The organism is Vallitaleaceae bacterium 9-2, assembly GCA_038396585.1.
In the GTDB taxonomy this organism is placed as follows: domain Bacteria; phylum Bacillota; class Clostridia; order Lachnospirales; family Vallitaleaceae; genus UBA1351.
On the sequence record CP121691.1, the window covers coordinates 576,715 to 692,057 of the forward strand.

Here is a 115,343-nt window from a genome sequence, read left to right on the forward strand (position 1 = left end):
GAGTGCTTGTAGCATGCCGACACCACCGTCGTTAGTTGCACTGCCGCCAATGCCCATAATAATCTTTGTACAGCCTTGGCCGATAGCATCAAGGATCAGCTCACCTGTTCCAAAGCTTGTTGTGAGCAAAGGATTTAATTTTTCTTGGGGAACAAGCATGATACCAGAAGCGCTAGACATCTCAATGACTGCTGTCTGCCCATCACCTAAGATGCCATAGGTTGCGGATACTTTTTCGCCAAGGGGACCGATAACATTAAGATTTCGATAGACTCCGTTAGTGGATTCAACCAAAGCTTCAACAGTCCCTTCTCCGCCGTCAGCAAGGGCAATAGCATGAATCTTAGCTTGGGGCAATACTGATGTCAATGCATCAGTAGCAATATCACAAATGTCTTTTGAGGATAGGCTTCCCTTAAAAGAATCTGAAGCTATCAGTATTTTCATTATTTTCTCCTCTCGCAAACTTGATGAGTCATAATTAACTAAAAAGTGTGTTTTTTAAAATTCTTTTTGTGTAAGAGTTACTATACATATAAGCATACATGAGTAGTGAGGAAAAAACATTATTGAAAAATACAAAAAAACACACCTTTACTATGCAGTGTGCACAATAAGGTGTGTTGGTGAGCATTATTTTTGGGCTTTAATATATTCGGCAAATAGATACCAATATATACGATCTCCAATCTGTTCGGCAGGGTCAAGGTCTAGAAGCTCTTTTATACGGTTTAATCGAAATAGAATTGTATTACGGTGTAAAAACATGTTCTTAGCACATTGGCTCATATTCATGTTGTTTTGATACATGGCAACTAACGTCTCTGCCATGCCATTAACAGCCATGAGTTTATCATAGTCTTCTTCAAAAAAGTGATGCATCATATGTTCAGGTATCTTCGATATAAAAAAAGCAAGAAGATGCTCGTGAATAAAACCATAGCATTCGAGAGAAGACGTTTTTAGCTGGGATAATACAAATTCAGCTTCATAATAACTGTCCTTAATATGATAAAGATCATTATAATAACTTCCACAGGCGATATGATAAGACAAAGAGGTATCTTTTTGGAATAGAGCAAGAATCTCTTGAATGTATTCTTGCAGATTTTTTGTTTCAAGGTGTGTATCGGCAAAATACGAAGCTTTTAAAATCACAATTCGATTTGAAGAGACAACGGTTGAGATATCATTTTTATGATGATGCTTGTTGGATTTAATCTGCTGATATATCTCTTGTATTTTTTCTTGGGGAGTAAAGGAGCCAGCATTAGATCCTATATGATTAAACTCTAATACAATCACATTACGTCGTGCATTCATATCATAACCAAGTTTTTCTCCCCAGTTCATTGTGGTGACAATGGATTCGGGATTGGTCAGATTCAGTAATTCGTTTAAAAAATAGGTTTTATCACTTTGGCGATAATACATCTTCTGCTTTAAGACTTCTTGCTCATACATCAGCTCAATCATCGATTTAACAATATTAGATAATTCGTTGATTTCACTGGGAATTCCTGTGATTCCAATGATACCGATTAATGTGCCGTTATGATAAAAGGGCTGATTGATACCGGCTTTTACACCTTCGTAGTGATTTTCGTCACTGGGTAAAATGTCTACACGTCGCTCTTCATCAGAAGCTTGCTTGCCAATCTTATGGAAAGTTCCGATACGTTGCTGATTTCCACTGGCAATAATCATCCCATTGGTATCGATAATGTTAATATTATATCCGATGTCATCGATAATTTTGTTGACGAGTTTTTGCAGCATATCTCCGTGTATTAACATGTGTAAGCTCCTTTATGGCATCGGTATGCCTTTGGATTTGACCAAAAGTTCATACCATTCATCACGTGTTAAAGAGACATGAAAAGCCTGCATGGCATTTTTTATGCGTTCAGGGTTGGTGGTTCCGATGACGGGATTTATTTTTGCAGGATGCTTCATGAGCCAAGCCAGGACAACAGCATCTGAGGATACAGCGTATTTCTTGGCAAGGCGCGTAACGAGATTTTTTGTATCAAGTATTGTCTGATGCGTATCTTTATCTAGCTTTGCACCGGAGTATATACCTCGAGCAAGAGGGCTCCAGGATTGCAAACTGATATTGTTAAGTATACAGTGCTCCAATGTGCCTAACTGAAAATCGAGTCCTTTGCCATGTGGATTGTTAAATCCGATGGCGCTATCAACAAAATCGGTTTTCTTAAGGCTAAGTTCAAGTTGGTTGGCAATTATTTTTCTGCCGGTGTAAGCTTCAATAAGTTTGATTTGATGGTAGTCCATATTCGACACACCAAGATTGCGTATTTTTCCAGAGGTAAAGAGTTCATCTATAGCTTTTTTTAGTGCATCGCGATCGCAAAGGGGATCGGGACGATGGAGTAAAAGGACATCAAGATAGTTCGTGTTTAAACGTTCTAATATTTGATCGACAGATGTAATAATATGGTCATATGAAAAATCAAACCTAGATCCAAAATCTGACCCCCAAAGGTGAATGCCGACTTTGGATTGAAGTATGATCTTTTCGCGAATCTGTGGATTTTTTTTGAGATAATGTCCAAAGACAAGCTCAGAACGACCATTTTTATAGATGTCAGCTAAATCAAAAAAAGTGATGCCTTCATCAAGGGCTGTTTGAATAGCTAACTCGGCTTCGTCATAGTGTGTATCGGTTAGTTCAAAGGTTTCCTCCCAAGGACCTCCTAGACCCATTGCGCCATAGATAATGTACTGTTCAGGTAATGCTTTCGTATTCATATACTACCTCCATAATCTGAAACAATGATTGAGTTAATCTTATTATACACTTTTTATGTAGCCAATTCCAATGATTCCTTTGCCTACATGACATCCGATAGCTGGCGATATAGGTGAATCGATAAGTTTATCTGTATCAATTCCATGTGTCTTTAGACGGGATTTGACGTAGGCTACTTTTTCAGGGGCGTCGGTATTGAATAAGAACATAAATCGGGCATTTTTTCCATTGTCCGTATCGTTTAAGAACGAATCTACAACACGATCCATAGCTTTTTTTGTTGTTCGGATTTTTTCCCATGCAACAATTTTGCCTTCAGCGTTGACTTCGAGTAACGGCTTGATTTTTAGCATGGAAGCAATAAAGGCAGAAGCGTTTGACAGACGTCCGTTTTTAACAAGATAACTTAAGTCATCAACCATAAAATATATATGGTCATGGTTTCTAAGCGTCTCAAGATGAGCTAATATTTCTTGAACACTAGCGCCGTCATTAGCCATTTTATGCGCTTCGATAGCCATAAAACCGGTTAAAAAACTGGCGCTTTTTGAGTCGAATGGGTGGATGCTTAGATTATCAACATAGGTTTTTGATACACATACACCTTGATATGTTCCGCTTAAATGGCTTGAGATGGATATATAGATAATATCGCTATAGCCTGCTAAATACATTTTTTCATAGAGATCTAGAAGCTGACCTGTTGATGGTTGAGCTGTGGAAGGAATTGTGTCTAATGTGTCTAATTGTGCATAGAATTCTTTGGGATGAATATCTTTTCCATCATAATATTCTGTATCATTCATGTGAATAGTTGTTCTGGCAATTTCAATATCTTCATAACCTTCTAAATAATCAAGCCCACTCGTACTACATGTTATTATTCCTATTTTTCCCATAAAGCACCTCGTTTATCCTAGAATGTATTGATTGTAATGCATTCATTATAACAAAAAAACTTTGATAATCAAAGTAAAATAATGTTTTCGTAGCTATTTGATGTGGGATTTGGTACAATAAGGATACACAATCAAACGAGGAGGACATCACAATGAAAGCGGTTATTGAATATGGAGTATATCAGGAATATCTAAAAAAAATCTTATACGGATTACATCTAGGAGTTGTTGTCTTGGCGATTATTGGTGTTGGGATATACAAATATATGGTTTTATTCTTTCAGGGAATTCAAGCGACTTTTTTTACACCGGAAGTATTAGCAGATTATTTTTTTAAAGTCATCCTTGTGTGGGCAATTTTTTATTTTGCCAAGCGCCTGTGGATAACAAAAACAATTGACCACTTTTATGATAATGATGGCATTGAAGAAAGATATTGGTTTTTACCTTGTGTCTTTAACACAGGTATATATAATTCTTGGTTTGGAAATATATTAATTGATGAGCAAACCGTCTGGTTTAATGCAAATCGCGTATCAAAAGAGCCGGTAAAGTTTAAGGCTGACCGAGAAAATATACAGATATGTGTTCAAAAAGAACCAAAGAATTTATTGGCAAAAATTTTGTGGGGAGAAACAGATGTGCTGGAGATTGAAGATGTTCATAGTAAAAAAAAGGCGCGGTTTTTAGTTCCGAATCCGCAAGCAGTAGCGAAGGCATTATCTGAAGTGATTCAAAGAAAGGATGAATAGGAGATATGAAAAAAATAATAGGGATAATTGTACTTTTATTAGTGTTGACAGGATGCCAATCAAACTCAACAGAGCTTGATAGAGTTCGTGAAGAGCGGGATGTGCTGGAAAGACATCTTACGGAAGTAGAAACTGAGAACACTGTTTTACAAGAAGAACTAAGTAAAGCGGAAGAAGATGTTGCTCAAATGACTCAACAAGTAGATGAACTGACAACGACACTTGAAAATATCCAAAATGGAACGCTTAAAGTATCAGAATCGGGACAATTAATCCAGACAGCGTTTGAAGTAATGCATTTACTTAAAGAGCAAGACTTTGAAGCATTAAGCACATGGGTTCATGACGAAGAAGGGGTCCGTTTTTCACCGTATTTTTATGTGAATCCGGGGACAGATATTGTCATGACTGCCAATGAAGTGGCTAATTTAGCCCAAGATACGTCAATCTATAATTGGGGAACCTATGATGGAATAGGCGACACAATCGATTTAACATTTGCCGAGTATTATGATCGGTTTATTTATGATCAGGATTTTGCGAATCCGGAAATTGTTGGCAATAATACAGCAATTCAAGTGGGAAATATGTATGATAATCATGATGAAGTTTATCTGAATGGAGAGTTTGTAGAGTTTCATTTTTCAGGATTTGAGGAAGAATATGAAGGTCTAGACTGGCGCTCTCTTCGTTTAGTTTTTTTGGATAATGCAGGACAGTGGAAACTAGTCGCCATTATCCATGGGGAGTGGACGATATAGTTTGTGGCGCCAGTTGCTATGTTGTCGAATGGTCAAAAAAGCTTAAGCGGCACAAAGTAATGTCGTCATCGATGGTTCTATCACCAAGCAATGCGTTTAATATATGCTGGGTGAAGGTCATATCACCAGTAGGTATTTGCAGGAGGGCTTGTTCTAATTGAGCATTAAGCGTATCACCTTTTTCGTTAGGATGCTCGACCAAACCGTCAGAATATAAAAAGATATATTCAAGGTCAGTGGTTGAGAACGTATCAATTACATAGGACATGTTGCAATTAACACCTAAGATGATGTTATTCGAGGAAACAGTTTTCAACTGTTTCCTTTTTTGAATGTAAAAATCAGGATGTCCAGCATTGACATAGTTAACGGTTTGGTTGGATAAATCTATTTCCAAGAATATTCCAGAAAGATAACGTAGCGATGAAATATCGTTTTGATTGACTTGGCAGATGGATGCATTTGTCTTGGCTACAGCATTTTCAAGGGTGTCATAATGGATGGATGATTGAAAAGTAGAGATGGCTTTTAATCCAATTAGTGTGGCAGAAGTACCATGTCCCATGACATCGAGTAGAGCCATGGCGTATTTTGTTGGGGAGAGTTGTTCGAAGCATATAAAATCGCCGCCAAGATAGTTGTAAGCCTTGGCCTTTGCTTCAAAGTGGACATTGGCGTCCTTGTAGTCAGGAGGCAACATGTATGCCATGATATTTTTTGCCGTCTTAAATTCCTGACTTAGTTGATCAGAAAGTAACCGCTCTCTATTTACAAGTTTTCCTATTTTGATATAGTTGGTGATGGTGCCTGAAGTGTTAAAAATTGGAGAAATGGTTGCTTCTTCATAAAAAAAACGTCCGTTTTTTCTTCGGTTGATAAAAAAACCATTCCATATCGAACCACTTTGAATGGTAGTCCATAGTTTTTGATAAAAAGAGGCTTCGTGGACATTGCTTTTAATCAGTTTAGGTAAGTTGCCAAGGACTTCGTCCGAGCTATAGCCTGTAGCCTTTAAAAAATAAGTGTTGGCAAAGACGATTTGTCCCTCGGTATTTGTAATAACAATTGAATTTTGTGCTGCATTATAAAGTGTACTTAGCACTTGGTTTTGAAATTTATATTGTAAATGTTCTTGAATGAGCTTTAATTGATAGGTTAGTTCATAAGCGGTAAAATCATGTCGTAGATAAAACGGATTTTTTGAGCTCAAAAGCTGATCTAATTGTTCATAATGCTCTGGCAATAATAATTTAAGACAAGCATCGAAATGCTTGTCATAAAAAGAAGAGGATGCCAAGTAGATTGAAGCATCAACAATACAAAAATTTGCGTCCTCAGGCGTAGCAACAATGTTACAGTTGTTAGCCTGTTTAAGAGACGCATTTATTCGTGTGCCTACAGTGGCATCTTTTGAAGCGATATAAATCGATAAATTAAAATCAGTGAATTGTTTCATAATCATAGTGTTTAAGCTCCATTCGATTGAATATCGATGATTTGCTCAAGTTTGGTAATAGTAAATACTTTTTCAACCATGGGCATGGGGTTGACTAAGGTTAAGTGAAACTCTTTTTCGGTAGAAAACTTATAGATGGAGATAAAAACTCCAACGCCGGTACTATCAATAAAATCAACGGAAGACAAATCAACAATGACCTTTGAAAAATCTTGAGGTGATTGTTCTTTGGTTTTTTCGATTAACGCCTTCATTTCGTTTTTAATCGTGTCGGATCGATCCATCATGATTTTGCCTTGTGGTTTAAGAATGAGTTGATTATTTTCAAATGTATGTAACATATTATACACCAGCCTTTAATTTGAATTCTTTGATTAAATCGTTCAGCTCAATGACTTCTTGAGTTAATGCTTGATTCATTTCATTTACAGTGACAATAGTCGCATTTTGCTCTTCAGTGGCAGCCGTCACTTCTTCAGTACTTGCAGCATTATTTTGAATGGAATCGTTCACTGCGTTTATAGAATCGAGTATGGATTTTGTTTTGCCTAACATTAAGTCAGAGACTTCATCCAATGAACGACCTGCATCTTGGGTCGTTTTATTAAATGCATATAGATTTGCAAGTGCGCTTTCAGCTTTATTAATTTGAGAAATCTGAGTATTGACTAACTCCTGATTAAATTCCATGGAGTTTACAGTCGCTTTGGTCTCGGATTCAATGTTTTCGATAAGGCTAATAATTTGAGAAGCGGCATCACTTGAATTTTCAGCAAGTTTACGAATCTCATCTGCAACCACAGCAAATCCTTTGCCGGCTTCACCTGCACGTGCAGATTCTATAGAAGCGTTTAAGGCAAGAAGATTGGTTTGTGCAGCAATGCCTTCAATCACTTTGACCATTTCACCAATTTGTCGACTACGTTCAATAAGTTTGTTGACAGCACTTGAAGCAAAATCAACGGTTCGGTTAACTTCATCCATACTTTTTACAACTTCTTGAATAGCGCTTTGTCCATCTAATGAAGCGTTAAAGCTTTGCTCAATTGCTTGTCCGGTATTTTGGACCACTTGATTTAAGTGTTGACCCATTTTTGCCAGTTCATCTGTAGAATCATTGATTGAACTAAGTTCTCCAGCCATTATATCCGAGTTGTTGGCAATCTGAACGGTTGTCGTTGTGACTTCTTCAGATGCAATGCTAATCTCTTTTAAAGAGTCACGAATGGAAAGAGAATGATCTTCAACATGGTCAGATTTTGAACGGATATTGCTGATAATGAGTGTCAGCTTATCAATTGTATCATTTACAGAGGTTGCAAGAGACCCAAGTTCATCACGTGATTGGTGATTGACACGTGTGTCAAGATTACCGGCAGCTACATTATTCATTGCTTCGACGACCTTATAAATAGGTTCAATAATCATTTTAGAAAGAAGAATTGAAATAATAAGTGCTGCAACAATAACAAGTCCGCTTGTGATAAAGCTTACTGCATTTAAAATGGTTTGTAGTGTTTCCATATTTGAGCGTAGTTCTTGTGAACGGGTATCTTCAATCTCAGCAATTAAAAATAAATTGTCTTTAACATGTTTGATATTGGGCAACATTTCATCGCGAAAAAGCTTGTAGGCGGATGTAGTATTGCCGCTTTCCATATACTCGATGATTTGATGGGATGAATTGTGGATTATTTCATGGGGGATTTCCATCGCTGTAAAAGGTTCAAGTATTCTTGAATCTGGGGTAAAAGAATAGTACCACTGACCTAATTGGCATGCCGTAAAGTCCGAGGTATCCATAGTGCTGACTTCACCTAATAAATATAGAGACATGTTTAGTACATATTCTTCATGGTCAATGATGCGGTCATGCAAAAACTGACTAAATTCAAGAGCTTCCATAGCCTCTTGGGTGGCGCTGTCATATTGATTTTCAAAGTACATGGTCAGACCGGTTTCGGTTAATATTAAAAGAATAATTATTGTAAAAGAAATAAAAAACTTAAAGCGTAATGAATCGGTTTTCTTTAATGTGTTCATAAGATACTCTCCTTAGATGTTCTAGTATAGTTTTTTGATAATATAATATGAATAGTGGTTGTTTATATCTGGATAGGTCAAAAACCAATCCGAAAGTAACATAACCATGGATAAACCTCGACCATTTTCTCTAAACGGACAAAGGTATTTTACCGGGGTGTAGTCATCCAGTCCTCGACCGGAATCATTAACTTGTACAATAACAACCTCGGTGTATTGGTAAATGTGAATGCATATAACATTCGTAGGGGTATTTTGCAACTCCATTTCTTTACAGCTATTAATAATGAGCTCATGCAAAGCAATCAACAAATCAGCATAGACAGATTCAGGCAGTGGGGCAAGCATCTGTTCAATTTGTGAATGTATGATTGCAAGGGTACAGTCATTAATATTAAATTCATAATGTTTTTCATAAATAGAAGACATAGTTTCAATCCATTCATAATAGTATAGTTTGAAATGTTTAAAAAAAATAGTACATTCGTACTATTTTTTATAGTGTCTCATCATCATATCACATAGTGTGAAGTTTTTCTAGATGGTGATATGTTAATTTTTTATGTATTCACCAAAATTTTTTTGCATATAATGGGACTTGATATCGGAGCGTAGATGCTCATGAATAATCGTATCAATCTCATAAGATTCGTTCTTTTTGAGGTGTGCAATAATCTGCTTATGTTCATTAATAATGGATAGAAGTTTTTCTTTTCTTAGCATATGTAAGTGTCGAAATCGAGTATAGTGAACGGTTGATGATTGGATGAAGTCCCAGACCATTGCATGCCCTGCAAGTTCATATATGGTTTTGTGAAAAAGGTCGTCAAATTTTATGAAGGATTTTAAATCAATCTCTGGAGAGACGCATTCCATCTGCTGATTTAATATATATAATAGGCGATGTTCACCTTGCAAAGAAAGATGTCCGCACAATTTTTTTAGAATTTCGTTTTCTAGAATACTTCGCATAAAGATAACTTGTTCGACAGATTCTAGATTAATATAGGAAACAATACTTCCGCGTTGGGGATAAATATCAATATATCCGGCTAAGGAAAGCTGTTTTAGAACATCGCGAATGGGGGTGCGCGAAAGGGAAAAACGCTCACTTAGCATGGTTTCGCTGATAATTGTTCCGGGTTTTAGTTCTAATGTGAGGATTTCTTCTTTTAGCGTTTGGATTATGGTTTCTTTTTTACTTGCCATGATTTATACATTCATCCTTTCTCTTGCTAGTATCTAGTATACAGGAATTGATAAAAAAGTAAAGATGTATGTAATTTTTTTTGAGAGATATCCTATTGACAAAAGGGGTAAAGTGATTTATAGTGGAATATATAACTTGTATACAAGTTGACAAAAGGAGGTATATTATGCAAATGACGTGGAGATGGTATGGAGAAGGCAACGACTCTATTACCTTAGATCACATTCGTCAAATTCCAGGTGTTACCGGTATCGTTTGGTCACTGCATGACAAAGTGGCTGGTGAAGTATGGGAAGAAGATGAGATTGACAAAGTAATGAACTTAATAAAGAGCAAAGGTTTTAATGCAGATGTAGTTGAAAGTGTGAACGTACATGATGATATTAAAATCGGATTGCCTACGCGTGACAAGTATATTGATATCTACATTGATACCATTAAAAAGCTTGGGGAACGTGGAGTAAAAGTAATCTGCTATAACTTTATGCCTGTATTTGACTGGACACGAACAGACTTGTATAAAGAATTGCCAGATGGCTCAAACTCGCTATTTTATGAAAAAGATGCCATTGTTAATGATCCTAATGTTATGGCAGAACGTATCCTAAAGGGCGCAGGCAAATATACGATGCCAGGCTGGGAACCGGAACGCATGGCAAAACTTGATGAATTATTTAATGCATATGCAGATATCGACGAAGATAAGCTCTTTGAAAACTTAAAGTACTTCTTAGAACGTATTATGCCAGCTTGTGAGCAATATGATGTAAAAATGGCGATACATCCGGATGATCCACCATGGCCTATTTTTGGTCTTCCAAGAATCATTCGAAGCCGAGATCATATCCAACGCTTTTTAGATCAAGTCGATAATCCATACAGTGGATTAACACTATGTACAGGTTCACTTGGTCCCAATTTGTTAAATGATATACCTGCAATCATACGTGAGTTTCATGATCGCATTTACTTTGCCCACATTCGTAACGTTAAAGTTTATGAAAATGGAGACTTTAGTGAAGTCTCACATCGTGGAAAAGATGGAAATGTCGATGTGTATGAAGTGTTAAAAGCATATCATGACAACAACTTTACAGGGTATATTCGACCGGACCATGGTCGTCACTTGTGGGGTGAAGAAAAAGATTGCCGTCCTGGATATGGTCTATATGACCGTGCGCTAGGTGTAATGTATATGCTGGGTGTTTGGGATAGCCTAGACAAACAAAGAGGAGGCTGCTAGATGTTAGAGTTAAATCAAAGCGCGTTAAAAAAAGCTGATGCATGGGCGAAAGTCGATGTGGCATTACCTGAATTTGACATAGAACTAGTTCGAAAAAACACACAAGAACGTCCGACATGGGTGCATTTTGGTGCTGGAAATATCTTTAGAGGATTTGTGGCGAATGCCTACCAAAAAGTCCTTAATCAAGGATTGGCAGATACAGGAATTGTTGCGGCAGAGTCTTTTGACTTTGAAGTCATTGACAAAGTCTATACACCCTTTGATAATCTGACAATGTTAGTACTGATGAAAGCAACAGGCGAATTTGAGAAGACAGTTGTAGGCTCTATTGTTGAGAGTGTTACAACAGATCAAAAGCGTCCGAATGACTATGCGCGACTAACAGAAATCTTTGAAAATCCATCCCTTCAAATGGCTAGCTTTACCATAACAGAAAAGGGCTATGCAATTACAACACCCGATGGAGAGTACTTAGGTATTATTCAAAAAGATCTTGAACAAGGGCTAGAGCATCCGATACATACCATGAGTATTATCACGGCACTTGCATACAAGCGTTTTAAAAAAGGAGCATATCCATTGACATTTGTATCCATGGATAACTGTTCCCATAATGGAGATAAAGTGAAAGCGGCTGTGCATACCATAGCAGAAGAATGGCTAAGACGCGGATATGTAGAGCAAGCGTTTATCGATTATATAAAAGATGAAGAAAAAATCACTTTCCCACTTTCCATGATTGATAAAATTACTCCCCGTCCGTCAGACGATGTAAAAGCAAGTCTTGAAAAAGATGGATTAGCAGATATGGATGTTATCATAACAAGCAAAAACTCCTATATGGCACCTTTTGTCAATGCAGAGATTAGTGAGTATCTTGTCATTGAAGATAAGTTTGTTAATGGACGTCCAAAACTTGAAGAAGCCGGAGTTATTTTTACAGATCGTGAAACGGTAAATCGCGTTGAGACGATGAAAGTAACAACATGCCTTAACCCGCTTCACACAGCTTTAGCCGTTACAGGATGCTTGCTAGGTTATACACTTATTGCCGACGAAGTTAAAGATCCGGTTTTGTCCAAGTTAATTCATACGATTGGATATGAAGAAGGACTCAAAGTTGTGGTTAACCCTGGAATTATTGATCCAAAAGCTTTTATTGATGAAGTTGTTAATGAGCGCTTTGCAAATCCGTTTATTCCGGATACACCTCAACGTATCGCAACCGATACTTCTCAAAAAGTGGCCATACGCTTTGGAGAGACAATCAAAGCATATGAAGCATCGAAGGATCTAGATCCTAAACAATTAACTGCGATTCCTTTAGCGCTTGCGGCGTGGGTACGCTATCTTCTTGCTATAGATGATAAAGGAGAGCGTTTTAACTTAAGTTCAGATCCACTGATGGATGAATTAATGAAGTATGTAGCAGATATCAAGCTAGGCGATACATCGGCTGATATTCGACCATTACTGGAAAAAGAAAGCATTTTTGGTCTAGATTTATATAGCGTAGGACTCGGTGAAAAAGTTGAAGCGTTTTTCATAGAAATGCTTGCGGGACCTGGAGCTGTTTACAGTACTTTAAAAAAATATTTAGTATAAACATATAATATATACATACACGAACATTAATCAGATGCACTACATTTTCCTTTTGTAGTGCATCTGTTTTTATGTAAAAAAATAAGATGACCCAAAAACAAAGGGCGTAAAATGTGAAACGATTAAAAAAATTTAACCGAATATTAAGAAACAAAGGGATTTTTTTCGTTATAATAAGAATTGTGTTAATTATATAGTAGAAATGAAAAAAGGAGCAGGGTATGCAAAAGAAAATTATTTTTCAAGGGATATTTTTATTGATGCTTGTCGCATTGCTTGCAGGATGCCAAAAGCAAGATACCAATCTTGAAGTTGATCTTGAGGTTGGATATGATCAAGTCGTAAAAATATCAGAGGGAAATCCATTAAATGTTACGATGCGTAATGCGGGAGAGGCTGTTAGTGGAGAGATTCAAATTGATATAGCAACAGATGGACAATCGCAAATCGTCTTTGCGGTGCCTTTTGATATAAGTCAAGGTGCAGAGAAAGTTCTCGATGTATATATACCGGTTTACACAGTACAAAAAGAGTTTCCGGTTCGAATTGTTGTTGACAATACAACGGTATATGAGCAAAAAGTGAAGGCTAGACAGTTTCTTTCTCCTGAACGTGCAGTTATTGCCGTCATAAGTGAGCAACCGGACCATTATCGTTTTTTTAACCAAATGCATTTAAGCGCGATGGTCAAAGAAGAAGAACTTTATACATATGATCGTGTAACCCGAGAAGAATCCAATGAAATAGCTGAGGTGAAGTCGCCCCATGTTATCTTTTTTGATTCTGTAGAAGCGTTTAATGAACGACAAGCACTGGATTTTTTTGATTATATTTATCTTGGAAATACCAGTAATCTAGGATTTAATGCAGGTGTTGAAAAAAATATTATTCATTGGATGCAACAAGGCAATACGCTTTTTGTTGAAACCGGTGCGAATTATCAACGCATGATGAATCAATTACCAGAAGGGCTAAAACACGTTGCATTTAATGAGGCGAAAGAGGTTAGCCTAGATTTTAGTGAAGCGAATCTTCCATTTGTAGGCGAGGTGGTTTTAGCCACAGGCAATCCATTGAATGAGGATGTTGTCTTTATTGAGCAGCAAGAGAGCGTCTTAGGCTATGGAGAACGCATAGGCGCAGGGAAACTTATCACGCTTTCTATGGACTTGACAGCAGATCCCCTAGCACAGTGGAATACAGGTGGTATCTTTTTATCGCATCTTATGCAAGTTCTTGATGTAGAACAACAAATGAACCCTGGTGAATATGAAGAGTATTATGGAAATAATTCCTATCGCCTACGCTACATCCCTATGGAAAAAAAGCCGCCATATGGACTTATGGCGTTGATTTTAGGTATTTATAGTATACTTGTAGGTCCCATTACTTACTTTGTATTAAAAAAGAAGGACCGTCGTGACTTGATGTGGATTATTGTACCGACGATGGCGATTGTATGTGTTGTAATTATTTACCTGTTTGGATTTATGACACGTTATGATAAGCCTATTAGTAATAGTATTTCAGAGATTAACTATCACCAAGGCGAACGCTTTTTAGAAATTAACAGTGAGATTGCTCTGTTTAACAATAAAAATAACCAGATGACAGTTTCGTGGGATTCAGAAGAAAACTTTAGAATTTCTTCATTAAATACTTCGCATTATTACGGTGAAAACCGAGAGAGTAAAAAGACAAAGGGAAAATTATTTATGGGAAGCCGCGGCTACTATGAATCTTATGATACTACTTTATGGGAACCGACATTTGCCGTAGGTAAAAAGGTGATTCCGATTGAAAAACAAGTGGAAGATGAAACGGTACGTGTCAATGTAATCGATGAAAAAGTAGAATTGACAGTGTTTAATCCGACGCCGATAGAACTTGAATATACAGTTGCAATTTGGGGTGGACAAATGTTTGAAGTAGGAACATTAGAAGCTTATGGTCAAAAAACAGTATCGGTTGAAGGTGTAGCAGATGTCTATGATTATCTTGAAAAAACTTATCAAATGAGTCAACATTATCAAAATCCAGGGAAGTTTTCCGAACAGCTACGAAGTGATGTTTCTTTTTTAGAAGACAACTTATATCGATCCTATGATCGCAATAGGAACAGATCATCTGACCAAGTTATGCTTATAGGGATTAACAAAGATGATGTTGGCTATGCCATTGAGATCAATGATAAAGAGGTTGAGGAATATTCTCGCAATCTTGTCGCTTTGGCGATGGATTATCGCTTTGATTTTGCACAAGACATGACATTGCCCTATGGATTTATTCAACCATCAATTATGCTAGAGCGTTATGGTTATATGGAAGAAGGCTACTCATATTTTGATGGCGATGCTCAAACCATTGATTTATATGAGACTGAAAAAGCCTTTTTCACATGGAAAATACCGGAAGAGATTGCCATTAATAAGTTGATGCTTAAATTAGAAAAACTGTATACGAGTGAAGCGTATTATGAAAAATATCGGAACAATTCTTCACAAAATACGTCTAATGAAGAACCTGTTGCTATTTATATTCAAAATGCGCAAACAGAGCAATGGGAGCTAATAGATATGACACAAGATGAAATTGATATCGACTTAGAGACATACGTGTCCGAGGAAAATACATTGGCAATTAGCTATGATTTGACAGAATTAAAAATAATGAATATGGATTACACGATGATTGTTCCGGCAATTCGTTTTGAAGGAGGTGCTGTTAATGATTAAAGTGGAAAATTTGAAAAAACGTTATGGAAGCTTTACGGCAGTGGATGACTTATCTTTTCATATTGAAAAAGGAGAAATCTTTGGATTTGTAGGTTCTAACGGAGCAGGTAAAACGACAACAATGAAAATTGCAGCAGGCTTAATGGAACCCACGGCAGGAACCATCTATATTGATGGTTTGGATATTACAAAAGAGCGTAATGCTGCAAAAAAAATGTTGGGATATATGCCAGACTTTTTTGGTGTGTATGATGATCTTAAAGTGAGTGAGTATATGAACTTCTATTGCGGCATTCATGGTATTTTGCCAAAGGAACGCGATGAGATTATCCAGCCACTTATTGAACTGGTCAATCTAGAAGATAAAACGGAATTTTATGTGGATGACTTATCGCGAGGTATGAAGCAGCGCTTGTGTTTAGCACGGGCACTTATCCATGATCCCAAAGTACTTATTTTGGATGAACCCGCATCGGGACTTGATCCAAGAGCACGTGTAGAATTTCGACAGATTCTATATAAACTTCGAGAAATGAATAAGACCGTGCTAATTAGTTCACATATTTTGCTGGAACTTGCAGAAATATGTACGACCATCGGGATTATTAACCGTGGTAAGATGGTGGTTAAAGGGAGTGTTTCTGAGATTCAAAAGCAGTTATCCCACCTTAATCGAATCAAACTTAAGGTTGTCAGTGACTTAGATACTACGCTACTTCGGCTAAAAGAATATCCAAACATCAGTAATATGAATGTGGTAAATGGAAGTATTGAATTTTCATATAGTGGAAGTGATGAAGATAAGCATGTGCTACTTCGCCGATTGATTGAAGAAAAGTTGCCCATATACCATTTTGAAGAAGCTGGCGGAAGCTTAGAATCCATTTTTATGCAGTTGACACAGGAGGGTGAAAATGCTTAATCCAATATTAGAACGTGAACTAAAGACGCGGATGCGTACATGGAAGACGCCCATACTTTTAACGGTATATCTTGGGTTAATCGGTCTCATATTAACATTGGTTTTACTGGCATCAGGTACAGTTTTTGGCTATGATGGATATGGATTTGATCCAAGTGTTATTGCCACTGTGTATGATGTGTTAGTCATCTTTCAAATGGCACTCTTGATGTTGATTATCCCGGTGTTTACGGCAACGGCGATTTCGGGAGAACGAGAACGTCAAACCTTAGATCTTATGCTTTGCACAGATATATCGACATGGAAAATCTTGTTTGGAAAAATCAGTGCAGCATTAACGTTTATTCTTTTGATTATTTTTGCATCGATACCATTTATAAGCATTATTATGCTTTTTGGTGGGGTATCGATGTGGGATATATTTAAAACTGTTTTATACTACATGGCGGCAGCATTTATGCTCTCGACAGTTGGGATATTTGCGACGACACATTTTAAGCGTAATATCACAGCGATTATGATGAGTTATGTGATTTTGGGAGTTATATATTTTGTGCCACTGATTCTGATGATTATATTAGCGATTGTTACTCAACTTGAAAATATGCAATGGTTAAGTGATTTTGTTGAAATATATATTTATGATATTTCTGCAATACTTTTTGGAGCGAATCCTGGATTTGGGTTGCTGTCGTTATTGAATAATGATTTTATGGATATTAGCTATATGATCAATTATCAATCCATTTTATCCAAGATACCAACATGGACAATATCATTGATTTATTTTACCATTATAAGTAGCGTATTTTTACTTTTATCTAAGCATAAACTATCAAAGAGGTGATAAATAATGCTTCGAAAAAAAATATATAGATATATTCGACCCATTCGACAAAAACTTTATATTGAGCGTAGCCTTAAAGTGTTAAGCTGGATTTTGGTGATAGGATTTGGTCTAACATGTTTACTGGCTATCGTAAGTCGATTTGTCATGGTTGTACATGTAACAATGTGGATGGGATATGTTGGGTTAGTCGCAATGGCAACCTCAATTATTGTCAGTGCTTTTTTATATCCATCAGTACAAGATGGTGTAAAGCTAACAGATCATCTAGGGATGCAGGAGCGCTTAATGACCGCACTGGAGTTTGAAGATAGTCAAGAGGCGGCCATCACATCTCAACGTGAAGATACCTTGTTACATATAGAAGATATTACAAAGCGTCCAAGCTATTCGATAAAAATTTGGAGACGCCCTTGGCTCATTGCTGGGATATTATTCGTGGGTACATTGGGTGTTTTAATGGTTCCAACGAGCTCATCTAAACAAGCAGCACAGATTGAAGAGCTACAGGAAAAAATCATTGAAGAAATGGCTTGGATTGAAGAAAAGCTAGATCAAGACTTGCTCGAAGAAAAAATAGCAGATGCTGCGGATATAGAAGAAAAAGAGAAAGCCATTGAAGAAGCCCTAGAGGCATTAAAAGAGAATATTGAAAAGGCAAAATCTGAAGAAGAAGCCTTAAAAGAACTGGCTATAGCTAAAAATGCGTTGAGCGAAATAGAAAAAGAAATCGCAGAGCAACTCAAGGCTCAAAGTCAAGAAGCTATGGGAGAAGAGACAGCCTTGGCTATGGAAAAAGCATTAGAAGCCATGGGAAGCGAACTTCATGAAATGCAAGCGGCCATCAATGCGAGTGGTCAAAACCTAGCGACAAAGGCAAGCATTAGTCAGATGGCATTTTCAGGAGAACCATCGAATGGGAGTGAACCTAGTCAAAGTTCAGGAGCCATGGCCGGAAGCGGTGAAAATCCCCAAGAAGGAGAAGGTGAAGGTCAAGGTCAAGGCGGTGCAGGAGCACAAGAAGGCGAAGGTCAAGGCGCATCTGCAACAGGTTCAACCAATGAAGAGACGCCGATGCAAGAAACCACAGAGCCTCAGGGAGGTCATCATCAAGGTGGTGAATCAAAAGAAGGTATTTATGAGTCCTTATATCCACCAGAACGTCTTGGTGGGGAGGCTGACCCTAGTTTTATTCAAGGAGATAGTCAAAAAGAAGGAGAACGTACGTATAGTGAGGTACAAGGCGTTCCAACAGAAGCTGGAGAGTTTGTGCGTTACGACACCATACTGAGTGAATATAGTAGTGAGGCGACTCGGCGTATAGATCAAGCGCAGGTCCCTCCGATGATGCGAACAGTTGTTAAAGAATATTTTTCGAGTTTAGAGACATCGGATTGATAAAAGGAGACGAAGATGATGGAGTTAGAACATGTAAGTGAATGGAGCGAGCGGGTTATAACCGAAGTGTCTGAGCACATTATCGGACAAGAAGAATTAATTGAAGATACAATTATTTGCTTAATGGCTGGAGGTAACCTTTTGTTGGAAGGTGTTCCAGGTTTAGGGAAAACAAGACTTGTATCTGTATTAGGGGAAGTGCTTGGATTGGCATTTAAACGGATTCAATTTACACCGGACTTAATGCCGGCAGATATTACAGGAACCAATATTTATAACCGAGATCGTAATGTATTTGAATTTCAACAAGGACCTGTGTTTTCAAATATTGTATTAGCAGATGAAATCAATCGAGCAACACCAAAAACACAGGCGGCCATGCTTGAAGCCATGCAAGAAAAAACTGTCACAGTGGCAGGTCAAACCTATCCGCTCCCTCGCCCTTATCTTGTCATGGCAACACAGAACCCTATTGAGCAAGAGGGGACCTATCCCCTACCGGAAGCACAGATGGATAGATTTATGTTTAAGCTAAATGTTTTGTTTCCAAAGGCGAAAGACTTAGCAGCGATTGTTCAGCTGACAACAGGAACCCATGAGCCAAAAGTTCATACAGTAACCTCAAGTGAAGAGCTATTGGAAATACAAGAATTGGTAAAAACAGTGCCTGTAGCACAGCCTGTACTTGATTATGCTATGCGCTTGATTGTAGCTACACACCCTGAACAAGAAAGTGCTCCGGACATCATTCGTAAATATGTCCTTGCAGGTGCAAGTCCTCGGGCGGCACAGGGAATTATCAATGCTTCAAGAGTACGTGCATTAATCAAAGGGCGTTATAATGTGGCTTTTGAGGATATTAATGCCATGGCAGAGCCGGTTTTGCGACACCGCCTGGTACTTAATTTTGAAGCTATGAGTGATGGAGTAACGGTTGAGCACTTAGTAAGTGAACTTATAGGAGTGATTAAAGAGTAATGTCCAAAATAATTGACAGCGAATTTATGAAGCTCGTACAACATGTGCCTATGCATATTGAATTAAAGCTTAAAAACAACCAATTTGGGTTCAAGCGTTCTTCGGCAAAAGGAAGCTCGGTCGAATTTTCAGATTATCGGGAATATGTGCCGGGAGATGATTTTCGTCGAATTGACTGGAATGCACTTGCACGTTTTGAGAAAGTTTTTATTAAGCTATTTATGGAAGAACAAGAATCACCTGTAACGATTTTTAGTGATCAAAGCAAATCAATGGGATTTGGAAAAAAACGTGACGTTGGGATAAAAACGGCAGCTACCTTTGCATATGCGGCCTTGGCTGAATATGATACGGTTTCTTCGATTACATTTAATGATAAAGTTGATCACTATTTGACAAATGTCCGGGGAACCAAAGGGTTTAATAATATTGTAGAACAACTTGAGAAAAAAACATATACCGGTAACAGTCACTTAGAAGAGGCGATCTTTACATGGCAACCGCGTTTTCGAAAAGGCATTACTGTGATTGTTACAGACTTGATGTATGATCATCACTTAGAACGGATTTTACCGATGTTACATTTTCGTAAGCAAAAAGTCGTCTTATGCCATGTGTTGTCACAAGACGAGATACGCCCTGTGCTTGAGAGTAATCAGCGATTAATTGATAGCGAATCCCAGCAAGCTTATAATATTGATGCTGGGCTTGAAAGCAGCCAGTTATATGAAAAAGCCTTTGAAAAGTATATGCATGAGATTCAGCGATTATGTAGTCGATATCGGGTGCATTATTTTCAGTTAGTTGCAGAGGAAGGTATCGAACCGCTTATCCGTCAAATGATTCAGATCAAAAACTAAGATGTTGTGAAATGAGGAAATTATATGGGAATCAGTCAGATAATGGGATTAACAGCCTTACTTGGCATTCCGTTTATTATTATTTTATACATGTTAAAACCAAAGCATCAAAACAGAGAAGTTGCCAGTACATATTTGTGGCAGCAAGTGTTTGATGAAATTGAATCCGCTTCAACACTCCATCGACTGCGAAAAAGTATCTTGCTTTTACTGGAAATTCTTGCTATTTTGCTGATAACGGCCATTTTAGCAGGTGTTTTCTTGAAAAACGTTGGATCAAGTCAGCATCATATTTTAGTTTTGGATGGATCGATTTCTATGCAGTCGACGGATATAAAGCCGACACGTTTTGATGAAGCGAAGAAGACAGCCATAGACTACTTGAAGCAATTAGATGATGATGTTATTGTTTCCGTGGTGGTTCTTAAAGAGACACCGGAGATTTTATTTCGCGAAGAAGAAGATATTGCTATGGTTCGTGATGGACTTCGTCAAATTCAGCCAAGCATGAATTATGTGGATCCAAGTCTTGCTTATGAGACGATTCAAGCATTAGCTGGGGAGTATGCCTATGATTTAGCTTACTTTGGCGACCAAAGTTTTAAAGGGGCACGTATATATCCAATTGGAAAGGATGAACGCAATCTTTCCATACATGATGTCTCAGTAACAGCTTATGCTAAAGGTTTGTCTGCATTGACAGAGGTTTTTAATCATGGCAATGACGTGGAAGAAGTCATGGTCAGTCTCTATGTCGATGACTTATATTTAACAACAAAATCAATACCTATTGACCCCCTCGGGTCAACACAAGTACTTTTTGATCAGATTCCGAAGGAAACGAAAATCATAAAAGTCGTTGTTGATACAGAGGATCGGTTGAATATAGATAATACGGCTTATGCGGTTGTTCAGGAAAAGACAAAGGCAAAAGTGGCTTATTATAGTGAAGGGAACCTGTTTTTAGAAAAAGTGATGGCACTTCACGAACAGCTGGATGTATACGAGGTTGATGCATCACGCAATGAGATACTAACTGGATATGATATCTATCTCTTTGATAGTTTTGTGCCGGCGGAGTTACCAACGGATGGAAATATCTTGATAATTGATCCGCAAAACAACACCTCAACAACGATACAATCGAAAGGATATATTGAAAATCCGAAGTTTAAAACGGTACAACATCCGATTACATATTTAATTGATAAGCCGGAATTTAATATTGCAGTTACTCAAGTTTTTGATATTAAGGATACATCCGAAGAAAGGAAAGATAGTATATATGAAACAGAACATGGATCCATTGCATATTCTTGGGAAGATGGTCGGAATCGTGGGGTTGTTTTCGGGTTTGATTTTCGTTATTCAGACCTACCTCTTGGGATAGAATTCCCTATTCTCATGACCAATACATTTGATTATCTGATGAATCAGTCAGCATTAGAGAACAATCAGGTGTCTGTTGGTGAAGCCGTTGAGATTCGTTTGTTTCCAAATACGGAAAATGCGTGGATTTTAACACCGAGTGGATATAAGCATACCCTCTTAAATGAGGAGCAATATATTACATATAGAGAAGCAAGTCAACCCGGAATTTATTCTTTAATTCAGCAATCAGGTGATGAAGAAAAAAGGGAGTACTTTGCAGTCAATACACCCCAAAGAGGCATAGATGAAGGGACAATATCTTCTGGGCAGGATGAAGAAAAAAAATATGCGACAGGCAAAGATTTAAGTCTTTGGCTTGGTACGGCTACGATTCTTGTCTTATTGATCGAATGGCTCATCTATACTAGGAGGAAACGCTATGCACGTTAATATAACGACACTTGCACCGCTACTTTTACTTATTCCTATTGGCGGTGTAATGGCAATGACCTATTATAAAAGGCATAAGTATACCAAACGATTAAAAACTTTATGGTGGATGCGGGTCATCAGTTTACTTTTGATTGTCATGAGTTTGTGTGGAATGACCATTGTACGTTCCGCGAAGCAAGAAGGGACTATTTTTTTAGTGGATCGTTCTCAGAGTATGACGCAACATGCACATACCATGGAGACGTTCATTCATGAAGCCCTAAAAGAAAAACCGGACGAGGATCTTGTGGGTATAGTAGCCTTTGGAAATGAGAGTAAAATTGAAAATACATTACGTGATCGTATTGAATTTAATGGATTTCAAGTACAAGTGGATGATACATTTACCAATATTTATCAAGGACTGATACAAAGTCAGGTGGTGTTTGATCCTAATATCCGTAAACGTATCGTACTCATGAGTGATGGCTATGAGAACAATAATCAAGCCGACAAGCAACTACGTGCTCTTGCAGAGGCTGGGATACAAGTAGATGTTGTAAGCTATGAGCGCGTAGGGCAAAAAGAGGTACAAGTCGATGAGATTTTGCTACCTAAAAATGCAGAAAAAAACCAACAAATACAGGTGGAAGTCAGCATATTAAGTACAGATACAATGACAGTGGATATGCAGGTGTATGTCAACGGTAAGCTCTCATCTACCCAAAGTGTTGACCTAAAACCAGGAGAAAATAAATACACGTTCTTTGATGAAATGGATGCCAGCGGATTAGTTGACTATACAGTTGAAGTGGTTCCAAAAGAAGATACATACATTGAAAACAATAAACGTTCAGCATATGTTATTGTCAATGACTTGGCCAATATTCTTCTCGTACAAGATGAACACAAAGAAGGCGAAAATTATATAAGACTTTTGAATGAAAGTGCGCATATTGAATCTGTAATGCCAATGGAAGTGCCTTTAGAACTAGACAATCTCTTAAAGTATGATGCATTCATCTTGGCAGATATCTCCCTTGAAACTTTATCACCAACATTTATTGAACATCTAGAGTTGCTTGTACGTAATCAAGGAAAAGGACTTTTGGTGTCAGGAGGAGATAATAGTTATGGACTTGGAGGCTATTATAATACGGTACTAGAAGAGATGCTCCCCGTTCAGATGGATGTCAAATCAAAAGAAGAAAAGCCAAATCTAGGGATGGTTCTAGTGATTGATAAATCAGGAAGTATGTCAGCGGGACAATATGGTGTCTCGCAGATGGAACTTGCCAAAGAAGCGGCTATTCGTTCAACAGAGATTTTGGAAGAACAAGATTATCTTGGTGTTATCGCTTTTGATGGAGAGTTCAAGTGGGTAGTTAAGCCTGCGCTGATGGAAGAAAAAGAAAAGATGCAAGATGCAATAGCTACGTTGGTTCCCGGTGGAGGTACATCCATTCGTCCGGCATTAAACGCTGCAGTTGATGCGCTTATGCCATTAGATACGGCGTTAAAGCATATTATATTATTAACTGATGGACAAGCAGAAAACACAGGATATGAAACGATTCTTGATAATATCAGTGAAGAAGAGATTACATTATCTACAGTGGCTGTCGGTTCAGGAGCAGATAATCGATTACTCTATAATTTGGCAGAAGCAGGTGGCGGAAGATATTATGCCACCGATGTGTTTACGGATATACCTTCTATCTTTACAAAAGAAGCTTTTATGGCGGGAAAAAAATATCTTAATAATGTGTCGTTTTACCCGGAAGTAACCAACTATTCATCGATACTGGATGGAATCAGTGGGTTACCAATGTTAGATGGTTATGTAGCGACGCGAGAAAAAAACATGGCAAAAGTAGTTCTGTCTAGCCCTGATAATGATCCGATTCTTGCAACCTGGCAATATGGGCTTGGGCGTACAATGGCATGGACATCGGATATGAACGGAATGTGGACAAGCCAGTGGTTAAATTGGCCACAAAATAAAACGCTATGGGCAAATAGTATGGCATGGCTTGTTCAACAACAAATCAATCAAGACTACAGCGTTCAAACGGAGTATGTAAATGGCGAAGGGAAAATTGTTGTGGAACAGACAGATGGTGGAATAAACCAAACGACAGAGCTAAAAGGAGAATTAACAAATCCCAGTGGGAAGACAGAACAGATTACCTTAAAGGCGACAGCACCGGGCGTATATGAAGGTATATTTAAACCTCAAGGAGAGGGCGTATATTTAGCGAATATTGGTCTGGAAGATGAACAAGGAGCAGAGCAGATTCTTGCCGGAGTCATTGTTCCTTATTCTCCGGAGTTTGACTTTTTTGCACAAAGGCGCTTAACCCCGGAAAGTATTATACAGCAATCAGGAGGACGTATAATCACAAGCCCTTCAAATGTTTTTGAAGGTGAATTACCTCCGGTCAATTCGAGCCAAGATATTTCTACATACCTTTTGGTTCTAGGGATGTTAGTCTTCTTAACAGAATTGTTTTTTAGAAAAGTACGCTAATGACGATCGGTTTGAGGGATAACCTTGCGGCGGCGATTAATAAGCTTTCCCATGGATGTTGAAATAATAACACCAGCAGCGATACCAAGGGCAATAAGCAAGGATTCAAAACCAACATTTAAAGCTTGTTGGTAATTTCTTTCAATAATTTTTAACATAGAATAATAGAGTCCATAACCAGGAACCAAAGGGATGATGCCGGGAATGACAAAGGTCGTTGCCGGCATTTTCATGATTCTGGCAAGAATTTCACCTAAAAGACCGACAACGAGCGCACCGATAAGAGCAGCGGCAATGGTTGAGCTAAACGTATTTAAAAAATAAGTATAGGCAACCCACCCAAAGGCACCGGCTATTCCAGAGTGAAGTAATACACGCCTTGGAAGATTAAAAATAAAGCTAAAACCGATGACACACATAGTGGCAATAATAAAGGCTTTAATATACATAGAGACCTCCTGAGATTAACAAATTAAGCTGTAAGACAATACCAACACCGATAGCAATAGCTGCAGCAACAAGCAAAGCTTCGCTAAGTTTTGACATGCCGGCGACATAGTCACCATATATAAGGTCACGAATAGCATTTGTAATGGCAACCCCAGGAACTAGAGGCATAATACTTCCAATAATTATCATATCAATATTTGCGGTAATGCCAAAAAAAACTAAAGTGGCGACAGAAAAAAGTGCCAAAATACCATTGACAATACCGCCAACAAGATTGCGCATAAAAGAAGACTTGGATTTTTTTGTCATAATCGTTGAAGCGGTCATAACACCAAGACTGACGAGAAATGCAGCAATAAATTCGAAGAAGGTTCCTCCAAATAATAGTGTGAAAAATCCACCGGATAATCCGCCAAATAAAATGACCAGTGGTGCGCTAAAACGAGGTGCATAGCGAATTTGATCTAGTTTTGCTTTTGCATCATCAAGGGGGATTTTTCCGGCAACAAAATTTCTAGAAAAATCATTGACCATCCCAATAGCTTCTAAATCAATGTGTATGTTTCGAATACGCCGAACATAGGAATAATCCTTTGCCTCATGGTTATATGAAACAAAAATACCTGTAGGAATAACAAAGCTTTCAACATGAATATTTTGAGAAGCACATATACGATTAATCGTTTCTTCAACACGATAAGTTTCAGCGCCATTTTCAAGCATAACGCGTCCAGAATATATGGCAATTTCTAAAACTTGACGAATAGTATCTTGTTCCATAGAGTCTCCTTTCCCGTCACGAACAATATCTCTGTGAGATAACGCGACATAGTCGCTTTGTTCCGCTCTCGGAAAGTCCTACATTAGCATTCTGCCTTGAAACATAGCAGAATGCGTCAAGGAAACTTTCCTACCGCGAACAATATCTCTGTGAGATAACGCGACATAGTCGCTTTGTTCCAATATACCATAAGTGTTGGAAAAATTGAATTAAAATTTGACTTATAGTTAACTCAAAGGGGTATAATGTAAAGGAAGAAATATAAACATAAGAGTATTTATAAAGGAGTGACTTTGATGAAAGCTTTAACAGATACGTATACATTACATAATGGCATTAAAATCCCATGTGTGGGATTTGGAACGTGGCAAACGCCAGATGATGCAACGGGGGTCACAGCAGTAAAGCATGCGCTTGAGGTGGGATATCGACATATCGATACGGCAGCAGGCTATGACAATGAGCGTAGTGTAGGGATAGCGATTAAGGAAAGTGGAATCGAGCGGGAAGAGATTTTTGTTACGTCTAAGCTAAAAAATACGGATCATGGTTATGAAGCGACGGTAAAAGCGTTTAATAAAACTTTGGAAGAACTTGATACACATTACCTAGATCTATACCTTATCCATTGGCCTAATCCTATTCACTTTCGAGATAATTGGAAAGAAGCCAATGCAGGAAGTTGGAAAGCCTTTGAAGAATTTTATGCGGCAGGAAAGATTAAGGCAATCGGTGTAAGTAACTTTAGACCACATCATTTAGAAGCTTTGCTAGAAACGGCAAAGATAACACCTATGGTCAACCAAATCCGATTATGTCCAGGGGATGTCCACCAAGCAACACTGGAATTTTGTAATAAGCACAAAATCCTTCTCGAAGCATATAGCCCGTTGGGAACAGGACAAGTGTTTGAAGTTGAGCAGATGCAAGAGCTTGCTCGAAAATATGACAAATCAATTGCGCAAATATGCCTTCGTTGGAGTCTTCAATGCGGATATTTGCCGTTGCCAAAATCTGTAACGCCAAGTCGAATTGAAGAAAATGCCCAAATTTTTGATTTTGAATTAAGTAAAGAAGATGTTGATATGATGACAAATCTTGTAGGCGTATGTGGAACGGCAACTGATCCAGATCAAACCAATTTTTAGTCCATTTAAAATGCTTGATAGTTAACTATCAAGCATTTTTATAATCTTTATTTCGGTTAAATGGCTATCTTCTATCGGGAGCGATGTATCGTAATCCAGAACAAGAACCAATCCATCTTCTGAAAGGGCAAACCAATTCATAGGTGGCTCTAAGAAGGTGGATTCATCGAAGTAGGTTGGATACATGGACGTATAATATTTTATCCCATCTAAGGCGTTGTCGCCAACATGAATTATTCCATCAAAACTTTGCCCTTCTTCTCGAAGTAAAATCCCCTCAACAATTGAACTGTGCGGATGAATAAGTACATAGGTATCATCAGTATGAACCGACCAATCCTCCCCATCAATAACTGGGAGTGTATCTTCTCCAAATTTTGCTTGAAGCGTATCAAGAGTATCCAAAAAGCTAATATCATTAACACGGATGCTGTCAATATCTAGAGGATAATGTTGTGTAGCATCATAATGTAGATTCGTTGGCTTGGTATAGCCATATTTAAACGTAGCATCCATAACGTTTAATAGCTCAATATATACCCACTCTTCATTGAGTTCATTAACGACATGACCAAGGACAAAACAATTAAGCTCAATATTTTCTATCGATTGAGAAAAATCAAAGGGGGCTTGGTAAACATTACCCTTTATAGAGTATACGTTCATGTCTGTATACTGGTTGGGAGTGAGTTTTTTGATGTGAAAGTTGGTGGGAGTGTTATTGAGCGTTGATAAAGTGCTGGTTAAAGTATCATTGGACGTCTTTAAAGCAGTGTTTTCATTGATTAGTTTCTGCAACTGGCTTTGAACTTTGGTTACCTCAGAAGCGTTGGTCATTAATTTGTGCGTTAAAGTATTTGTGCGAAACAGCATATACACCAGTGCAATGCTTAGGACAATGCAAAGCAGTATAAGCATTCGCTTAGATAGAATCTTATTCATAATTTATCTCCTCCTTAAGGTTAGTATTGCTGAAAAAAAAATATTTGTCAACAAAGAAAAAAATATTGACGGCAAGGAGAAAGTTCGCTATAATGTTTGATATCAAACAGTTAGAAATCAAACAATATGAAAATGGAGGCAATGATGGTGGATAGACGGTTAGGGTTTGAGCTTCATGCATTGCATAACCTTATTAAACGGCGGGTAGAACGTTCACAATATTTTCGACATGCACAAGAGATGACAGGGATGAACAGCTGGATTATTTCTTTTTTAGCAAAACATCAAGATAAAGATATTTTTCAAAAAGATATTCAAGAACGATTTACGATAACTCGCTCAACAGCATCTAAAGTACTTAGTTTAATGGAACAAAAAGAACTTATTGAACGCAAAAGTGTGCCTTCGGATGCACGACTTAAGAAGATTGTTCTGACGAAGAAGGCAATTTTGATGCATGAAGCAATTGAACGGGAGATACAGAATATGGAAAATACCATGGTTCAAGGATTTTCAGAAGAAGAGCTACAGCAGATGTATCAATATATTGAACGCATGAAAAAAAATATCAGTTCGTAGTAAGGGAGGAAAGTGTATATGCATAAAAGATTATTAAAAAGTATTCGAGAATACAAAAAAGACGCAATCAAAACACCGATATACGTTATGTTTGAAGTTATAATGGAAGTAGTTATCCCTTTTTTAATGGCAGATTTGATTGACTATGGTATTGATGCAGGGCAGATGTCTGTTGTTGTTAAAATGGGTGTGGCACTGTTAATTGCGGCGTTTATTTCCTTGGTTTTTGGAGCACTGGCAGGAAGAAGTGCCGCGATTTCATCCGCGGGTTTTGCAAAAAATCTACGTGAGGATATGTTTTATAATGTACAGACTTTTTCGTTTTCCAACATCGATAAGTTTTCTACATCAAGTATTATCACTCGCTTAACAACGGATGTTACCAATGTACAAAATGCGTTTCAGATGGTGTTACGTATGGCAGCAAGAAGCCCTGTTATGCTTGTATTTTCACTGATTGCCGCTTTTAGTATAGATCCGAAATTATCGCTGATTTTTTTAGGGGCGATTCCGATTTTAAGTTTAGGACTTTTTTTGATTATTACAAGAGCCTATCCAGTGTTTCAACGGGTGTTTAAAAAGTATGACCGATTAAACAACATAGTTCAAGAAAATCTTGCAGGAATGCGAGTAGTGAAATCATATATCCGTGAGGATTATGAAGAAGAAAAGTTTAAAAAAGTTTCAAAAGAAATCTATGATGACTTTTCAGTTGCGGAAAAAACATTGGCATTTAATATGCCGTTAGTTCAATTTTTAATGTATGCTTCTATGATTCTTCTTTCATGGTTTGGAGCGAGAGCGATTATTGCCAGCGGTAATAATCCGGCAGTTGGACTTAGTACAGGACAGTTGATGAGTCTAATTACCTATACCATGCAAATTCTTATGAGCTTGATGATGCTGTCGTTTGTTCTTGTGATGATTACAATTTCACGAGCATCTGTTGAACGTATTTCTGAGCTTCTTGAAGAAGAGAGTGACTTAAAAGATAAAGACGCGCCGATACAAGAAGTGAAAGAAGGGTCGATTGACTTTGAAAATGTTAAGTTTAGTTATTCAAAGGATGCAGATAAGTTATGCCTAGATGGTATTAATTTGTCGATTGCATCTGGAGAGACAGTTGGAATCTTGGGTGGAACAGGATCGTCAAAGACAACGCTTATACAGCTTATTCCAAGATTATACGATGCCACACAAGGAACGGTAAGCGTTGGTGGAATCGATGTCAAAAACTATGATCTAAAAGTTTTACGTGACCAAGTGGCGGTTGTGCTACAAAAAAATATTCTCTTTTCTGGAACAATAAAAGAAAACCTGCGTTGGGGAAATGCGATGGCAACAGATGAAGAACTCATCGAAGTGTGTAAACTAGCTCAGGCACATGATTTCATTCAAGAGTTTAAAAATGGCTATGATACCTACATTGAACAAGGTGGATCCAATGTTTCCGGTGGACAAAAACAACGCTTGAGTATTGCAAGAGCCTTACTAAAAAAACCTAAGATTTTGATTCTAGATGATTCGACGAGTGCTGTGGATACAAAAACAGACGCGCTTATTCGACAGGCATTTGCTAAGCAGATTCCAGACACAACCAAAATCATCATTGCTCAACGTGTAGCATCAGTTAAAGAAGCGGATAAAATCATTGTCATGGACGATGGAGCGATTGCGGGTATTGGAACCCATGCATCCCTAATGGAAACAAATGCAATCTATAAGGAAGTATATGAATCACAAGTGAAAGGAGGTCATGACCATGAATAAAAAAGTCAATCGTGATACCATTAAGCGTTTACTTGCCTATATTGGTCAGTATAAACTTCAGTTAAGCGTTGTTGTAATAGCTATTATTTTAGGGGCATTAGCTAATGCAAGTTCAGCGCTATTTATTCAGACCCTCATTGATGATTATATTACTCCGTTGCTTATTGAAAGTGTACCAAACTTTTCAGGACTATTTCGTATACTTCTCTTAATGGCGAGTGTATATATGGTCGGAGTCATTGCAACCTTAATTTATAATCGGGTAATGGTAGGAGTAGCTCAGGGCGTTCTAAAGACAATACGGGATGAGCTTTTTGCAAAAATGCAAAAATTACCTGTTCGTTATTTTGATTCACGAAGTCATGGAGATATTATGAGTCATTATACTAATGATATCGATACCCTGCGTCAGATGATTACGCAATCCCTGCCGCAACTGTTTTCTTCGGTAGTTACCATTGTTTCGGTTTTTTTTGCGATGATGTACTTAAGTCTTTGGTTAACGATTTTTGTACTCATTACAGTGGTGTTAATTATGCGTGTGATTCGCGTGATTGCAGGACGCAGCGGCAGCTATTTTGTAAAACAGCAGCAATCGTTAGGCGATGTTAACGGATATATTGAGGAAATGGTCAATGGTCTTAAGGTGGTCAAAGTATTTAACTATGAAGCTAAGGCAAAAGAAGCCTTTGATGTAAAAAACCAACAGCTTTGTGAAAATGCAACTTCAGCGAATAAGTATGCCAATATACTTATGCCGATTATGAATAACTTCGGGTATATTTTGTATGTATTGTTAGGAATTGTCGGTGGAGCAATGGCAATCTCGGCATTACCAAACTTTAGTTTAACCGGACGTGATGTTATTACCTTAGGTATGATTGCTTCATTCTTACAGTTATCAAGAAGCTTTATTCATCCACTGGCCCAAGTATCTCAGCAGATGAATGCAGTCATTATGGCGCTAGCAGGTGCAGAACGCATTTTTGAGCTTATGGACCAAGAGAGCGAGCAAGACGAAGGCTATGTGACGTTAGTGAATGCTAAAATAGTCGATGGAGAGATTAGTCAGACACAGGAACGTACAGAGCACTGGGCATGGAGACATCCACATCAAGATGGGACGGTTACATTTGAAGAACTAAAAGGTGAAGTGAATTTTTATGATGTGGATTTTGGATATAATGCAGAGGAGCTGGTTTTACATGACATATCTTTACATGCAAAGCCAGGAGAAAAAATTGCTTTAGTCGGAGCGACGGGAGCAGGAAAAACAACAATAACAAATCTCATCAACCGATTTTATGATATTGCAGATGGAAAAATTCGTTATGACGGAATCAATATCAATAAAATCAAAAAAAGTGATTTACGTCGCTCGCTAGGTGTTGTGTTACAAGAAGTTAATCTTTTTACAGGTACGGTAATGGATAATATTCGCTATGGACGCTTGGATGCAACGGATCAAGAGTGCATTCAAGCTGCAAAGCTTGCAAATGCAGATCACTTTATTCGCATGTTGCCTCATGGTTATGACACCGTGCTATCTGGTGATGGTAATGGTTTATCCCAAGGGCAACGCCAGTTAATTTCGATTGCAAGGGCGGCAGTAGCAGATCCTCCAGTCATGATTCTTGATGAGGCAACATCCAGCATTGATACACGGACAGAATCAATTGTACAAGCAGGAATGGATTCGCTTATGCATGGTAGAACGGTCTTTGTTATTGCCCATCGTCTATCGACCATTAAAAATGCAGATATGATTATGGTTTTGGAACAAGGGCGTATTATTGAACGAGGCAATCATGAACAATTGCTTGAGAAAAAAGGCAAGTATTACCAACTATATATAGGAACGTTTGAATTGCAGTAAAAATTTTATCGCAGATTATTTTGACCCTCTCCATGGAAAAGTGCTAGAAGCTATGGTATAATATAGCAACTAGTTTCTACACCTGTGGGAGGGTTAATTATATGATGAAGCGAGAGTTGTTTAGCAAAATAGCAGGCAAAACAATAGGGGTTTTTGTGTGTTTTTTTATTCTGACTGCTGGGTTTAATATTCATGTTAAGGCACAGGCACCCGCACGTGTTCTTTATATCAGTTCGTATTCTTATAGCTTTGATTCGGTACCGGGTCAGGTCAATGGGATAAAAAGTATTCTGGATGAAGAATATGTTAATTATGATCTTGAGTTTATGGATACAAAGCGTTTTAACAGCTCGATTAATTATGAAAATTATTATAATTTTTTATATCATCGTTTATCAAGTATAAAACCATATGATGTTATTATTGTCGGTGATGACAATGCCCTCCAATTCTTAATGGACAATGAAGAACATCTTGTGAAGGATGTGCCTGTAATTTTCTTAGGAATCAATGATATGAATCGACTTTTAGAGGCGGAAAAAAGGGATAATTACACAGGTATTTATGAACAAATGTCAATCGAAGAAAATGTTGAACTGGCTAAAAGACTACAGCCGAATTTAAGAGAAATCATAGCCATCTATGATAATACGCGCACAGGTATTGGCGAATATAATGATTTTATGGCAGTAAGTGATAAATATCCAGAACTTATATTTAGCGGAATAAATTATAGTGAATTATCGGAAACAGAGTTTGAGCAACGATTAAGTTCGCTAGAAGACACCCAAGCATTAATGTATTTATCCATGATGGAAAATTATATGAAGCAAGTCATTACTGTGGATGAAGCAGTGCATAATATTCTATCTGCAACCGATGCAGTCGTTTATACTCCAACGATTGGAGGCGAAGGCAAAGGACTTCTTGGGGGATACTCGGTATCCTATTTTGAACATGGACGTTTGGCGGCTCAAATGGCCATGGATATTATTGGCGGAAAAAAAGTAGAAGATATAGCGATAATTAAAGAAAGCCCAAATCAGTATATTATTGATTATAATGTATTGGTTAGGCATGGGTTGGATTTAGAACTCTTACCCAAAGAAACCGTACTAATTCATGCGCCTGAGCCATTTATCGAATCGATTCGTTGGCTTTTAATTCCGGCACTTGTGGTCGGCTTTGTGATGATGATGCTCTCTGCGTTAATGTTTGTAGATAACCGGAGAAAACACTTGGCTGCCATTGATTTGCAAGAAAAAAATGATGAGTTGACCGGACTTTATGAAGAATTAACTGCTCAAGAAGAAGAATTAAGAGCTCAATATGAAGAACTTGAAGACCACCGTCAAGCATTAATGCGAAGTCGAAAAAAATATAAAGAGCTGGCATACACAGATATGTTGACCGGGCTTAATAATCGTGCATACTTATATGAAGTATTAGAGCGAGAATTCCAAAAAGATACCAAAGCAGGTTATCTTTTTTTCATTGATTTAGATAATTTTAAATATATTAACGATTCTTTTGGACATATCCTTGGCGATAAAGTGTTAAGAGCGATTGGATATCGTCTGCAAAACCTTATGGATGATGAAACGGTGGTTATCCGTATTGGCGGTGATGAGTTTGTATTGGCGCGGTTTTCTTCAGAGGAACCTATTGACCATCAAAACTTGTTAGCGCAGATTAATGATTGTCTAGAGGACATGCTTATCATAGGGGAAAAGGAAATATATGTAACAGGTAGTATAGGAGTTGTTGCTTTTCCGGAAAATGGTAAAACGGCTGAAGAACTTATACGAAAAGCAGATATTGCGATGTATGAAGCAAAAGAGAATGGAAAAGGTCAGGCAATGTATTATAGCAAGTTTATGGATAAGAATGTGACGAATCTTATGGGCATTCAAAATAATATCCGCTTTGCTATTGAACGCAATCAGTTTGAGTTATATTTGCAGCCACAAATTGAAGCGACAGACTTAGGGCTTGTCAGTTTTGAAGGTTTAATTCGGTGGAATATGCCTGGAGAAGGCGTGATTAGTCCGGGAGAGTTTATTCCTGTGGCAGAACAACTAGGGCTTATACATCGTATTGGTCGCTGGGTGTATCAGCGAGCATTTTACAGTATTGAGCGTCTTGAACAAGAGCTTGGCATAACAGTGAAAGTAGCGATGAATGTTTCAGCCATGGAAATTACTCGACCACACTTTGCCCGAGAGTTTTTTGAACTCATTCAATCCCACCATATGCAACCGAACAAATTGATTATCGAGTTAACCGAATCGGTATTTTTAGAAGCGGCAGAGCGCCACATTGACACCTTAAAAGGGCTTCAAAATATTGGGGTTGAAATTCACTTGGATGATTTTGGGACAGGTTATTCGTCACTAAACTATTTGCGATTATTGCCAGTTGATGTCGTTAAAATAGACAGGGATTTTATTCAAGATATCACCATAAATGAAAAACAGGCGGATTTGACCCAAAGCCTAATTAATATAATTCATAACCTAGGTAAAACAGTGGTTGCAGAAGGAGTTGAAACCCAGGAACAGTTACAATTATTGCAAACCATGGGATGTGACGTTATTCAAGGGTATTACTTTGCTAAACCCATGCCATTAGAGGAAGCTATAGAATTTGCAAAATATCATCATCAAGTGAAGTTTTCTAACTTCGATTGATAAATAGTGGCATTAAGTTCTCCGCCGATAAGAATGATGATACTGCTAATATATAGCCAAATCAGAAGAATAATAATGCCGCCTAGGCTGCCATAGATCATAGAATAATTGCCAAAACGATTGATATAGGTGGAATATAAAAGTGAAATACTAATCCAGCCTAGTGAGGCAAATAAAGCTCCGGGAAGAACTTGTCTAAAACGTAATTTTTGATTGGGAACAAATTTATAAAAAAGAGAAAATGAAAAAATCAGCATTAATACAGGAAAGACAAAGCGTAGTTGATACCATAGTGCTTGAAAAATACCGGTGATACCTAAAAAGCCAAATAGGAATTCGCCGATTTTTTCGCCAAAAACAAGGAAAAAGAAGGACAGAATAATGAGCATTGGAATGCCTAAGGTTGAGAAAAGAGCTAAAAGTAATGTTTCCCAAAAAGGACGGTTTTCAATGGTATTGTAAGCAATATTTACACCCTTTATCAGTGCGCGAATACCTTTTAATGCACTCCATAACGTGGTGACCATACCAAAAGACAATAAAGTTATATTTCCGCTTTCCATTATGGACTCAATGGTATTTAGAACAATTGAAGCAGATTCAGAAGGCAAGAGCGCTTCGATTTGATTAATCAACATGCTTTCATCAATGGAGGTCAGCCCAATGACACTCAACAAAAAAATTAAAAAAGGAAAAATAGATAAAATGAGATAGTAAGAGCATTCTGCAGCCAATCCAGTTAAATCATCAGACTTTATTTTTTTAGCTAATCGTTTAAGATAAGCAAGAATTGTATATAGCATAGCGTATCCTCCTAACCTTTGGTTTTCTATAGTATAGCACAGTATAGCGGGGAGATGTCTATGCAATTGGTCTTTTTTGTGATATATTTGAATGGGAGAAAATATAGGAGAAGATATGACAAAAGCGAAATTAAAAATTACGTGGACAGCAACAATTATTATTTTTTTAACGTATTTTATAGTTGTATTTTTGGAAATAGACATACTAGGGAATATACTTTCACCTATTGTAACGTTTATGGCGGCGTTGTTTGTGTATAAGTTTTTATATCGAAAAAATCGACATCTTCTTATACGTGAAGGGATGCTTTGTATTGCGCTCGGCATTTTTAGCTGGGGAATTGTTGATATATTATGGGCTATTTATTCGTTTATATTTAAATTAGACCCCTTAAATACATGGATAGAAAATGGTTATGGATTAACGAATATTTGCTTTTTTATTGCCATTGCTTTTTTTGAAGTTCATGAACTAAAAAAGTGGCATGGTTTTCAGGTACTTATCGATGCATTGGCTATTTCGTCGACATTTACGATTGTGGTGTGGGTCATTTTTGCGCATGAACAATTAAATATTACAATGATTTTAAATGACGGAGTCATGTTAGGTCTTATGATTGTTGACTTGATTAGTGTCATTTGGATTAGTCTTTGGTTTTTCTCCATTGGTCAAAAGGTAGTTCCGACCTATTTGCGTGTCGTTCTTTCTGGTATTGTCTTATTTATCTTTTCCGATTTAGTTTTTTATTATCAATATTATAATGGATTGTATAGGCCCAACTCACTTTTGGATGGGCTATATGTTTTATCCTTTATCCTCATCATGTTAGGCGCAACATTTAAGACATCCGATACGAACGAAATAATGCTTAACCCACAGGTTGTTGAGGAAGAGTACTCGGATATCAAAGGGATAAAGATAAAAGGTATATTTTTGCTTTTTGCTTCATTCATCTTGATTATTTATCAAGGCTTCGTCCTTGAGTATATTTTAATCCTTCTACTTATTGACTTGCTTTTTTTAGTTTTTTCGATATACATTCAGCGCAATATGTATCGGGAACAACTCTTAGAAAAAGAAAAAGAAGTTAATCAAACACTTGAAGCCAGAGTGAAAAAAAGAACAGAAGAATTGAATCGTTTGTTAAATGAAGATGCTGACACAGGGCTACCAAGCCAACGACATTTTACGCAAAAACTTGAAAAAGCGATGGATGTGTGTGAAGAAGGAAAAAGTGTAGGGGTTTTTCTTGTTGAAGTCAATAAATTCAAAAACTATCAAACCCTTTTTGGTGTAGATTTAAGTAAGAAATTGCTTAAAAGTATTGGACAAAGGATAAAAAGTTATCCGCATGAAAAGTATGACGCCGTGGCAGTTTTTGAGAATAGCTCCTTCATAATATACCGTAGTGGAACCTATACGTATAAGAGTAATATTCAAATGGCAGAGAGTTTATTAAAATGGTGCCAGGGTAATTATTATATTGACAGTTTTGATTTTCATATCACATTAAACATTGGAATTGCGATGTACCCCTTTGACGCCAAAACCCAAGAAGAACTGTTAAAGCATGCGGATATTGCGATTAGTCAATCACATCTTCACGGGGTCAACAAAATAATGGCTTTTGATCAACGCTTAGCCAAAGAAGTATATCGTAAACATATGCTTGAAATGTGGATGAAAAAAGCAGATTATGAAAATGAATTCAGCCTTCATTATCAGCCACAGTATGATATAAGAACAGAGGCATTTAATGGATTTGAAGCTTTGCTACGTTGGAAGCATGACGATGGGCAATTTATTTCACCAGCAGAATTTATTCCGATTGCTGAAGAGACAGGGCTGATTATACCTATAGGCTATTGGGTAATGGAAAAGGCGATTAGCCAATTAGCAAAATGGGATAAAAAATCAACGGCAGCTTATAAGATATCGATTAATGTTTCGGCTAAGCAACTGATTGAAAAAAGCTTTATTAAAGAATTTCAAACAATTATTGGGAAGTATCATGTAAACCCACATCAAATAGAAATCGAAATTACAGAGAGTATTCAATTAGAACAAAACACAGAGATTATTAACGTGTTAAAAATACTTCAGGAGTTTGGCGTTCAAATCGCAATTGATGATTTTGGAACCGGATATTCTTCGCTGTTTTATTTGAAAAATGTTCCGATGGATCGACTGAAAATAGCTAAAGAGCTGATTGACAATATTGATATCAATGCGTTTGATCGCACCATTGTGGCTTCAGTTGTGCGATTGGCAAAGATTAAAAATATAAAAGTCATTGCGGAAGGTGTAGAAACAAAAACGCAAAAAGATGTGATTCAAGAATTAGGGTGTGATGAGATTCAAGGATACTATTTTGAAAAACCATTACCACACGATCAAATTCTAAAACAATACATACATGAGTAAATTTACGGAGGAAAATATGGAGAGAGAATCATTAAGTAAAAAGCAAATTATGGAACTTATTTTATTTTTTGGTATCGTGCTTGTAGCTGTCTTAAATATTGAGATTGTGCTACAAATAGGAGGATACATTGTTAGGATTTTCTATCCGTTTACCCTAGGAGCGGCCATCGCTTTTGTGCTCCACGTGCCAATGCGCTTTTTTGAAAAAAAATTATTGAGTCGCTGGATTAAATCCATTAAAGTGCAACGAATCATTAGCTGTTTGATGACCCTTATTTTATTGACAGGTATCATTTTTGCTATTATCATTCTTGTCATACCGGAAATGGTGGAAGCGGTTAATACATTAATATCCAGGGCACCCGCTCAATTTAGACGTTTACAAGCATGGATTGAGCCTTATTTTCATTATGTGCCCCTATTGGAAGAATGGGTTAATGCAAACTTAAGTAATATCAATTGGCAAGAGATGCTAAAAAATAGTTTGGAGTTTTTGTCTTATGGAGCCGGCAGTATTTTTAACTCAACAGTGGGAATTATTTCAAGTGTTGCAGCAAGAACTTTAAGTATTTTTATCGGAGTGGTTTTTGCGATTTATGTACTTTTTGAACAAGAAAATCTCAAACGACAAGGCAAGAAAATTGTGTATGGTTTTTTCAAAGAAGACAAAGCCGATGAAATCGTTCATGTGATGGAGGTATCTAGTCGAACGTTTTCTAATTTTATTTCGGGTCAGGTACTTGAAGCTATTATTTTAGGAACTCTTTTTTGGATAACACTTAGCGTGTTTAAATTTCCCTACGCATTATTGATTGGTGTTTTAATATCTGTAACGGCGTTAATCCCAATTGTAGGAGCTTTTATTGGATGCGCTATCGGAGCTTTTTTAATGGTGGTTATCGATCCGATGTTAGCATTGTGGTTTTTGATTGTCTTTATCATCTTGCAACAGATTGAAGGTAATCTTATTTATCCATTTGTGGTAGGCAATAAAATAGGGATTCCTTCGATGTGGGTGTTAATGGCGGTAACTATCGGAGGTAGTCTTATGGGAATTACGGGAATACTCATTTTTATTCCGTTATTTTCAGTTGTATATACTTTGCTAAAAGAAAAATCAAATAAACGATTAAAACTAAAAAAAGTCAGTCGTGAAAAATGGGCGAAATAGAGAGGAAATACTGTGAATACTACATTAAACTATACAAAAGAAATACTAAAAAACATCATTAATATCCCAAGTCCAAGCGGATATTGTCAAGAGGTCCTTGAATATATTTTTGAACAGGCAAAGGGACTAGGATTTGATTGCTCGATGACGGCAAAAGGTAATGGCATTATTCATATTCCATGTCATCCAGATAATAATAAGAATAAAAAAGGTGTGCTGTTAACAGCGCATGTAGATACATTAGGGGCCATGGTGCGCAGTATAAAGCCGGACGGAAAAATTCGCATGACGAGTGTGGGCGGTTTTATGATGCAATCGGTTGAAGGAGAATATTGCACAATTCATATGCGCAATAAAAAAACTGTTACAGGAACTATACTTAGTACGAAACCTTCAGTGCATGTCTATCAAGATGCTAGGTCCATGGAACGAAAAGAAGAATGTATGGAGATACGCTTAGATGAAGCGGTCACGACAAAAGAAGAGGTAGAAGCGCTAGGAATTACAGTTGGAGATTACATTAGCTTTGATCCAAGATATTCAGAATCTAAGAGTGGCTATATTAAGTCGCGACATCTTGATGATAAAGCAGGGGTTGCCATTTTGTTAGGATTAATGCATTATTTACATCAACATAATGTGCAGCTATATCGTGATGTGACGATTATGCTATCTACATATGAAGAAGTAGGGCATGGTTCTTCCTATATTCCTAAAGACATAGACACATTGCTGGCTATTGACATGGGAGCGATAGGGGATGACTTAAGCTGTACAGAAAAAGATGTCTCCATATGTGTAAAAGACGGTCGTGGACCCTATGACTATGGCATGGTTAATCAATTGATTGAGGTGGCAAAAACCAATAATCTATCATATGCATTGGATGTATATCCTTACTATAGTTCAGATGCATCAGCAGCACTTGCAGGTGGTCATGATATTAAGGCAGCGCTTATTGGACCGGGGGTACATGCATCACATACCATGGAGAGAACCCATGAAGAGGGATTGCAAAATACAGTGCAATTACTTATCGAATGGCTTAGTTTACAATAAAGAAGTGGAGTTTTTATGCAAAAAACAGAAGTATTGAAGGATATATTTGGGTTGTCGTCTTTTCGCGAAGGACAAGAAAATCTTATTGATCATATTCTGGCAGGTAACGATGTTCTTGGAATCATGCCGACAGGTGGAGGTAAATCACTATGTTATCAATTGCCCTCAATGATGCTTGAAGGCACGACAATTGTTGTATCGCCATTAATCTCTTTGATGAAAGATCAAGTTGCATCCTTAGTCCAATCAGGCATAAAAGCTGCCTATATTAACAGCTCTTTGTCCTATCAAGAGTATGAATATATTCTTGAAGGGGCGAAAGCGGGCGAATACAAAATGATCTATGTTGCACCGGAACGCTTGCTCAATGAACAATTTATTACGGTCGCTAATCAAATGCATATTACTATGATTACCGTAGATGAGGCGCACTGTGTTTCTCAGTGGGGGCATAATTTTAGGCCAAGTTATTTAAGGATTCCGGAGTTTGTCAAACGCTTAAACAATCGTCCGATTATATCAGCATTTACAGCGACCGCAACGACCCAGGTAAAGGAAGATATCATAGAGAAGTTGGAATTAGACACGCCTTTTTTAATGATAACAGGATTTAATCGGAAGAATCTATACTTTCATGTAGAACAGCCTCATGACAAATTCAAAGCGACCATAAATTATGTAACACAAAATTTAGATAAATCAGGAGTTATCTATTGCTCTACGCGAAAAAATGTTGAGGATGTCAATGAACGCCTCCAAGCGGAAGGCATTCGATCAACACGCTATCATGCAGGATTATCAGAAGTCGAACGCCATAGGAACCAAGATGACTTTATCTATGACCGATGTCCGGTTATTGTAGCAACAAATGCATTTGGTATGGGGATTGATAAATCCAATGTAGCCTATGTGATTCACTATAACATGCCAAAAAATTTGGAAAGTTACTATCAAGAGGCCGGTCGTGCGGGACGCGATGGAGAGCCAGCAGAGTGCTTGCTTTTTTACAGTGGGCAAGATGTTCGAACAAACCAATTTATTATTGAAAAATCAGAAATTCCTACAGAAGAAGGTATAGAGCTGGATGCAAAAACAATAAAAGCACTCAAAGAAAAAGAGCTTGAATTGCTTAAGAAAATGACTTTTTTTTGCTTTACAAAATACTGCCTTCGACAAAATCTGCTAAACTACTTTGGAGAGAAATCGGAAAGTTATTGTGGAAATTGTAGTAACTGTAAAGCGATTTCTAAGGAAGTCGACATTACGGTGGATGCTCAAAAAATCATCTCATGTATTTTACGGACAGAGCAAAAGTATGGAACAACGATGATTGTTAATATTTTGCGTGCGAGCCGTAACCAAAAAATATTGGAGAATCAACTCGATCAAATATCCACCTATGGATTGTTGGAAGATATGTCGATCAAAGAGGTGAACGATCGAATTGAACATTTAATCGCCCAAGGGTTTATCGATAATATTCATAGCCAGTATGCTATTTTAAAAGTAAAAAATAAATCTAAGGCACTACTTAAGGGAAAAACAAAACTTAAAATGCCGGTTAAAAATGAAGAGGCATTATCACTTAGTCCTTTGCATTCTAAGGATAAGACGATTAATCGACCATTAGATCAAGAGCTTTTTGCTAAGGTCAAGCAATTACGCAACACTATTGCAAAAAAAGAGAAGGTCCCAGCATATATTATTTTTCCAGATACAACATTAAAAGAGATGGTTAGAAAAATGCCTTCAACGGCGGAAGAGTTTCGCCGAATTAATGGTGTAGGGAATGTTAAGCTCGAAAAATATGGTCGTGCATTCTTAGATGTACTTAATAGGCAAAAAAAATAAAAAATAAAAAAGTTTGCTTTTTTAGAAAATGTATGCTATAGTTATGCAGAACCTTAGTTGAGGGATAAAAAGAATTTTCATGAAAGATTAGATGATAGATTATACAGTGCGTACTTCGAATCACCGAAATTTTGTAAAGCTTTTTTTAGAATCACATATTAAGGAAATAAAATTTCGGAGGAAACGAATATGATGAATGGTACTGTAAAATGGTTTAATGGAGACAAAGGTTTTGGTTTTATTACTGGTGATGACGGAGTGGACGTGTTTGCACACTACTCACAAATCAACAAAGACGGATTCAAAACTTTAGAAGAAGGCGAAAAAGTTACATTTGATTTAGCTCAAGGTCCTAAAGGTCCTCAAGCTGAAAACATTAATTCACTTTAATCGTCATTTACGACGTAAATCGCAAAACATCAGATGTATACATCTGATGTTTTTTTTATACGTTTCTAATGTATTTTCTCTTGAGATACGTTACAATAGTAATGATAGTTTAAATAGAAAGATGGAGGGATAATGATGAAAACAATTAAAATTTATTTTTATAGCTTTATTTTATTATTGCTGCTTGTAGGATGTAATTCAGACGATAAAAATATTACACATGAAGAAGGACAAGATCAAGTTGAGGTCAATGTTGCTGACAATGGATCAGACGATGTTGTTAATAATCCAGAAGATGCTGTAGATAATACAGAAGATTCAATAGGACAAGAAGATGTGAATATCGATGAGCCAGAGGGCGAAGGCATAGAAGAAGTGACGCCGGAGGATGAAGAGGGGCAGATAAGCGAAGGGGGATCGACGACGATATCCTATGAAGGAGAAATTCTTGACTTAACTGCGCCAGAAGATGAACAAGAGTATACATCCGGATTAGTGATTATTAAAAAAGAGCAAGATTATTGGAGAGCGGTTGATCGCCAAGGATATGTCTATCGTATTAGCACTTCGGCGCAATTAAAACCGGGGATGGTTATAAAAGATAACAACGTATCAATTGATGACGAAGGTGAACGTTTTGTTGAATTAACATCCAGCTATGTATCTTATGAAGATTCGCTTATTCATCAAAAGAGCGCGGATAAAGCGGGAAAAGCTGTTGGCGACACCTTATTTATGCAGTATGATTTGGGAAAGTCATTGGATTCTATTAAGGTTTTAGAAACAATTGGAAGTGGCATTAAGCGGTATACAATGGATGTAACATTAGAAAATGGAGAAAAGACAACATTTCAATATACACTGTATGGGTATGAGGATACATGGATCATGCCATCGGCAAGTCATATCAATATGAATGGAAAAGTTGACAATACAAATGAAGCAACGGATGAAAACAATAGCGAAGCGACAGAGGCTACAGATGATGCGTCAGCATATGAAAGTGAAGGGATTCGCCGGGAAGGCCTTTATGATAATGACAATGTGACCTATTATCAAGAGCATGAGCTTTTGCCACAATCAAATTTAACCCAAGGAACAGATGTATACGAATATATGACCAATATATATTCGGAAGATGGAAGTGGAAAACGTCAGTTGATTCATAAAGGTGGTCGAAATAGTTATTATGAGACTTTGGTACAATTTGGACAACGTGTGTATTTAAAAGCAAATGGTTGGGAACCTTTTAGCGAAGAATTTTCTGCGGGAATAGGGTTTTTAGATTTATCGGATAACACGTATAAAGTTCTTTATAACGGACCGATTATTGAGGGAAGTCTACGTGAAGATACTTTTTACTTTTTTGCAGACGATAAACTCTTAGAACTTAGTCTTGGAACAGGAAAATATGATAGTGTAACAACCTTGCCTGAGAGTATTAATGATACGATTTTAAAAATTATCGCAGTAGATGATGCAACAATGCGCATCAGCTTGGAGAGTGATGCAGTACGTGAATATGAGATTAATCTTAGTGAAAGTACGATTAGTGAATATACTGAGTAAAGCGTTTTTTGTCTTTTAGTCGCTAAGAGGTTATATGACCTCTTAGCAAACTTAGACAGTGCATGTGTTTATGCATTAAATGCTTGTTCCAAGTCATCGATGATATCTTGCACATTTTCTAGTCCCACAGAAAGACGAATCATACTTGGTGTGATTCCGGCAGCAATTAATTGTTCGTCAGACAGCTGGCGATGAGTTGCACTTGCAGGATGTAAGACGCAGGTTCGAATATCAGCGACATGAACAACATTTGATGCAAGTTTTAAGCTATCCATAAAACGGATGGCTTTTTCTTTTCCTCCTTTGATTGAAAAAGTAATTACACCACTGGAACCTTTGGATAAGTATTTTTTTGCTCGATGATGCTGTGGATCACTGGCTAATTGAGGATAATTAATTGATTCAACATGTATAGATGCTTCAAGGTATGAAGCGACTTTTTCGGCATTTTCGCAATGGCGTTCCATGCGTATAGGAAGGGTTTCAAGGCCCAAATTTAATAAAAAAGCAGCATTTGCTGAAGGATAGGCGCCGATATCACGCATTAATTGTACACGAGCTTTTGTAATATATGCGGCTTCTTTAAAATCTTTTGTATAGATAACGCCATGATACGAAGAGTCGGGTTCTGTAAACTCTGGAAAGTTTCCATTAGCCCAATTAAATTTGCCGCTGTCAATTATAACTCCGCCAAGTTGAACAGCGTGACCATCCATGTATTTTGAAGTCGAATGAACGACAATATCAGCGCCAAATTCAAAAGGACGACATAGTATAGGTGTGGCAAAAGTATTATCGATGATTAATGGAACATTATTGTTGTGTGCAATTGTTGCGAAGCGCTCAATATCAAGGACGGCAAGTGCTGGATTAGCTAAAGTTTCACCAAAGACAGCACGTGTGTTTGGACGAAATTCTTTTTGAATATCTTCATCACTTGCTTCAGGGTCAACAAATGAACATTCAATGCCATAGCGTTTCATTGTCACAGCAAACAAGTTGACAGTTCCACCATAGATAGTGGTTGTACTTATAAAATGGTCGCCGGATTTTAAGATATTCAGCAAGCTAATCATCGTTGCTGCTTGGCCGGAGGTTGTACAAAGGGCCCCAACACCACCTTCAAGAGCTGCAATCTTACTCTCAACAGCAGCAACGGTAGGATTTGAAATGCGTGAGTACATATGTCCAGCGGCGCTTAAGTCAAAGAGTTTTCCAATATGTTCGGTAGAATCATAATTGTAGGTTGTGCTTTGTACTATTGGAACGACGCGTGGATCTCCATTTTGTGGGGTATACCCTTCATGTAAACATTGTGTTTCTATATGCATCATATTTTCCTCGCTTTCTAGAGTGTCAACTTTTGTATGTCATTATTTTGACGTGATTTTTGAAGAATGTCAAGTAAAAAAGGGATGTTGCTCTAACCTGGGTTAGTGCAACATCCCTTTGTATATAAGTTTATTATTATTAATCGTTCATTGGAATAAGATCTTCAAAATCTTTTACAGAAGCATCATTTAAGTAAGCTTCAATAATTTGGCGACCAAGTGGATTTAACTCGTCGACAAGATATTTTTTAAGCTCTTGCTTGAAGAAGTCAACCAAGATTTTAGCACCTTGATCATAAGCTTCATTTCCAATAGATAATTGAAGATTAGTTTGTAACAAGCCTTTTGGAATATCAAATCCGTCAATTTTTAGGCTTTTAACAGCATAACCTAATGTTGAACAACGTGATTCAACAAGTTGGTCTTCTCTAAAACTTGCATTTCCTTTACGTGCAAAATATTCGCGGTCAATCCATTCAGCTTTAAAACCAACTTCATAAGAACCGATGTGTTGGTTTGGAATGAGGACAAATTTGGTTTCAGGTGTGTTGACGATTTGGTCAAGTAATAAGTTGGCTTGTGTTACCATTTTACCGGTAGCAAATGGCCAGTAGGAGCCTACACCTTCGCCGCTCATTCCTTCTGTATCAACAATACTTGGGTTTGCATGGCCTCTTGGTGATACAAGCCGCCAAATCCAAGCAAGTGCTGGTGGAAGAACGTGAACCATTCCGACGATACCGTAAGTTGGGTTGTCTTTCGTACATAATGGCATACGAACACCAAAGGAGCGAATATCAACTTCAACAGGTTTTTTGATAACGTCTTTTACAAAGTTTCGAGGCATAATTGCACGAGGGTTTGGACAAGGTTTACCCGGAGCATCTTGAATATGTTCCCAAATTAAAATTGTTGATTTAGGTGTAGCATCCATATTTAAGAAAATTAATGGCTCTGGTGGATGTATAGTTAACTTTTCGTGTTCTGGTGAAGAACCATATTGCTTAATGTGGTCAAAACGTAAAAACCAACCAGCTTCAGCATCAGAAACAACAAGTTTTTTACCTGTTTGATAAGAAGGATGACATAAAGCCATATCATCAGTGACAGGATGAAGGCTACATGTATAACTTAATTCCATACGTGTGACTTCGTCAGTGACAGTATCTCGGCATAATGCAATCGTTCCGTTAGGTTCACGGTGCAGCTCTTCAATCATTTCAGACTTTCCACCGCCACTAGCACCTTCATGCATGATAACAACTTCGTTATCATAAGGAGTTGTTATATGTGCAGTTGCAGCATGGGCAGTAACCCAACCTTCTTTTTCGCCAATGCTTAACAATATACCGTAAACTCCTTTTTTTGCACTAGGACCTGGATATAAGTTAAATGAAAATACTTCATGAATATTATCTAAACGATTATGCACGACAGCTTGTTTGCCGTCAAAATGTGTATGTCTAAATGTAGGAGCAAGATAGATAACGGCTCTTGGCTTGTAACCTTCTCTAATCTCGTTTAAGGGGATAAAACCTTGTAAGTCAGCGAGTCCACCTACGAAGAAAGATGCATTTCGAGGTGCGATAAGTATGGACTCATAACCTCCGTGATCTTTATCTCCTGAGATAAATGGTAATAAAACAAGCTCTTGCTTTCTCAACCATTCAAATGTTTCTTTTCGAACAGTACCAAAATCTCGGTTATACTTTTCTTTAAATGTTTTCTTATCTGTAGGTAAGTCATCTCCAATAGATGTACATTCAGGATCTCGACGTCGCATATAAGGTTCGTTGTAATTTACAGAGACGCCGTTTTTGCATTTTGTTACGGTAACTTCTTCAACAACGCCAATGCCTTCAATATCATAGTTAACCTTAAAAACATCTTGACCTTGACCTGTAGCTAAATCCAATATTTGCTTACGACTTTCTGGGATTACTACGGAAGGTGCAGTGTCTAAAATATCTCTGATTTCGTCGTTGACATCAAATAAACCATTCCAAAGTTCTTTCATCATTTTCCTCCTAGGTAAAATTGCTGTGTCATCGTTGTAAAGTGAATACGAAATTTTCCCCATTTTCATACAATTAAGGTACAACATTTTATATGCATTGTCAAGTAATTAACAATTAATATAAGTGGATAAAAATCTGTTCATTTGGTAGCTCAAGCCAAATGAATAATCTCTTATAAAATAGCATATAGTTCAAAAAAACGCAAGATATTTAGCGAAAACTTAGAAAGATTGATGAAGATTCTATTGACAAACTTATACTAAATATACTATATTAGTATAAAAGGAGGAGAAATATTGCTATGAAATATAATGATGAATATGTATATGAATTGATACTTGATAATACAAAACGGTTGTTAAACGAGCGTGGAGTGAAGGGGTGGAGTATGGACGAACTGGCTAAAGACTCGTCAGTTGCCAAAAATACCCTCTATAAAATCGTGGGTTCCAAACGAGAAGCTGTTTCGGCGGTGGTTTTTCGTGATATTGAGAAGGTGCGCTTAAAACTAGAATATTTGATGGCAAAAAAAGCAGGGACGATTACTTTAGATGATTTCATTGAGGGATTCTTAATGACATTTTCCCATCTTCATATTCACTATTTAACCGATGTGACATTAGAGTTTCCAGCTAGTGGATTAAAAATCGAGAAAGCAGTGGAAGAGATACGTAAGCTCCTTATACAATTATTTGAAACCATAAAAACCGAACGAAAATTAAGAGAAGACTTAGACATTAACCTATTATTTGACTGCATACGTGGAATCAGTACGGAATTTATACGCCTGGGCTACACCGATGATATTTTTGTTCAAAAAAGTCGGATAATTTATGAATATCTATTACATGGTATTTTGTGCAAACCTTAATGGAATAAGGAGGTGCTCATCATAATGAGAAAAGTTGTAAAGATAAGCATTGGGATTTTTTTGCTTATAGGTCTTATAGTGTTGATTGTAGCTGTTCGATGGGAAACACCTATTGAGGAACAAGATCAAAAACAACAAGCGAGCATGCCTGTTGACATCATGGAAGTCAGAACAACAATTGAAAATAAAACCCTGCGTTATATTGGGGTCGTTTCACCAAAGCAAATTCAATCCTTAAGCTTTAAAAATCCCGGTAAGCTTCAACAAATATTTGTCGAAGAAGGGGATGATGTTGAAGAAAAAACAGTGTTAGCGACTATGGATACTCGTGATGTATCCTATGAACTTGAGTTGGCAAAAAAGGCGATGGAGGCGGCGCATGCCCAGTATCAGTTGGGAAAAAAGGGTGCGAGTAGCCAAGAAATCGAACAAGCAAGATTAAATGTAGAAAAAGCGAGCCAAGTTCAGGCATTTGCAGAAGCAACTTTTCAAGAATATAAAAGTTTATATGAAGAAGGTGTCATTTCAGCAAAAGAATATGATCAAATAGAGTTAGAGGCGGAGATTGCACAAAAAGATTTTGAAATGGCAACACAAATATATGAGACGGCGACAAACGGAGCGGACAAAGAATTAATTGAGATATATTATCGTCAGTATGAGCAAGCGAAGACACAATATGAATATGTAGAAACGATCATAAATGATGCAACGCTGGTATCGACGATTCGTGGAACCGTTGTTGAGATACCTTTTGAAGAAAATACCCGTATTGCATCAGGGACTCCTGTGATTCATATACGTCAAGAAGGGTCCAATGTTGTTATTGGTGTGACAGATAGCGACTTTGGGAAAATAGAGGTTAATCAAGAAGTGTATGTTCATGGAAACAATCGAATGATGGAAGGGAAAGTTTTGCGTAAAAAAAATATTCCTGACCCATCGACCCATCTATATACTGTGGAAATCTATCTCGAAGAAAAAGATACGCTTATCGGAGAAATCGTTGAATGTGAGATTACGATTGGTACAGAAGAAGCAATTAAGATACCGATGCAAGCCATTGTCGTTCAAGATGAAAGTTATGTTTATGTGTATGAATCGGGACAGGCACGTAGGAGAACCGTTCAGGTAGAAGGGTTTAAGGATAATTATGTGGTGATTAAAGGGTTGTCTGAAGGAGAAAAGTTGATTGTTCAAAATGTAAAACATATGAGCGATGGAAAAAATGTTGCGCTTGTTCGAGAGGGGGAAGATTATGATTAAATCTATTATTCATAATCGTAAGATACTCCTTTTATTTGTAGCGCTGATAATGCTTGTGGGAATCTATAGTTACTATTATCTTCCGAAACAAGAGTCGCCGGATATTTCTCCACCTGTGGCAATGATTACAGTGATTTATCCCGGAGCATCTCAAGAAAATGTAGATAACTTAGTAACAACAAAAATAGAAAATGAATTAAAGACACTCAAAGGATATGACTTTAGCGTATCGTATTCCAATAATAGTGTGTCAACAGTTGTGCTTCAAGTCCAATACGATGTGGATATCGATAAGACGTGGCAGGACTTAAGAACAAAAATGCAACAGCTGCAAGGAGAGTTACCAAAAGAATGTCACGATATACGCATTGAAACTAATTTGGCAGAAACTGCGGGAATCATCCTTGCATTGTCCGGCGATGGGTATTCTTATGAAATGCTCTCAAATTATGGGCAAACGATTATGGATGCATTAACTGAAATAGAAGGTGTAACTCGCGTTGAAGTAAGTGGTGAACTTGAAAAAGAAGTACATGTAAGCGTCGATCAAGCAAAGATAAATCGCTTAGATTTATCATTTAATGAGCTGCTAACTTTATTAGCGAGTCAAAACCTGGAGATACCTTCTGGCGTCATTGAAAGTAGTCAGGGAAAAGTGGCATTAAATATTACCGGCTCTTTTACATCGCTAGAAGAAATTGAAAATATGATTATCGGAATGGGAGAACAAGCGGGTACAGCGCTTCGACTTAAAGATATCGCAACGGTGTCCTTTGTGGATGGCGATGCAGGGTTACATTATAAAGATAATGGCAACAAAGCAATTCTTCTTAGTGGTTACTTTGAGACGGATAAAAATGTTCTTTTGATTGGCAAGCAAGTACGTCAAACGATTAAACAGCTTGAGAAAGAACTACCAAAAGATTTAGTCATTAATGAAGTGCTATTCCAGCCGGAAGATGTCCAGGAATCCATTCGGGGATTTATGATGAATTTATTGCAAGGTATGGGACTGGTTATATTGGTGGTTTTCATTGGAATGGGGCTTCGTAACGCAATTATTGTATCTACGGCTATACCTTTGGCTATTTTAATGACGTTTATTGCTATGCCAATGGTCGATGTTCCCATTCATCAAGTATCAATCATAGCGCTCATTGTTGCGTTGGGAATGCTTGTTGACAATGCGATTGTGGTAAGTGATTCCATACAAAATAAAATAGATGAAGGGATGGATCAACTTGAAGCTTGTTCCACAGGAGCAAAGGAAGTGTTGGTTCCAATATTTTCTTCAACATTAACAACCATTGCCACGCTATCACCATTATTGTTTTTAAATTCCATTGTAGGCGATTACATTATAGGTCTTCCTCTTGTAGTTATTCTTGCACTGGTTGCATCGTTTTTAATTGCCATCTTCGTAACCCCGGTTTTAGCCTATATCTTTTTTAAGCCCAGTTCAAACCATAATCATCATGCGACGTCAAGGTATGGGTATAGACTTTTGGATAAAATGGTACACCATAAAATCTTTAGTGTGCTCACAGTCCTTGGAGTTATTGCGCTTTTAGGAAGCACATTTTTATGGTTGGAAGTTATTTTTTTCCCAAAGGCAGATGAAAATATTCTCTACGTTGATATTGTAGCAGATGATGTCATTGACCTCGAGACAACGCAAAAAGTTTCTGATCAAGTGGAAGCGATTTTGGAAAATGAAGCAGGCGTCGTCAGTTATACAACCGCTATTGGAGGTGGAATGCCCAAGTTTTTTACGGCGTTGAATGTGTATAATCAATTGCCCCAAAACGCTCAAATACTCGTGCGAGTTGATTTGGATAAGACCAAATACAAGAAGAACACCCCGTATGCACAATACTTGCAAAACCAGATGAATCGTCAGGTTTTAGGGGGTAAGGTAACCATAAAAGAGCTGGAAAATGCTTTTCCGAGTGAAGCGCCAATTGCCATAAGGTTTTCGGGAGAGGACTTTGATGAGATTAACGCCCAAGTAAGTCAAGTAAAACAGTTTCTGGAATCGATTGAAGGCAGTAAAAATGTACGAACAGACTATGATGGAAAAAAACTCGAATACGTCATTGACTTAAATCCAAGCGAACTTTCTTATCTGGGATTGACGAAGTATGATGTGCTTAATGAAGTGAGTATTGCCTTAAGAGGAAGGGAAGCCTCCACCTATCGAGCGCAGGCAAAAGAATATAGTATTCAGTTGGAAGGAAAAGAAAAAACACTGGATAGTATTGAAAATTTAAGGATTAAATCAAGTGTTAGTGGACATAAGTTTTTGCTCAAAGATATTGGTGAGATTGGATTGACAGAACAACAGCCAACGATAAAAAAATACAAAGGGAAGTATTCGGTTACGCTTTATAGTGATATATATCTAGGTTATCAACGTAGTAAAATACTAGAACAATTTAAACAAGAATTAGATACTATGGATATGTATCCAATAACCTATACGTTTGATGGAGAAGCAGAACGCATTGCAGAAAATTTTGGAAGCGCCGGTATATCTGCAATTTTTGCAGTGTTTCTTATTTATATTATTCTGCTAATCCAATTTAAAGATTTAAGGCAACCTTTGATTGTATTAATTAGCGTACCGCTTTCTTCAGCAGGAGCCTTATTTGGATTGTTTGTGATGAATCAACCGATTTCATTTACAGGATTGATTGGAATTATAAGCTTAATTGGTATTGTGGTGAATAATGCGATTGTTCTTATTGATTATATTAATATGAAAAGAAAAGAAGGCAAATCTATTGAAGAGTCAGCAAAGGAAGCGGCGGGGATCCGACTGCGTCCGATTTTGATTTCAACGGTGACAACTATATCCGGCTTGATGCCTCTGTTGCTGTCAAATAGTGAGTTGTTTAAACCTATGGCGGTAGCTCTTGTTTTTGGACTTTTGGTTGCTACATTATTGACCCTTGTTTTTATCCCATTAATGTATATAATAATTATTAGGGATTAAAAAGTTAATTCGGTTATTTTTTCATCCCTAAAAGAAAAAAGTTGAAATACGGAGAATGAAAATGAAATCTAATCAGCAAGAAGTTAATGAAACAAAATGGGCGCTAGTTGTAGAAGGTGGAGCTATGCGAGGTATCTTTTCTACAGGAGTACTTGATGCGTTTATTGAGCAACAGTATAATCCTTTTGAGTGGTGTATAGGCGTATCAGCAGGAGCAACCAACATTGCAGCGTATTTAGCGCAAATGCATGGAAGAAACAAGCAGGTCTATATCGATTATTCGACAAAATCGGAGTTCATAAATCTAAAAAGATTTTTTAGTGGACATCATTTAATGGATTTAGATTGGTTGTGGAACAAAACCATTGATGAATTGCGTTTGGATATTGAATGTATTATGAATGCGCCTAGTAAATTTTATGTGGGTGTTACTAATGTAGAGACAGGGCGCATTGAGTTTATAAAACCTACGGAAGATACATTGGAAGAGACTATCAAAGCATCCTCAGCTGTTCCGGTTATGTATAAGCATCCGGTTAATGTTGACGGAACGGATTATGTTGATGGTGGCGTGGCGGACCCGATACCTGTGGAGAAGGCTGTGCAATTAGGTGCAACCCATATTGTTGTTTTGCGGTCAAAAAAATATGATTATCGCATGGATGATTCCAACAAATTGTTTACTAAATTTATGCTAAGAAAACTTCCAAAGATAAAGGAAGCGGTTTCTGCGCGTAGCAAAGTATATAATCAACAGCTGGAATTTATTCGCTCGCAACATGAAGGAATTCGCATGATTGAAGTATGCCCACCAGAAGAATTCCAGACAAAGCGACTAACAAGAGACCTGACGATACTAGAACAAGACTATGCGTTGGGATATGAATATGGTGAAAAACTGATTCAGTTTTTAAAAGAAGAGCCTAAACGATGTAAAAGTCAAGAAATGGAGAGTTATTGTGTTATATAGGTCGATAAAAATTACTCTAGGCGTCATGCTCGCCATTGTATTGGCAGAGCTTTTAGGGCTTGCTTATGCAACAACGGCAGGTGTTATTACGATGCTTAGTATTTTTGAGACACGCAAACAAACCTATATTATTGGATTAAAACGCCTCTTGTTTGCTTCCATCGCCATTATATTTGCATATATAATATTTTGGTTTGGAAGTCATACATTATTTATGTTGGGCGTTTTTTTATTGGTCTTTACGTTGATCCTGACACGTTTGGATAGCCTTGAGGCATGGGCGATTAGTACAGTGTTAGTCAGTCATATATATACTCTTGAAGAACTAAGTGTTCGCATTGTTGCCAATGAACTAGGGTTGGTGTTGATTGGGGTAGCGGTTGCATGGGTATTGAATCTGCATATGCCCAACCAGATAGACAAAATCAAAAAATACCAATTGGATGTTGAACAGGAGATGAAGCGTGTGCTTAATATTATGCGATTGAAACTCATCAACCAGTGCTCTATAGCGGATAAAGAACGAGGACTGGATTATTTAAGTCAATGTATCGAAGAGGGGCAAACATTAGCGATTGCATATAACAATAATTCCCTGTTTAAGGATAATAGCTATTACATCTATTATTTTCAGATGCGTAAGCAACAATTATTGCTCTTAAGGCATATGGATAAGTACTTAGAGCGGATGTTTATAGCTGTTTCTCAGGCAGAGCCGTTGAGTGAATTTACCGGGCAAATCGGAGTGGAATTTAATGAAAAAAATACGGGGAAAGCCTTGAAGAAAAGAGGAGAGCAACTGTTGGAATATTACAGAGACTCTGCACTTCCTACCAGTCGTGAAGAATTTGAAAATCGAGCGATTCTATTTCGCTATTTAAGTGACTTGATCGAATTTGTTGAAATCAAAATCCGATTCTCAGAAAAGTTTAAATAAGCCTATTGTAGTTACATGGTCAGTGTGGTATAATAATATGATTGCTGTCTAAAAGTAACAGTATTAATTTGATTTAAGAATAGGAAGTAAAGAATGAACTTTGAAAAATTAGTAACAAGCGGTAACATCTTAAAAGCAATAGCGGATATGGGATTTGAAAAAGCGACAGAAATCCAACAAAAAGGTATTGCACTCATCGGTGAAGGTCATGATGTTATTGGCCAATCACAGACAGGAACAGGGAAAACAGCAGCGTTTGCTATCCCAGTATTAGAAAAAATCGATCCGGACGTAAGAAAGCCACAGGTGCTTATACTATGTCCTACGCGTGAATTGTCGGTGCAGGTTGCAGGCGAATTCAGGAAACTTGCAAAGTATATGTCAGGTACCAAAACAGTGGCTGTTTATGGCGGTGAACCCATATATAAACAGATTAGTGCATTAAAAAAAGGAGCTCATGTTATTGTTGGAACTCCTGGTCGATTAATTGATCATATTAATCGTAAAACAATTAAGTTCGACGCATTACACACAGTAATTATGGATGAAGCAGATGAAATGCTTAAGATGGGCTTTCGAGAAGATATTGAGTTGATTTTAAGTAGTGTTCAAACAGAACCACAAAAAATCATGTTCTCAGCAACAATGCCAAGAGCGATTCAAGAAATAGCTGAAAAGTACCTAGATCATCCTAAGAGTATCAAAATCAAGTCAAAAGGCTTAACAACAAGCACAGTGATTCAACAGTATTGTGCAGTAAAAAGCAAGTACAAAACAGAAGCTCTGTTTAGACTTTTGGATGCGAAAGCGCCAGAACGTTGCATTGTTTTTTGCAATACAAAACGTATGGTGGATCAGATTACTGATGAACTTCATGCCAAAGACTACTGGGCAGATAAAATCCACGGAGATCTAAAACAAGAGTTGCGATTGACTGTTTTACAAAAATTCAACTCCGGTGTGATTAATGTTCTTGTGGCAACGGACGTTGCAGCACGAGGCTTGGATATTCAAAATGTTGATTTGGTTATTAATTATGATATTCCGGAAAAAGCGGATTATTATGTACATCGAATCGGACGAAGTGGACGTGCAGGAAAACCAGGTGAATCAATCACATTGGCTTCATTTAAAGACCGCTTCCAATTACATGCAGTTGAACAGTACATCAAGAAAAAAATCGAAAAAATTAATGTTCCTTCCGTTAAGGAAGTTAATGACACAAAAATGGAAAAATTCATTGATAACTTGATGGAAAGTATGGATCAAGATGTTCTTGACCATTATGAGCCTATTGTTCAAAAAATTGTTGCAAAAGGCTATAGCATGGATACGTTGGCTGCATCACTGTTAAAAGATGCACTGACATTACATGACATGGTTGAAGAAAGCGACTTAAATGACTATAACTTCAACAAGCAAGGGCGCGGGAATGACCGAGGCGGACGCCGAGACTCTAGAGACGATCGTGGAGCAAGAGGCGATAGAGGTGATCGAGGTCCTCGTGGAGAACGACAAGCAGGTAAGCGTCGCAGTACAAAAAATAGCGGACAAACACGGATGTTTATCAGCGTAGGAAAAGCGCATAAAGCAACGGTTTCGGATTTGCTGGGAGCTATTACAGGCGAATGCCAAGTTAACGGTCGTAGCATTGGCGCCATTGATATGTACGATAAGTTTTCTTTTGTTGATGTTGAAGATCGCTACGTTAACCAAGTGCTTAAACAATTAAAGGACAAACGCATTAAAGGGCGTATTGTCAATGTTGAAGTGGCAAAAAGCTAAAAAAATACAAAAATAAAATTTATGGCATATAATTGACATAAGACAAATAAAAACAGTTCGACGCAATAGGGATATCCTTCCAGCTTCGAACTGTTTTTTATGTGTTTATAATTTTTTTGCACAGATATAAAATGAAGAAGGACCCATATCATGTTGGTTTACTTCAAGAGAATAAGTCACCATAAGTTCGATAGAATTAAGGTTTTGTGTGATTTGGATATCCTTTGTGGAAGAAACCATATCGAGTATCCCAAAGGGCGTTTCATAAGGGATGATGTGGGTAATGCCTTTTTCAAAAACAAGATGTGTGTTTGTTGCACCGGTGCGTATTATAGAGACGGTATTCTCATCAATAGTTACACGGGTTTTTGTCTCTGAAGATTCAATTAACTGAGTATCATTGTATAAAATATAATCTTTATTGTTTTTGGTGTACCACTTTCCGGTTGTCTGCATTTCAATTAATTCATCTTCAGGTGAGTTATCTTGAGTGCCTCGAACGGTTATACGCACATTGTCTTTCATAAAATCCTCCAATAACTATTTTAAATAACGCATCGTAGTCGCTTTGTTCTTTAATTATACACATTTTATTTGAAAACTCAACGGGTATAACTTAATAAAGTGGCAGTATATGTCGAAATAATATGATATAATGTTTTAGTGTTAATATATAAAGAATAATACGTTGGAGGATTCTATGAAGGTAAAAATAGTTATATGGAGTTTGATTGTCATGCTTTTGGCATCAAATGTAACAGTATATGGAGTTATAGAAAGCGATCAGGCTATTTTGTCGGCGGAGATTGATAAAGTTTATCATGGACGTCAAGAGGCTGGTGCCATATTAAATAATAACCAATTTTCAGATGTGGCGACAAGTTTTTGGGGAACCGAAGCGATTTCTCAGATGGCAGCTTTAGAAATTGTACAAGGTTATCGTAATAATGGTGTTTTTCAATTTCGGCCGAATCGAAATGTGACGAATGAAGAAGCAATAGCTATTATTTTAAGAAGTGTTGGGTTAGAAGAAAGAGCAAAAACAGCAGCGCAAAATATCGGACAGCAGGATGAAAGTCTGGGAGAAATATGGTCCAAGGGATATATGACAGTTGCAAATCAATTAGGGCTTATAAATAACAGAGAACTGGCAGATAGTTTGGTTGCTGAGCAAGAAATTCTTGATCCGGAGTTCAATTTTATACGCGGTGCATATGTTACACGTGAACAGATGGCAGCCTGGCTGGCACAAGCGATTAATAGCCAAAACCCAAATGTTTTAAATCCACAGTATGAGAATCAAGAAATACTGCGCTTTAATGATTGGCAATCAATTGATTTAGAGTTTGCACCTTATGTTGAAGCCGTCTTAAAGGCTGATTTGATGCAAGGGACAGGTAATAATTTTAATCCTAAAGGATTATTAACACGTGCAGAACTTGTTCAAACCATTCGCAACATGGGGCAACTGCTATACAATACAATGAATTTAACAGTAAAGACGGGATATATTGGACATATTAGTCAAGAATACTTATTGGGAAGCGATAATAATCAACAGGCTAAGACGGCATGGGTTCGTGACAATAATGGTCGGGTTAATCAGATTACTATGGCTTTGAACCGGGATGCATTTGGAAAAACACTGTCAGAAGAAGTTATCGTGCATAAAAATGGACGGTCGGTTGGATTTGATGCATTACGTGAAGCAGATAGTTTGGTCTATCTTGTAGATGAGACAACAAATAAAGTTATCTATATACATGTTCAAGGGACAAGCCAAATCACTGAAGTTCGTGGAACACTGGAAGCGATTAATGATAATGGTGAAGGGCGACTTCGGATAAAAGTTGGAAATCAAGAAGCAAGCTATAATGTTTCAAGTGGTTTGTATCGCGCTAATCGAGAACAAATCCGTATTGGAGAGATTTTTATTCCGATTACTGAAGCACCGATTACCCAGGAAGTCTCCCTTAAGATTTTAAATCAGCTGGTCGTGTCCATTGATTTGGTGCAAAATATGAACAATCAAACCGAACTTAGCGGAATGGTGGCAGAACATAATCAGGAATTTAATTACCTACGTATAATAGATTGGGATGGACAAGAAGTTATCAAGCGTTATCGAGAAAATAATATTATTGTTGAGCGACAAGCGTATTATAATGATGAAGATGAAATCGGCTATATTGATGAACTGTTTCCATCATATGCATTTGACCCGGACGATGCAACGATTAATGCGATTGAAGCTGGAGATATTATCCATGTACGCGTTGATCCCAAAGAAACGGACTTTATCGTTTTGGCAAGGGCAAAAACAAATTATACAGTCAAGTTTGGCGAGATTGTTATGGTTGGAGAGCGCGGAGACGCAGGTAGAACATTAACCATCCGAACGGATGATGGAATGGTGGCAACATACGATATTCATTCGCTTGTTCCTGTTATCAAGAACAATACGAACATGAATATCTACGGTTTAGAAGCTGGAGATCAAATTCGAATGTTAGTTAATCAAGCAGTGGTTGGGCTAGGAAATATTGTTGAGACAGTTAAAGAAGTTCGTGTGGATCCATATGGGAATATCATAGAAAATCTATATAAAGGCCAATTAGGAACGATAAATACAAATCAAGAAACCATCACCATGTTAAATGGATATGAGCTTCAACAGACCGGGTGGCGAGGTTATAGTTCAGCGCTGACACTTGATGCTTCTAACAAAGATATTGAATATTACTACAATGGAGAGCGTATTAGCTTAGGTTATGCTGAGCATTATCTCAAACAATCAAATATGGATATGTATGTGGTGACGGAAAACTACTATTCAAATGAAAAAATAAAGAAAATCACCTTCCGAAATGGACGAGATAGCGTACTCGCATTTGATAATGTTATTGCATCAAATGGATTGAATTCTATCCAATTGCAAAATCATATGGGAAGAATTACCCTTGATGAAGGAACCATTGTTGTGAAAAATGGGAAGCATATTTCTGCGAATGGTATCATGGTGCCAGATTATGCACAAGTTGTACTTAACGGACAGCAACAAGCAGCCGTTGTTATTGTCAAGCCGGATTCAAATAATAGCGGAATATCCATAATGCGTGGACGTATTGCGAAAATTAATGAATATGAAGACTTTACGGTTCAATCGCATGCAAACTTACGTGAAAGCGAATGGATATATTCTCCGATTGAACGTTCCTATACGATGGACTATAGAACACTGATCAAAGAAGATGGCAAGTTTATCGACTTTGACGAATTCAAAAGCTATTCAGAGATTAACAAAGTTGATGAAGTCTATACGATCATTGCAGAAGGAACGAAGGCAACTCATGTTGTAAAAATGCCATATGCAAAAGAAAGTGTTCTGGGAGAAATATATGCAATGGATAACGAAAAAATATCTTTAAAAGATATTTCGGTATATGATGTCAAAGATGAGCGATGGTCGATGTTAAGTCATACGAATAATTATGGATACATCGAATTATATCCAGATACACTTATTATAAAAAACAGTGAAGTCATTGATGTGGAGCAACTACGTATAGGCGATCGACTAAGAGTTATGACTGACGTAGACATGAAAGATGCACTAACTGAGGATAATCTTCGTACAGCACCAGGATATATCTTAATGGTAGAAGATTAAGTAGATGACTAGACAAAATAGAACGCGGAGGAAAGCATGAATAAAAAAATGAAATGGAGACGGTGGCTTGTTGTACTTGGTCTTTTTATAGGTCTATTGAACAGCCCGGTTTATGCAGCAGAAGGAGAAATGGGTTTTTTCGGGGGAGTCTCTGAAGGAAGTTATTTGCCTAAACTTATCGAAAAATATGTTCCGATGGATGCAGATGAAACCAACACATATGTATATAAAGAAGTGGTCTTTATTACAGGAGAACCGATTGAAGTGACGGGAACCATTGAGGTGACTATTGAACATATTGATTTGGTAAAAGATCCGAGTGGAACTATTGAAGAAGCTTATGTCATTGAGGCTTCAAATGCAGCGGAAGGTGTAACCCTAAGTCGTGAAGTTGAATTAGAAACTAGATATCGTCTTAATGAAGGTACATTTAAGCGACAATTAAATAAAAGTTCTGAGCTAGTGGCTTGGGAAGAGACAATTGAATCCGAAGCAGGAACATATACCCTTGATGAAGACACAGCAATTTTTTCAAAGACGACTATTGAAGATATAACACCGGGAATTACCTATTATAATACATCCATTTCATATGCTATTGAATATTTGGACCAGGAAGATCGTAGAATTGAATACGTAGTGGACAGTGATGTCTATGGATATAAGCAACCATGGTCAAAGGTAGAGACTCAATATATGAATGTGGCTATTAATTCTCAAGAAGAAGATCTTGACCTTCATATGGATATTACAGTTAATCCAAGGCTCGAGGCCAAAAAGACGATGTACTATAATGATAATACTCCATATCCTATTAGTTTTGGCGGAACCTACAATCAACGTATGGAACGCCAAGGGACATTGAGTTATCAGATTAATTCATATCATCCTGAACTTAGAGCATCTAAGCGTCAAGGAAGATTTATATTGACTACAGCCAATCAAATCGAAAAACTTCCAATTCCGGAAGGACTAGATTTTATTGAAGGGCATTGGGCAGAAGAAGATGTGAAAAAAATGTACAGTATGGAAATTTTCACATCGACACCTCAAGAGGGTATGCAATTTCAAGCGATGACACGAGGAGAATTTGTAAAGGCTTTATGCCTTGCTATGGATATTGATATCAGCAAGTATCAAAAGATTCAAAAAGAAAGTCAACAGATTTTTGGTGATGTACCTCCAAGCCATCGCCTGTATCCTTATATTATGGGAGCCTTTGATGCAAAGCTTATCAATGGAACTGGAGAAAATTTTGACATCAGTAAGCCGATTACACGTGAAGAAGCCTTCGTAATCTATATACGTGTCATCGGACTCGAGCGGTTGGGTGTAACCAATGCCCCGCGTACGCCATTTGTTGATGATGATCAGATTTCACCATGGGCTAAAAAAGAAATAATGGCAGGATATCATTTAGGAATCATACAAGGGAACGAAGCGGGAAAAGTAGCGCCTAAGCAATGGATTGCAAAGACCGAAGCGGCAGCTATTATTAATCGTTTAATTGATTATTTACGGGAAGATATTGGAAAAGACTATTAATTGAGTGAGACAATAAAGGAGATATCTATGAAAAAATTAATAAGTGTGTTAACGGTAGCGATGATGCTTACCATGTTTGGGCATCCTATTGAAGCGAAGACAGACGAGGAGTATTTGATAGAGATTCAAGAAACGGTGAACCTTATTAACGAGCTGTATGTAGGGGATGAAGTGACAAAAGATGAACTCTATGAAAGCGCAATTAAAGGGATAGAGTCGATGCTTGATGCCTATTCGGGAATCTATACACAAGAAGAAGCGATGGAGTTGGTATCTACGCTTAATAGCGACTATGTAGGAATAGGCGTTGGTGTTCAGATGATCGATGGTGAGGTTTATATTACACAAGTATTTGATGGCGGAGATGCCAAAGACAAAGGTGTGATGATTAATGACCAATTAATTCGCGTTAATGGTGAAGAAGTAAAGGGACAAGACCTTGATAGTGTAGTGTCAAAAATACAAGGACCAGAAGATACGACGGTTGATATTGAGCTGTTACGTGGTGAACAAACAATTGCATTGACTGTGGAACGTCGCCATATTATGATTTCTTCTGTTGAACCCCTAGATTTAAAAGAAATAGACAGCTCGATTGATTCGGCAATACAAAGTCAAGTTGCTGCCTATACGATTGATACATTTTCAGAAGGAACAGATGAGCAATTATTTGATATTATTAAAGTCAAGAAAGAAGCCGGAGTAAAATACCTTCTTTTAGATATGCGTGATAATACCGGAGGGTATTTAGAGACGGCAGTCAATATGGGTAAAGTGCTGCTTCCTGAAGGAATCATTACATCTTTGGTGAATAAAGAAGGTGAATCTTTTGTTTATCGCAGTTATATAGAAGAACCTCCATTTAAAATTGTGCTCTTGGTTAACGGCAATAGTGCTTCGGCAACGGAGATTTTTGCGGCTGCGGTCAAAGAATCCGGCGTAGGTGTAGTTATCGGAGAACAAACCTTTGGAAAAGGTGTGGCACAGACCTTTTATCAGACAAATAGCGGACAAATAGTGAAGCTGACGACAGAAGAATTTTTATCTAGAGATGGTAACACAATTCATGGTATAGGGGTTAAACCGGACATTGTTGTGGATATGCCTGAATATATTTTTGCACAAGATCGACTATATATAGGTGATAATAGCCCGCAAGTCAAAGTGGTTGAAGAACTGTTATCCTACTTAGGTTACTTGAATGAGGCGCCTGATGAAACCTTTGAACGAGCGACATTTGAGGCGGTCAAAAAATTCCAAGCAGATGCAGGATTATATTCATATGGTGTTTGTGATTATACGACTCAGATTGCACTAAATACAGTTTATATACAATCCAAGCAGACAAGAGACCCGCAAATGCAGCGTGCAATTGATTGGATAGTAGAAGATGCAAAGTAGTTCTTGACAATACTACGCAAAACACATAAAATATAACAGTTGTAAAAAAATTGGAAGAAACTTAGTCATTGTATGTGTGTGAAGAGGTGAAATATGCAAACGAAATACATTTTTGTCACAGGTGGTGTTGTCTCCGGTCTTGGAAAAGGAATTACAGCAGCTTCATTAGGGCGCCTATTAAAGGCGAGAGGATATAAAGTAACGATCCAAAAGTTTGATCCTTATATTAATATTGATCCTGGAACTATGAGTCCATATCAACACGGTGAAGTGTTTGTAACAGAAGATGGAGCAGAGACAGATCTTGACCTAGGTCATTATGAACGATTTATTGATGAAAACCTGACCCAGTATAGCAACATTACAACAGGAAAGATTTATTGGTCCGTATTGAATAAAGAACGTAAAGGTGAATATTTAGGAGCCACAGTTCAGGTTATTCCCCATATCACGAATACAATAAAAGAGCGTGTGTATCGTGTTGGAAAAGCAAATCAGTCGGATGTTGTGTTTACAGAAATTGGGGGAACGGTTGGAGATATTGAAAGTCTTCCGTTTTTAGAGGCGATTCGCCAAGTTGCTTCAGAAGTTGGACGAGAAAATGTTCTCTATATTCATGTGACATTGGTTCCGTATTTACGTGTTTCAAAAGAAATGAAAACGAAACCGACACAGCATTCAGTTAAAGAGTTGCGTTCAATTGGTATTCAACCGGATATCTTGGTGTGTCGAACAGAAGAAGAACTTACCACAGAGATGGCTGAAAAAATGGCATTGTTTTGCAATGTAGATAAAGATTGTGTAATTCAAAATTTAGATGCACCAACATTATATGAAGTTCCGTTGATGCTTGAAGCCGAAGGATTGGCTGATATCACCTGCAGAAAGCTGAACTTAGAAAACCGTACTCCGGACTTAACTGAATGGACAGCAATGGTTGAGCGGGAAAAGGGAATTGGTCAGAAAAACACACGTATTGCACTTGTCGGAAAATATGTTGAACTTCATGATGCATATATCTCTATCGTAGAGTCATTAAAGCATGCAGGGATACATCATGAGGCAAATGTTGAGATTCAATGGGTGAACTCAGAACATCTTACGGATGAAAACATTGCTCAAGAATTAGGCGGTGTTGATGGAATATTAGTCCCAGGCGGATTTGGTGATCGAGGTATCGAAGGAAAAATCAAAGCCGTAGAATATGCACGCATTAATAAAAAGCCGTTTTTTGGGATTTGTCTTGGGATGCAATGCGTTGTAATCGAATATGCACGCAATGTATTAGGCCTTGAAGGCGCCCACAGTTCAGAATTAAATCCTGATACGCGATATCCGGTAATTGATTTAATGCCGGAACAAAAGGATATTGACGAACTAGGTGGCACTATGCGATTAGGTGCATATCCATGTAAAGTGAGTGAAGGATCAAAGGCGTATGAAGCTTACGGTGAGGTTTTGATTTATGAACGTCACCGCCACCGTTATGAGTACAATAATGTATATCGTGAACAGTTAACACAGGCAGGATTGAAAATCAGCGGGGTATCTCCGGATGAACGTTTGGTTGAAATGGTCGAAATTGAAGATCATCCTTGGTTTGTAGGCGTTCAATTCCATCCTGAGTTTAAGTCTAGACCGAATCGTTCGCATCCGTTATTTAGAGACTTTATTGGAGCGACATTGGCATAAATTAAATAGACGAAGAGAACAATAGATATAAAAAAGTCCCGAATCATTTTTGATTCGGGACTTTACGTTATCTGTTAGGATATACCTATGCTTTTTTCTTAAGGCTATTTGCTTTTGCTTTGACTTTATCCATAAAGCTTTGTTTTACAGGTTGTGCATTTGCAGATTTTTTAACCTTTGGCAATGATTTGATGCCAACGATATACATACCGGCAAGTTCAACTTTAATCATTTTCTTTACGGGAAGCTCTTTATAAACACGTTCATCACACATAAGTGTTGTAATCTTTGGACCGATTTTAGCTTTCACTAAAGGCATTTTTCTCCATTTAAGATAAACAGGGATTTGATCTTGGACCATCTTAGGTAAGTTTGAATCTTTGAGTTTTTGCTTCTTTTTATCAATAACCAGAATAGAAACAGTTTGTTTGGATGCGTCAATGAGTCCTTGCTGTGAATCTGCTTTTTTTTGTAGTCGAGTTCCTACAACGTAGAGAATTCCGAAAACAATAGCAAGCACTGCTATTACAATTAATAAAATTTGCCACCATGTCATGGTTGCTACCTCCTGTTGTTAATAATTTAATTTATTCTATCATTATTTGGTTTAGGTGTCAAAACTATTTATAGCTTCGACGAAACCATATTGGTTAAGGATTCAACATACATTTTTTCAATGATTTTGCTAACATAAAGTGCACTCTTAAGTTGATCTTCCTTAGACAGGGTGGATAAGTCAATAGGATCTCCCACAGAAAAATATACTGTAGCCGGCTTAAGGTTTAAACCGTTATTCTCAAAGACATCGACAGTGCCTCGAATAGCAATAGGTATAACCACCGTATCGCTTTTAGAAGCAAGCTTTAGACTACCTTGTTTGAAAGGGAGAAAATCTTCGGTTTTACTTCGTGTTCCCTCTGGAAAAATAGCAAAAGATTCTCCGTTTTTAATACGTTCAATTGCCGTTAAAATAGTTTTTAAACCTTCTCTTGGACTGGTTCTATCCAAAAACAAACCATCCATAGCTGCCATCCACCATCCGACAAATGGCCATCTCATAATGCTTTTTTTCCCGATGAAGTTGATCGGGCGGTTGGAAAAACGCATAATGGCAGGAATATCAAGCATACTTTTATGATTGCTCACAAAGACAGCATTTGAATCCTTAGGAATGTTCTCTAGGCCGGTGGTGATGAATTTTGCACCTGCGACGGTGAAGATGAGCCAACCGGTGATTCGATTATAATGATAGGCGATGGTTCGTCGCATAGGCATGTTAAAGGTCCCGATAATATATGTTGCCAATAGTAAAGGCAATCCAAGTAGATAGTATGTTGGGATTACAATAAAAAATAGTATTTTTCGCATAAGTCACCTTCTTTAATGTTTGTGGTATCACACCAGTTTTACTATTATAGCAAGGCTCGAACAATTAATCAAGTTCAGATTCTGCTAAGATGGCGTTATGCTGTCCACGTCCGCTAAGCGCTGATAATTGGCTTAATCGATGGATGACAAAGTCAGAGAGCATATCTTGGGTATAGCGCCATTGCCAATTGCCGGCAGGTATACCCGGACGGTTCATACGCGCGTGGCTACCTAAGCATAAGATGTCTTGCAGTGGAACAACAGCTTGATTGGAAGGGGATAAAAAGCATGTACGAATAAAATCCCAGCAAATATCATTGGCATCAGTATTCATAAAGCGTCGAACTTTATCCTGAGATGCTTCAGATGCTTGTTGATACCATCCGAGGGTCGTATCATTATCATGTGTTCCGGTATAAGCAATAGAATTAAAGGTATAGTTAAAAGGAAGAAATTCATTGTTGCCAAGGTCTTCAAAAGCAAACTGCAAAATTTTCATACCTGGAAAATTAAAAGCGTCTCGAAGCTCGCGAACGGCAGGTGTAATAAGCCCTAAGTCTTCAGCAATAATTGGCAAGTCTTTGCCAAGTGCTTTTTCCATGGCATAAAACAGATCTTTTCCGGGACCGTCTTGCCACTCCCCATGAATAGCATTTGGGGAACCGTAGGGAACAGCCCAATAAGATTCAAAGCCTCTAAAATGGTCGATGCGCAAATAATCAACAAACTTCAAATTATATTCAATACGCTTAATCCACCAAGCATAATGTTCCTTTTTATGCATTTTCCAGTGATATAGAGGATTTCCCCAAAGTTGTCCTGTAGCACTAAAGTAATCTGGAGGCACACCTGCAACGATGGTTGGAAAGCCCTTCTCATCTAGATAAAACAACTCTTTGTTTGCCCAAACATCAGCACTATCAAAAGCAACAAAGATTGGGATGTCACCGATGATAGAGACGTTTTTTTGTTCGGCATAGTTTTTGAGTTCAAACCACTGACGAAAGAAAATGAATTGTAAAAAACGATAATAGTTATATGTATATTCTAATTCGCTTTTCCATTTTTTGATTGCCTTCTTATCCGGAAATGCAATTTCTGGATCCCAACTTGTCCACACTTGTCCATCATGTGCATCTTTAACGGCCATAAATAGTGCATAAGAAGAAAGCCAGTCCTTTTCCCTGTGGATAAACCCTTTATATGCATAAAAAAGTTCGGTATTTTCATTTGCGATAAACTGATCATAAGCTTTTTTAAATAGATTGTGTTTATAGTCAATGACCGCACCAAAGTCGATAGCGTGAGGGTCCCAATCTCTATAGTCAATATCAGAAGGAGCTAACAGACCTTCTTCCATAAGTTTTTCTATGCTAATGAGCAAAGGTTGACCTGCATAAGAGGAAAAAGCTTGATAGGGAGAATCCCCATAACCTGTTGGGCCTAAGGGGAGAATTTGCCATAATTCTTGTCCGCTAGCGTATAAAAAGTCGATAAATCGGTAAGCTGATGTACCTAGGTCGCCGATACCAAAAGGTCCGGGAAATGAGGTGGGGTGAAGTAAAACACCACTTTGACGTGGGTTTTTTAAAGTTTCCATCATATGAATACCTCCTAATCAGGTGCGGGTTAATTGCTTTCCATCATCATTTTTTGTTTTAATGCATACAGTTTTTCTGAAAGGTCTACATAGACAGGCTGTGGATTTACAAGTCGTCTGGATTCATCCCATAGTGTACTTAATTCTTGATTGCAATACATTTTTATTTCCATTGTTTTTGGAGAATGGTATACTTGCTTTCCATTAATATAGATAGGTTGAAGTATTTCCCGTAATGTGTAAGTGCCTCCAGTCAAAAGCGTTTTTTTCCAAGGAGCATCTGGACTAAAAAGTAACAGATTGTCGGCTTCATCATAGGTTTCGTCAACTAAAGTAATAAGATCGGCGATAATTTTTCCGGACTCTTTATTATAGACGCGTAGAATTTTTTTGTTGCCCGGATTGGTTACTTTTACCGGATTATTGGAAAGCTTAATCTTAGGTTCGTATTGACCATCTTGGTTAATTGCTGCAAGCTTATAGACGCCGCCAAAAGCAGGGCAGTCGCTGGAGGTAATTAAGTTGGTTCCAACACCCCATAAGTCAATACGTGCACCTTGAAGACGAAGGTCACGAATTAAAAATTCATCCAAATCCGATGAAGCACTAATAATGGCTTCAGGGAATCCGGCATCATCCAACATCTTTCGAGCCTTTTTTGATAAATAGGAAAGGTCACCGCTATCAAGACGAATGCCTATTTTAGGGGACAATCCTTTGGCATATAACTCCTTGAAAATGGTAATGGCATTTGGAACACCGGAGCGCAATGTATCATAGGTGTCAACAAGTAACAGACATGAATCAGGGAACAGATTGGCATAGGCACGAAAAGCTTCTAATTCAGTATCAAAGCTCATAACCCAACTATGGGCATGGGTTCCCTTAACAGGAACGTCAAACATTTTTCCGGCAAGAACATTAGAGGTTGCATCACAGCCACCAATCATAGCAGCACGAGCGCCGTAGATACCTGCATCAGGACCTTGGGCACGACGTAAGCCAAACTCAAGTACGGCTTGGTCTTCAGCGGCCCATTTAACGCGAGCGGCCTTGGTTGCAATGAGACTTTGGTGGTTAATAATATTTAGTAAAGCCGTTTCAATAAGTTGTGCCTGACAAATAGGAGCAACGACCTTTAAGATAGGTTCTTGGGGAAAGACAACGGTCCCTTCAGCAACGGCATAGATATCTCCGGTAAATTCAAAATTTTTCAAATATTCTAAAAAGTCTTGAGAAAAAACATGCTGTGCTTCTAAGTATGCAATGTCTTCATCAGTAAAATCTAAATTATTGATGTAATCAATGACCTGTTCTAGACCGGCTGCAATTGAAAAACTGTTGCCGCTTGGATTGGAGCGATAAAACAAATCAAACACAACGACTTTGTCGCGATCTTTATGATTAAAATATCCTTGCATCATGGTCAGTTCGTAAAAATCTGTGAGTAAAGTTAAGTTTAAGTTAGGCATGAGAATGCAATCCCTTCTTTCGTGTATAATCTTCCTTAATATTATCCTAATCGAAGAAAACAATCAAGAATAACTAGATATTATTTAGATATAAGGTTATAATACATTAAGGAAGTTTTTCGTAAGTCTTTACAAAAAGCGTAAAGATACGTATAATAAGGAATTGATTATCAAAATGGACCTTAGGAGGAATTAAAGTGTACGAAAAAGTATCGACAAAACTGAATTTCGTTGAACGCGAAAAGAAAATTCTGGATTTTTGGAATGAAAATAAGATTTTTGAAAAGAGCATTGAACTAAGAAGTGACGGTCCGACATATACATTTTATGATGGCCCACCAACAGCAAATGGTAAGCCGCATATTGGTCACGTACTTACTCGTGTCATCAAAGACTTAATTCCTCGTTACCAGACGATGAAAGGGAATAAGGTGTTACGTAAAGCGGGATGGGATACCCACGGACTACCGGTAGAACTTGAAGTGGAACGTTCAGAAGGTATTGATGGAAAAGATCAGATCCTTGACTATGGTTTAGAACCTTTTATCAATAAATGTAAGGAAAGCGTTTGGAAATATAAAGGTATGTGGGAAGACTTTAGTGGAACTGTTGGTTTTTGGGCAGACATGGAAGATCCTTATGTAACCTATCACAATGAATATATTGAATCCGTATGGTGGGCATTAAAAACGATTTGGGACAAGGGTCTTTTATACAAAGGTCATAAAATCGTTCCTTATTGCCCTCGTTGTGGTACATCCCTTTCGACTCATGAAGTCGCTCAAGGGTACAAAGATGTTAAAGAACAATCTGTTATCGGAAAGTTTAAGCTTGTCGACCAAGAAAATCAGTATTTCTTAGCATGGACGACAACACCTTGGACGTTACCAAGTAACGTGGCATTAGCGGTCAATCCTGTGGAACGTTATGTAAAGGTACAGGTTGATCAGGAACAGTTTATACTGGCAGAAGCATTATTGGATCAAGTACTTGGAGCCGATGCAGACTATAGCATCCTTGAAACATATACAGGAAAAGATTTAGAACATATCCATTATGAACCTTTGTTTGATTTTGAGACGCCAAATGAAAAAGCGTATTTTGTGACATGTGCAGATTATGTAACGCTATCAGATGGTACAGGAATCGTACATATTGCACCGGCATTTGGTGAAGATGATGCGAATGTAGGTCGTGCATATGGATTGCCGTTTGTTCAACTCGTTAATGACAAAGGGGAATTTACAGATCAAGTTGAGCCTTGGAAGGGTATGTTTGTAAAGAGTGCAGACCCATTGATTATTGATTACTTAGATAAGCACAATAAATTATTTAAAGCGTTGGAGTACGAACATAGCTATCCACACTGTTGGCGCTGTGATACTCCGCTTATTTACTATGCAAAAGATACTTGGTTTATTGAGATGACAAAAGTCAAAGATCAATTAATCGCTAACAATAAAAAAATTAATTGGTTACCCAAAAACATTGGTGAAAAGCGCTTTGGCGATTGGATTGAAAATGTTCTGGATTGGGGGCTAAGTCGTGACCGTTTCTGGGGAACACCTTTAAATATCTGGGAATGCTCATGTGGACATCGCCATGCCATTGGAAGTATTGAAGAGCTAAAATCAATGAGTGATGATTGCCCTGAAGATATTGAACTACATCGCCCCTTTATTGACAATGTGCATATAAAATGTGATCAATGTGGCGGTTCGATGACGCGAGTTGAACCTGTAATTGACTGCTGGTTTGATTCAGGTGCAATGCCTTTTGCGCAATGGCACTATCCTTTTGAAAATAAAGAGAAGTTTGAAGATAATTTCCCGGCAGACTTTATTAGTGAAGCGGTTGACCAAACACGAGGTTGGTTCTATTCATTGCTAGCAATATCAACGCTTCTATTTGATGAACCGGCATATAAAAATGTTATTGTCCTAGGTCATGTTCAAGATGAAAATGGTCAAAAGATGTCCAAGTCAAAAGGAAATGCAGTCGATCCATTTGATGCCTTAGATAAATATGGTGCAGATGCCATTCGATGGTATTTTTATAACAATTCAGCGCCTTGGTTACCGAATCGTTTTTCCGATGAAGCGGTCATTGAAGGGCAGCGTAAATTTATGGGAACATTATGGAATACATATGCGTTTTATGTACTTTATGCGGATATTGACCAATTTGACCCGACAAAATATACATTGGACAAAGAAAATCTGAATTTAATGGACCAATGGTGTTTATCCAAATTAAATTCATTAATTCAAACGGTGGATTCTAACCTATCAGAATATCGAATTACAGAATCAACGCGAGCGATTGCAGAATTCGTTGATGAACTAAGTAACTGGTATGTTCGACGAAGTCGTGAACGTTTCTGGCAAAAAGATATGAATCAAGATAAAATTAATGCGTATATGACGCTATACACGACATTGGTAACATTGGCAAAGGTAACGGCGCCATTTATTCCTTTTATGGCAGAAGATATTTATCAAAACCTTGTGGTTAATTTTGATGCGCAAGCACCAGAAAGCATTCATTTTTGTGACTTCCCAGTTGCAGAGATAGCTATGATTAAACCTAAAGTTGAAGAACAAATGGAACTGTTGTTAAAAATTGTTGTCTCAGGACGTTCTTGCCGTAATGGTGCAAATATTAAGAACCGTCAACCCCTTCCAACCATGTTTGTTAAGGCAGAAGGTGACTTGGATGAACAATTTGCAGCGATTATTCGCGATGAGCTTAATGTTAAAGAAGTCCAATTGGTTGATGATGTGAGTGCATTTACAACCTATGAGTTTAAACCACAACTTCGTACGGTAGGTCCAAAGTATGGAAAACAGTTAAACCAAATTCGTGAAGCTTTAGCTAACATTGATGGCAACCATGCAATGGAAGAATTAAAAAATCAAGGGCACTTATCTTTTGATTTTGATGGAGTTGAAGTGAGCTTAACAGAAGAAGACTTGCTTATTGAATCAGCTAAAAAAGAAGGTTATGCATCCGATGTGGATGGCAATGTAACCGTTGTATTAGACACCAACTTGACAGAAAGCTTGATTGAAGAAGGCTTCGTTAGAGAAATCATCAGCAAAATTCAAACAATGCGAAAAGAAGCAGGTTTTGAAGTCGTTGACCATATTGAATTTGGTCTGGCGGGTAATGAAAAAATTCAAGAACTTGTTCAGAAGAATCAAGCAATTATTCAAGAAGAGACATTAACAGATACCATTCATAATAGCTTAATAGAAGGATATACAAAAAATTGGAACATTAATGGGGAAACCGTTGACTTTGTAGTAGCTAAACGCTAAAACCAAGAATGGAGGAATTGTATGAATCGCTTGAATGTCACAAAAGAAGCTTTTAAAGAAGCGATATTTGAAAACATTAAAAATCAATTTCGAAAGACCATTGATCAAGTGACAGAGGAACAGCTATTTCAAGCTGTAGCCTTTGCAGTCAAAGATATTATTGTGGACGAATGGATTGAAACTCAAAAAACCTTTCAAGAAGAAGATGCCAAAACTGTCTACTACCTTTCTATGGAATTTTTGATGGGAAGAGCCTTAGGTAACAACCTAATTAACTTACAGGTGAATCAAGTAGTTGAAGAAGTCCTTCGTGAACTGGGATTTGATCTTAATACAATTGAGAATCAAGAGCCGGATGCAGGGTTGGGCAATGGCGGTTTAGGTCGACTTGCAGCCTGCTTCTTAGATTCACTTGCAACGCTAGAATATCCTGCCTATGGATGTGGAATTCGCTATCGTTATGGAATTTTTGAGCAAAAAATTATTGATGGCTATCAAGTAGAAAAACCGGATGAATGGCTCAAAAATGGCAATCCATTTGAAATTCGCCAACCTGAATACGGTGTCGAAATTAAGTTTGGCGGAAACGTACGCGTTGTGAAAAACGATGACGGACGTGAGCAATATGTTCATGAGAATTATCAATCTGTACGTGCAATTCCTTATGATGTTCCTATTGTAGGTTATAACAATAGTACAATTAATACACTAAGGTTATGGGATGCAGAAGCGATTCAAAGCTTTAACCTTGAGATGTTTGATCGAGGAGATTACCATAAAGCGGTTGAACAACAAAACCTTGCAAAGACGATTGTAGAAGTGCTTTATCCTAATGATAATCACTACAAGGGCAAGGAACTTCGCTTAAAACAACAATACTTCTTTATTTCGGCAACAATTCAGCAAGTGGTCAAACAGTTTATGGAAAACCATGATGATATACGTAAACTGCCGGAAAAAGTTGTCTTCCATATTAACGACACGCACCCATCATTGACAATTCCTGAGCTGATGCGTGTGCTGATGGATGATTACCATTTGGAATGGGCAGAAGCGTGGTCGATTACTAATCGTACATGCGCATATACGAATCATACTATCATGTCAGAGGCTCTTGAAAAATGGCCGATTGAACTGTTTAGCCGATTGCTTCCAAGAATTTATCAAATTGTTGAAGAGATCAATCGACGCTTTTGTGCTGAAATTACAGACCGATTTGGCTTTGACAATGACCGTATTCGTCGTATGGCTATTGTTTCAGATGGACAGATTAAGATGGCATGGCTATGTATTGTTGGTAGCTATTCTGTTAATGGTGTAGCAAGACTGCATACAGAAATTCTTAAAAATGAAGAATTAAAGGATTTCTATGAAATGTATCCCAAAAAATTCAACAATAAAACCAACGGTATTACACAGCGACGCTTTTTACTCCATGCCAATCCAAAGTTATCCTCATGGGTCACGAAAAAGATTGGAAAAGAGTGGGCGGTGAAACTGGATGAAATCAAGAAAATGGAAGCGTTTATTGATGATGAAAAAGAACGCCGTGATTTTATGCAGATAAAATACCAAAACAAAGTACGTTTGGCAGAATACATAAAAAAACATAATGGTATTGATGTAGATCCAAGATCTATTTTTGATATACAGGTTAAGCGTTTGCATGAGTACAAACGTCAGCTTATGCTTATCTTATATGTAATGCATTTGTATAATGAGCTTCGTGAAAATCCGGATTTGGATATGTTGCCAAGAACGTTTATTTTTGGAGCAAAAGCAGCACCGGGATATACACGTGCAAAAAAAATCATTAAATTGATTAACAATGTAGCTAATGTTATCAATAATGATGTAACCATTAACAATAAGATTAAAGTTGTATTTATTGAAAACTATAGTGTTTCGAATGCAGAGTTGATTTTTGCGGCAGCAGATGTGTCAGAACAGATTTCAACAGCGTCCAAAGAAGCTTCTGGAACAGGAAATATGAAATTTATGCTTAATGGTGCATTAACTATAGGAACACTTGATGGTGCAAATATTGAAATCGCTGAAGAAGTCGGCGAGGATAATTGTTTTATCTTTGGAATGACAGCAGATGAAGTTATTGCATTACAGCATAGTCGTACATATGATCCTTGGGACATATACAACAACAATCAAGCGATACGACGAGTTGTTACTCAATTGATTAACGGTTTCTATTCACCACAAGATCCAGACCTATTTAGAGAAATCTATGATTCTCTATTAAATGGCGGCGGGGAACCCGCTGATCAGTATTTTATTTTGAAAGATTTTGATGCGTATGTTGATGCGCAGAGAAAAGTAGATATTGCCTATCGCAATCAGAGTGAATGGGCACGAAAAGCGATGCTAAACATGGCAAATGCAGGAAAGTTTTCTTCGGATCGAACCATTGAAGAATATGCCAATGAAATATGGAAGTTGGATAAAATCAAAGTGTTACTCCCTGAAGAAAAGGCATAAATTGAAAGGGGTAAATTATGTTAGGATTTTCATCAGACATCGGAATAGACTTAGGAACAGCAAATGTACTAGTATATATTAAAGGCAAGGGGGTTGTTCTACGAGAACCATCCGTTGTAGCCTTTGATCGTAATACAAACAAGATTCTTGCAGTAGGAAGTGAAGCAAGACGCATGCTAGGAAGAACACCTGGAAATATTGTGGCGATTCGTCCTTTGCGTCAAGGTGTAATTTCAGATTATACCGTTACAGAAAAGATGTTGAAGTACTTTATCGGAAAAGCGGTAGGTCGACGTTTGCGTAAGCCAAGAATCACAGTATGTGTGCCAAGCGGTGTAACCGAAGTTGAAAAAAGAGCCGTCGAAGATGCGACGTATGAGGCGGGAGCACGTAAAGTTGAAATTATAGAAGAACCTATTGCCGCAGCAATCGGTGCAGGAATTGATATCTCTAAAGCCTGTGGTAGTATGGTCGTTGACATCGGTGGCGGAACATCAGATATTGCGGTCATCTCATTAGGCGGAACAGTTGTTAGCACCTCAATTAAGATAGCTGGCGATAATTTTGATGAAGCACTAGTGCGCTATATGCGTAAGAAGCATAATCTTCTTATTGGAGAGCGTACGGCAGAAGAGATTAAGGTCAAGATTGGAACAGCGTATAAACGGCCGGAAGTATTGCAAATGGATGTACGAGGGCGTAACTTGATTACTGGTTTGCCAAAAACAATTACAGTAACATCGGAAGAAACGGAAGAAGCGTTAAGAGAGACAACGTCGGCAATTGTTGATGCTGTCCATAGTGTGCTTGAAAAAACACCACCAGAACTAGCATCGGATATTGCTGATCGAGGTATTGTACTAACAGGTGGAGGCGGTATGCTTCAAGGATTGGATCAACTTATTGAAACAAAAACAGGAATTAATGTGATTCAAGCTGATGATCCGTTAACATGTGTGGCTATAGGTACGGGACAATATGTTGAATATCTTGCACATAATAATTATTAAGGGTTAAGAAAGTCAAAGGTTATTACGATATATAATAAAGAATAACCTACATGAAGGAGTTAATTATGTTAAGAGGATTGTATACCGCTTATACAGGAATGGAAGCTCAACAACAGAAGATGGATATTGTCTCAAATAATCTTGCCAATGCCAATACTACAGGATTTAAAAAAGATGACGTGACAATGGAAGCATTTAAAGAAGTTTTGGCAATAAAAATTAATGATCCAGCGAATAAATCCAATGCACGTATTGGATCAATGAGCTTAGGTGTATCTGTAGACAATATATATACAAACTTTGAACAAGGTGCATTAAAGCGTAATGATGATCCGCTTTCAGTCGCATTAGAAGGACAAGGAATGTTTGTTGTAGGACAAAAAAATGCTGACGGCACTATGGAGCAAAAGTATACACGAGATGGATCGTTCACCTTAAATGCTAACAAAGAACTTGTTACCAAAGAGGGGAATTATGTTGTAGGGCAAAATGGTATTATAACAGTAGATGCAGGAGATTTTTCCGTTAAGGAAAATGGAGCAGTCTATGCTAATGGGACCTTGGTAGATACAATAAAAATCGTGGGATTTGAAGATTACAGAACGCTTAAAAAAATTGGCGATAACCTTTATGACACAACAGATCAAAGTATAGAGGCTGAGTTTAAAGGTATGGTTCGTCAAGGCTATGAAGAAGCTTCAAATGTAAATTCAGTCAAAGAAATGATTGATATGATTAGCGTTATGCGAAGCTATGAGGCAAACCAAAAAGTATTAACCACATATGATGACACCTTGGATAAAGTTGTCAATAATGTCGGTCGAGTATAAGAGGAGGAATAGTATATGATGCGTTCGTTATGGACGGCGGCGTCCGGAATGAAAACACAGCAGTTAACCGTAGATACGATTGCAAATAATTTAGCAAATGCAAATACAATTGGCTTCAAGAAAGAACGTTTAGAGTTCAAATCCTTATTATATGAGACGATGCGAGAAGCGGGAAGTCCTAATGAGCAAGGATCACCGGTCAATTTGCAAGTTGGTCATGGCGTTCGAGCAGCAGGATCAGTCAAGACCTTTACTCAAGGTAATATTGAAGTGACAGAAGCACCCCTAGACTTTGCGATGGCAGGTAATGGTTTTTTTGCAGTAGAGACATTTGATGGAAGTGTAAAATATGCAAAAGCCGGAGCCTTTAAGGTGAGTCAGGAAGATGGAGAATTAACATTGACGGATGTCAATGGATATCGAATCTTAAATGCAGATGGAGATCCCATTACCTTTGAAGAAGGCGTGGCTATGGAAAACGTTGTTGTAGACGAGATGGGTAATTTTTCAACAGTGGTTGACGGTGAGCCGGTAGACCTAGGCATTCAATTTGAAATTGTTCAATTCCCCAATGTAGCAGGTTTAAAGACATTAGGCAATGGTCTATTTGATACAACGGCGGCGTCGGGTGAAGCTATATCTGAGCATGACAATGAAGACCTAAAAAAATCATCTATTATTCAAGGAGCGCTTGAAGCGTCCAATGTCCAAGCGGTTGAAGAAATGGTAGGCATGATTATTGCACAACGTGCCTATGAACTAAGTTCAAAAGCTATTCAGACATCCGATGATATGCTTGGCATGGCTAATAATTTGAAACGATAGTAGGTGGTAGATATGGAAATTAATGGGATCGGACAAGAGTTGTCAAATATTTATGGAAGCGCTCAAAAAGGAACCTCAGTTGAGCAAGAGTTTCAAAAGCTATTGGATCGCACTGTGCAACAACAGACAGATCAGGAAAAAAATGATCAGGAATTAAAGCAAGCATGTGAGTCTTTTGAAGCTTATTACGTACAACAATTGTTTAAAGAAATGCGAAAGACAGTTCCAGATGGTGGAATGTTTGAAAAAAACAATGCCAGTGAGATTTATACACAAATGCTGGATGAAGAATATTCAAAGATTATCTCAGAAGGTCAAGGCATGGGAATTGCAACTGCATTATATAAGCAACTGTCATCCTTGGATAAATAAGTTGATCAAAACCATCAATCATTGATGGTTTTTTCATTTCAAGAGGTTGGGACTATGATAGATTTTTCAACATCATTTCGAACAATGTTTATACTTATTGAGCTCATCATGAGCTTGGGATTGACACACGAGCAGGTCATGATTGATGGTTATGAACAACAAGTTTATACGATTGAAGCGAGTTTGAATCAAGGAGCGCAACTTATTCAGGAATTAGCCCATAATAGTTTGCTGGGGTATGACCATATTTCGGCAATGGCAGTGCAACAGGAATATAGCTATCCTCTTGGTGTTAATGGTATGTTTTATAACGGCTATGGTCGTCCCCAAGGTATCGTGATTAAGAATTATGAGTTGATTTCTCTTCGGTCTGTGCAAACGCCAACCGTTCTTGTTTATTCTGACGGAGATATTGCTTTAAGAGATATAGAACTTCGCGCCTATCTTGTACACAACGAAGTTCGACAGCCTATATACGAGATTAATGATGACTATTATAATCGAGGTGTAGGTGTCTATACACAGTGGTTTGGCAAATATCTCTATCCTCAGGAAAATATACGAATCTATCGTATAGATAATAATGAAGTATCCGAAATTGTCACACATCAAGAACGTATTGTATTAGAAGGTAATACACTGAACCAAGAACGCTACTATGTATCAAGAAAGATTTTTTCTAAAGAACCGGTATATAATGTCGGCGACTCTATCCATGTGGATATTGAGAGTAATGTGGATATAGAAAATGTTAAAGATGCATTTCAGACAGGTGGTTGGCTAGTTTATGATGGGGACAATGTAGCAAAGGATTATGAAGCATTTATTGGTTATACGACATCGTTACAACCCAGAACGGCTATTGGAATTACTGCACAAAAAAAAATCATCATAAAAGTCATTGATGGTCGACAACCAGAAATAAGTCGAGGAGTTACAGGCAAGCAACTTGCAACCCTTATGCAAGAAGCCGGTTGTATGTATGCGGCTTATCTAGATGGAGGCTCCTCTTCAGTTATTACCCATCAAGCTCAGGTGATTAATCAGCCAAGTACGGGAGAAGAAAAGCCTGTAGCCCATGGAATATACTTTCATAGGACACTACCAAAAGAGTTGCAAAAATAAGAATATGCAGTATAATAAAATTAGATTAAATTAGGAGGACTATTATGTCAAAAAGATTATTTACTTCAGAGTCAGTGACTGAAGGACATCCAGATAAAGTATGTGACCAAATTTCAGATGCAGTACTTGATGCTATATTAGCGCAAGATCCTAAAGCAAGAGTGGCATGTGAAACAGCCGTGACAACAGGTATGGTCATGGTTATGGGCGAGATATCTACAGAATGCTATGTTGATATTCCTAAAGTTGTTCGTGCAACAGTAGACGAGATTGGATATCACGATGCAAAAGCTGGATTTGATGCGGAGACATGTGCGGTCATGGTAACGATTGATGAACAATCGCCAGATATTGCGATGGGTGTAGATGTAGCCCTTGAAGTTCGCGACGGACAAGAACATAGCGAAGAAGAAGCAGGTGCCGGAGACCAGGGAATGATGATCGGCTATGCTTGTGATGAAACAGCAGAGTTGATGCCACTACCTATTTCACTTGCGCACAAATTATCAAAACGCTTGTCCACAGTACGTAAAGATGGAACACTCAAATACTTAAGACCGGATGGAAAGTCACAGGTTACAGTTGAATATGAGGATAATGTGGCTAAACGTGTTGATGCGGTTGTGATTTCAACCCAACATGACGAACATGTATCTCAAGAGACGATTCGAGAAGATTTGAAAAAGTATGTTATTGATGAAGTGATTCCTCAAGAATTATTAGATGATAAGACAAAATACTACATTAATCCTACGGGACGTTTTGTTATTGGTGGACCACAAGGGGATGCAGGACTAACAGGTCGTAAAATTATTGTAGATACTTATGGTGGATATGCCAGCCATGGTGGTGGAGCTTTTTCAGGAAAAGATCCGACAAAAGTGGACCGTTCAGCAGCGTATGCAGCGCGTTATGTTGCAAAAAATATTGTTGCTGCAGGTCTTGCGAAGCGATGCGAGATTGAGTTAGCTTATGCGATTGGTGTTGCGCATCCGGTATCTGTTTTTATCGATACGGATGGAACCGGAATTGTGAGTGATGAACGCATTACAGAAATTGTCAATGAAGTCTTTGACCTTCGTCCATCCGCAATTATCCATGATTTAGATTTGCGCCGACCTATTTATCGTCAGACAGCTGCATATGGCCACTTCGGTCGTACAGATATTGATCTTCCATGGGAGCGAACAGATAAAGTGGAAGAGCTTAAGGCAAAAGTCAATGGATAAATGATTTGAGGGTTTATGGAGAAGATAACAGGTATTGTTGAAGAAATAATATATCGAAATGAACAAAACGGATATACAATTATTGTTGTTTCCGCACAAGAGGGTGAAATAACTTGTGTGGGAACAATGTTTAAACTATCCATCGGTGAAGAAATCAGCGTTGAAGGGGAATATACCACCCATCCAATTTATGGAAAGCAGTTTAACGTAGAGACATTTTCCACATCAGTACCAAAAGATAAACATGCATTTGAAAAATATTTAGGGTCCGGTGCCATAAAAGGAATCGGACCTGTTTTGGCTGGGAAAATTGTTGAGAGCTTTGGTGATGACACCTTTCGAATTATTGAACAGGAGCCAGAGCGACTTGAGGAAGTTAAAGGCATTAGTATGCAAAAAGCACAACAGATTGCCGAAGTGTTTTATGAACAACGTAGCATGCGTCAAGCGATTTTATTCCTACAAGAATATCAGATTTCCCTAACCTATGGATTAAAAATATATGAATACTATAAAGAAAAAACATATCAAATTGTTAGAGAAAATCCCTATCGCCTAGCGGAAGATATCTACGGAATCGGATTTAAACTTGCAGATGAAATTGCAAAACGAATTGGGATTGAAGAAAATCATCCTCATCGAATTATGTCGGCCATTACATATGTTCTTAATCAAGGAACGTTAGATGGGCATGTATATCTCGAAAAGAACATGCTTGTTGAACGAACCCAAGAACTTCTTGGGATATCCATAGAACAAATTGACCGAGAGATTATGGAACTTCAATTAAGGCAGCAAATTAAAGTGCAGGAAGATGAAAAGATGACCCGGATTTATTTGAGTCAATATTATCTAATGGAAGAAGCGTGTGCACATAAGATTTGTCAATGTCTAGCCCATGAGATTCAACAGATAGACAAAGTGGAAAAGCGAATTTCTTCTATAGAGATGCGTAATAATATTTCGCTGGATGGGGTACAAAAAGAAGCCGTCCTTGACAGTGCTAAGTATCCTTTTTTTGTACTCACAGGAGGGCCGGGGACAGGAAAGACAACAACGATTAACACTTTAATTCAAATGTTTGAAGAAGAGGATTTAGTTATTTTTTTAGCGGCACCAACAGGACGAGCCGCTAAGCGAATGACCGAGACAACAGGCCATGAGGCAAAAACGATTCATCGTTTGTTAGAGATTAATTTTTCTTCCGATGATCAGCGCCAATCTTTTGAACGAGGCGAAGAGTATCCTCTTGAATGTGATGTGTTAATTGTTGATGAGATTTCGATGTTAGATATTAATTTGTTCTATCATCTACTAAAAGCTATCCCGCTAGGATGCCGTGTTATCCTCGTAGGTGACAAAGACCAGCTTCCGTCAGTTGGACCGGGAAACGTATTAAGGGATCTTATTCATGTTAAACATTTTGTGCCGACAGTAACCCTCCAAAAGATCTATCGACAAGCGGAAAAAAGTGCAATCGTACTTAATGCTCATAAAATTCATCAAGGAAATATGGTAGAGTATAAAAACAAGAATGACTTTTTCTTTATTCAAAGAAAGCAAAGTCAGCAGATTCTTAAGGAAATTATCTCGTTGGTCAAATCAAGACTGCCTAAATTTACAGGCATCGATTATCAAGAAGGTATTCAAGTACTCACTCCGATGCGAAAAGGACTGCTTGGGGTAGATCAATTAAATATTGAACTCCAAAAAGCGTTAAATCCTTCATCCCCAAAACGTGCTGAAAAAACATTTCGACAGGTGACATTTCGCGAAGGTGATAAAGTTATGCAAATTCGCAATAACTATAATATTCATTGGACGATAAAAAGCCAATTTGATATTGTTATTGATGAAGGGGTTGGAATTTTTAACGGAGATTTGGGAACGGTCAAACAGATCAATCACTATTCCGAGACATTGGTTGTAACGTTCGACGATTTAAAGGAAGTGATATATGAATTTAGCCAACTCGATGAGTTAGAACTTGCCTATAGCATAACGATTCATAAATCACAAGGAAGCGAATATCCTGTGGTTATTATTCCTCTTTTTAAAGGACCAAATATGTTGTTAAGTCGTAACCTACTCTATACTGCGGTGACAAGAGCACGCGAATTAGTTGTTCTTGTAGGAGACATTGATATTTTAAAGCATATGATTGACAACAATCGCGAGATTAATAGAAACTCAACCTTGTTTCTTCGGATTATGGAAGCTGCTCCTTTGTTTGAGGTTAAGGAGTTGAGATAGATGCGTAGCATCATGAATTTTTTGTTCCCTAATAAATGTATGTTTTGCATGAAAGAGTTGCAAGAAAATGGGACGGACGTTTGCGATATATGTTATAATAAAATTAGTCTCATCGAACAAGCGCATTGTCGTCAATGTGGAAAAGTACGTGAACAAGAAGATGATTTGTGCATGGATTGCTTGACACGCCTGCATCAGTTTGAGGCAGGACGAGGTGTGTTTGTATATGATGAACATGTGAAAAAAGCTTTACTGGGTTTAAAATTCTACCATCATACATGGATCGCACGTAAGATGGGGCGAATTATGGCACAGTTTTATTTAGAGCATGTTGGTTGGCAAGTGGATTATGTGATACCGGTTCCTATTCATTATACAAAGTTTGTTGCACGTGGTTATAATCAGGCTGAATTATTAGCAATTTATTTTGTCAAAGCCTATAATGACCAGATGAAAAAATATCAAGGGACACCGGTACAATTGCTTAAACATGGATTAAAACGTAAAAAATGGACGACGCCTCAAAAAGATTTATCGCCAGAGACGCGATATAAGAATCTTGAGAATGCGTTTGAGGTTCATAAGAAGGTCAACAATACAATTACGCATAGTAATATATTAATTATTGATGACATATATACAACGGGAGCAACGGTGGATGCTTGCACAATACAGCTAAAAAAAGCGCATGTTGGCAAAGTGTTTTTTTTAACAGCGGCCATCGGAAATGGACTATAATTTTTAGGAGGTAATGGGTATGGATGTTAGAAATTGTAAAAAATGCGGACGTATTTTCAACTATGTCGGAGGACAACCAATCTGTGCACAATGTAAATCAGAATTGGAAAACAAATTCACAGAGGTTAAAACCTATATTCGTCGAAATCCAACAGCAAATATCGGGCAAGTGGCCGAAGAGTGTGATGTGGATACACGTCAAATTCGTCAATGGGTTCGAGAAGAACGATTGATATTTTCTGCTGATAGTGCGATGGGAATAGAATGCGAAAAGTGTGGAAAGTCTATTCGGACAGGGCGCTTTTGTGATGATTGCAAGAGAGATACAGCTAACGAATTAAGCGGAGCTTATCAAAGTCACAAGGTTGAAGAGGACACCCCTTCGAAAAAAGTTGTAAAAAGTCGTATGAGATTCCTGGATAAAGAACATAGAAATTAATACACTTGTAGGAGGCACATAGTGGAAAAAATAGATTATTTGATTGTGGGGGCAGGCCTTTTTGGTGCGACATTTGCATATGAGGCAAATAAGCGTGGAAAAAAATGCATGATTATTGAACGACGTCATCACATTGGAGGAAATGTCTACTGTGAAAAAATAGAAGACATCAATGTACACACATATGGAGCACATATTTTCCATACAAATAATCGTCAGATATGGGAATATGTCAATCAGTTTACAGAGTTTAATAGGTTTGTTAATGCGCCAATTGCCAATTATCATGGGGAAATATATAACTTACCTTTTAATATGAATACGTTCAATAAATTGTGGGGCGTCATTACACCTGAACAGGCCAAACAAAAAATTGCAGAACAAAAAAGTGCACATGTAAATGAACCGAAAAACTTAGAAGAACAAGCGATATCTCTAGTTGGACGTGATATTTATGAAAAATTGATCAAAGGATATACTGAAAAGCAATGGGGTAGAGATGCAACAAAACTTCCGGCATTTATCATCAAACGTTTGCCGGTTCGCTTTACATATGACAATAATTATTTTAATGACAGATATCAGGGAATCCCGTTAAAAGGATACAATGGTATTGTTGAAAAGATGCTTGAGAATATAGAAGTCAAACTTAATGCCGACTATTTTGATGACAAAGAAAGATATGACAACCTTTGTGAAAAAGTCGTTTTTACTGGTATGATTGATGAGTTTTATGGCTACAAATATGGACCGTTAGAGTATAGAAGCTTGCGCTTTGACAATGAAGTGCTTGACACCGATAATTATCAAGGGAATGCAGTGGTAAATTATACAGATGCAAAGACACCTTACACGAGAATTATTGAACACAAGCATTTTGAGTTTGGAACGCAACCAAAAACGGTTATAACAAAAGAATATCCTCGTGAATGGCAAAAGGGCGATGAACCTTATTACCCGATAAATGACCAAAAAAATTCTGAGGTATTTCAAAAATATAAAGATGCAGCAATGGGAGAAGATAAAGTAATCTTTGGTGGACGATTAGCTGATTATAAGTATTATGATATGCATCAAATAATTTACCATGCTTTAGAGACAGTTAAACAAGAATTTAATGAATAAGATATCTAAAAAAACATGATGTTTTTTTGCTTGCAGTCGCATGTGAAAAAATATTGTGTTTTTTTTTGTAGAAACCTAAACTTTTGAAGGAACCTGACCGATACATAATGTGAATGAATAAGTGTTAGAATTTAAAGGATGGTGACAATTATGAGAATCAACGGAGTTAATAATGTTGACCCAGTGTATAAAGCTAAAAAGGCAAATAAGATTTATAATGCACATGGTACCCAATCAAGCAAAGATGTTGTGACATTATCGACTTTTGCAAAAGATCTTGCCGTTGCGAAAAAAGAAGTTAAGCAGGCACCTGATGTTCGAATGGATCGTGTGAAACAGTTGAAAGCACAAATAGAAGCTGGCGAATATAATGTAAGCGCATCTCAGATTGCGGATAAAATGCTAGAACAATCCCGGGGATTGTAAGATATGAGGTGTTGAAATGGCAAGTATTGTTGAAGAATTAATTGAAGTATTAGAGGACACGACAGGATGTTATGAGAACCTCTTAAAGATGGCGAATAATAAAACGGATGTTATTATCAAAGGGGATGTGCCCAGCCTACAATCACTCACTGACGAGGAACAGAGTGTAGCTGGGCGCCTTTTGCGTTTAGAGAAAAATCGTATAGGGCTCATTGAAGATATTTGTTTGGTAACCAATAAAAGTGCAAAAGATATGACTGTATCAAGTCTTATTGAACTTATTCCGTCAGATAAGCCGGAACATGACCGACTTAAAGAAGTGACACACCGAATGGTACTTATCATTGGTGAAGTAAAAAAAATCAATGATATTAATCGACAGTTGCTTGAAGAATCTCTTGAATTTCTTAATTTTACAATGAATGCAATTCAAAGTTCAGCTTCGCAAAATTCGGGCAATGGATACGAAAAAAAAGGACAGCGGTATGAAGGAAATACCGATAACAATTTTTTTGATGCGAAGCAATAGCATGATACATAAGATGAGACAGAAAGGATGAGAATATGGGCTCAATTAGTAGTTTATCCAGAGCGGTTTCCGCGTTACTGACAAGCCAATCGGCCTTAAATACAACAGCACATAATATAACGAATGCAAACACAAGAGGGTATGTGCGCCAACAAGTTATCATGTCAGATTCTAGATATTTAACCATAGGAACATCAAGAAATTCAGGGATGCAAGTTGGTTTGGGAACAGATGTACAAGTGATTCGACAAGTGCGTGATCAATTTTTGGATTCAGCATTTCGGGAAGAAAATAGTCGTCTGGGATTTTACGGAAGCAAAAGTTCAGCAATTGAAGAAGTAGAAAATATTTTAGGTGAAATTGAAGGTGAATCCTTTTCAAAGATTCTTAACAATTTGTGGGAGTCGATGTCTGAATTAGTAAAAAGTCCTGAAGGGCTTGAAACTCGAGGGACATTTATTCAAAATGCTACAATCTTTATTGAAAAGTCAAATCTGATTATGGGCCAGCTACAAGATTATCAGAAAAACCTTAATACAGAGGTTATGAATAATGTAAAGCGAATCAATGAGATCGGCAATGAAATTCAGTCGTTGAATGAAATTATTGCGAAAAATGAAGTACATGGGGCAAAAGCCAATGACTATCGTGACCAACGTAATCTGCTTATTGATGAGCTATCAACAATGGTCGATATCTCTTATCGTGAAGATGTGAATAATAATCTGATTGTCAGTATTGAAAATGTCCCCTTTGTAACGGTTGGAAATGTCAATGAGTTGGACTTAACCTATGCAGAAGATAAAAGTCTATTGGTTGACCCGTACTGGCCGCATTTAAGCGATTTAAGTACTGACCCACCTCAGTATCACAAGCTGTATAACTTTGATGTACCAACAACGACAGCCGCCAATAATGATAAAGGCTCGTTAAAAGGTCTTTTGTTAGCGAGAGGATCACGTACGGCTAATTATACAGATCTTAATGATGCAGGTGAGTTTACAAAAGATATTAAACCTTCTGAAATTATGACGGTTCAAGCGCAGTTTGATAATTTAATCCATGGCATCGTAACGATGATTAATGATACAGTGGCACCACCCGGAAGTACAGACGGACCCTATGGTCTTAATGGAGAACAAGGTATCGAAATTTTTTCAAGACTTTATGTAGACCGAAGTGTCGCAGAAGATGAGAATAATGAGTATTCCTTGTATTCCGCAGGAAATCTTAAAATGAATGAGGAAGTTGTTTTAGACTACAATAAAATCTGTTTGAGTCGAGAAGAAGGTGTCGATGGCGATAGTTCTGTTGTTGAGGAATTACTTGCAAAGTGGAAAGAGCCTTTTTCCAACATTGACCCAACCCTTAACGGTGAACTAAATTATGTAGACTATTATAATAGTTTTGTCTCAAATGTTGGAACGATGGGAAGCTCGATCAACAATCAAGTGTCGAATCAATTGCTTTTAACCGTACAGATTGATAATCAACGTAGCCAATTAATGGGCGTCTCTTCAGATGAGGAACTATCCAATATGATGAAATATCAACATGCATACAATGCGGCGACCCGTGTAGTAAATGTAGTTGATGAGATGATAGAACGTGTTGTTAATCAGACAGGAGTTGTAGGACGATAGGAAGGAGTAACTAATATGCGGTCATCTTTTTTTGGGCTTAATGTAGCTCAACAAGGTTTATATACATCAAGAACAATGCTAGACATTACGAATCATAATATTAGTAATGCTGAGACGTTAGGATATACACGTCAATACGGCGTACAAATCGCTACACGCCCGTTGCCAAATGCACAACGCGGTATGGTAGGTACAGGAACAACGATTGAGCAAATCAGTCAGCATCGAAACGAATACCTTGATTATAAATTTTGGAGTATGAACAAAGACTATGGAACATATGAAGTAAAGTCAACCATGCTACAGCAGATGGAATTGATTTTTAATGAACCCTCAAGCGTTGGGTTTACATCCCATTTTGATGGTATGTTTGATGCGCTGCAAAGTTTATCCAAAGATGCATCAGATGAAGCCAATCGAGCGAATTTTCTTGCCTCGGCACAAAGCTTTGCTCAGTATATGACAGATATTGGGGAACAGTTACGTGAGACCCAAAACGATGCAAACTTTGGTGTGAAAAATAGTGTTAACCAAATTAATAGTTACGCAGAACAAATTGCCACCTTAAATCAACAAATTCGTAGCCTTGAATTAAATGGTAATCGAGCGAATGATTTACGTGACCAACGCATGGTTTTAGTGGATAACTTATCAAAAGTTGTCGGTATTGATTATCAAGTGAATACAGATAGCTATGGCATGGAAACGGTCAATATAACCATAAATGGGCAGCAACTTGTCAATGGTAATGCATTTAATACACTAAAGGTAGTTAATAGAGAACATTTACAGAATCCAGAAGATAATACGGATATTTATGATATACAATGGAACTCCGGGAAAAATCTGTATACAGATAACTTAACAGGAGAATTAAAAGGATATCTAGATGTGCGTGACGGAAATAACGGTAATAATTTTAAAGGTACGATTGATAGTGTAGATGTGGGTACCAATACTATTGTATTTACCGATGTGAATCGATTTGACCTACAGGCATCTGGAAAACTCATTATCGACGGTGTAGGATATGAATATAGTTCATATACATATGATGAAGTCAGTGGTGAAGTAACTTTTGAAATGGTGAATCCACCTTCGGCGACAATGGTTGGACAAGAGGGAGCTATTGGACGGCAAAATACATTTAAAGGAATACCTTATTATCAGCAACAATTAAATACGTTCGTTCGAACCTTTGCGAGTGAGTTCAATGCACTTCAACAATCAGGCAATGATGGGACCGGAGTTCCTTTGTTTGTATATGAAGGATACGATGGAACAACGGCGCTAGATAGTTCAGATATGTCAACCTACACACAGATGACAATTGATAATTTTATTGTCAATCCAGATATGATGGAAGATGTCTCTCTCTTTTCTGCAAAAGCTAATGCAGCGGATGGGGAGAGTGCCAATGATATTATTTTGGCAATGATTGATAAGCGTCAAGATACAAACATGTTTGCTAAAGGTGTTCCTGATAACTATATGCAAAGTGTGCTAAGTGAGTTGGCCATCGACGTCAGTCAAATGACAAGCTTTAAAAACGGACAAGAGCAATTAACAAAGATGATTACAAATCAGCGACTGTCAGTTTCTGATGTTGATTTGGAAGAAGAGACAGTGAATCTGTTAAAATATCAGCAGGCATATAGTATGTCCGCTCAGGTAATTAGCATTTTTGATGAAATATATAATGTAACCATAAATCAAATGGGTGTATAATTAGGAGGACCGACATATGCGCATAACTAATACAATGATGACAAATAATATTTTGACAAATGTCAATCGAAATAGAAAAACAATGTCGTTGTTAGAACAGCAGATGGCTAGTGGGAAAAAAATACAAAAGGCATCTGAAAACCCTATTATTGCATCACGTGCATTGAAATTTCGAACAACTATTAGTCAGATTAGTCAATACAAAACAAACTCTGAAGATGCTATGAGCTGGCTTGAAGTGACAGAACAGTCCATTGCCAATACGACAGATATTCTTAAGCGCGTACGCTATCTATCTGTTCAAGGATCGAATGATCCGCTGACCACGCAAAATCGAGAAAGTATTATCTCAGAACTTAAAGAGCTTAAGGAACAACTTGAAAATGAAGGAAATGTATCTTATGCAGGACGCTATATGTTTACGGGATATCAAACAGACAGTTCATTAGTCTTTAATGAAGCTTCAACAGATACGTATGAAATTACAGAAAACTTTTCTCAAGAGAATGTTGAAACCGTCAAGCGTGTCTTTGACGATGGATCAGGACATCCTGCAATTCACGAAGTTAAGCGAATCCGCTTAGGATACAGTGAGCTAGACGCAGCCGGAGTAAGTTCGGCCGAGCTTAGTGCAGCAGGATTTACGATTGTCAATAAAAATTCAACAGATGCTGATGCATATAATGTAGGGGCTAATACAGTCCATTTCATAGAAGATACAGGTGAATTAGTATTTAACACAACAGATGCAGAGACTTTACCGGATTTTTCAATGACCTATCAAAAGTCAGGTTTTACGAAAGGTGATATTAAGCCGGATCATTATTTTGAATCAACAAATTTAACAACCGGAGATACATTTTCTCCAGAAAATGAGGCGATGAATTATCAGGTTTCCTATAGCCAGACGCTTCAAGTTAATGAAATGGGAAATAATGTCATCACGAAGGATTTGATTCGTGATCTAGAAGAAATCATTAAAGAAGTACAGAATATAGAAGGAAATGGCGCTTTGGATGATGAGCTAAAGGAAGATTTACTTGGGGAAACCTTTACAAAGCTTATTGGAAAGATGGATGGACATATTCAGAACAACTTAAACATTACAGCGGAAATCGGAGGAAAAGTCAATCGTCTTGAACTGACAAAAGACCGATTAGAATCGGATTCGTTGAATTTTACAGATTTGATGTCTGAAAATGAAGATGTGGATATGGCAGAAGTTTTGATACGCTTTTCATCGATGGAAGTCGTTTATAATGCATCTTTATCTGCTAGCGCAAGAATTATTCAACCATCGCTGTTGGATTTTATTCGATAACAGTTTAAGAGGGAAAAGGAGATACTTATGGAAATAATGACAAAGCATTTTGGAAATGTGGACATTGATGAAACAAAAGTGATTACCTTTGAAGATGGAATATTTGGATTTAAAGAGATGAAAGACTTTATTTTGCTGTATGATCAAGGTGAAGAAGGGGGAGCCCTTGTTTGGCTTCAAGCAGTTAAAGACCCCAAGACGTGTCTTCCATTAATTAATCCGATGATGTGGTTTCCAGATTATGCACCAGAGGTAGAGGATGACTTGATTGCTTCTATAGGCCAACTAGACCCGAAGGTACTCGATATTTTTACAGTGGTGGTTATTCCGGATAAGATTGAGCAGATGACAACAAATCTAAAAGCGCCAATACTGATTAATCGTGAGACAAAAAAAGGGCGCCAGGTCATTGCAAATGATGAAACGTATGATATACGTCACAATTTGTATCAGCAGATGAAGTTGATGTCAAAGGGTGGTGAATAGTTATGTTAGCCTTGACGAGAAAAGTTGGAGAATCAATAATTATTGGTGATGATGTTGAAATAACGGTTTTGGCAGTACATGGAGATCAGATAAAAATAGGTATTGATGCACCGCGAAGTGTAGCTATTCATCGGAAAGAAGTGTATCTGCAAATCCAAGAAGAAAACCAAGCTGCAGCAGCCACTTCAGAGGCGGGAGCACTTGCGTTTAAGGACTTTATAAAGAAAAAATCATAATCTATATGAATTTCTAAAAAAAAGTTGAAATAGGGGTTAAGGAACTTGAAATCCTATCCGATAAATACAGTGTAAATCAAAAATGACAGTTGGCCAACTGCATACGGCAAGGATGCCGAATAAAACTTATACAAATTCAAGGAGGAATTTAACATGAGAATTAATAATAACTTAATGGCAATGAACACTCACAGAGCATTGGGATCAGCTAACAACAATATTTCTAAATCAATGGAAAAATTATCTTCAGGTTATAGAATTAACCGTGCAGGCGACGACGCAGCTGGTTTATCAATCAGTGAAAAAATGCGTGCTCAAGTTCGTGGTTTAACTCAAGCATCACGAAACGCACAAGACGGTATTTCTATGATTCAAACAGCTGAAGGTGCTCTTAACGAAACACAAGCTATTCTTCAAAGAATGCGTGAATTAGCAGTTCAAGCAGCTAACGATACAAACGTATCTGCAGATAGAACAGCGATTAGTGATGAGTTGTCAGAACTTAGTGCTGAGATTGATCGTATTGCAACTTCTACAACATTCAACGAAAAGAACTTGCTTGATGGTAGTTTATCAGCTACAGGAGCTACTCTTCAAATCGGTGCTAACTGTGGCGTAAGCATGACAGTTACTATTGGTGATATGCAAGCAGCAGCTTTAGGCGTTGATGCTATTTCTGGAAGTGTTAGCACACATGCTGATGCAACTGCAGCGATTGATACAATCAACGATGCAATTGAAACAGTATCTGCTGAAAGATCAAAACTTGGTGCAAACCAAAACAGACTTGAGCATACAATTAAGAACTTAGACAATGCAGCTGAAAATATTCAAGCAGCAGAATCTCGTGTTCGTGACGTTGATATGGCGAAAGAAATGATGGAGATGACAAAACAAAATATTCTTCAACAAGCTTCTACTGCTATGTTAGCTCAAGCAAACCAAGCTCCACAAAGTGTATTACAATTATTAGGATAATCATAATATTTACCGTTAAATTTAACGTAAAAGTAGAGAGTCTTTATGACTCTCTACTCTTTTATAAGGAAGTAGGTAAAAATAGATGAGAATAAGTTTATGTATGATTGTTAAAGACGAAATCGAAAATATTGAAAAGTGTTTAGAATATGCCTTACCCAATGTCGATGAGACTATTATTGTCGATACAGGTTCGACAGATGGGACACGAGAAGTGTTAAGCCGATTTGAACACGACGAAAAAATCAAAGTCATCGACGCAATATGGGAAGATGATTTTAGTAAAGCAAGAAATATCTCTATCAAAGAGGCAACTGGAGACTATATTCTTGTGTTGGATGCAGATGAACGTCTGTTTTGCCAACGCGAAAACTTAGAGAAAAAACTAAAGCAATCGGACAAGGATGTTTTTTTTGTTCCGATATATAGCATCTATGAAAATAAGGAAATGTCCGTATCACGGTCGATGATACGTTTATATAAAAATATAAATCCGCACTATAAAGGTGCAATCCATGAACAAATTCATATTGATGGAAACACTCAGATGGGTGATGTCATTGATAGTGACGTAGCTAAAATATATCATTATGGATATAGTGAATCTGTATTTGAAGAAAAAGAAAAACAAAAGCGTAATATGCAAATCATAAAAAAACAGATTCAAGAAGAACCTTATGACCCTTTCCATCGCTATAACAAAGGGGTTATGGAATTAATGGCCAAGAATTATAAAACGGCGATGAAGGATTTTGTAAAGGCACATGAATTAAGTCATGGTGTACGCAAAGGATTTCATAATGATATGATGATTAATATGATTAAGTGCTTGATATTGCAAAACAAATATCAAAAAGTCATTGATTTTATTAAACCATTAATGAATGATCCTTTTTTTAAAGAATTACCAGATATATATTATTTTTTAGGCATGGCCTTTAGACAACTTAAGCGTTATGATTTGGCTATCAAAAATTTGGAAAAAGCAATATATATTGGTGATACAGATAAAGGGCTTTCGCTATATGGAGCCGGAAGTTATTTATCCTTGTTAGAGTGGGCAAGAACCCTTGCAGATCAGTCGCGTATGGATGAAGCCATCGAAAAGTATAAGCAAGCTCTTAAAAATCCCAACAACCATAACCACAATGGACAGGAAGAATTTTTACAACTGATGCAAAAGATGAATAAAGAAGAACAATACAATGCGTTTGTAAAAAGTCTTGAAAACGGTAAAAATAATAAACCGGTTATCGATGAAACGTTTAAGACACAAATAAAAGAAAAAATAAAAGCACTGATTAACACGAATTCTATAGCAGATGCGAAGATGCTTATTGATGAGTATCTAAAGCTAGATACAGAGGATGCGGATATATATTCCCTTAACGGTGTGATTTATATATTGGAAAAAAATTATCCAAAGGCTATCGAACGCTTAGAGATCGGATATACATTAGATAGCACCAATGATGATCTAATATATAATCTTGCTTATGCATGGGAAGTGTCTGGCAATAAAGCGAAGGCGCTAAAGTATTATCAGGCACTGCTTGCATTGCCTGGGCAATCAGAAGATCGCGAGATCCTTCAAAAAATTGAGGAATTAAGTAGATAGAGAAGGTTGAGTAGACGATGATATCAGTATGCATTATTGCAAAAAATGAAGAAACAAATATTGAACGATGCTTAAAAAGCCTGGAATCCTATAATTTTGAAATTATTGTTGTGGATACAGGTTCGACAGACCGCACAAAAGAAATTGCCCTTCAATACACCAACGGTGTATTTGACTATGAATGGGCGGATGACTTTAGCGGCGCCCGTAACTTTGCTATTGAACAAGCGACAAATGATTATATTTTGATGATTGACTGTGATGAATATGTAAAACAGTTACAGTATGATCAATTGGTTGCTCTTATTGGGGAACCTAAAAATGAAGTAGGAAGAATTACGCGTGTCAATACGTTCTGGAGAAATTCGGAAAAGAACCGTATTCAAGAGCGGGTTAGTCGAATTTTTAATCGGAAGTTCTTTAAATATCAAGGAAGAATACATGAACAAATCGTTCGCAAAGATGGAGAAGATTATTCGACATACATTGTTCCTGTTGTCTTAGAGCATACGGGCTATGATGGTGATGTGACGTTCATAAAAGAAAAAACGTCAAGAAACATTCGCTTATTGCTTTTAGACTTAGAGGAAATAGGCGATGATCCATATGTTCTTTATCAACTAGGTAAATCCTATTATATGCAGGCGGATTACTTGAAAGCATGCCAATTTTTTTCACGAGCGTTGGAGCATGATTTAAATCCGGAGGCAGAGTTTGTGATTGACTTAGTTGAAACTTATGGGTATGCATTGCTTAACTCAGAACAATATGCGCAAGCACTTCAGTTTGAGAATATTTATCAAGAATTTGGAGGGCGTCCAGAGTTTAAGTTTTTAATGGGATTGATATATATGAACAATGGCGAGTTTAATCAAGCCATCAAGGAATTTGATAAAACGGCTCAATATGATTATGCCGATACCGAAGGAATCACCTCCTATAAGGCATACTACAATATGGGCGTGATTTATCAATGTTTAGGCGATATAAAAAATGCGAAAATATATTACAAAAAGTGTGGAGATTATAGATTAGCACAGAATATGCTAAGCGAATTGGAGCGATAAAATGGATGAGAGACAGACCTTGGAGTTTACCCTTGGTTTACGGACAACGCTAATAGAAGGGCAACTTCTACCAAATTCCCCGTATCATATGGCAACAGAAGTTATCTATCATGGTGCTAAAGGGTCAAAAATCTTATTTGATTCCGATCAGTATGTATATGCCATTGCATTGTATTCAAAACGGTTGAATCAAGAATACATGGTTGAATACAAATATCAAAATGAAAGCAATTGGACGACATATACAAAAAATCTATCGCCCCAATCGTATGGAACGCGTTCCTTTGTCTTTGATAAGGAATATTACTTTCGAATATGCATTAAACATAAAGAGAGGCGTCGCCTGAACTATTTGGATGTTATTCAGGCAACACAGAGTTTGCAGTTTGTATATGTCAAGCCAGCATACCAAGAAAAAAAATACTTTGAGCAAGAATGCATACGTGTGGCTCAAAGAATAAATCAGCAGACTGGACAGATAAGACGTCCACTGAGTTTAGCTTTGATTACGGATACCCACTATTGTGTTGGCGGAACATGGGAAGACACAGCACACAATCTGTTAGCGGTTCACCAAAAAAGTGGGTTTGATGCAGTTGTTCATTTGGGAGACTTGACCGATGGATTGACCTCAGCCAAAGTCACAAGCTACTATGCAAGTAAAGTTATCGATGATATGGAACAATGTCAAGTTCCTTTGTATGTTGTCATCGGAAATCATGATACAAATTACTTCCATGGAAATCCAGATATATTGAGTGAACAAGAACAGATTGACCTATACTTGAAAAAAATAGAAACGACCAAGCCTTATTATTATGTTGACTTTGAAATGCAACACTTAAGATGCTTTTTTTTGTCGTCATTTAATGCTTCACAACCTGTTCGCTATGGGTATTTTGAAGAAGAACTTCAGTGGCTACAAGCATCTTTAGAGAGCATGGAAAATGGAGGGAATATTTTGATTTTTTCCCATGACGCACCGATAGCCCAATTGGATTATTGGAGTGAGTGTATTCGTAATGGGGACAAATTAATAGAAATTCTTGAACAATATAATATGCGTGATACCTATCATATTCTTGGACTTTTTTATGGACATACTCACGCAGATTATATCTATGAGGGCTGTAGTTTTCCTATAGTATCTATTGCATGTAATAAATGTGAAGCCTTCAATGATAAAAAACCAGAAGGGGTGCATGTTCCCAAGCGCATGATGAACCATGTATCTCAAGACTTATGGGAGACGATGATTGTAGATGTTGATCAAAAAAAGTTGCATCTAGTTCGTTTTGGAGCTGGAGAAAGCCGAATGATTGATTGTGTCAAGAAAAAAGTCTACAAGCAGACGCTAGGAGAAGAAAAACTACAAAAAAATCAATACCATCAAACAAAAATATGGGCGCATCGAGGGCTTATGTCCTATGCACCGGAAAATACAATGCCGGCTTTTGAATTGGCCTATGAGCACGGCGCTGATGGGATAGAACTAGACGTTCAATTGACAAAAGATGGTGAGATTGTTATTATTCATGATGAGACGATTGACCGCGTAAGTAATGGAAGTGGATACGTTAAGGACTATACGCTTAATGCGTTGAAAAAGTTTAATTTCAATCAACGATTTCCAGAATATGGAAAGGTGTCGATTTTGACCCTTGAGCAGGTATATGCATTTATAAAAAACACACGCATGTATATAAATGTAGAATTAAAGAACAATCACATCCCATACCAGGGCTTAGAAGAAAAAGTTATCCAACTAACTCAGGCAATGGGAATGCAAGAGCGTGTACTTTATTCGTCGTTCAATCATCAATCGATGAATAAAATAAAAGCACTGGATAAAAAAGCGAAGGTAGCCTATTTATATACAAAAGATATTATTCCGGCATGTGACTTTAATGAAGAGCAAAGTGAAATAATCCTACATGTATTGCCGATGCATTTAAAGCATCACGGATTCTTAGAAGCTTGTCATAAGAGTAAGATTAAAGTGCAGGTGTGGAATATTAATACAGAAGATGATCTTCGCTGGGTTAAAACATTAGGTGTTGAAGGGGTCATTACAAATAGTGTGATACGGGCAACGACTATTTTTAATCAAAGTTAAAAGAAAGGAATAGAGGATGAAAAAAGTAATTACATATGGTTCGTTTGATCTATTCCACGAAGGGCATTATAATCTTTTAAAACGAGCTAAAGAGTTGGGCGATTATTTGATTGTGGGGATTACAACAGAATACTATGATATGCAGCGCGGTAAAATGAATGTTATCGATTCCTTGCTTGATCGGATTGAAAATGTCAAGAATTCAGGATTTGCAGATGAAATCATTATTGAAGATCATGACGGACAAAAACTTGAAGACATCATTAAATATAAAATAGATATCTTTACCGTTGGTTCTGACTGGATTGGAACATTTGATTTTTTGAGAGAATATTGTGAAGTTATTTATTTGGAGCGAACGAAATATGTATCAAGTACTATGTTAAGAGATTCACGTTTTCCAATTATCAAGTTGGGGATGATTGGAACGGGAAGAATTGCAAAGCGTTTTCCCGATGAGTTAAAATATGTTAGTGGTATTAATTTGAACGCTGTGTATAATCCAAATTTGAACAGTGCCAAAGCCTATAAGAAAATGTTTGAACTCGATTTGGCAACGGATCAGTTAGAGGAATTTTATGAAAATGTTGATGCGGTTAATATAGCATCTCCCCATGAAACACACTATACATATATTCTTGATGCATTAAACCATGGTAAGCATGTCCTATGTGAAAAACCATTGTGTTTATCTTCACAGCAGGCCATTAACGCCTATGCCTTGGCTAAAGAGAAGAATTTGGTCTTGATGGAAGGTATAAAAACGGCTTATGCGCCTGGATTTGTACAGCTTATTGGTGTTGCCAGAAGTGGTATTATTGGAAATATTCGTGATGTTGAAGCCTGCTTTACCAAACTAGTGCCGACAGATTGTCGTGAACTGACAGATCAAAAATATGGTGGATCATTTACAGAATTAGCATCATATACCTTGTTGCCGATTATTAAACTGATGGGCTGCAATTATGAGAATGTACATTTTGAGAGTTTGAAGTCGGAAAATGGACTGGATATATACACAAAAGCTTATTTTTATTATAAAAATGCGTTGGCTACATCTAAAACCGGATTAGGCATTAAGTCCGAAGGGCAGTTGCTAATATCGGGGACCAAAGGATATATTTTAGTCAAATCGCCATGGTGGTTAACAAAAGGGTTTGAAATATGCTTTGAAGATACATCCCAAAATGAATACATCAAGACAAAATTTTTAGGTGATGGCTTACGCTACGAAATTAGCGATTTAGTGAAGCGGATTAATGGACGCTCTAAGCACATAAAGGATCGGTTGACACAAGAAGAATCCATTGCAATGGCAACATTGATGGAAAAGTTTTTAGAACATCGTAGCTTGGAGGATATAGAATGATTGAATTGACACAAGAACAATTAAAGAAACTTCAGCAGATAGAATTAGAGATGCTTCTTGAAGTGGATCGTATATGTAAAAAACATTCAATAAAATATACAATGATTGCCGGAACGATGTTAGGAGCCGTTCGCCATGGAGGTTTTATACCTTGGGATGACGACGCTGACATCGGTATGTTGCGTGAAGAATATGAACGCTTTAGAGAAATATGCAAAACAGAATTAAACACAAACTACTATTATTTTCAAGATTATAGAAATACTAAAGGCTATCGATGGGGCTATGGTAAAATTCGAAGAAAAGATACTGTGTTTATGCGAGACGGACAAGAACACATGCCCTATGAGCAAGGTGTGTTTATTGATATATTTCCCATGGATAATATACCGGACAAATATTGGGTTCGATGGATTCATGATAAGTTATGCTTTTCTATACGCAAGATACTTTGGTCAGAGGTTGGAAAGAAAACGGATAAAAAATGGTTGAATCGAATGGTTTTTAAGGGATTAAATCGGATTCCTGAACAATCTATTAAGAAGGCTTTATATGCGTTTGAGAAAAAGAGTAATGCTAAAAAGACAAAATATGTTCGGATGCTTATGTTTCCTTCTCCGAATAAAGTCTATGGATATAAGCGTGAATGGTATCAACAGTTAGCAGCATATAATTTTGAAGGACACAAATTATATGGCATAAAAGAGGCGGATGCCTATCTCACATTTACATATGGAGACTATATGCAACAACCACCCGTTAAGGACCGAAAAATACATCCGGTATCAGAAATACAATTGTAGGAGGAACGAGAATGCAAGCAATGATGTTAGCCGCTGGATTTGGCCGGCGTATGGGAAAACACACCCAAGATCAAACCAAGTGTATGATGGAGGTCGGTGATAAAAAAATTGTTGATCGTATTATTGATTCGCTACGACTAGCAGGGATATATAAGTTTATCATTGTGCTTGGATACCAAGGAAAATCTCTAAAAGAATATTTGCAAACAACTTATACAGATATAGAATTTGTTTTTATTGAAAATATAGATTATGCGCATACGAATAATATATACTCACTTCATCTAGCTAGTGAAGAGTTGAAAAAGGATGATACGATTTTATTAGAGTCTGATTTAGTATTTGATAAGAATGTTATTAAAGATATGGTCGAACAACCGGAGTCGGATTTAGTTGCTGTTGCAAAATATGAGCATTGGATGGATGGAACAGTGACACGAATTGATGCAGAATGTAATATTGTAGAATTTATTGAAAAGAAAGATTTTCAGTTCGATGTTGCAGACGGTTATTATAAAACAGTCAATATATATAAATTCTCGAAAGAATTCGTAAGTCAGCAATATCTTCCCTTTTTATCGACCTACATTCTAGCCTATGGAAAAAATCAATACTATGAATCAGTATTAAGAATTATAGCACATGTTAAACGTACAAAACTCAAAGCCTTTTTACTTGACGATGTGCGCTGGTATGAAATTGACGATCCACAAGACTTAGCTGTTGCTAATGCGCTATTTGGAAAAGAAGGACAGGAATTTGAGGCTTATGATCATCGATATGGTGGATTTTGGAGATTCCCAAAACTAATTGATTTTTGCTATTTGGTTAATCCGTATTTTCCAACCAATAAAATGAATGATCAAATAAAATATTTTTTTGATACGCTTATTCGAACATACCCTTCAGGACTAAATATTCAAAATGCACTTGCAGCCAAAATTTTTGGCGTGGATGAAGACACCATTATTGTAGGTAATGGGGCTGCTGAGTTAATTAATTATCTGGGACAAGAGGCGAAAGGAACCGTCGCATTATGTACACCTGTTTTCCATGAATATATACGATGCTTTAAACATTGTAAAGTTCATGCGCTGCTTACCCACGAAAATAATTTTAAAATGGACAAGCAAAAAATCATGGAAGCCATTCCAAAGACAGATTATTTGGTGATTGTAAATCCAGATAATCCGACAGGAAGTTTTTTACATCAGCAAGATCTACTTGAAATCGTTGAAGCGTGTCAAAAACAGGGCGTAGTATGTATTGTGGATGAATCGTTTGTCGATTTTGCAGAAGAAGAGATAAAGTATACGCTTATTGATGATAAGATTATTCAACGTTACTCGAACTTAATTGTTATCAAAAGTATCTCAAAATCTTATGGTGTACCTGGATTAAGACTGGGAGTTCTTTTAACATCAAACCAAGCGGTATTAAATAGTATCAAAGAGGAATTATCAATTTGGAATATTAACTCATTTGCAGAATACTTTATGCAAATCATGGATTTATATCAAACAGAATATGTACATTCATGTACCCAAATCAGTTGCTTAAGAAAAATGTTTGCTACTCAGCTTGAAACGATTGATTACATTGAGACGTTCCCATCACAGGCCAATTATATCATGTGTAGATTAAGTGAAGGTGTTATTGCAAAAGAGCTTGCCAATTACCTGGTTAAAGAAAAATCGATTCTTATTAAAGACTTATCAGGGAAAGAAGGGATAACTGGGAATCAGTATATTCGCCTTGCAGTAAGAGAAGAAGTGGATAACCAGAAACTTATTGATGCATTAAGAAGCTATAAAAATGTAAATGAGGAAAAAAATGATAAATAGAATTGTAGATAATGAATTTGATCAACTCTTACAACACCTTGGCCAAAATTATTCCAATTGCTTTTATATTTACATTGATGCCATTACATATGGAAATACAGATCCGAATGTTTCTTTTTATAGGATAGGCGATGAATTTAAATGTGTGATAATGAAATATTATGATAGTATTCAAATTGCAGGTGAAGTGCATTCAGAGGATGAGGCAAACTTACTATCCTTTTTAAAGAATGAAGATGTCAAGATGATTACGGGAACGAAGAATACCCTTACGATGCTTCACAATAAAATGATGAATAATGGCACACATGAATATGTAGAAGGTATGAATTATCAATATGAAAGTTATCGTATTGCAAAATCACCGGTGAAGATAGAACGGGCCACAAAAGCAGATGCAAGAGCAATAGCGGAGTTGATTCTTTCAGACCAAACCTTTAAGAACAATTATGAAATCAAAACATTAGAACAACAGTTATCGGAGCGGATTGCGTCAGCTAAAGGACGAAGTTATGTAATCAAAGATGCACAGAAAGTCATCGCGCATATTGCTACATATGCAGAAAGTGAATATGTAGCCGTAACCAGTGGAATGATTGTCGATAAAGCATATGTCAATAAAGGATATAGCTTTTACCTAGAGAGCTATATTGTCAATGACTTATTGGGCGAAGGGAAAAAGGTATTTACACAAGTTTTTGATAAAAAACGTGCAAAACTTTTAGAAAGTTTAGGTGCAACGTACTGTGGAGATTATGCAAAACTAACAAGGGTGAATTAATATGAAAAGTTTGAACTATCCGTTTGACAGCCAATATTTAATCAAGCATAAGACAAAAATCCGACAAGAACTTATATGTGAAAATAAAACATATACCTTCATTAAGGTTGCGGTTTTAGCTGGGAGTACCGTTAACCACATTGTGGATTTCATTGAATTATTTTTACTTGATTGTGGATTAAAGCCTGAATTTTACATATCAGGTTTTAATCAATACTATGAAGAAGTTATGTTTGAGAGTCAACGACTAGAACAATTTAAGCCGGATATTGTCTTTATACATACTTCTTCACGAAATATCCTTTCAAAACCTACAATAAAGGATACAAAAGAACATATAGAAGAAAAACTAGATATGGAGTTTGAGCGATACACGGCAATGTGGACGAAACTAAAAGAAATGTTTAATTGTATAATTATTCAGAATAACTTTGAACGTCCAATGTATCAAATAATGGGCAATAGTGATATATCCAACATCCATGGTGAGTCAAATTTTATTTATAGGTTAAATGGATTGATGTATAAATATAGTCAAGATAATGGGCATTTCTATATACATGATGTTGACGGACTTTCTGCAAGATATGGATTGGAACGTTGGCAAGAACCTAAATATTGGTATTACTATAAATATGCATTAAATATTAATGCAATTCCGGAATTTTGTTATAGTTTAGTTTCAATCATAAAATCTCTTTACGGAAAAAATAAGCGAGGCATCATTCTTGATGCAGATAATACGCTGTGGAAAGGCATTGTGGGAGAAGATGGTGCGAATAACCTTAAGATGAGTACAGATACAGGAATTGGCTATAGTTTTTATGAGTGGCAGCATTATTTGAAAAAATTATCCCAATATGGAATCGTCTTATCCGTGGCATCAAAAAACAATGAATGCGATTTTTTTGAGGGATTGGCAAATACATCAAATGCACTAGAAGCCAAAGACTTTGAGTGCATCTACGCCAATTGGAATCGAAAAGATGAAAACATTGAAAAGATCGCTCAAGAGCTTCAATTAGGCAAGGAACACTTTTTATTTGTAGATGATAATCCTACAGAGAGAGCTCTTGTCATGCACACAGATGTAACTGTGATTGATGGGAATAAGCCGGAAGAGTTTATTAAGTATATCAATAATGGGCATTACTTTGAAGTGACCCAGCTGACCAAAGAAGATGTAGTTCGCAAACAGTCCTATAAGGCGAATGCCGATCGTCAAAAGCAGCAGCGACAACATATTCACTATCACGATTTCCTTCGGGATTTGGAACTGACACTCAACATCCAAACTTTTGATGGAACCAATATAGATAGAATTGTCCAATTACTTAATAAAAGTAATCAATTTAATTTGTTAACTCAACGCTACACGCAACAAGAATTTATACTCCATGTTCAAGAGAATAATCGAAGGTGCTATTTTGGCGAGCTAAAAGATCGGTTCGGAGATTATGGTCTTATAGTTATCATTATGGTATCTGTTGATAAGCGCATACTGTATGTTGAAGATTTTGTGATGAGTTGCCGTGCCATTAAGAAAAATGTGGAGTTTGCTATAATGGATTATATCTATCAAGTTGCTAAAGAAAAAGGTTGTAAAAAAATTGTTGGAACTTATATACCCACGGCAAGAAATGCTTTGGTAAAAGATATATATAAGAGCATGGGCTTTGCATCAAAGGATTTAAATAGTGGACCAATAACATGGGAAATTGAAGTGTCAAAATATAAGAACATGAATCAAACAGTTCAGACAATAGTGAAAGGGCAATAATGATGAATATAGTAGAAAAATTAAATGACATTATCAACTCAATCCTTGAGACCAATATAGTCATCAATAATCAAACAAAGTTTAGTGATCTACCTGAATGGGACAGCGTTGTTCAGATGACCTTTTTAGTGACCGTAGAAAATGAATTCAATATAAGCATCGATATTGGTGAAGCATTAGAAGCAGAGACAATAGGAGAGTTTTCGAGATGCATCATGAAAGAATAGTAATTAACCAAAAAGTGTCTTAATAGGAGAATATTATGCTTAAAATTCTTGAAGTACCTGCATTTGGAATCGAAGGTGGAATATATCAATATATTTTTAGCCATTTAAATTACATGAATAAAGCAGATATGGAAATTGACTTTTTAACAAGAAATAAAAAGTTAATTGACCATAATCAAATAAAAGAAAACAACTACGGTGTTAGATTATTTTCAACAACTGAGAGAGAAAACAAAGCATTATTTGATCAAGAAATCCTAGAGATACTTGACAAGGACTATGATGTTATACACCTACATAGTTCATATCTACTAGGATATAGAATTGAGCAACTGGCAATGAAAAAAAAAGTAAAAAAAGTAATTTTACATTCCCATAGCAGTGGTATGGAGCTTTTTGGTAAACAAGCAGATGAAGACTTGAAATTATTGCACGAAGAAAATAAAAAAAAGTTTTCAATGCAAGATGCTACAGATTTTTGGGCATGTTCAAAGAAAGCGAGTCAATGGATGTTTGGCGAGCAAATTGAACCTAGCAGAATAAAGATTATGAAAAATGCCATTGATACAGATAAATATAAATACTGTAAAGAAAATAGAGAATATATTAGAAGCAAATATAATATAGACAACAAATTTGTTATTGGACATATAGGTCGATTTTCATATCAAAAAAATCAAGAGTTTCTAATTGAAATATTCGAGGAAATATTTCAATTACGAAAAGATATTGTACTTTTTATGATTGGATCAGGAACAACATATAATATAATTGTGGATATGATTGAAGAGAGAAATTTGAGTTCGCAGATTATCTTAGTTGATTGGACAGAGAATATACAACATTATTTATCTGCAATGGATTTGTTTGTCTTGCCTTCACGCTTTGAAGGACTTCCGTTAACACTTGTTGAAGCTCAAGCCAATGGGCTAGAGACTATAGTAAGTGATTTGGTCACAAAAGAGGTTGATCTTATGAACAATATGAAGTTTCTTCCGCTTAAAGAGCACATGTGGGTTAAAGAAATACTAAATCATCAAGGAAATAATAGAAGAATAGATGCAGATAAAATTATTGCAGAAGCTGGATATGATATTCGTCAACAAGCAAAAATATTAGAAAAAGAATATAGGAGTGTACATGAATAATAATACAACATATAAAATTAGTGTTATTCTTCCAATGCACAATCGACAGGAGTACATTAGTGCGTCTTTAACTAGCGTTCTAGAACAAACGCTTAAAGAGGTAGAAATTGTATGCATAGATGATGGGTCGACAGATTGCACGGTACATATTGTAAAAGAATTTATATGTAAACATAGCAATATAAAATTGATTGAACAAGAACACAAAGGTGTTGGAGTTGCAAGAAATATAGGGATAGCACAAGCATTAGGCGAGTTTATCTTCTTCATGGACAGTGATGATTTTTTCTATTCAAATGAGGCGCTTAAAACACTTTACAAGACGGCGAAGTCGCACAAAGCATATGTTTGTGGAGGAGGAATGTGTAAATTTGATAATGGTAAAATTATCAAAAAATATTATGGATGGTTGAAAGATATGGCGTTTGAGAAATCTGGTTGGGTGAATTACGAAGATTATCAGTTTCAGTCCGGATTTACTCGGTTTATATATCAGAGAGAGTTTTTATTAAAGCATAATTTAAAGTTCCCAAATTACGTACGTTACCAAGATCCACCTTTTTTTGTAGATACAATGATAGCAGCAGAGAAATTTTATGCTGTTTCTGAGATCATTTATACATATCGTGTAGGACATAAACGCTTATCAATGGATAAAAAAATGGTTGTTGATTATGGAAGAGGAATACGAGATGTTTTGGAAATAGCGTTAAAGAATGATTTTTCAAAATTATATGAAAATGTAAAGTTTTCATTAGAAGGTGCATTAAAACCGTATTTATATAAATTGATATATCAAGAAGATATAGAAGCTATTGAACTTGCGCATGAACTAAATATTCTTATGTCACACGAAGAAAAAAAAATGTTTGCATTTGGAAATCAAGCAAAAGAATATATTGAATCCATCAAAAAAGAAGCGGATGATTTTTTGAAAACAATTGATGCGTTTGAAGCAGTATATATTTTTGGAGCAGGAAAAGTTGGAATGAGAACTGCTGAATTTATAAAAAAATCTGGATGTAATACATTAAAGGAATATATCGTTACAAATATAAGTGATAACCTTCCAATTATTAATGGTATTAAAGTTAGAGCTTTGGAGACAAAACGAGAAGAAATCAATAATACAATAGTTCTCATTGCATTGTTTAAATCTAACATATCAGAAGTTATTGATGCTTTAAAGGAGAGGGGATTGAATAATTATATGATTATTCATCCTGAGAAAATGGAATTTTGGAATATACTTATTGATGTATAAATCCAATATTGAAACAATGATAACAAGGAGATAAAAATGGCAAAAGTAAGTATAATCATACCAATATACAATGTGGATAAATATTTAGATACATGTATTGAAAGTGTCAGAAATCAATCATTAGAAGATCTTGAAATTATTTGTATTGATGATTATTCAACGGACCAAAGCCTTGAAGTGCTTCGTCGCCATCAGATAGACGATCAGCGCATTACTGTCATTGAAAACGCCAAGAACTTAGGGCAGTCCTATTCTAGAAATGTTGGAATACAAAAAGCTACAGGAGAGTATATCTACTTTCTTGATTCAGATGATTTCATTGAACATGATGCCATGGAAAAGCTATATTCTTATGCAAAAAGCCGTTCTCTTGAAGTGATTTTCTTTGATGCACAGTTAATTTTTGAAAGTGAAACGTTGGAAAAAAAATTTATGACATATCAAAGCGAACGTTCCCATACATATGAAGAAGGAAGCGGTGAGAAACTGTTCCAAAAATTTATTGAAAATAATGAATGGTCGGCAAGTCCGCCTAGGCAATTTTGGAGCAAAAACTTTATTGACAGTATTGAACTAAGCTTTTGGGAAGGAATTATACATGAAGATGAATTGTTTTCATTTATAGGAATACTTGAAGCTAAAAAAACTGCATGCATTAAGCAACGATACTTTATAAGACGTTTGCGTGAAGGTTCTACAATGACGATGAAGCAAGAAGCATATCGACTGGAATCGATACTTGTTGTTTATCGGCAGGTATTAGAGTATTGGCTTACGCATCACTTTATGGAAAAAACCAATGAAGCTATTCATAAGTATTTGATGAAGTTAGCTGGACAGATTAAGCGATTGTCCATGCATACAGAACTTTTAAAGGATGAAGTGATTTTACAGCATATGCACACATTAATATCATTAAATGGTATTGATGAACATGCATATGAGCGCCTTCTATACCAAGTGAAAAAGCAATGTCAAGCATATGAACAGATTATCTTATATGGAACGGGACAAATGGCTGAAGAGATTCTTCATCTATTTAACCGACATGATATTTCAGTATCAAAAGTTGTGGTTTCAGCAAAGACAAATGAAAAACGGTATTTTTATGGGCATCAAATACATACATGCCAACAGATAAAAGAATTGGCCGCTACATCACTTGTGGTGATTGCTACAAGCAAAAAATATCATCAAGATATTATAAAACATATCCATCAATATGGATTTTTCAATTACATCAAAGCATAAGAGATCGAGGTATATCCCATGAAGCTAAATCAGGAAGTGCTACTATCCTTTATTATTCCAGTATATAATGTTAAAGACTATCTAGCACAATGTCTAGAAAGCGTTTTGAATCAAATAGATGATCAATGTGAGATCATCTGTGTCGAGGATCAGTCAACAGATGAGTCCTATTCGATTTTATTAGAATATAAGCAGCAGTTTCCTAAGATGAATATTATACGTAATGCAAAAAATAGAGGGTTATCCTATTCGAGAAATCAAGGAATAAAGCAAGCGAAAGGTAAATTCCTTGTCTTCTTAGATTCCGATGATTATATGGGACCGACGTTTGTCGAACAGATTAAAGCATCACTCGAACAGACAAAGGTTGATATTATAGCTTTTAATACATGTAGGTTTGAAGATAAAGGGTCAAAAAAAGAGATTATAACACACCTAAAAGCATCTGTTAAATCTCCTGATGAAAGGGTGCTTGGGGCAGAAGAGGCATTTAAACAATTGCTTAAAGACAGTGAACTGATGGTTGCGGTTTGGAATAAAATATACCGTCGTAGTTTTTTGTTGGAGAAGGGGATAACCTTCATGGAGGGAATCTTACATGAAGATGTACCATTTTGCTTCAAAACACTGCTACAGGCAGAGGCTATTATGTTCCTAGACCAGGCTTTTTATTATTATCGTATCCGAGAGGGTTCTATCATGCATGGAAAGCATAGCCAGAACCATATAAAGAGTATATTTTATGGCTATCTAGATTCACTGGAATTTTGGAAAAGATATATCCGAGATCATAAGCATGATATGAATCCATATATTGAAAAATACCTTGAAAATAAATATTTACATCACATGCGAATACGGATGAAGTCACTTGGGATGCCAACGTTGAATTTTGAAGATCCGATTGTCCAATTTCAATGGGAGCATTTTAATATATATAATTGTGCAGATACATATGCATTTGACAAACTTGCGGATAACCAAGAGATTATAATATATGGTGCTGGCATGGTCGCTCAAAAAGTGTTTTTGGAAGCGATGAAGCATTCTGTTCCCATATTGGGGATAGCTGTATCAAAGGCAAAAGTGAATGAAAGAATGTATACGTATCGTGTCAAAGAAATTACAAAATATATAGAATATAATGAAGACGCGTTGATTCTTGTAGCAACATCAAAAAAATTGTATCCGGAAATTGAAAAGTATTTGATACAGTTAAAGTTTAAGCATATTATGTTCATTGATGCGTTAAAAACAAAGGATTATGAAGGAGAAATATGCTAAAAATTGGAATTCAATCTCGAGGAATTATAAAAGAAAATGCCATAGAAGAAGGTTATAAAACCATCAAATCAAGCGGTATAACATGTGTAGATTATGATATACTACATCAAAAAGGCGCACTGACAAATACACAGTATTATCAAAAACATATAGCATGCGCAAAAAGACATGAGATTACGTTTGCTCAAGTTCATGCACCTGTATTAAAGCATGAACAAGAATATGTACGAAGCCATCAACAGGGGTACACATTAGAGTATATTGTAGATGTGCTCAAACAAAGTGTCGATATTTGTAAAGTTCTTGAGAGTCCTTTTTTGGTTGTCCATGCCCTCAATACAGCGGATAAGACAACAAAAGATGAAGAGTTTGCGTTAAATATGGAGTTGTTCACACGTGTAGGTGCTTATGCGATGGAGCATGACGTAACGATATGTATAGAAAACGTTCCATATAGAAAAGAAAACATCTTACAAGAGGGTGCCTGTTCAAGGGCGCAAGATATTGTAAACTATATCGAACGTCTTAACCAAAAATTGGGACATGCTTGCTTTGGTGCTTGCTTTGATATTGGACATGCCAATATACTTAAGCATAATTTTGAGCAAGAGATTCTTAAGTTAGGAGACTACTTAAAAGTTGTTCATATACATGATAATGATGGGGCTCGTGATTTACATCAGATGCCATATTGTTTTACCCACCAAGAGCATAATTTTTCCAATACGGATTGGAGTGGTTTCTTAGTTGCGTTGCGTCAGATAAAATATAGCGGTGTATTAAGTTTTGAGACGTATAAGCTATTTACTTCAATGCCTGGAATATTACAGACGGAACTTCTAAAATTCCTATTTAAAATAGGTGTGCATTTCTCAACGGTTATTTTATATGAAGAGCGTCTAAAAAAATATAAAGAGCATACTAGAGTTGTTTTTGGCGCAGGGAAAATGTTAGATGTTTATATGAAGTTTTTTGGAGAAGAATATAGACCCCATTATATTGTGGATAATAATTCGAAGCTTTGGGGGACACAAAAATACGGAATATTGATTTGTGAACCAAAGATGTTAGCTCAGAGCGAGCAAAAAAATAATGTGGTCATTATCTGTAGTGCATATTATGAAGAGATAATTATTCAACTGCAAAGTATGGGCATCAATCAATATGAGTTATCTGAAGAAATTTTACGTATGTCAGGGAAACCCCAATGACAGCAACTGAAATGTGAGGCTATTTTTATGAAGAATAAGAAAATCATTATTTTTGGCTTAGGACAAATATTTAAAAATCGACAAAATCAATTTCAGTGGGACAATGTAGTCGGTGTATCTGATAACCACATACAACATCCTTTAAAGGAGCATCCAGAGATTCAATACATTCAACCTTCTAAGATTTGTCAATGGGAGTATGATTATGTCGTGATTTGTGCGGGCTATGGGGCGGCATCGGAGATATTTGAACAGTTATGCAATAGCTGTGAGATTCAACCTGAGAAAATTATAAGTGATAAAAAGTACTTTGGTGAAGTCTCGTGGGAAGCGAGGTCATTGATTGAAGTGATTTGCCAATACCAGATTCATTCGCTTAGTGATCCACAACGATACTTGGCGCAACACGGCGTATTAACGATGACAAATGTTAAAGGTAAATCCTATGCGCATATTCAACTGTCATATGAACGTGAAAGCAACCAAGCTATTATTCTTGGAAAAAATGTATTAGCCTTAAAAGATACTCATAAATATGCATATATTTTTATGCCTAAATCTGTAGAGGCAGGTTCAACTCAGGTTATTGAGTCTCTTAAATCCCATGAAAGAGAAGAAGTCTCTAGATTGGATTTAAGTTGCATATGCTTTGTTCGAAAAACTGATGTCACGATGTATGTCATAACCCATGTGAATTTTATGGTGCCTGAACAAGAGTTTTTTTCGCCATTATGGGTTGGTGATGACCATTCGCGATGGATTGAGGCCTATGTAGAAAATGGAGATAATATTCGAAGGCTCAATGGAAAGATTAATGAATGTACCGGAATATATTGGATATGGAAAAATACTTCTACAAAATACGTGGGTATCAATCATTACCGTCGTTATTTCTTGGATGACAAGACGCATGACATTATTACGAGAGAACAGATGGACAAGCACCTAAAGCAATATGATATTCTGGTAGCTGGCGCGGTAACCTCAGGAAAGGTCAGCAATGCGGAAAATATTCGGGAGAGTATTGATGAAGAGGCTTTTTCAAATGCATATATGCTTATAGAAAAAAGTATCGAAAAAAATCAACCAACATATTTGGAGCCTTTTTACAATGTAATGCATGGCGTGGTTTTTTTTCCGTTTAATATGTTTGTCATGCCTAGATATATATTTAATCAATATTGTGAATGGTTGTTTTCGATTATCATTCCGGCGGCCGAGGCGTTTGATAATTCGGGATATGATTCATATAGTCAAAGAGCAGTAGGTTTTTTTGCAGAACGTCTATTAACAGTGTGGTTAAGCAAGCAAAAATATCAAATCAAAGAACTGCCGGTATTACTTAAAGATACGCTAATCAATACGAATAATTAGAAGGAGAGAACCCAATGCGACAATTTGTAAAAAATCAGATTTTGCCGATTTTAGACTCAATGTTTGAGCTACATCAAGTAATTATAGGGATAGACAGTATAGAGCAAAAAAAGGTGTTTATTCAAGATTGTCAAGAAGCAGGTCGTGCAATCAAAGAGGTTATTGATGAAAATACAACCGATGCAACTAAGACGACCTTAGCTTATGAAAATTATGTGCAGGCTTTGGGAGTGTGTGAAGAAAAAGAAAGCTTAGATGATGTGGACTTAAAGGTGCTGAATGTATACCCGGATTTTTTGAAGAACCTAATAGAGACAACCCCAACAACATATCATGTGGTTTTTTTACCGTATAAGGCAGCGATGTGGGATAGCTTAGAAAGCATATGGAAAGCAGCCCAGGCGGATAAAAACTGCGTAGCCCATGTGATTGCGATTCCATTTTTTGAATATAATAGTAAAAATGAGTCATGGGAAGCACGTTATGAAGGCGATCTTTTTCCGGCAGATGTCCCCGTGACACATTATCAACAGTACTCGATTGAGATGATGCAGCCGGATATCGTTTATATACACAACCCCTATGATAATAGAAATCGAATTACAAGCGTACATCCAGACTATTACTCTGAAAAGCTCAAACAAAATGTCGGACGACTTATTTATGTACCATATTATGTAACGAGTGGTTTTTTTCCAACAGAACATTTAGGGTTATCGGCATATGATCATGTAGACAATATCGTTGTACAGTCAGAGCATGTGCGAAGCAAATTTATAGCTACACCATACTATGAAAAAGTTGTTGTATTTGGCTCGCCTAAATTAGACCATATAATAAATACCTGCAGAAAAAAACCATCAATACCTAAAGCGTGGGAACCTATGCTTAAGGGGCGAAAAGCGATTATGCTTAATACAAGTATTACATCTTTTTTAACAGATGGAGAAATCTATATAAACAAATTATTACAATTATTTAAACATGTGCAAAAGCTTAACTCGCTCTGTCTTATTTGGCGCCCGCATCCTCTGTTGGAGGGAACGGTTAGGTCGATGCGTCCTGAACTGACACACCGTTATGAAGAATTGGTCAACTATTTTGTATCGAATAATGTGGGGGTCTATGATACATCCCCAAATCTTTCGCGTACAATAGCGCTTTCAGAAGGCTATGTAGGTGAAGAGGGGACATCCGTTATCAACTTATTTGAAGTTGTTGGAAAACCTGTGTTTACATTAGATAACATCATAAGTCAGGATTTTGTCGGAATAGAGCAACGACGTCTTCTGATGTTGGATGCGACGGTGAACAACGATGACCTATACTTTACGGCAGGTGCTGTTAGTGGATTGTTTCATATGGATTTAAATTCAAAGCAGATAAACTTTATAGATCGCCTAAAAAATCAGCCGAAATGGGTTAACACATATATAGGAATGGATCAAGACGCTGAGCAGGATACAATTTACTTTGCACCGTACTTAGCAACCGGTCCGGCAAAATACTCAATATCAACACAACAGCTATCTGAACTGCCTTTAAGACAAGGGCAGGAAAGCATAGGTTGTAAAGGTGTTGTAAAATACAAGCAGTCAATCTTCTATATTCCGATGACCCATGGGAATATGTTTGAATATGACTTGAAGGACAATGCATGGAAGACACATAGTGCGTGTTTGGAAAAAGTTCCAAAGACACAACGCAACACCATCAATAAGGTGGGAGGCTATGCGGTTGATGAGCAGCGTTTGTGGATAACGCTGGAAAATTCTCACTGCATTATTGAGTTTGATATGGACACAAGAAAGTATCAATACCATGCATTAGGAGAGGCTAATTATGGTTATAGTGCGATTACATGCGACGGGAATGATCTGTGGCTGGCAGAAGTGCATAGTGGGTATATAGTGCAGTGGAATCATCAAACACTTAAAACGCAATTATATAGTATGCCAAAAGCATTTAAACTATGGACAAATAATTTGAATGTTCCCTTAACGCATCTGCAACTGCTAAACTTGAAAGACTATATTGTCACAGTTCCGGGGTTTGCAAAATATGGCGTTAAAGTTAACAAAAAAACAGGCGCGACCAGTATACTTTCTCCAGAATTTTGGGAAGGGGCAGATCAGATTGCCAACGGATATCACCCGAAAAGAGTTTTTTCAACGATGATGGCAAAACAAATTGCGGATAATACCCTATTAATTCAGCGTCGATTTGATGGAAAAGTTGCAATTATTCAGTTGGCAAGTGATCAAATAGAGACTTTTTATCCAACCTTGTCTGAAGAGGTGTATATGCAATTGTTTAAAAGCGAAGATGGATTTGAACAAAGTGATGCATATCATGTTTTTTGCCGAAAGGAAAGCCGTTACTTTACGTTACAAGGATTTCTTGATGATATTATTCATGAACAACTTGAAGGTGTAAAAGAACGGCAATTAAAAGCTGCCCAGACGATGGCAGATAATTTGGACGGAACGAGTGGAGAAAAAATCTACAAATATTTTATCGATAATTTAGTGTAGAATTAAAGTTGTGGTTAGGAGTATAGAATGAATGCACAGGAAATGTTAAGAGAACTTCCGAAAGGACTGTTAAACTGGTATAGTTTTAGTGATAAATGTACAATTTTATATATTGGTGATGAAAAGGATACCGTCTATGAACTGCTTTTAAAAAAAGCAGAGGTTGTTGAGGCTGTAAAAAGTGACCGAAGCATTGATAAAGCATTCATTAGTGATAGAACAGCCACATACGATTATATTGTTGCTCTTTATCAACTTGAGAAAGCAAAGGATCCGGTAGAGGCGCTTATAGGATGGCAGCAAATGCTAAAAAGTACAGGAACCCTTCTTCTAGGAACGGATAATCGCTTAGGTATACGTTACTTCTGTGGAGATAGGGATCCCTATACCGGAAGAAGCTTTGATGGGATTGAAAACTATCGACAGATTGTATCCTATGGCAAAGCATATATCCAAGGGAGAAATTATTCAAAAGCAGAAATCAAAGGCTTTCTAAACCGTGCCGGATGGAAGCATTACAAAAGTTATTCAGTTCTTCCCAATTTGGAAATGCCGCAAGTGATTTATGCACAGACAATGTTGCCAAATGAAGAATTAGGGATTCGCTTGTTTCCAAAGTATAATCATCCGGATTCGGTTTTTTTAGATGAAAAATACGTCTATAGTGATCTTATAAATAATGGTATGTTTCATAGTATGGCCAATACGTATTTGTTTGAATGTAGTCAAAGCAAACGATTTGACAACGTCGAACATGTAACTATTTCCATGGACCGTGGAAGAGAAAATGCACTCATGACACTCATCAGAGACACGCATACTGTAGAAAAAAAAGCCGTTTATCCTGAAGGAAATCAGAGATTACAACAAATTGTGAACAACCAAACGGTATTAAAAAGCTGTAATATAAAGATGGTTGAAGGAAAATTAGTCAATAATACATACATCATGCCATTTGTAGAGGCTCCAATGGCTATAGACTATATTCGAAAGTTAGCATTTATGGACAAAGAGGAGTTTGTTCGAGCGATTGATCGCTTTCGAGAGGTAATATTAAATTCTTCAAGCCATGTTGACTCCATAGAGGAAACAAATCACCAAAGTGCTATATTGGAAAAAGGGTTTATTGATTTAGTACCCTTAAATTGTTTCTATGTTGATGGAGAATATATGTTTTTCGATCAAGAATTTTATGTGGAAAATTATCCGGCCAATGCAATTATATTTAGGGCTATTGAAATTATCTATATGCAAGATGCAAAAATTGAATCTATACTTCCTAAAGATTTTTTTTGGCACCGTTATAATCTTCAAAATGATGTT

Annotated in this window: 89 protein-coding genes (1 of these 89 running past the window's edge); 69 read left to right on the top strand and 20 right to left on the bottom strand. The window is 37.1% G+C overall.

Going from position 1 to position 115,343, the window contains the following annotated elements:
- The 4 genes from QBE53_02735 to QBE53_02750 form a co-directional block, all read right to left on the bottom strand.
- On the bottom strand, positions 1-447 hold the start of the coding sequence (locus QBE53_02735; protein WZL82040.1) for a glycerate kinase. 681 nt of this gene lie to the left of the window's left edge; only the first 447 of its 1,128 coding nucleotides appear in the window; its start codon is at positions 445-447; the stop codon falls past the left edge of the window.
- 186 nt (positions 448-633) lie between these two features.
- Positions 634-1,797, bottom strand: a complete 1,164-nt coding sequence (locus tag QBE53_02740) for a sugar diacid recognition domain-containing protein (protein ID WZL82041.1) — start codon at positions 1,795-1,797, stop codon at positions 634-636.
- Positions 1,798-1,809: 12 nt separating this feature from the next.
- Positions 1,810-2,772, bottom strand: a complete 963-nt coding sequence (locus QBE53_02745; protein WZL82042.1) for an aldo/keto reductase — start codon at positions 2,770-2,772, stop codon at positions 1,810-1,812.
- Between the two features lie 42 nt (positions 2,773-2,814).
- Positions 2,815-3,672, bottom strand: a complete 858-nt coding sequence (locus QBE53_02750; protein ID WZL82043.1) for a DegV family protein — start codon at positions 3,670-3,672, stop codon at positions 2,815-2,817.
- 152 nt (positions 3,673-3,824) lie between these two features.
- Between QBE53_02750 and QBE53_02755 the strand changes: the two genes are divergently transcribed.
- Together QBE53_02755 and QBE53_02760 are read left to right on the top strand one after the other, a co-directional pair.
- Positions 3,825-4,424 (top strand): hypothetical protein, encoded by a 600-nt coding sequence (locus tag QBE53_02755; protein ID WZL82044.1) that lies wholly within the window; start codon positions 3,825-3,827, stop codon positions 4,422-4,424.
- 5 nt (positions 4,425-4,429) lie between these two features.
- On the top strand, positions 4,430-5,185 hold the full coding sequence (locus QBE53_02760) for a lipoprotein (GenBank protein WZL82045.1): 756 nt from the start codon (positions 4,430-4,432) through the stop codon (positions 5,183-5,185).
- A gap of 16 nt (positions 5,186-5,201) precedes the next feature.
- Here QBE53_02760 and QBE53_02765 read toward each other — a convergent pair whose 3' ends face one another.
- The 5 genes from QBE53_02765 to QBE53_02785 form a co-directional block, all read right to left on the bottom strand.
- Positions 5,202-6,647, bottom strand: a complete 1,446-nt coding sequence (locus tag QBE53_02765; GenBank protein WZL82046.1) for a SpoIIE family protein phosphatase — start codon at positions 6,645-6,647, stop codon at positions 5,202-5,204.
- Between the two features lie 5 nt (positions 6,648-6,652).
- Entirely contained in the window at positions 6,653-6,982 is a 330-nt protein-coding gene (locus tag QBE53_02770; GenBank protein ID WZL82047.1) for an STAS domain-containing protein, read from the bottom strand.
- 1 nt (position 6,983) lies between these two features.
- Positions 6,984-8,684, bottom strand: coding sequence for a methyl-accepting chemotaxis protein (locus tag QBE53_02775; protein WZL82048.1), 1,701 nt, complete (start codon positions 8,682-8,684; stop codon positions 6,984-6,986).
- Positions 8,685-8,705: 21 nt separating this feature from the next.
- Positions 8,706-9,113, bottom strand: coding sequence for an ATP-binding protein (locus QBE53_02780; protein ID WZL82049.1), 408 nt, complete (start codon positions 9,111-9,113; stop codon positions 8,706-8,708).
- Positions 9,114-9,236: 123 nt separating this feature from the next.
- Complete coding sequence (locus tag QBE53_02785) at positions 9,237-9,893, bottom strand: GntR family transcriptional regulator (GenBank protein ID WZL82050.1); 657 nt, start codon at positions 9,891-9,893, stop codon at positions 9,237-9,239.
- A gap of 167 nt (positions 9,894-10,060) precedes the next feature.
- Here QBE53_02785 and uxuA point away from each other — a divergent pair, with 167 nt between their 5' ends.
- The 10 genes from uxuA to QBE53_02835 all read left to right on the top strand — a co-directional run bounded on the left by uxuA (position 10,061) and on the right by QBE53_02835 (position 24,818).
- Positions 10,061-11,137 carry a mannonate dehydratase gene (uxuA, locus tag QBE53_02790; protein WZL82051.1) on the top strand — a complete coding sequence of 359 codons (1,077 nt, stop codon included), beginning with the start codon at positions 10,061-10,063 and terminating at the stop codon, positions 11,135-11,137.
- Positions 11,138-12,745 (top strand): mannitol dehydrogenase family protein, encoded by a 1,608-nt coding sequence (locus QBE53_02795; protein ID WZL82052.1) that lies wholly within the window; start codon positions 11,138-11,140, stop codon positions 12,743-12,745.
- A gap of 221 nt (positions 12,746-12,966) precedes the next feature.
- Entirely contained in the window at positions 12,967-15,480 is a 2,514-nt protein-coding gene (locus QBE53_02800) for a hypothetical protein (GenBank protein ID WZL82053.1), read from the top strand.
- Positions 15,473-16,402: an ABC transporter ATP-binding protein gene (locus tag QBE53_02805; protein ID WZL82054.1), complete on the top strand. Its 930-nt coding sequence runs from the start codon at positions 15,473-15,475 to the stop codon at positions 16,400-16,402. Before QBE53_02800 ends, QBE53_02805 begins: the two co-directional genes overlap by 8 nt.
- Entirely contained in the window at positions 16,395-17,249 is an 855-nt protein-coding gene (locus QBE53_02810) for an ABC transporter permease (GenBank protein ID WZL82055.1), read from the top strand. The genes QBE53_02805 and QBE53_02810 overlap by 8 nt, the downstream gene beginning before the upstream one ends.
- 6 nt (positions 17,250-17,255) lie before the next feature.
- Positions 17,256-18,647, top strand: a complete 1,392-nt coding sequence (locus QBE53_02815) for a hypothetical protein (protein WZL82056.1) — start codon at positions 17,256-17,258, stop codon at positions 18,645-18,647.
- An 18-nt stretch (positions 18,648-18,665) separates the two neighbouring features.
- Positions 18,666-19,625: a MoxR family ATPase gene (locus QBE53_02820; protein WZL83256.1), complete on the top strand. Its 960-nt coding sequence runs from the start codon at positions 18,666-18,668 to the stop codon at positions 19,623-19,625.
- On the top strand, positions 19,625-20,485 hold the full coding sequence (locus QBE53_02825) for a DUF58 domain-containing protein (protein WZL82057.1): 861 nt from the start codon (positions 19,625-19,627) through the stop codon (positions 20,483-20,485). Before QBE53_02820 ends, QBE53_02825 begins: the two co-directional genes overlap by 1 nt.
- A 24-nt stretch (positions 20,486-20,509) precedes the next feature.
- Positions 20,510-22,306: a BatA and WFA domain-containing protein gene (locus QBE53_02830; protein WZL82058.1), complete on the top strand. Its 1,797-nt coding sequence runs from the start codon at positions 20,510-20,512 to the stop codon at positions 22,304-22,306.
- Entirely contained in the window at positions 22,296-24,818 is a 2,523-nt protein-coding gene (locus QBE53_02835; protein WZL82059.1) for a VWA domain-containing protein, read from the top strand. The genes QBE53_02830 and QBE53_02835 overlap by 11 nt, the downstream gene beginning before the upstream one ends.
- Here the strand turns inward: QBE53_02835 and QBE53_02840 are convergent.
- Both QBE53_02840 and QBE53_02845 read right to left on the bottom strand, forming a co-directional pair.
- Complete coding sequence (locus tag QBE53_02840; protein WZL82060.1) at positions 24,815-25,267, bottom strand: threonine/serine exporter family protein; 453 nt, start codon at positions 25,265-25,267, stop codon at positions 24,815-24,817. The two genes, QBE53_02835 and QBE53_02840, sit on opposite strands and share 4 nt — an antisense overlap.
- Complete coding sequence (locus QBE53_02845; protein WZL82061.1) at positions 25,257-26,048, bottom strand: threonine/serine exporter family protein; 792 nt, start codon at positions 26,046-26,048, stop codon at positions 25,257-25,259. The genes QBE53_02840 and QBE53_02845 overlap by 11 nt, the downstream gene beginning before the upstream one ends.
- A gap of 297 nt (positions 26,049-26,345) precedes the next feature.
- Here QBE53_02845 and QBE53_02850 point away from each other — a divergent pair, with 297 nt between their 5' ends.
- Complete coding sequence (locus tag QBE53_02850) at positions 26,346-27,197, top strand: aldo/keto reductase (GenBank protein ID WZL82062.1); 852 nt, start codon at positions 26,346-26,348, stop codon at positions 27,195-27,197.
- 21 nt (positions 27,198-27,218) lie between these two features.
- Here QBE53_02850 and QBE53_02855 read toward each other — a convergent pair whose 3' ends face one another.
- A complete protein-coding gene (locus tag QBE53_02855) occupies positions 27,219-28,139 on the bottom strand; it encodes a hypothetical protein (protein ID WZL82063.1) in 921 nt (306 codons plus the stop codon).
- Between the two features lie 141 nt (positions 28,140-28,280).
- Here QBE53_02855 and QBE53_02860 point away from each other — a divergent pair, with 141 nt between their 5' ends.
- From QBE53_02860 to QBE53_02875, 4 genes are all read left to right on the top strand, one after another.
- The gene (locus QBE53_02860; GenBank protein WZL82064.1) at positions 28,281-28,718 is read left to right on the top strand and encodes a MarR family transcriptional regulator; all 438 of its coding nucleotides are present in this window, start codon (positions 28,281-28,283) and stop codon (positions 28,716-28,718) included.
- Positions 28,719-28,736: 18 nt separating this feature from the next.
- Complete coding sequence (locus QBE53_02865) at positions 28,737-30,488, top strand: ABC transporter ATP-binding protein (GenBank protein WZL82065.1); 1,752 nt, start codon at positions 28,737-28,739, stop codon at positions 30,486-30,488.
- Entirely contained in the window at positions 30,481-32,364 is a 1,884-nt protein-coding gene (locus tag QBE53_02870) for an ABC transporter ATP-binding protein (GenBank protein WZL82066.1), read from the top strand. Before QBE53_02865 ends, QBE53_02870 begins: the two co-directional genes overlap by 8 nt.
- A gap of 101 nt (positions 32,365-32,465) precedes the next feature.
- Complete coding sequence (locus QBE53_02875; protein ID WZL82067.1) at positions 32,466-35,054, top strand: ABC transporter substrate binding protein; 2,589 nt, start codon at positions 32,466-32,468, stop codon at positions 35,052-35,054.
- Here QBE53_02875 and QBE53_02880 read toward each other — a convergent pair.
- Positions 35,027-35,857 (bottom strand): YihY/virulence factor BrkB family protein, encoded by an 831-nt coding sequence (locus tag QBE53_02880; GenBank protein WZL82068.1) that lies wholly within the window; start codon positions 35,855-35,857, stop codon positions 35,027-35,029. The two genes, QBE53_02875 and QBE53_02880, sit on opposite strands and share 28 nt — an antisense overlap.
- Positions 35,858-35,972: 115 nt before the next feature.
- On the opposite strand from QBE53_02880, the gene QBE53_02885 reads away from it, so the two are divergent.
- From QBE53_02885 to QBE53_02910, 6 genes are all read left to right on the top strand, one after another.
- Positions 35,973-38,282, top strand: coding sequence for a GGDEF domain-containing phosphodiesterase (locus QBE53_02885; protein WZL82069.1), 2,310 nt, complete (start codon positions 35,973-35,975; stop codon positions 38,280-38,282).
- A gap of 16 nt (positions 38,283-38,298) precedes the next feature.
- Entirely contained in the window at positions 38,299-39,453 is a 1,155-nt protein-coding gene (locus QBE53_02890) for an AI-2E family transporter (GenBank protein WZL82070.1), read from the top strand.
- 12 nt (positions 39,454-39,465) lie between these two features.
- Entirely contained in the window at positions 39,466-40,512 is a 1,047-nt protein-coding gene (locus QBE53_02895; protein ID WZL82071.1) for a M42 family metallopeptidase, read from the top strand.
- Positions 40,513-40,527: 15 nt separating this feature from the next.
- Positions 40,528-42,363 (top strand): DNA helicase RecQ, encoded by a 1,836-nt coding sequence (gene recQ / locus QBE53_02900; protein ID WZL82072.1) that lies wholly within the window; start codon positions 40,528-40,530, stop codon positions 42,361-42,363.
- A gap of 192 nt (positions 42,364-42,555) precedes the next feature.
- A complete protein-coding gene (locus QBE53_02905; protein ID WZL83257.1) occupies positions 42,556-42,753 on the top strand; it encodes a cold-shock protein in 198 nt (65 codons plus the stop codon).
- A 132-nt stretch (positions 42,754-42,885) separates the two neighbouring features.
- Positions 42,886-44,322 (top strand): hypothetical protein, encoded by a 1,437-nt coding sequence (locus tag QBE53_02910; protein ID WZL82073.1) that lies wholly within the window; start codon positions 42,886-42,888, stop codon positions 44,320-44,322.
- A gap of 68 nt (positions 44,323-44,390) precedes the next feature.
- Here the strand turns inward: QBE53_02910 and QBE53_02915 are convergent, their stop codons facing one another.
- Together QBE53_02915 and QBE53_02920 are read right to left on the bottom strand one after the other, a co-directional pair.
- Complete coding sequence (locus QBE53_02915) at positions 44,391-45,653, bottom strand: PLP-dependent transferase (protein ID WZL83258.1); 1,263 nt, start codon at positions 45,651-45,653, stop codon at positions 44,391-44,393.
- Between the two features lie 139 nt (positions 45,654-45,792).
- A complete protein-coding gene (locus QBE53_02920; GenBank protein WZL83259.1) occupies positions 45,793-47,670 on the bottom strand; it encodes a DUF4914 family protein in 1,878 nt (625 codons plus the stop codon).
- Positions 47,671-47,972: 302 nt separating this feature from the next.
- Here QBE53_02920 and QBE53_02925 point away from each other — a divergent pair, with 302 nt between their 5' ends.
- The 6 genes from QBE53_02925 (at position 47,973) to QBE53_02950 (ending at position 56,495) form a co-directional block, all read left to right on the top strand.
- Positions 47,973-48,542, top strand: coding sequence for a TetR/AcrR family transcriptional regulator (locus tag QBE53_02925; protein WZL82074.1), 570 nt, complete (start codon positions 47,973-47,975; stop codon positions 48,540-48,542).
- Between the two features lie 24 nt (positions 48,543-48,566).
- On the top strand, positions 48,567-49,808 hold the full coding sequence (locus QBE53_02930) for an HlyD family efflux transporter periplasmic adaptor subunit (GenBank protein ID WZL82075.1): 1,242 nt from the start codon (positions 48,567-48,569) through the stop codon (positions 49,806-49,808).
- Positions 49,801-52,803: an efflux RND transporter permease subunit gene (locus tag QBE53_02935; protein ID WZL82076.1), complete on the top strand. Its 3,003-nt coding sequence runs from the start codon at positions 49,801-49,803 to the stop codon at positions 52,801-52,803. The genes QBE53_02930 and QBE53_02935 overlap by 8 nt, the downstream gene beginning before the upstream one ends.
- A 61-nt stretch (positions 52,804-52,864) precedes the next feature.
- A complete protein-coding gene (locus tag QBE53_02940) occupies positions 52,865-53,773 on the top strand; it encodes a patatin family protein (protein ID WZL82077.1) in 909 nt (302 codons plus the stop codon).
- On the top strand, positions 53,763-54,710 hold the full coding sequence (locus QBE53_02945; protein WZL82078.1) for an aromatic acid exporter family protein: 948 nt from the start codon (positions 53,763-53,765) through the stop codon (positions 54,708-54,710). The genes QBE53_02940 and QBE53_02945 overlap by 11 nt, the downstream gene beginning before the upstream one ends.
- A gap of 93 nt (positions 54,711-54,803) precedes the next feature.
- Positions 54,804-56,495 (top strand): DEAD/DEAH box helicase, encoded by a 1,692-nt coding sequence (locus QBE53_02950; GenBank protein ID WZL82079.1) that lies wholly within the window; start codon positions 54,804-54,806, stop codon positions 56,493-56,495.
- A 105-nt stretch (positions 56,496-56,600) separates the two neighbouring features.
- On the opposite strand, the gene QBE53_02955 is transcribed toward QBE53_02950, so the two are convergent.
- Positions 56,601-57,020, bottom strand: a complete 420-nt coding sequence (locus QBE53_02955) for a DUF1934 domain-containing protein (protein WZL82080.1) — start codon at positions 57,018-57,020, stop codon at positions 56,601-56,603.
- A 175-nt stretch (positions 57,021-57,195) separates the two neighbouring features.
- Here QBE53_02955 and QBE53_02960 point away from each other — a divergent pair, with 175 nt between their 5' ends.
- From QBE53_02960 to QBE53_02975, 4 genes are all read left to right on the top strand, one after another.
- On the top strand, positions 57,196-60,165 hold the full coding sequence (locus QBE53_02960; protein WZL82081.1) for an S-layer homology domain-containing protein: 2,970 nt from the start codon (positions 57,196-57,198) through the stop codon (positions 60,163-60,165).
- Between the two features lie 36 nt (positions 60,166-60,201).
- Positions 60,202-61,710 carry an S-layer homology domain-containing protein gene (locus QBE53_02965; protein ID WZL82082.1) on the top strand — a complete coding sequence of 503 codons (1,509 nt, stop codon included), beginning with the start codon at positions 60,202-60,204 and terminating at the stop codon, positions 61,708-61,710.
- Positions 61,711-61,737: 27 nt separating this feature from the next.
- Positions 61,738-63,111 (top strand): S41 family peptidase, encoded by a 1,374-nt coding sequence (locus QBE53_02970; GenBank protein ID WZL82083.1) that lies wholly within the window; start codon positions 61,738-61,740, stop codon positions 63,109-63,111.
- A gap of 93 nt (positions 63,112-63,204) precedes the next feature.
- A complete protein-coding gene (locus QBE53_02975) occupies positions 63,205-64,803 on the top strand; it encodes a CTP synthase (protein WZL82084.1) in 1,599 nt (532 codons plus the stop codon).
- A gap of 85 nt (positions 64,804-64,888) precedes the next feature.
- Here QBE53_02975 and QBE53_02980 read toward each other — a convergent pair whose 3' ends face one another.
- From QBE53_02980 to QBE53_02995, 4 genes are all read right to left on the bottom strand, one after another.
- Positions 64,889-65,359, bottom strand: a complete 471-nt coding sequence (locus QBE53_02980; GenBank protein ID WZL82085.1) for a hypothetical protein — start codon at positions 65,357-65,359, stop codon at positions 64,889-64,891.
- A gap of 68 nt (positions 65,360-65,427) precedes the next feature.
- Complete coding sequence (locus tag QBE53_02985; GenBank protein ID WZL82086.1) at positions 65,428-66,171, bottom strand: lysophospholipid acyltransferase family protein; 744 nt, start codon at positions 66,169-66,171, stop codon at positions 65,428-65,430.
- Positions 66,172-66,235: 64 nt separating this feature from the next.
- Positions 66,236-67,774, bottom strand: coding sequence for a 4-alpha-glucanotransferase (gene malQ / locus QBE53_02990; protein ID WZL82087.1), 1,539 nt, complete (start codon positions 67,772-67,774; stop codon positions 66,236-66,238).
- A gap of 26 nt (positions 67,775-67,800) precedes the next feature.
- Entirely contained in the window at positions 67,801-69,243 is a 1,443-nt protein-coding gene (locus QBE53_02995; GenBank protein ID WZL82088.1) for a nicotinate phosphoribosyltransferase, read from the bottom strand.
- Between the two features lie 197 nt (positions 69,244-69,440).
- On the opposite strand from QBE53_02995, the gene ileS reads away from it, so the two are divergent.
- From ileS to QBE53_03175, 36 genes are all read left to right on the top strand, one after another.
- Positions 69,441-72,563 (top strand): isoleucine--tRNA ligase, encoded by a 3,123-nt coding sequence (gene ileS / locus QBE53_03000; protein WZL82089.1) that lies wholly within the window; start codon positions 69,441-69,443, stop codon positions 72,561-72,563.
- A 21-nt stretch (positions 72,564-72,584) separates the two neighbouring features.
- On the top strand, positions 72,585-75,056 hold the full coding sequence (locus QBE53_03005; GenBank protein WZL82090.1) for a glycogen/starch/alpha-glucan phosphorylase: 2,472 nt from the start codon (positions 72,585-72,587) through the stop codon (positions 75,054-75,056).
- Positions 75,057-75,073: 17 nt separating this feature from the next.
- Positions 75,074-76,066: a rod shape-determining protein gene (locus QBE53_03010; protein ID WZL82091.1), complete on the top strand. Its 993-nt coding sequence runs from the start codon at positions 75,074-75,076 to the stop codon at positions 76,064-76,066.
- A 65-nt stretch (positions 76,067-76,131) separates the two neighbouring features.
- A complete protein-coding gene (locus QBE53_03015) occupies positions 76,132-76,896 on the top strand; it encodes a flagellar hook-basal body protein (GenBank protein WZL82092.1) in 765 nt (254 codons plus the stop codon).
- A gap of 15 nt (positions 76,897-76,911) precedes the next feature.
- Positions 76,912-77,721, top strand: coding sequence for a flagellar hook-basal body protein (locus tag QBE53_03020; protein ID WZL82093.1), 810 nt, complete (start codon positions 76,912-76,914; stop codon positions 77,719-77,721).
- Positions 77,722-77,733: 12 nt separating this feature from the next.
- The gene (locus QBE53_03025) at positions 77,734-78,093 is read left to right on the top strand and encodes a rod-binding protein (protein WZL82094.1); all 360 of its coding nucleotides are present in this window, start codon (positions 77,734-77,736) and stop codon (positions 78,091-78,093) included.
- A 54-nt stretch (positions 78,094-78,147) separates the two neighbouring features.
- Positions 78,148-79,218, top strand: coding sequence for a phosphodiester glycosidase family protein (locus tag QBE53_03030; protein WZL82095.1), 1,071 nt, complete (start codon positions 78,148-78,150; stop codon positions 79,216-79,218).
- Between the two features lie 44 nt (positions 79,219-79,262).
- Positions 79,263-80,447, top strand: coding sequence for a methionine adenosyltransferase (gene metK / locus QBE53_03035; GenBank protein WZL82096.1), 1,185 nt, complete (start codon positions 79,263-79,265; stop codon positions 80,445-80,447).
- Positions 80,448-80,462: 15 nt separating this feature from the next.
- On the top strand, positions 80,463-82,700 hold the full coding sequence (locus QBE53_03040) for an ATP-dependent RecD-like DNA helicase (protein WZL82097.1): 2,238 nt from the start codon (positions 80,463-80,465) through the stop codon (positions 82,698-82,700).
- Complete coding sequence (locus QBE53_03045) at positions 82,701-83,438, top strand: ComF family protein (GenBank protein ID WZL82098.1); 738 nt, start codon at positions 82,701-82,703, stop codon at positions 83,436-83,438. It begins immediately after the preceding gene.
- Between the two features lie 19 nt (positions 83,439-83,457).
- Entirely contained in the window at positions 83,458-83,877 is a 420-nt protein-coding gene (locus QBE53_03050; protein ID WZL82099.1) for a flagellar protein, read from the top strand.
- 21 nt (positions 83,878-83,898) lie between these two features.
- Positions 83,899-85,002: a UDP-galactopyranose mutase gene (gene glf, locus QBE53_03055; GenBank protein WZL82100.1), complete on the top strand. Its 1,104-nt coding sequence runs from the start codon at positions 83,899-83,901 to the stop codon at positions 85,000-85,002.
- A 150-nt stretch (positions 85,003-85,152) separates the two neighbouring features.
- Positions 85,153-85,428, top strand: a complete 276-nt coding sequence (flgM, locus tag QBE53_03060; GenBank protein ID WZL82101.1) for a flagellar biosynthesis anti-sigma factor FlgM — start codon at positions 85,153-85,155, stop codon at positions 85,426-85,428.
- A 16-nt stretch (positions 85,429-85,444) separates the two neighbouring features.
- Positions 85,445-85,957 (top strand): flagellar protein FlgN, encoded by a 513-nt coding sequence (locus QBE53_03065; GenBank protein ID WZL82102.1) that lies wholly within the window; start codon positions 85,445-85,447, stop codon positions 85,955-85,957.
- Between the two features lie 35 nt (positions 85,958-85,992).
- A complete protein-coding gene (gene flgK, locus QBE53_03070) occupies positions 85,993-87,600 on the top strand; it encodes a flagellar hook-associated protein FlgK (GenBank protein ID WZL82103.1) in 1,608 nt (535 codons plus the stop codon).
- A 15-nt stretch (positions 87,601-87,615) separates the two neighbouring features.
- Entirely contained in the window at positions 87,616-89,328 is a 1,713-nt protein-coding gene (gene flgK / locus QBE53_03075; GenBank protein WZL82104.1) for a flagellar hook-associated protein FlgK, read from the top strand.
- Between the two features lie 16 nt (positions 89,329-89,344).
- A complete protein-coding gene (gene flgL, locus QBE53_03080; GenBank protein ID WZL82105.1) occupies positions 89,345-90,649 on the top strand; it encodes a flagellar hook-associated protein FlgL in 1,305 nt (434 codons plus the stop codon).
- 27 nt (positions 90,650-90,676) lie between these two features.
- A complete protein-coding gene (locus QBE53_03085; GenBank protein WZL82106.1) occupies positions 90,677-91,135 on the top strand; it encodes a flagellar assembly protein FliW in 459 nt (152 codons plus the stop codon).
- Between the two features lie 2 nt (positions 91,136-91,137).
- Positions 91,138-91,371 carry a carbon storage regulator CsrA gene (csrA, locus tag QBE53_03090; GenBank protein WZL82107.1) on the top strand — a complete coding sequence of 78 codons (234 nt, stop codon included), beginning with the start codon at positions 91,138-91,140 and terminating at the stop codon, positions 91,369-91,371.
- Positions 91,372-91,524: 153 nt separating this feature from the next.
- Complete coding sequence (locus QBE53_03095) at positions 91,525-92,349, top strand: flagellin (GenBank protein ID WZL82108.1); 825 nt, start codon at positions 91,525-91,527, stop codon at positions 92,347-92,349.
- Positions 92,350-92,434: 85 nt separating this feature from the next.
- A complete protein-coding gene (locus QBE53_03100; GenBank protein ID WZL82109.1) occupies positions 92,435-93,967 on the top strand; it encodes a glycosyltransferase in 1,533 nt (510 codons plus the stop codon).
- Positions 93,968-93,984: 17 nt separating this feature from the next.
- Positions 93,985-95,034, top strand: coding sequence for a glycosyltransferase (locus QBE53_03105; GenBank protein ID WZL82110.1), 1,050 nt, complete (start codon positions 93,985-93,987; stop codon positions 95,032-95,034).
- Position 95,035: 1 nt separating this feature from the next.
- Positions 95,036-97,150, top strand: coding sequence for a glycerophosphodiester phosphodiesterase family protein (locus tag QBE53_03110; protein WZL82111.1), 2,115 nt, complete (start codon positions 95,036-95,038; stop codon positions 97,148-97,150).
- A gap of 16 nt (positions 97,151-97,166) precedes the next feature.
- Positions 97,167-98,519 (top strand): Gfo/Idh/MocA family oxidoreductase, encoded by a 1,353-nt coding sequence (locus tag QBE53_03115; GenBank protein WZL82112.1) that lies wholly within the window; start codon positions 97,167-97,169, stop codon positions 98,517-98,519.
- Positions 98,516-99,322: a LicD family protein gene (locus QBE53_03120; GenBank protein ID WZL82113.1), complete on the top strand. Its 807-nt coding sequence runs from the start codon at positions 98,516-98,518 to the stop codon at positions 99,320-99,322. The genes QBE53_03115 and QBE53_03120 overlap by 4 nt, the downstream gene beginning before the upstream one ends.
- A gap of 11 nt (positions 99,323-99,333) precedes the next feature.
- A complete protein-coding gene (locus QBE53_03125) occupies positions 99,334-101,166 on the top strand; it encodes an aminotransferase class I/II-fold pyridoxal phosphate-dependent enzyme (GenBank protein WZL82114.1) in 1,833 nt (610 codons plus the stop codon).
- On the top strand, positions 101,156-101,947 hold the full coding sequence (locus QBE53_03130; GenBank protein WZL82115.1) for a GNAT family N-acetyltransferase: 792 nt from the start codon (positions 101,156-101,158) through the stop codon (positions 101,945-101,947). The genes QBE53_03125 and QBE53_03130 overlap by 11 nt, the downstream gene beginning before the upstream one ends.
- 1 nt (position 101,948) lies before the next feature.
- Positions 101,949-103,727: an HAD-IIIC family phosphatase gene (locus QBE53_03135; protein WZL82116.1), complete on the top strand. Its 1,779-nt coding sequence runs from the start codon at positions 101,949-101,951 to the stop codon at positions 103,725-103,727.
- Positions 103,727-103,954, top strand: a complete 228-nt coding sequence (locus QBE53_03140) for an acyl carrier protein (protein WZL82117.1) — start codon at positions 103,727-103,729, stop codon at positions 103,952-103,954. Before QBE53_03135 ends, QBE53_03140 begins: the two co-directional genes overlap by 1 nt.
- 35 nt (positions 103,955-103,989) lie before the next feature.
- On the top strand, positions 103,990-105,102 hold the full coding sequence (locus QBE53_03145) for a glycosyltransferase (protein WZL82118.1): 1,113 nt from the start codon (positions 103,990-103,992) through the stop codon (positions 105,100-105,102).
- Positions 105,095-106,366, top strand: a complete 1,272-nt coding sequence (locus QBE53_03150) for a glycosyltransferase (GenBank protein ID WZL82119.1) — start codon at positions 105,095-105,097, stop codon at positions 106,364-106,366. The genes QBE53_03145 and QBE53_03150 overlap by 8 nt, the downstream gene beginning before the upstream one ends.
- Before the next feature lie 36 nt (positions 106,367-106,402).
- On the top strand, positions 106,403-107,617 hold the full coding sequence (locus QBE53_03155; GenBank protein WZL82120.1) for a glycosyltransferase family A protein: 1,215 nt from the start codon (positions 106,403-106,405) through the stop codon (positions 107,615-107,617).
- A gap of 18 nt (positions 107,618-107,635) precedes the next feature.
- Positions 107,636-108,901, top strand: a complete 1,266-nt coding sequence (locus QBE53_03160; GenBank protein WZL82121.1) for a glycosyltransferase — start codon at positions 107,636-107,638, stop codon at positions 108,899-108,901.
- Entirely contained in the window at positions 108,895-110,112 is a 1,218-nt protein-coding gene (locus QBE53_03165) for a sugar phosphate isomerase/epimerase (GenBank protein WZL82122.1), read from the top strand. The genes QBE53_03160 and QBE53_03165 overlap by 7 nt, the downstream gene beginning before the upstream one ends.
- A gap of 27 nt (positions 110,113-110,139) precedes the next feature.
- Positions 110,140-111,486: a DUF4422 domain-containing protein gene (locus QBE53_03170; protein ID WZL82123.1), complete on the top strand. Its 1,347-nt coding sequence runs from the start codon at positions 110,140-110,142 to the stop codon at positions 111,484-111,486.
- 14 nt (positions 111,487-111,500) lie between these two features.
- Complete coding sequence (locus QBE53_03175; GenBank protein WZL82124.1) at positions 111,501-114,020, top strand: hypothetical protein; 2,520 nt, start codon at positions 111,501-111,503, stop codon at positions 114,018-114,020.
- Positions 114,021-115,343 lie beyond the last annotated feature (1,323 nt).

What these genes read in the sequence shown, in the direction of transcription:
- QBE53_02740 (WZL82041.1), bottom strand. Translation starts at nt 1,797, where the DNA reads ATGTTAATACACGGAGATATGCTGCAAAAACTCGTCAACAAAATTATC.
- QBE53_02745 (WZL82042.1), bottom strand. Translation starts at nt 2,772, where the DNA reads ATGAATACGAAAGCATTACCTGAACAGTACATTATCTATGGCGCAATG.
- QBE53_02750 (WZL82043.1), bottom strand. Translation starts at nt 3,672, where the DNA reads ATGGGAAAAATAGGAATAATAACATGTAGTACGAGTGGGCTTGATTAT.
- QBE53_02755 (WZL82044.1), top strand. Translation starts at nt 3,825, where the DNA reads ATGAAAGCGGTTATTGAATATGGAGTATATCAGGAATATCTAAAAAAA.
- QBE53_02760 (WZL82045.1), top strand. Translation starts at nt 4,430, where the DNA reads ATGAAAAAAATAATAGGGATAATTGTACTTTTATTAGTGTTGACAGGA.
- QBE53_02765 (WZL82046.1), bottom strand. Translation starts at nt 6,647, where the DNA reads ATGATTATGAAACAATTCACTGATTTTAATTTATCGATTTATATCGCT.
- QBE53_02770 (WZL82047.1), bottom strand. Translation starts at nt 6,982, where the DNA reads ATGTTACATACATTTGAAAATAATCAACTCATTCTTAAACCACAAGGC.
- QBE53_02775 (WZL82048.1), bottom strand. Translation starts at nt 8,684, where the DNA reads ATGAACACATTAAAGAAAACCGATTCATTACGCTTTAAGTTTTTTATT.
- QBE53_02780 (WZL82049.1), bottom strand. Translation starts at nt 9,113, where the DNA reads ATGTCTTCTATTTATGAAAAACATTATGAATTTAATATTAATGACTGT.
- QBE53_02785 (WZL82050.1), bottom strand. Translation starts at nt 9,893, where the DNA reads ATGGCAAGTAAAAAAGAAACCATAATCCAAACGCTAAAAGAAGAAATC.
- uxuA (WZL82051.1), top strand. Translation starts at nt 10,061, where the DNA reads ATGCAAATGACGTGGAGATGGTATGGAGAAGGCAACGACTCTATTACC.
- QBE53_02795 (WZL82052.1), top strand. Translation starts at nt 11,138, where the DNA reads ATGTTAGAGTTAAATCAAAGCGCGTTAAAAAAAGCTGATGCATGGGCG.
- QBE53_02800 (WZL82053.1), top strand. Translation starts at nt 12,967, where the DNA reads ATGCAAAAGAAAATTATTTTTCAAGGGATATTTTTATTGATGCTTGTC.
- QBE53_02805 (WZL82054.1), top strand. Translation starts at nt 15,473, where the DNA reads ATGATTAAAGTGGAAAATTTGAAAAAACGTTATGGAAGCTTTACGGCA.
- QBE53_02810 (WZL82055.1), top strand. Translation starts at nt 16,395, where the DNA reads ATGCTTAATCCAATATTAGAACGTGAACTAAAGACGCGGATGCGTACA.
- QBE53_02815 (WZL82056.1), top strand. Translation starts at nt 17,256, where the DNA reads ATGCTTCGAAAAAAAATATATAGATATATTCGACCCATTCGACAAAAA.
- QBE53_02820 (WZL83256.1), top strand. Translation starts at nt 18,666, where the DNA reads ATGGAGTTAGAACATGTAAGTGAATGGAGCGAGCGGGTTATAACCGAA.
- QBE53_02825 (WZL82057.1), top strand. Translation starts at nt 19,625, where the DNA reads ATGTCCAAAATAATTGACAGCGAATTTATGAAGCTCGTACAACATGTG.
- QBE53_02830 (WZL82058.1), top strand. Translation starts at nt 20,510, where the DNA reads ATGGGAATCAGTCAGATAATGGGATTAACAGCCTTACTTGGCATTCCG.
- QBE53_02835 (WZL82059.1), top strand. Translation starts at nt 22,296, where the DNA reads ATGCACGTTAATATAACGACACTTGCACCGCTACTTTTACTTATTCCT.
- QBE53_02840 (WZL82060.1), bottom strand. Translation starts at nt 25,267, where the DNA reads ATGTATATTAAAGCCTTTATTATTGCCACTATGTGTGTCATCGGTTTT.
- QBE53_02845 (WZL82061.1), bottom strand. Translation starts at nt 26,048, where the DNA reads ATGGAACAAGATACTATTCGTCAAGTTTTAGAAATTGCCATATATTCT.
- QBE53_02850 (WZL82062.1), top strand. Translation starts at nt 26,346, where the DNA reads ATGAAAGCTTTAACAGATACGTATACATTACATAATGGCATTAAAATC.
- QBE53_02855 (WZL82063.1), bottom strand. Translation starts at nt 28,139, where the DNA reads ATGAATAAGATTCTATCTAAGCGAATGCTTATACTGCTTTGCATTGTC.
- QBE53_02860 (WZL82064.1), top strand. Translation starts at nt 28,281, where the DNA reads ATGATGGTGGATAGACGGTTAGGGTTTGAGCTTCATGCATTGCATAAC.
- QBE53_02865 (WZL82065.1), top strand. Translation starts at nt 28,737, where the DNA reads ATGCATAAAAGATTATTAAAAAGTATTCGAGAATACAAAAAAGACGCA.
- QBE53_02870 (WZL82066.1), top strand. Translation starts at nt 30,481, where the DNA reads ATGAATAAAAAAGTCAATCGTGATACCATTAAGCGTTTACTTGCCTAT.
- QBE53_02875 (WZL82067.1), top strand. Translation starts at nt 32,466, where the DNA reads ATGATGAAGCGAGAGTTGTTTAGCAAAATAGCAGGCAAAACAATAGGG.
- QBE53_02880 (WZL82068.1), bottom strand. Translation starts at nt 35,857, where the DNA reads ATGCTATATACAATTCTTGCTTATCTTAAACGATTAGCTAAAAAAATA.
- QBE53_02885 (WZL82069.1), top strand. Translation starts at nt 35,973, where the DNA reads ATGACAAAAGCGAAATTAAAAATTACGTGGACAGCAACAATTATTATT.
- QBE53_02890 (WZL82070.1), top strand. Translation starts at nt 38,299, where the DNA reads ATGGAGAGAGAATCATTAAGTAAAAAGCAAATTATGGAACTTATTTTA.
- recQ (WZL82072.1), top strand. Translation starts at nt 40,528, where the DNA reads ATGCAAAAAACAGAAGTATTGAAGGATATATTTGGGTTGTCGTCTTTT.
- QBE53_02905 (WZL83257.1), top strand. Translation starts at nt 42,556, where the DNA reads ATGAATGGTACTGTAAAATGGTTTAATGGAGACAAAGGTTTTGGTTTT.
- QBE53_02910 (WZL82073.1), top strand. Translation starts at nt 42,886, where the DNA reads ATGATGAAAACAATTAAAATTTATTTTTATAGCTTTATTTTATTATTG.
- QBE53_02915 (WZL83258.1), bottom strand. Translation starts at nt 45,653, where the DNA reads ATGCATATAGAAACACAATGTTTACATGAAGGGTATACCCCACAAAAT.
- QBE53_02920 (WZL83259.1), bottom strand. Translation starts at nt 47,670, where the DNA reads ATGAAAGAACTTTGGAATGGTTTATTTGATGTCAACGACGAAATCAGA.
- QBE53_02925 (WZL82074.1), top strand. Translation starts at nt 47,973, where the DNA reads ATGAAATATAATGATGAATATGTATATGAATTGATACTTGATAATACA.
- QBE53_02930 (WZL82075.1), top strand. Translation starts at nt 48,567, where the DNA reads ATGAGAAAAGTTGTAAAGATAAGCATTGGGATTTTTTTGCTTATAGGT.
- QBE53_02935 (WZL82076.1), top strand. Translation starts at nt 49,801, where the DNA reads ATGATTAAATCTATTATTCATAATCGTAAGATACTCCTTTTATTTGTA.
- QBE53_02940 (WZL82077.1), top strand. Translation starts at nt 52,865, where the DNA reads ATGAAATCTAATCAGCAAGAAGTTAATGAAACAAAATGGGCGCTAGTT.
- QBE53_02950 (WZL82079.1), top strand. Translation starts at nt 54,804, where the DNA reads ATGAACTTTGAAAAATTAGTAACAAGCGGTAACATCTTAAAAGCAATA.
- QBE53_02955 (WZL82080.1), bottom strand. Translation starts at nt 57,020, where the DNA reads ATGAAAGACAATGTGCGTATAACCGTTCGAGGCACTCAAGATAACTCA.
- QBE53_02960 (WZL82081.1), top strand. Translation starts at nt 57,196, where the DNA reads ATGAAGGTAAAAATAGTTATATGGAGTTTGATTGTCATGCTTTTGGCA.
- QBE53_02965 (WZL82082.1), top strand. Translation starts at nt 60,202, where the DNA reads ATGAATAAAAAAATGAAATGGAGACGGTGGCTTGTTGTACTTGGTCTT.
- QBE53_02970 (WZL82083.1), top strand. Translation starts at nt 61,738, where the DNA reads ATGAAAAAATTAATAAGTGTGTTAACGGTAGCGATGATGCTTACCATG.
- QBE53_02975 (WZL82084.1), top strand. Translation starts at nt 63,205, where the DNA reads ATGCAAACGAAATACATTTTTGTCACAGGTGGTGTTGTCTCCGGTCTT.
- QBE53_02980 (WZL82085.1), bottom strand. Translation starts at nt 65,359, where the DNA reads ATGACATGGTGGCAAATTTTATTAATTGTAATAGCAGTGCTTGCTATT.
- QBE53_02985 (WZL82086.1), bottom strand. Translation starts at nt 66,171, where the DNA reads ATGCGAAAAATACTATTTTTTATTGTAATCCCAACATACTATCTACTT.
- malQ (WZL82087.1), bottom strand. Translation starts at nt 67,774, where the DNA reads ATGATGGAAACTTTAAAAAACCCACGTCAAAGTGGTGTTTTACTTCAC.
- QBE53_02995 (WZL82088.1), bottom strand. Translation starts at nt 69,243, where the DNA reads ATGCCTAACTTAAACTTAACTTTACTCACAGATTTTTACGAACTGACC.
- QBE53_03005 (WZL82090.1), top strand. Translation starts at nt 72,585, where the DNA reads ATGAATCGCTTGAATGTCACAAAAGAAGCTTTTAAAGAAGCGATATTT.
- QBE53_03010 (WZL82091.1), top strand. Translation starts at nt 75,074, where the DNA reads ATGTTAGGATTTTCATCAGACATCGGAATAGACTTAGGAACAGCAAAT.
- QBE53_03015 (WZL82092.1), top strand. Translation starts at nt 76,132, where the DNA reads ATGTTAAGAGGATTGTATACCGCTTATACAGGAATGGAAGCTCAACAA.
- QBE53_03020 (WZL82093.1), top strand. Translation starts at nt 76,912, where the DNA reads ATGATGCGTTCGTTATGGACGGCGGCGTCCGGAATGAAAACACAGCAG.
- QBE53_03025 (WZL82094.1), top strand. Translation starts at nt 77,734, where the DNA reads ATGGAAATTAATGGGATCGGACAAGAGTTGTCAAATATTTATGGAAGC.
- QBE53_03030 (WZL82095.1), top strand. Translation starts at nt 78,148, where the DNA reads ATGATAGATTTTTCAACATCATTTCGAACAATGTTTATACTTATTGAG.
- metK (WZL82096.1), top strand. Translation starts at nt 79,263, where the DNA reads ATGTCAAAAAGATTATTTACTTCAGAGTCAGTGACTGAAGGACATCCA.
- QBE53_03040 (WZL82097.1), top strand. Translation starts at nt 80,463, where the DNA reads ATGGAGAAGATAACAGGTATTGTTGAAGAAATAATATATCGAAATGAA.
- QBE53_03045 (WZL82098.1), top strand. Translation starts at nt 82,701, where the DNA reads ATGCGTAGCATCATGAATTTTTTGTTCCCTAATAAATGTATGTTTTGC.
- QBE53_03050 (WZL82099.1), top strand. Translation starts at nt 83,458, where the DNA reads ATGGATGTTAGAAATTGTAAAAAATGCGGACGTATTTTCAACTATGTC.
- flgM (WZL82101.1), top strand. Translation starts at nt 85,153, where the DNA reads ATGAGAATCAACGGAGTTAATAATGTTGACCCAGTGTATAAAGCTAAA.
- QBE53_03065 (WZL82102.1), top strand. Translation starts at nt 85,445, where the DNA reads ATGGCAAGTATTGTTGAAGAATTAATTGAAGTATTAGAGGACACGACA.
- flgK (WZL82103.1), top strand. Translation starts at nt 85,993, where the DNA reads ATGGGCTCAATTAGTAGTTTATCCAGAGCGGTTTCCGCGTTACTGACA.
- flgK (WZL82104.1), top strand. Translation starts at nt 87,616, where the DNA reads ATGCGGTCATCTTTTTTTGGGCTTAATGTAGCTCAACAAGGTTTATAT.
- flgL (WZL82105.1), top strand. Translation starts at nt 89,345, where the DNA reads ATGCGCATAACTAATACAATGATGACAAATAATATTTTGACAAATGTC.
- QBE53_03085 (WZL82106.1), top strand. Translation starts at nt 90,677, where the DNA reads ATGGAAATAATGACAAAGCATTTTGGAAATGTGGACATTGATGAAACA.
- csrA (WZL82107.1), top strand. Translation starts at nt 91,138, where the DNA reads ATGTTAGCCTTGACGAGAAAAGTTGGAGAATCAATAATTATTGGTGAT.
- QBE53_03095 (WZL82108.1), top strand. Translation starts at nt 91,525, where the DNA reads ATGAGAATTAATAATAACTTAATGGCAATGAACACTCACAGAGCATTG.
- QBE53_03100 (WZL82109.1), top strand. Translation starts at nt 92,435, where the DNA reads ATGAGAATAAGTTTATGTATGATTGTTAAAGACGAAATCGAAAATATT.
- QBE53_03105 (WZL82110.1), top strand. Translation starts at nt 93,985, where the DNA reads ATGATATCAGTATGCATTATTGCAAAAAATGAAGAAACAAATATTGAA.
- QBE53_03110 (WZL82111.1), top strand. Translation starts at nt 95,036, where the DNA reads ATGGATGAGAGACAGACCTTGGAGTTTACCCTTGGTTTACGGACAACG.
- QBE53_03115 (WZL82112.1), top strand. Translation starts at nt 97,167, where the DNA reads ATGAAAAAAGTAATTACATATGGTTCGTTTGATCTATTCCACGAAGGG.
- QBE53_03120 (WZL82113.1), top strand. Translation starts at nt 98,516, where the DNA reads ATGATTGAATTGACACAAGAACAATTAAAGAAACTTCAGCAGATAGAA.
- QBE53_03125 (WZL82114.1), top strand. Translation starts at nt 99,334, where the DNA reads ATGCAAGCAATGATGTTAGCCGCTGGATTTGGCCGGCGTATGGGAAAA.
- QBE53_03130 (WZL82115.1), top strand. Translation starts at nt 101,156, where the DNA reads ATGATAAATAGAATTGTAGATAATGAATTTGATCAACTCTTACAACAC.
- QBE53_03135 (WZL82116.1), top strand. Translation starts at nt 101,949, where the DNA reads ATGAAAAGTTTGAACTATCCGTTTGACAGCCAATATTTAATCAAGCAT.
- QBE53_03140 (WZL82117.1), top strand. Translation starts at nt 103,727, where the DNA reads ATGATGAATATAGTAGAAAAATTAAATGACATTATCAACTCAATCCTT.
- QBE53_03145 (WZL82118.1), top strand. Translation starts at nt 103,990, where the DNA reads ATGCTTAAAATTCTTGAAGTACCTGCATTTGGAATCGAAGGTGGAATA.
- QBE53_03150 (WZL82119.1), top strand. Translation starts at nt 105,095, where the DNA reads ATGAATAATAATACAACATATAAAATTAGTGTTATTCTTCCAATGCAC.
- QBE53_03155 (WZL82120.1), top strand. Translation starts at nt 106,403, where the DNA reads ATGGCAAAAGTAAGTATAATCATACCAATATACAATGTGGATAAATAT.
- QBE53_03160 (WZL82121.1), top strand. Translation starts at nt 107,636, where the DNA reads ATGAAGCTAAATCAGGAAGTGCTACTATCCTTTATTATTCCAGTATAT.
- QBE53_03165 (WZL82122.1), top strand. Translation starts at nt 108,895, where the DNA reads ATGCTAAAAATTGGAATTCAATCTCGAGGAATTATAAAAGAAAATGCC.
- QBE53_03170 (WZL82123.1), top strand. Translation starts at nt 110,140, where the DNA reads ATGAAGAATAAGAAAATCATTATTTTTGGCTTAGGACAAATATTTAAA.
- QBE53_03175 (WZL82124.1), top strand. Translation starts at nt 111,501, where the DNA reads ATGCGACAATTTGTAAAAAATCAGATTTTGCCGATTTTAGACTCAATG.